The sequence below is a fragment of the Streptomyces triculaminicus genome (assembly GCF_017349075.1).
GTDB lineage: Bacteria > Actinomycetota > Actinomycetes > Streptomycetales > Streptomycetaceae > Streptomyces > Streptomyces triculaminicus.
Map to the genome: position 1 here is coordinate 1 of NZ_JAFMOF010000006.1, position 112,030 is coordinate 112,030.

The 112,030-nt window shown below is 69.0% G+C and carries 108 protein-coding genes and 23 pseudogenes (1 of these 131 cut by a window edge); 67 read left to right on the forward strand and 64 right to left on the reverse strand.

Translation table 11 applies throughout. The annotated features are described in order from the left end of the window. Positions 1-408, forward strand: a pseudogene (locus J1792_RS31225) (hypothetical protein); the annotation flags it as partial. Here J1792_RS31225 and J1792_RS31230 read toward each other — a convergent pair. From J1792_RS31230 to J1792_RS31240, 3 genes and pseudogenes are all read right to left on the reverse strand, one after another. Continuing rightward, the gene (locus J1792_RS31230) at positions 321-890 is read right to left on the reverse strand and encodes a peptide deformylase (RefSeq protein WP_179199145.1); all 570 of its coding nucleotides are present in this window, start codon (positions 888-890) and stop codon (positions 321-323) included. The pseudogene J1792_RS31225 and the gene J1792_RS31230 overlap by 88 nt on opposite strands. Before the next feature lie 163 nt (positions 891-1,053). After that, on the reverse strand, positions 1,054-1,443 hold the full coding sequence (locus tag J1792_RS31235) for a hypothetical protein (protein WP_207248767.1): 390 nt from the start codon (positions 1,441-1,443) through the stop codon (positions 1,054-1,056). Between the two features lie 153 nt (positions 1,444-1,596). Further along, positions 1,597-2,222: pseudogene (locus tag J1792_RS31240) on the reverse strand (type III effector protein); the annotation flags it as partial. Between the two features lie 128 nt (positions 2,223-2,350). On the opposite strand from J1792_RS31240, the gene J1792_RS31245 reads away from it, so the two are divergent. The 5 genes from J1792_RS31245 (at position 2,351) to J1792_RS34735 (ending at position 5,048) form a co-directional block, all read left to right on the forward strand. Beyond that, complete coding sequence (locus J1792_RS31245; RefSeq protein ID WP_207248712.1) at positions 2,351-2,782, forward strand: Hsp20/alpha crystallin family protein; 432 nt, start codon at positions 2,351-2,353, stop codon at positions 2,780-2,782. Between the two features lie 102 nt (positions 2,783-2,884). Continuing rightward, a complete protein-coding gene (locus tag J1792_RS31250) occupies positions 2,885-3,280 on the forward strand; it encodes a DUF2267 domain-containing protein (RefSeq protein ID WP_207248713.1) in 396 nt (131 codons plus the stop codon). Between the two features lie 57 nt (positions 3,281-3,337). Beyond that, on the forward strand, positions 3,338-3,781 hold the full coding sequence (locus J1792_RS31255) for a DUF2267 domain-containing protein (protein ID WP_086569682.1): 444 nt from the start codon (positions 3,338-3,340) through the stop codon (positions 3,779-3,781). A gap of 153 nt (positions 3,782-3,934) precedes the next feature. Beyond that, complete coding sequence (locus J1792_RS31260) at positions 3,935-4,117, forward strand: hypothetical protein (protein WP_086569680.1); 183 nt, start codon at positions 3,935-3,937, stop codon at positions 4,115-4,117. A 544-nt stretch (positions 4,118-4,661) separates the two neighbouring features. Further along, positions 4,662-5,048 carry a transposase family protein gene (locus J1792_RS34735; protein ID WP_307843144.1) on the forward strand — a complete coding sequence of 129 codons (387 nt, stop codon included), beginning with the start codon at positions 4,662-4,664 and terminating at the stop codon, positions 5,046-5,048. Between the two features lie 186 nt (positions 5,049-5,234). Here J1792_RS34735 and J1792_RS31270 read toward each other — a convergent pair whose 3' ends face one another. The 4 genes and pseudogenes from J1792_RS31270 to J1792_RS31285 form a co-directional block, all read right to left on the reverse strand. Continuing rightward, positions 5,235-5,789, reverse strand: coding sequence for a hypothetical protein (locus tag J1792_RS31270; protein ID WP_207248714.1), 555 nt, complete (start codon positions 5,787-5,789; stop codon positions 5,235-5,237). Positions 5,790-6,146: 357 nt separating this feature from the next. After that, positions 6,147-6,741, reverse strand: a pseudogene (locus tag J1792_RS31275) (recombinase family protein). A gap of 48 nt (positions 6,742-6,789) precedes the next feature. Further along, positions 6,790-7,653 (reverse strand): hypothetical protein, encoded by an 864-nt coding sequence (locus J1792_RS31280; protein ID WP_086569676.1) that lies wholly within the window; start codon positions 7,651-7,653, stop codon positions 6,790-6,792. Between the two features lie 205 nt (positions 7,654-7,858). Further along, on the reverse strand, positions 7,859-8,209 hold the full coding sequence (locus tag J1792_RS31285; protein ID WP_086569674.1) for a hypothetical protein: 351 nt from the start codon (positions 8,207-8,209) through the stop codon (positions 7,859-7,861). A gap of 392 nt (positions 8,210-8,601) precedes the next feature. On the opposite strand from J1792_RS31285, the gene J1792_RS31290 reads away from it, so the two are divergent. Further along, positions 8,602-9,476, forward strand: a protein-coding gene (locus tag J1792_RS31290; protein ID WP_242705209.1) for an IS5 family transposase whose coding sequence is annotated in 2 segments (ribosomal slippage) — positions 8,602-8,992 and positions 8,992-9,476 — 876 coding nt in all. Because the reading frame shifts where the segments join, the coding sequence is not laid out codon by codon here. Between the two features lie 51 nt (positions 9,477-9,527). Here J1792_RS31290 and J1792_RS31295 read toward each other — a convergent pair. Continuing rightward, entirely contained in the window at positions 9,528-10,226 is a 699-nt protein-coding gene (locus tag J1792_RS31295) for an alpha/beta fold hydrolase (RefSeq protein WP_086569696.1), read from the reverse strand. A 105-nt stretch (positions 10,227-10,331) separates the two neighbouring features. On the opposite strand from J1792_RS31295, the gene J1792_RS31300 reads away from it, so the two are divergent. Beyond that, entirely contained in the window at positions 10,332-11,102 is a 771-nt protein-coding gene (locus J1792_RS31300; protein WP_086569672.1) for a transposase, read from the forward strand. 67 nt (positions 11,103-11,169) lie between these two features. Further along, the gene (locus tag J1792_RS31305) at positions 11,170-12,147 is read left to right on the forward strand and encodes a transposase family protein (protein WP_372446169.1); all 978 of its coding nucleotides are present in this window, start codon (positions 11,170-11,172) and stop codon (positions 12,145-12,147) included. A 109-nt stretch (positions 12,148-12,256) separates the two neighbouring features. Here J1792_RS31305 and J1792_RS31310 read toward each other — a convergent pair whose 3' ends face one another. From J1792_RS31310 to J1792_RS31320, 3 genes are all read right to left on the reverse strand, one after another. Then, positions 12,257-12,481, reverse strand: coding sequence for a helix-turn-helix domain-containing protein (locus tag J1792_RS31310; RefSeq protein WP_086569670.1), 225 nt, complete (start codon positions 12,479-12,481; stop codon positions 12,257-12,259). Continuing rightward, complete coding sequence (locus J1792_RS36015) at positions 12,481-12,783, reverse strand: DUF2975 domain-containing protein (RefSeq protein ID WP_086569669.1); 303 nt, start codon at positions 12,781-12,783, stop codon at positions 12,481-12,483. Before J1792_RS36015 ends, J1792_RS31310 begins: the two co-directional genes overlap by 1 nt. Before the next feature lie 774 nt (positions 12,784-13,557). Beyond that, entirely contained in the window at positions 13,558-14,055 is a 498-nt protein-coding gene (locus tag J1792_RS31320) for a cupin domain-containing protein (RefSeq protein WP_086569667.1), read from the reverse strand. A gap of 137 nt (positions 14,056-14,192) precedes the next feature. Between J1792_RS31320 and J1792_RS31325 the strand changes: the two genes are divergently transcribed. Next, complete coding sequence (locus J1792_RS31325) at positions 14,193-14,375, forward strand: hypothetical protein (RefSeq protein WP_207248715.1); 183 nt, start codon at positions 14,193-14,195, stop codon at positions 14,373-14,375. A 21-nt stretch (positions 14,376-14,396) separates the two neighbouring features. On the opposite strand, the gene J1792_RS31330 is transcribed toward J1792_RS31325, so the two are convergent. Then, a complete protein-coding gene (locus J1792_RS31330; protein WP_086569665.1) occupies positions 14,397-15,230 on the reverse strand; it encodes an NAD(P)H-binding protein in 834 nt (277 codons plus the stop codon). 276 nt (positions 15,231-15,506) lie between these two features. On the opposite strand from J1792_RS31330, the gene J1792_RS31335 reads away from it, so the two are divergent. The 6 genes from J1792_RS31335 to J1792_RS31355 all read left to right on the forward strand — a co-directional run bounded on the left by J1792_RS31335 (position 15,507) and on the right by J1792_RS31355 (position 19,300). Beyond that, positions 15,507-15,983 carry a hypothetical protein gene (locus J1792_RS31335; RefSeq protein WP_207248716.1) on the forward strand — a complete coding sequence of 159 codons (477 nt, stop codon included), beginning with the start codon at positions 15,507-15,509 and terminating at the stop codon, positions 15,981-15,983. Positions 15,984-16,152: 169 nt separating this feature from the next. Then, complete coding sequence (locus J1792_RS31340; RefSeq protein ID WP_207248717.1) at positions 16,153-16,668, forward strand: GNAT family N-acetyltransferase; 516 nt, start codon at positions 16,153-16,155, stop codon at positions 16,666-16,668. A gap of 114 nt (positions 16,669-16,782) precedes the next feature. Beyond that, positions 16,783-17,241, forward strand: a complete 459-nt coding sequence (locus J1792_RS31345) for a hypothetical protein (protein ID WP_207248718.1) — start codon at positions 16,783-16,785, stop codon at positions 17,239-17,241. Between the two features lie 72 nt (positions 17,242-17,313). After that, on the forward strand, positions 17,314-17,550 hold the full coding sequence (locus tag J1792_RS35540; protein WP_242705531.1) for a hypothetical protein: 237 nt from the start codon (positions 17,314-17,316) through the stop codon (positions 17,548-17,550). Beyond that, positions 17,466-17,765 (forward strand): transposase family protein, encoded by a 300-nt coding sequence (locus J1792_RS35545; protein WP_372446208.1) that lies wholly within the window; start codon positions 17,466-17,468, stop codon positions 17,763-17,765. The genes J1792_RS35540 and J1792_RS35545 overlap by 85 nt, the downstream gene beginning before the upstream one ends. A gap of 809 nt (positions 17,766-18,574) precedes the next feature. Continuing rightward, positions 18,575-19,300 carry an SDR family NAD(P)-dependent oxidoreductase gene (locus tag J1792_RS31355; protein WP_207248719.1) on the forward strand — a complete coding sequence of 242 codons (726 nt, stop codon included), beginning with the start codon at positions 18,575-18,577 and terminating at the stop codon, positions 19,298-19,300. A 59-nt stretch (positions 19,301-19,359) separates the two neighbouring features. On the opposite strand, the gene J1792_RS31360 is transcribed toward J1792_RS31355, so the two are convergent. Both J1792_RS31360 and J1792_RS31365 read right to left on the reverse strand, forming a co-directional pair. Continuing rightward, the gene (locus J1792_RS31360) at positions 19,360-19,758 is read right to left on the reverse strand and encodes a hypothetical protein (RefSeq protein WP_086569691.1); all 399 of its coding nucleotides are present in this window, start codon (positions 19,756-19,758) and stop codon (positions 19,360-19,362) included. 199 nt (positions 19,759-19,957) lie between these two features. Beyond that, positions 19,958-20,838 (reverse strand): IS5 family transposase gene (locus tag J1792_RS31365; protein ID WP_242645916.1). Its coding sequence is split into 2 segments (ribosomal slippage): positions 19,958-20,461 and positions 20,464-20,838, totalling 879 coding nucleotides; the frame shifts between segments, so codons are not numbered across the junction. A gap of 54 nt (positions 20,839-20,892) precedes the next feature. On the opposite strand from J1792_RS31365, the gene J1792_RS31370 reads away from it, so the two are divergent. The 11 genes and pseudogenes from J1792_RS31370 to J1792_RS31410 all read left to right on the forward strand — a co-directional run bounded on the left by J1792_RS31370 (position 20,893) and on the right by J1792_RS31410 (position 31,805). After that, on the forward strand, positions 20,893-21,501 hold the full coding sequence (locus J1792_RS31370; protein ID WP_207248720.1) for a dienelactone hydrolase family protein: 609 nt from the start codon (positions 20,893-20,895) through the stop codon (positions 21,499-21,501). Positions 21,502-21,634: 133 nt separating this feature from the next. After that, positions 21,635-21,766, forward strand: a complete 132-nt coding sequence (locus tag J1792_RS35210) for a hypothetical protein (protein ID WP_278186463.1) — start codon at positions 21,635-21,637, stop codon at positions 21,764-21,766. Between the two features lie 260 nt (positions 21,767-22,026). Next, positions 22,027-22,207: pseudogene (locus J1792_RS34750) on the forward strand (FAD-dependent oxidoreductase); the annotation flags it as partial. 294 nt (positions 22,208-22,501) lie between these two features. Beyond that, positions 22,502-22,729 (forward strand): ferredoxin, encoded by a 228-nt coding sequence (locus J1792_RS31375; RefSeq protein WP_086569655.1) that lies wholly within the window; start codon positions 22,502-22,504, stop codon positions 22,727-22,729. Then, entirely contained in the window at positions 22,719-24,113 is a 1,395-nt protein-coding gene (locus tag J1792_RS31380) for an NAD(P)/FAD-dependent oxidoreductase (RefSeq protein WP_207248721.1), read from the forward strand. The genes J1792_RS31375 and J1792_RS31380 overlap by 11 nt, the downstream gene beginning before the upstream one ends. Before the next feature lie 34 nt (positions 24,114-24,147). After that, a complete protein-coding gene (locus tag J1792_RS31385; protein WP_207248722.1) occupies positions 24,148-25,362 on the forward strand; it encodes a cytochrome P450 in 1,215 nt (404 codons plus the stop codon). Between the two features lie 239 nt (positions 25,363-25,601). Further along, the gene (locus J1792_RS31390) at positions 25,602-26,333 is read left to right on the forward strand and encodes an SDR family oxidoreductase (RefSeq protein WP_086569649.1); all 732 of its coding nucleotides are present in this window, start codon (positions 25,602-25,604) and stop codon (positions 26,331-26,333) included. Positions 26,334-26,363: 30 nt separating this feature from the next. Next, positions 26,364-26,835 (forward strand): annotated as a pseudogene (locus J1792_RS31395) (cupin domain-containing protein). Between the two features lie 327 nt (positions 26,836-27,162). Then, on the forward strand, positions 27,163-28,131 hold the full coding sequence (locus J1792_RS31400) for an alpha/beta hydrolase (RefSeq protein WP_086569648.1): 969 nt from the start codon (positions 27,163-27,165) through the stop codon (positions 28,129-28,131). 674 nt (positions 28,132-28,805) lie between these two features. Beyond that, positions 28,806-29,288, forward strand: coding sequence for a hypothetical protein (locus tag J1792_RS31405; RefSeq protein WP_086569646.1), 483 nt, complete (start codon positions 28,806-28,808; stop codon positions 29,286-29,288). Positions 29,289-29,831: 543 nt separating this feature from the next. Then, complete coding sequence (locus J1792_RS31410; protein WP_207248723.1) at positions 29,832-31,805, forward strand: glycoside hydrolase family 5 protein; 1,974 nt, start codon at positions 29,832-29,834, stop codon at positions 31,803-31,805. Positions 31,806-32,298: 493 nt separating this feature from the next. Here the strand turns inward: J1792_RS31410 and J1792_RS31415 are convergent. Further along, positions 32,299-32,862, reverse strand: a pseudogene (locus tag J1792_RS31415) (sigma-70 family RNA polymerase sigma factor); the annotation flags it as partial. Positions 32,863-32,866: 4 nt separating this feature from the next. On the opposite strand from J1792_RS31415, the pseudogene J1792_RS31420 reads away from it, so the two are divergent. Beyond that, positions 32,867-33,439, forward strand: a pseudogene (locus J1792_RS31420) (ATP-binding protein); the annotation flags it as partial. Positions 33,440-33,543: 104 nt separating this feature from the next. Here J1792_RS31420 and J1792_RS31425 read toward each other — a convergent pair. After that, positions 33,544-34,886, reverse strand: a pseudogene (locus tag J1792_RS31425) (ISL3 family transposase). A 48-nt stretch (positions 34,887-34,934) separates the two neighbouring features. Between J1792_RS31425 and J1792_RS31430 the strand changes: the two are divergent. After that, positions 34,935-35,399, forward strand: coding sequence for a YunG family protein (locus tag J1792_RS31430; protein ID WP_242646962.1), 465 nt, complete (start codon positions 34,935-34,937; stop codon positions 35,397-35,399). 201 nt (positions 35,400-35,600) lie between these two features. Here J1792_RS31430 and J1792_RS31435 read toward each other — a convergent pair whose 3' ends face one another. Then, positions 35,601-35,990 (reverse strand): winged helix-turn-helix transcriptional regulator, encoded by a 390-nt coding sequence (locus tag J1792_RS31435; RefSeq protein ID WP_086569640.1) that lies wholly within the window; start codon positions 35,988-35,990, stop codon positions 35,601-35,603. A 122-nt stretch (positions 35,991-36,112) separates the two neighbouring features. On the opposite strand from J1792_RS31435, the gene J1792_RS31440 reads away from it, so the two are divergent. Continuing rightward, complete coding sequence (locus J1792_RS31440; protein ID WP_086569687.1) at positions 36,113-36,946, forward strand: enoyl-CoA hydratase/isomerase family protein; 834 nt, start codon at positions 36,113-36,115, stop codon at positions 36,944-36,946. Between the two features lie 149 nt (positions 36,947-37,095). On the opposite strand, the pseudogene J1792_RS34760 reads toward J1792_RS31440, so the two are convergent. Further along, positions 37,096-37,267 (reverse strand): annotated as a pseudogene (locus J1792_RS34760) (ATP-binding protein); the annotation flags it as partial. Between the two features lie 66 nt (positions 37,268-37,333). On the opposite strand from J1792_RS34760, the pseudogene J1792_RS34765 reads away from it, so the two are divergent. Next, positions 37,334-38,012: pseudogene (locus J1792_RS34765) on the forward strand (site-specific integrase); the annotation flags it as partial. Positions 38,013-38,285: 273 nt separating this feature from the next. Here the strand turns inward: J1792_RS34765 and J1792_RS31455 are convergent. Both J1792_RS31455 and J1792_RS31460 read right to left on the reverse strand, forming a co-directional pair. Then, complete coding sequence (locus J1792_RS31455; protein WP_207248724.1) at positions 38,286-38,930, reverse strand: NADPH-dependent F420 reductase; 645 nt, start codon at positions 38,928-38,930, stop codon at positions 38,286-38,288. Between the two features lie 48 nt (positions 38,931-38,978). Then, entirely contained in the window at positions 38,979-39,791 is an 813-nt protein-coding gene (locus tag J1792_RS31460; protein ID WP_207248725.1) for an inositol monophosphatase family protein, read from the reverse strand. A 115-nt stretch (positions 39,792-39,906) separates the two neighbouring features. Between J1792_RS31460 and J1792_RS31465 the strand changes: the two genes are divergently transcribed. Then, positions 39,907-40,848: a LysR family transcriptional regulator gene (locus J1792_RS31465; protein WP_086569634.1), complete on the forward strand. Its 942-nt coding sequence runs from the start codon at positions 39,907-39,909 to the stop codon at positions 40,846-40,848. Between the two features lie 60 nt (positions 40,849-40,908). On the opposite strand, the gene J1792_RS31470 is transcribed toward J1792_RS31465, so the two are convergent. The 3 genes from J1792_RS31470 to J1792_RS31480 form a co-directional block, all read right to left on the reverse strand. After that, positions 40,909-41,346, reverse strand: a complete 438-nt coding sequence (locus tag J1792_RS31470; RefSeq protein WP_207248726.1) for a site-specific integrase — start codon at positions 41,344-41,346, stop codon at positions 40,909-40,911. Positions 41,347-41,558: 212 nt separating this feature from the next. Continuing rightward, complete coding sequence (locus J1792_RS31475) at positions 41,559-42,221, reverse strand: response regulator (RefSeq protein ID WP_086569631.1); 663 nt, start codon at positions 42,219-42,221, stop codon at positions 41,559-41,561. Next, a complete protein-coding gene (locus J1792_RS31480; RefSeq protein ID WP_207248727.1) occupies positions 42,218-43,372 on the reverse strand; it encodes a sensor histidine kinase in 1,155 nt (384 codons plus the stop codon). The genes J1792_RS31475 and J1792_RS31480 overlap by 4 nt, the downstream gene beginning before the upstream one ends. 259 nt (positions 43,373-43,631) lie before the next feature. Between J1792_RS31480 and J1792_RS31485 the strand changes: the two genes are divergently transcribed. Continuing rightward, positions 43,632-45,143, forward strand: a complete 1,512-nt coding sequence (locus J1792_RS31485; protein ID WP_207248728.1) for an alpha/beta hydrolase family protein — start codon at positions 43,632-43,634, stop codon at positions 45,141-45,143. A gap of 557 nt (positions 45,144-45,700) precedes the next feature. Then, positions 45,701-46,204: a hypothetical protein gene (locus tag J1792_RS31490; RefSeq protein ID WP_086569624.1), complete on the forward strand. Its 504-nt coding sequence runs from the start codon at positions 45,701-45,703 to the stop codon at positions 46,202-46,204. Positions 46,205-46,522: 318 nt separating this feature from the next. Here the strand turns inward: J1792_RS31490 and J1792_RS35550 are convergent. Beyond that, a pseudogene (locus tag J1792_RS35550) lies at positions 46,523-47,068 on the reverse strand (ribonuclease FAU-1 family protein); the annotation flags it as partial. Then, positions 47,004-47,435, reverse strand: coding sequence for a VOC family protein (locus tag J1792_RS31500; protein WP_207248729.1), 432 nt, complete (start codon positions 47,433-47,435; stop codon positions 47,004-47,006). The pseudogene J1792_RS35550 and the gene J1792_RS31500, both read right to left, overlap by 65 nt. A gap of 655 nt (positions 47,436-48,090) precedes the next feature. Here J1792_RS31500 and J1792_RS31505 point away from each other — a divergent pair. From J1792_RS31505 to J1792_RS31540, 8 genes and pseudogenes are all read left to right on the forward strand, one after another. Then, positions 48,091-48,711, forward strand: a complete 621-nt coding sequence (locus J1792_RS31505; RefSeq protein WP_086569620.1) for an RNA polymerase sigma factor — start codon at positions 48,091-48,093, stop codon at positions 48,709-48,711. After that, positions 48,708-49,100 (forward strand): hypothetical protein, encoded by a 393-nt coding sequence (locus tag J1792_RS31510; RefSeq protein ID WP_086569618.1) that lies wholly within the window; start codon positions 48,708-48,710, stop codon positions 49,098-49,100. The genes J1792_RS31505 and J1792_RS31510 overlap by 4 nt, the downstream gene beginning before the upstream one ends. Positions 49,101-49,214: 114 nt before the next feature. Next, entirely contained in the window at positions 49,215-49,823 is a 609-nt protein-coding gene (locus J1792_RS31515; protein ID WP_207248730.1) for a DUF5954 family protein, read from the forward strand. An 8-nt stretch (positions 49,824-49,831) separates the two neighbouring features. Continuing rightward, positions 49,832-50,116 (forward strand): annotated as a pseudogene (locus J1792_RS31520) (cyclic nucleotide-binding protein); the annotation flags it as partial. A 295-nt stretch (positions 50,117-50,411) separates the two neighbouring features. Next, positions 50,412-50,960, forward strand: a complete 549-nt coding sequence (locus J1792_RS31525) for a nitrobindin family protein (protein WP_086569614.1) — start codon at positions 50,412-50,414, stop codon at positions 50,958-50,960. 86 nt (positions 50,961-51,046) lie between these two features. Next, positions 51,047-51,226: pseudogene (locus tag J1792_RS31530) on the forward strand (transposase); the annotation flags it as partial. 267 nt (positions 51,227-51,493) lie between these two features. After that, on the forward strand, positions 51,494-52,489 hold the full coding sequence (locus J1792_RS31535) for an aldo/keto reductase (RefSeq protein ID WP_086569612.1): 996 nt from the start codon (positions 51,494-51,496) through the stop codon (positions 52,487-52,489). A gap of 97 nt (positions 52,490-52,586) precedes the next feature. Continuing rightward, positions 52,587-53,015 (forward strand): hypothetical protein, encoded by a 429-nt coding sequence (locus J1792_RS31540; protein WP_086569610.1) that lies wholly within the window; start codon positions 52,587-52,589, stop codon positions 53,013-53,015. Positions 53,016-53,103: 88 nt separating this feature from the next. On the opposite strand, the gene J1792_RS31545 is transcribed toward J1792_RS31540, so the two are convergent. From J1792_RS31545 to J1792_RS35565, 6 genes and pseudogenes are all read right to left on the reverse strand, one after another. Continuing rightward, the gene (locus tag J1792_RS31545) at positions 53,104-54,729 is read right to left on the reverse strand and encodes a purple acid phosphatase family protein (RefSeq protein ID WP_086569608.1); all 1,626 of its coding nucleotides are present in this window, start codon (positions 54,727-54,729) and stop codon (positions 53,104-53,106) included. Positions 54,730-54,887: 158 nt separating this feature from the next. Then, a pseudogene (locus tag J1792_RS35555) lies at positions 54,888-55,117 on the reverse strand (helix-turn-helix domain-containing protein); the annotation flags it as partial. Between the two features lie 43 nt (positions 55,118-55,160). Then, positions 55,161-55,427: a YxzC family protein gene (locus tag J1792_RS31555; RefSeq protein ID WP_207248731.1), complete on the reverse strand. Its 267-nt coding sequence runs from the start codon at positions 55,425-55,427 to the stop codon at positions 55,161-55,163. 173 nt (positions 55,428-55,600) lie between these two features. Then, a pseudogene (locus J1792_RS31560) lies at positions 55,601-56,361 on the reverse strand (MerR family transcriptional regulator). Between the two features lie 215 nt (positions 56,362-56,576). After that, positions 56,577-56,846 (reverse strand): helix-turn-helix domain-containing protein, encoded by a 270-nt coding sequence (locus J1792_RS35560; RefSeq protein WP_307843138.1) that lies wholly within the window; start codon positions 56,844-56,846, stop codon positions 56,577-56,579. 21 nt (positions 56,847-56,867) lie between these two features. Beyond that, positions 56,868-57,113, reverse strand: coding sequence for a hypothetical protein (locus tag J1792_RS35565; protein WP_307843139.1), 246 nt, complete (start codon positions 57,111-57,113; stop codon positions 56,868-56,870). Between the two features lie 375 nt (positions 57,114-57,488). Here J1792_RS35565 and J1792_RS31575 point away from each other — a divergent pair. Next, a pseudogene (locus J1792_RS31575) lies at positions 57,489-58,285 on the forward strand (IS5 family transposase); the annotation flags it as partial. A 47-nt stretch (positions 58,286-58,332) separates the two neighbouring features. After that, positions 58,333-58,821, forward strand: coding sequence for a DUF4265 domain-containing protein (locus J1792_RS31580; protein ID WP_242645945.1), 489 nt, complete (start codon positions 58,333-58,335; stop codon positions 58,819-58,821). 182 nt (positions 58,822-59,003) lie between these two features. Here J1792_RS31580 and J1792_RS31585 read toward each other — a convergent pair whose 3' ends face one another. Continuing rightward, on the reverse strand, positions 59,004-59,444 hold the full coding sequence (locus tag J1792_RS31585) for a phage tail protein (protein ID WP_207248732.1): 441 nt from the start codon (positions 59,442-59,444) through the stop codon (positions 59,004-59,006). 272 nt (positions 59,445-59,716) lie between these two features. Between J1792_RS31585 and J1792_RS31590 the strand changes: the two genes are divergently transcribed. The 8 genes and pseudogenes from J1792_RS31590 to J1792_RS31625 all read left to right on the forward strand — a co-directional run bounded on the left by J1792_RS31590 (position 59,717) and on the right by J1792_RS31625 (position 68,329). After that, entirely contained in the window at positions 59,717-60,598 is an 882-nt protein-coding gene (locus J1792_RS31590; RefSeq protein WP_207248733.1) for an IS5 family transposase, read from the forward strand. Between the two features lie 512 nt (positions 60,599-61,110). Then, a complete protein-coding gene (locus tag J1792_RS31595) occupies positions 61,111-61,833 on the forward strand; it encodes a hypothetical protein (protein WP_207248734.1) in 723 nt (240 codons plus the stop codon). 252 nt (positions 61,834-62,085) lie between these two features. Continuing rightward, positions 62,086-62,928 (forward strand): annotated as a pseudogene (locus tag J1792_RS31600) (IS701 family transposase); the annotation flags it as partial. Then, positions 62,888-63,373: a transposase gene (locus tag J1792_RS31605; RefSeq protein ID WP_443742783.1), complete on the forward strand. Its 486-nt coding sequence runs from the start codon at positions 62,888-62,890 to the stop codon at positions 63,371-63,373. The pseudogene J1792_RS31600 and the gene J1792_RS31605, both read left to right, overlap by 41 nt. Before the next feature lie 475 nt (positions 63,374-63,848). Then, complete coding sequence (locus tag J1792_RS31610; protein ID WP_207248736.1) at positions 63,849-64,289, forward strand: hypothetical protein; 441 nt, start codon at positions 63,849-63,851, stop codon at positions 64,287-64,289. Positions 64,290-65,174: 885 nt separating this feature from the next. Further along, on the forward strand, positions 65,175-66,404 hold the full coding sequence (locus J1792_RS31615; protein WP_307843140.1) for a D-alanyl-D-alanine carboxypeptidase family protein: 1,230 nt from the start codon (positions 65,175-65,177) through the stop codon (positions 66,402-66,404). Positions 66,405-66,969: 565 nt separating this feature from the next. Next, a pseudogene (locus tag J1792_RS31620) lies at positions 66,970-67,173 on the forward strand (transposase); the annotation flags it as partial. A gap of 475 nt (positions 67,174-67,648) precedes the next feature. Further along, positions 67,649-68,329, forward strand: coding sequence for a hypothetical protein (locus J1792_RS31625; protein ID WP_207248737.1), 681 nt, complete (start codon positions 67,649-67,651; stop codon positions 68,327-68,329). Positions 68,330-68,701: 372 nt separating this feature from the next. Here J1792_RS31625 and J1792_RS31630 read toward each other — a convergent pair whose 3' ends face one another. Further along, positions 68,702-69,082, reverse strand: a complete 381-nt coding sequence (locus J1792_RS31630) for a hypothetical protein (RefSeq protein WP_207248768.1) — start codon at positions 69,080-69,082, stop codon at positions 68,702-68,704. On the opposite strand from J1792_RS31630, the pseudogene J1792_RS31635 reads away from it, so the two are divergent. Continuing rightward, positions 69,083-69,387 (forward strand): annotated as a pseudogene (locus tag J1792_RS31635) (transposase family protein); the annotation flags it as partial. It abuts the gene before it with no gap. A gap of 346 nt (positions 69,388-69,733) precedes the next feature. Here the strand turns inward: J1792_RS31635 and J1792_RS31640 are convergent. Then, positions 69,734-70,219 (reverse strand): DUF5709 domain-containing protein, encoded by a 486-nt coding sequence (locus J1792_RS31640; protein WP_207248738.1) that lies wholly within the window; start codon positions 70,217-70,219, stop codon positions 69,734-69,736. Between the two features lie 1,587 nt (positions 70,220-71,806). Here J1792_RS31640 and J1792_RS31645 point away from each other — a divergent pair. From J1792_RS31645 to J1792_RS31655, 3 genes are all read left to right on the forward strand, one after another. Continuing rightward, positions 71,807-72,172 carry a hypothetical protein gene (locus tag J1792_RS31645; protein WP_207248739.1) on the forward strand — a complete coding sequence of 122 codons (366 nt, stop codon included), beginning with the start codon at positions 71,807-71,809 and terminating at the stop codon, positions 72,170-72,172. 18 nt (positions 72,173-72,190) lie between these two features. Then, positions 72,191-72,340, forward strand: coding sequence for a hypothetical protein (locus tag J1792_RS31650; RefSeq protein WP_179199172.1), 150 nt, complete (start codon positions 72,191-72,193; stop codon positions 72,338-72,340). 122 nt (positions 72,341-72,462) lie between these two features. Next, on the forward strand, positions 72,463-73,302 hold the full coding sequence (locus J1792_RS31655; RefSeq protein ID WP_207248740.1) for an arylamine N-acetyltransferase family protein: 840 nt from the start codon (positions 72,463-72,465) through the stop codon (positions 73,300-73,302). Between the two features lie 73 nt (positions 73,303-73,375). On the opposite strand, the gene J1792_RS31660 is transcribed toward J1792_RS31655, so the two are convergent. The 8 genes and pseudogenes from J1792_RS31660 to J1792_RS31690 form a co-directional block, all read right to left on the reverse strand. Then, positions 73,376-73,588, reverse strand: coding sequence for a hypothetical protein (locus J1792_RS31660; protein ID WP_207248741.1), 213 nt, complete (start codon positions 73,586-73,588; stop codon positions 73,376-73,378). Between the two features lie 571 nt (positions 73,589-74,159). Beyond that, positions 74,160-74,550 (reverse strand): annotated as a pseudogene (locus J1792_RS34775) (transposase); the annotation flags it as partial. 199 nt (positions 74,551-74,749) lie between these two features. Next, a complete protein-coding gene (locus J1792_RS31665; protein ID WP_086575352.1) occupies positions 74,750-75,514 on the reverse strand; it encodes a hypothetical protein in 765 nt (254 codons plus the stop codon). 363 nt (positions 75,515-75,877) lie between these two features. Then, positions 75,878-76,021 carry a transposase family protein gene (locus J1792_RS35570; RefSeq protein ID WP_207248742.1) on the reverse strand — a complete coding sequence of 48 codons (144 nt, stop codon included), beginning with the start codon at positions 76,019-76,021 and terminating at the stop codon, positions 75,878-75,880. Positions 76,022-76,472: 451 nt separating this feature from the next. Continuing rightward, complete coding sequence (locus J1792_RS31675) at positions 76,473-76,718, reverse strand: hypothetical protein (protein ID WP_086575432.1); 246 nt, start codon at positions 76,716-76,718, stop codon at positions 76,473-76,475. Further along, a complete protein-coding gene (locus J1792_RS31680) occupies positions 76,715-76,861 on the reverse strand; it encodes a hypothetical protein (protein ID WP_207248743.1) in 147 nt (48 codons plus the stop codon). Before J1792_RS31680 ends, J1792_RS31675 begins: the two co-directional genes overlap by 4 nt. A gap of 44 nt (positions 76,862-76,905) precedes the next feature. Continuing rightward, a complete protein-coding gene (locus tag J1792_RS31685; RefSeq protein WP_207248744.1) occupies positions 76,906-77,640 on the reverse strand; it encodes a hypothetical protein in 735 nt (244 codons plus the stop codon). Between the two features lie 490 nt (positions 77,641-78,130). Further along, positions 78,131-80,209: a hypothetical protein gene (locus J1792_RS31690; RefSeq protein WP_207248745.1), complete on the reverse strand. Its 2,079-nt coding sequence runs from the start codon at positions 80,207-80,209 to the stop codon at positions 78,131-78,133. 378 nt (positions 80,210-80,587) lie between these two features. On the opposite strand from J1792_RS31690, the gene J1792_RS31695 reads away from it, so the two are divergent. After that, positions 80,588-81,271 carry a Rossmann-fold NAD(P)-binding domain-containing protein gene (locus J1792_RS31695; RefSeq protein WP_242646963.1) on the forward strand — a complete coding sequence of 228 codons (684 nt, stop codon included), beginning with the start codon at positions 80,588-80,590 and terminating at the stop codon, positions 81,269-81,271. Between the two features lie 477 nt (positions 81,272-81,748). After that, positions 81,749-82,558, forward strand: a complete 810-nt coding sequence (locus tag J1792_RS31700; protein ID WP_207248746.1) for a hypothetical protein — start codon at positions 81,749-81,751, stop codon at positions 82,556-82,558. Positions 82,559-82,669: 111 nt separating this feature from the next. Here the strand turns inward: J1792_RS31700 and J1792_RS31705 are convergent, their stop codons facing one another. The 3 genes from J1792_RS31705 to J1792_RS31715 form a co-directional block, all read right to left on the reverse strand. After that, entirely contained in the window at positions 82,670-83,344 is a 675-nt protein-coding gene (locus tag J1792_RS31705) for an HAD family hydrolase (protein WP_086574959.1), read from the reverse strand. 84 nt (positions 83,345-83,428) lie between these two features. Continuing rightward, entirely contained in the window at positions 83,429-84,106 is a 678-nt protein-coding gene (locus tag J1792_RS31710) for a LysE family translocator (RefSeq protein ID WP_207248747.1), read from the reverse strand. A 506-nt stretch (positions 84,107-84,612) separates the two neighbouring features. Continuing rightward, complete coding sequence (locus tag J1792_RS31715; RefSeq protein ID WP_207248748.1) at positions 84,613-84,780, reverse strand: hypothetical protein; 168 nt, start codon at positions 84,778-84,780, stop codon at positions 84,613-84,615. 761 nt (positions 84,781-85,541) lie between these two features. On the opposite strand from J1792_RS31715, the gene J1792_RS31720 reads away from it, so the two are divergent. After that, positions 85,542-85,946 carry a VOC family protein gene (locus J1792_RS31720; protein WP_086570817.1) on the forward strand — a complete coding sequence of 135 codons (405 nt, stop codon included), beginning with the start codon at positions 85,542-85,544 and terminating at the stop codon, positions 85,944-85,946. A 371-nt stretch (positions 85,947-86,317) separates the two neighbouring features. Here the strand turns inward: J1792_RS31720 and J1792_RS34785 are convergent, their stop codons facing one another. Together J1792_RS34785 and J1792_RS34790 are read right to left on the reverse strand one after the other, a co-directional pair. Beyond that, positions 86,318-86,506 carry a hypothetical protein gene (locus tag J1792_RS34785; RefSeq protein ID WP_242646964.1) on the reverse strand — a complete coding sequence of 63 codons (189 nt, stop codon included), beginning with the start codon at positions 86,504-86,506 and terminating at the stop codon, positions 86,318-86,320. Next, the gene (locus J1792_RS34790) at positions 86,493-86,795 is read right to left on the reverse strand and encodes a hypothetical protein (protein WP_242646965.1); all 303 of its coding nucleotides are present in this window, start codon (positions 86,793-86,795) and stop codon (positions 86,493-86,495) included. Before J1792_RS34790 ends, J1792_RS34785 begins: the two co-directional genes overlap by 14 nt. A 278-nt stretch (positions 86,796-87,073) precedes the next feature. Between J1792_RS34790 and J1792_RS31735 the strand changes: the two genes are divergently transcribed. Continuing rightward, positions 87,074-87,937 (forward strand): LLM class flavin-dependent oxidoreductase, encoded by an 864-nt coding sequence (locus J1792_RS31735; protein ID WP_207248749.1) that lies wholly within the window; start codon positions 87,074-87,076, stop codon positions 87,935-87,937. Between the two features lie 30 nt (positions 87,938-87,967). Here J1792_RS31735 and J1792_RS31740 read toward each other — a convergent pair whose 3' ends face one another. Together J1792_RS31740 and J1792_RS31745 are read right to left on the reverse strand one after the other, a co-directional pair. Beyond that, on the reverse strand, positions 87,968-88,288 hold the full coding sequence (locus tag J1792_RS31740; protein WP_143587690.1) for a hypothetical protein: 321 nt from the start codon (positions 88,286-88,288) through the stop codon (positions 87,968-87,970). Positions 88,289-88,301: 13 nt separating this feature from the next. After that, positions 88,302-89,252 (reverse strand): NAD-dependent epimerase/dehydratase family protein, encoded by a 951-nt coding sequence (locus J1792_RS31745; protein WP_086570812.1) that lies wholly within the window; start codon positions 89,250-89,252, stop codon positions 88,302-88,304. 104 nt (positions 89,253-89,356) lie between these two features. Here J1792_RS31745 and J1792_RS31750 point away from each other — a divergent pair, with 104 nt between their 5' ends. From J1792_RS31750 to J1792_RS36020, 3 genes and pseudogenes are all read left to right on the forward strand, one after another. After that, complete coding sequence (locus J1792_RS31750; protein WP_086570810.1) at positions 89,357-90,070, forward strand: TetR/AcrR family transcriptional regulator; 714 nt, start codon at positions 89,357-89,359, stop codon at positions 90,068-90,070. An 83-nt stretch (positions 90,071-90,153) separates the two neighbouring features. Continuing rightward, positions 90,154-90,321, forward strand: a complete 168-nt coding sequence (locus J1792_RS34795; protein WP_242646966.1) for a hypothetical protein — start codon at positions 90,154-90,156, stop codon at positions 90,319-90,321. Positions 90,322-90,374: 53 nt separating this feature from the next. Beyond that, positions 90,375-90,686: pseudogene (locus J1792_RS36020) on the forward strand (polysaccharide deacetylase family protein); the annotation flags it as partial. 119 nt (positions 90,687-90,805) lie between these two features. Here J1792_RS36020 and J1792_RS31760 read toward each other — a convergent pair. The 5 genes and pseudogenes from J1792_RS31760 to J1792_RS31780 form a co-directional block, all read right to left on the reverse strand. Then, on the reverse strand, positions 90,806-91,756 hold the full coding sequence (locus tag J1792_RS31760; protein WP_086570808.1) for an SDR family NAD(P)-dependent oxidoreductase: 951 nt from the start codon (positions 91,754-91,756) through the stop codon (positions 90,806-90,808). A gap of 236 nt (positions 91,757-91,992) precedes the next feature. Continuing rightward, positions 91,993-93,405 (reverse strand): tetratricopeptide repeat protein, encoded by a 1,413-nt coding sequence (locus tag J1792_RS31765; protein WP_086570807.1) that lies wholly within the window; start codon positions 93,403-93,405, stop codon positions 91,993-91,995. Between the two features lie 124 nt (positions 93,406-93,529). Continuing rightward, positions 93,530-94,060: a GNAT family N-acetyltransferase gene (locus tag J1792_RS31770; RefSeq protein WP_086570805.1), complete on the reverse strand. Its 531-nt coding sequence runs from the start codon at positions 94,058-94,060 to the stop codon at positions 93,530-93,532. A gap of 89 nt (positions 94,061-94,149) precedes the next feature. Next, positions 94,150-94,670, reverse strand: a pseudogene (locus J1792_RS31775) (MFS transporter); the annotation flags it as partial. Positions 94,671-94,686: 16 nt separating this feature from the next. Then, positions 94,687-97,569 carry an NACHT domain-containing protein gene (locus tag J1792_RS31780; RefSeq protein WP_207248750.1) on the reverse strand — a complete coding sequence of 961 codons (2,883 nt, stop codon included), beginning with the start codon at positions 97,567-97,569 and terminating at the stop codon, positions 94,687-94,689. A gap of 440 nt (positions 97,570-98,009) precedes the next feature. On the opposite strand from J1792_RS31780, the gene J1792_RS31785 reads away from it, so the two are divergent. Together J1792_RS31785 and J1792_RS31790 are read left to right on the forward strand one after the other, a co-directional pair. After that, positions 98,010-99,098, forward strand: coding sequence for a DUF6461 domain-containing protein (locus tag J1792_RS31785; RefSeq protein ID WP_207248751.1), 1,089 nt, complete (start codon positions 98,010-98,012; stop codon positions 99,096-99,098). A gap of 4 nt (positions 99,099-99,102) precedes the next feature. Beyond that, entirely contained in the window at positions 99,103-99,402 is a 300-nt protein-coding gene (locus J1792_RS31790; RefSeq protein ID WP_086570799.1) for a hypothetical protein, read from the forward strand. Between the two features lie 145 nt (positions 99,403-99,547). Here the strand turns inward: J1792_RS31790 and J1792_RS31795 are convergent, their stop codons facing one another. The 8 genes from J1792_RS31795 to J1792_RS31825 form a co-directional block, all read right to left on the reverse strand. After that, on the reverse strand, positions 99,548-101,449 hold the full coding sequence (locus J1792_RS31795; RefSeq protein WP_086570798.1) for a TniQ family protein: 1,902 nt from the start codon (positions 101,447-101,449) through the stop codon (positions 99,548-99,550). A 7-nt stretch (positions 101,450-101,456) separates the two neighbouring features. Beyond that, positions 101,457-102,713: an ATP-binding protein gene (locus tag J1792_RS31800; protein ID WP_086570796.1), complete on the reverse strand. Its 1,257-nt coding sequence runs from the start codon at positions 102,711-102,713 to the stop codon at positions 101,457-101,459. Beyond that, the gene (locus J1792_RS35575; protein ID WP_307843141.1) at positions 102,710-103,471 is read right to left on the reverse strand and encodes a hypothetical protein; all 762 of its coding nucleotides are present in this window, start codon (positions 103,469-103,471) and stop codon (positions 102,710-102,712) included. Before J1792_RS35575 ends, J1792_RS31800 begins: the two co-directional genes overlap by 4 nt. Beyond that, positions 103,372-104,970 carry a hypothetical protein gene (locus tag J1792_RS31805; protein WP_307843142.1) on the reverse strand — a complete coding sequence of 533 codons (1,599 nt, stop codon included), beginning with the start codon at positions 104,968-104,970 and terminating at the stop codon, positions 103,372-103,374. The genes J1792_RS35575 and J1792_RS31805 overlap by 100 nt, the downstream gene beginning before the upstream one ends. Then, positions 104,967-105,860, reverse strand: a complete 894-nt coding sequence (locus J1792_RS31810; RefSeq protein ID WP_242646968.1) for a TnsA-like heteromeric transposase endonuclease subunit — start codon at positions 105,858-105,860, stop codon at positions 104,967-104,969. Before J1792_RS31810 ends, J1792_RS31805 begins: the two co-directional genes overlap by 4 nt. A gap of 154 nt (positions 105,861-106,014) precedes the next feature. Next, the gene (locus J1792_RS31815; RefSeq protein WP_143587685.1) at positions 106,015-107,835 is read right to left on the reverse strand and encodes an NB-ARC domain-containing protein; all 1,821 of its coding nucleotides are present in this window, start codon (positions 107,833-107,835) and stop codon (positions 106,015-106,017) included. 1,056 nt (positions 107,836-108,891) lie between these two features. Then, on the reverse strand, positions 108,892-109,215 hold the full coding sequence (locus J1792_RS31820) for an AzlD domain-containing protein (RefSeq protein ID WP_086570788.1): 324 nt from the start codon (positions 109,213-109,215) through the stop codon (positions 108,892-108,894). After that, on the reverse strand, positions 109,212-109,889 hold the full coding sequence (locus J1792_RS31825) for an AzlC family ABC transporter permease (RefSeq protein ID WP_086570821.1): 678 nt from the start codon (positions 109,887-109,889) through the stop codon (positions 109,212-109,214). Before J1792_RS31825 ends, J1792_RS31820 begins: the two co-directional genes overlap by 4 nt. A gap of 65 nt (positions 109,890-109,954) precedes the next feature. On the opposite strand from J1792_RS31825, the gene J1792_RS31830 reads away from it, so the two are divergent. Further along, positions 109,955-110,527 carry a helix-turn-helix domain-containing protein gene (locus tag J1792_RS31830; protein WP_086570787.1) on the forward strand — a complete coding sequence of 191 codons (573 nt, stop codon included), beginning with the start codon at positions 109,955-109,957 and terminating at the stop codon, positions 110,525-110,527. A gap of 22 nt (positions 110,528-110,549) precedes the next feature. Here J1792_RS31830 and J1792_RS34805 read toward each other — a convergent pair. Continuing rightward, a pseudogene (locus J1792_RS34805) lies at positions 110,550-110,858 on the reverse strand (SDR family oxidoreductase); the annotation flags it as partial. A 639-nt stretch (positions 110,859-111,497) separates the two neighbouring features. Between J1792_RS34805 and J1792_RS31840 the strand changes: the two are divergent. Next, positions 111,498-111,791 carry a hypothetical protein gene (locus tag J1792_RS31840; RefSeq protein ID WP_143587684.1) on the forward strand — a complete coding sequence of 98 codons (294 nt, stop codon included), beginning with the start codon at positions 111,498-111,500 and terminating at the stop codon, positions 111,789-111,791. A gap of 29 nt (positions 111,792-111,820) precedes the next feature. Here J1792_RS31840 and J1792_RS31845 read toward each other — a convergent pair whose 3' ends face one another. Then, positions 111,821-112,030, reverse strand: the 3' portion of a protein-coding gene (locus J1792_RS31845) for a TetR/AcrR family transcriptional regulator (RefSeq protein ID WP_207248753.1). Its footprint extends 516 nt past the window's final position; 210 of the gene's 726 nt are visible here — the last part of the coding sequence; its start codon lies off the right edge, out of view; it ends in the stop codon at positions 111,821-111,823.

Here is a 112,030-nt window from a genome sequence, read left to right on the forward strand (position 1 = left end):
ACGTACACCGGCCGGATCACCTCGCTCGACGTCGTCGGACGCGCCGACGACGGCACGAGCCTCCTGACGGCGGGGAACATCGGAAGGATCACGGGCCTGACCGAAGTCCGGGTGGGCGACCTGCTGGGAGAGCCCGACGGGCGGGGCGGCGGTCCGCGCCGCCCGCGCTTCCCCGCCCCCACACTGCGGACCGTCGTCCGGCCACGCGACGCGGCGCCCGGGGCGACGGCACGCCTGCGCGCGGCCCTGCACCTGAGCTGCGCGGAGATCGGTGCCCTGGCGGGAGCCGCCAGGACAGGAGGCCAGGACCGTGACCACGTCTACTGCTCGTACGCCCACGCCCGGCCGGTCTGCCGGTACTCCTCGACCGGGATCGGCTCGACACCGGGCCGCATGCGGGCGGTGTAGAGCAGGCCGTCGAGGTGGTCGATCTCGTGGGCGATGAGCCGGGCGAGGCCGCGCTCGTACACCGTGGTGACCTCGGTGCCGTCCAGGGCAGTGGCCGTCACTGTGATCATCAGGGGGCGGGGGACCATGCCGCGGACATCGAAGAAGGACAGGCAGCCCTCGTACTGCTCGTCCATCTCCTCCGAGCGGGAGGTGATGCGTGGGTTGAGCAGGACGATCGCCGCGGCGGTGGGGTCGGCCGGCTGGACGACGGCCGCCGCGCGGCCGATCCCTAGCTGCGGGGCTGCAATCCCCATGCCCTTGGCGAAGGCATGGACGCGCGCGAGCCGCTCCATCGAGGCGAACAGCGCCTCGACGGTCTGCTCGGCGGTGTCCTTCTCATCCGGCAGGTCGAAGGGGCGGGCGGCCTCGGCGAGGACGGGGGCGCCGCACTGCACGACACCGAGGTCACGCATCTGCTCACTGGGCCGCACCGTCGTCACCTGAACTCCTCGTGAGTCGCATCGCGTTCGCTCTTCGCGCGGAAGCGCCATTCGACACGGTACCGAGCGTGGAGGGCCGGTGTGGAGGTCGTCCAGAAGAACAACCTTGTCCCGTTCTCGTCCCACCGGACCGGGGCCGTCCGCAGCGGGGACGCCTCGGCGGTCATCGACGTCTCCGTCCCCCAAACGACCGGGTCGAGCACGGCGGGTAGACAAGCTGGGCCTCCAGGTGCTCGGTGGGCAACCGTACGGCCCTCTGGAACCACCGGCCCCACTTCTCGTCCCCCACCGAGTACGCGTACTCGATCCACACCGACTCTCCGGGATAGAGCGGGAAGCGGCCCTGGCCGTTCTCGAACAGCAGCCACACCTCCTTGAAGGCGTCACGGTCGTGCTTGGCCTCCCACCGCATCGCCTCACCCCGGCACGTCGCGCTCAGCGCCAGCTCGTTCCAGGTCAGCGGGTGCTGCCGGTAGTGCGCGTTGGACCGCTCCGGCTCGCCCGGATAGCGGTCGACGGAAATGCGGATCAGGTAGCGGGTCACCGGCTCCATGCCGGTGTTCCGCAAGCGCCGGCGCATCGTCAGCCGGTACAGACGCCCGTCGTGGTCGAGGCGGGCGGCATCGTGCTCGACGACGAGCGCCGACCCGGTCGCGTACGGCTGCTCGGCCGCCGCGCGCGGGGCTGACGGTGCCGTTTGCGGGTCAGGGGGTGTGAGGGTGTCGAGCCGGGCGGCGAGGTCGGGGTGGGCGGCGGACAGGTGGGGGCGGGCGGCGGACAGGGGGCGATGAGGGCGGCGGGGTCGTCGTGGGCGAGGGCCGCGTGGAGCTCGCTGAGCGGGCGGCGGGCGGCGGGTGGGAGGTCGGTGAGTGCGGTGATCTGGCCGGCGAGGCGGCGTAGGTCGGCGGCGTTGTGGCGGGCCCAGGTGGCGGTGGTGCGGTCGGCGGCCCGGGCCTGACGGGTGGCCTGGACGCGCTGTTCGCCGGTGGTCCCGGCGAGGCCGGGGCGGCCGCGCAGGTAGCGGCGCTCGGCGGCCTGTCGGCTGGCGACACCGAGGGGGTGGGCGAGGTCGGCCCAGCTGGCGCCTGCGTCGCGGGCCGTTTCGATCAGGCCGGTCTCCCACCCGGCGAGCTGCTCGCGGACCTGCCGCAGCAGCGACAAGGAGGCCAGGGCCTGCTCCGGTGCCGGCCCGGCGCCGGGGGTGTCGGGGGCCTCGTGCCGGGCGGTGCGCAGTGCGTGGTCTATGGCGTTAAGGGCCGCGGCGGCGGCGAGGAACGACGCCGGGCTGCGGACGTCGGTGCTGGGCGAGGACGGCTGGTCGGCCGGGGTCACGGGCACCTCCCTCGGGTTGTCATCATGTGGACGACATCATGTTTGTCATCCATTGGATGACATGTTACAACGGTTTCAGTAAGGCGCATTGGCAGCAACTGCCCGAACCTGCTGGAGGTGTTCTCACGATGTTGATGCGCACTGACCCCTTCCGTGAGCTGGACCGGCTGGCGCAGCAGCTGATGGGCCCGGGTACCTGGTCGAGGCCGTCGGCGATGCCGATGGACGCCTACCGCGAGGGTGACCAGTACGTGGTGGCCTTCGACCTTCCCGGTGTCACCGCAGACGCGATCGACATCGACGTCGAGCGGAACATGCTGACGGTCAAGGCCGAGCGCCGGCCGGTGGCGAAGGCCGACGACGTGCAGATGGAGCTGTCCGAGCGGCCGCTGGGCGTCTTCTCCCGTCAGATCGTGCTCGCCGACACCCTCGACACCGAGCACATCAAGGCCGACTACGACGCGGGCGTGCTCACGCTGCGCATCCCGATCGCCGAGCGTGCCAAGCCCCGCAAGATCTCCATCGGCGTCGGGACCGGCCACAAGGAGATCTCCGGCTGACACCGGCCGGACAGGTGCGGAGGACGGGCACCTGATCTCCCCCCTGACCCGCCCTCCGCACCCCGTGGGCAGTCCGAAGGACAAGAAGGGGTGGCGGCCGAGATGACTTTGCGACGCGAAGCGTTCCTCGAGCATGTGAAGGAACGCGGCGAGTACGGAACTGTGGAGGAAGCCGAGCGCGCGGCCCGTGTGGTGCTCGCCCTGCTCGGCGCGCACCTGGTCGGCGAGGTCCGTGCCCAGCTCGCAGCATGCCTGCCGGAGGGCTTCGCCCTGATCCTGCTCAATCCGTTGCAGAGCGCCGAGCCGCTGCCCCCGGAGCGGTTCGTGCGGGCGACCGCGGCCTGGATCGAGGGCGCCACCGAGCAGACCGCGACCTGGGACGTCAGCGCCGTGCTGTCCACCGTCGCCGACACGGCCGGCGACGACCTGCTGGGGCAGATCCTGCTTCAGCTCCCCGCCGGATACGACCTCCTCTTCGGCCGCCCCCAGCCCACCTGACCCCTACCTCGGTGCCGCATACCGGCACCCCTGGCTCCACGAAAGGCATGCACCGCAGTGATCACCGACGTGCGCGTACCGCTCGAGCGCCAGCAGCCGTACGGGACGGCGTATGAGCAGATGCTGGAGAAGGTCCGCTACGAAGGCGCCTACCCCACCCGCGAGAGAGCCGACGAAGCCATCCGCCTGGTCCTGTCGGGACTGGGACGCCAGCTGACCGGCGACGAACGCGTCGACCTGGCCGCCTGCCTGCCCCTGGAGGCCGCACGCGTCCTGACCGCACAGATCCCCGACACCCAGCCGCTGACCGGCTGGGCCTTCGTCAAGGACCTCGCCGCCCGCACCGGCGCCTCCCTGGCCACCACCCGCTGGGACACCGGATCCGTCTTCTCCGCCGTCGCCGCCCACGCCGGCCCCGACCTCCTCACCCGCATCCTCCACCAGCTCCCCACCGGCTACGCCCTGCTGTTCGGCCGCGCCGAACTCACCCCCGCCGCGTAAACAGGCACCCGGCGCCCGGGCCCGCAACAGGGCCCGCCCCGATCCCTCCGGCCGGGCTCGTCTGGCGAAGTCCCCGATCCGCGCGATCGGGTCACTGTCCCGGCCGCGCCAGCCAATCCTCGGCGCTCCCCGGACGATCCGGGCAGACCACTGGTGCGCGAACTCGGGGAACAATCGTCGTCGGCGAACCTGGAGATCATCAAGGCGTGCCGGAAGCAGGGCGGCCTGCTGGGCGTCTCCACCATGTTCGAGCCGGTCTCCGCAGCCGGCCCCACCGACGTCCTGCAGTACGGCACCGCCGGTCACATCTCCCTGGGCTGGGTCCCGCTGGTGTGAGTAACGACCTCGTGCGTGGTTAGCGTGGCCAGCGTGGTGGCTGGTCGTTGATCAGAGCATGGTGGGGGTTGGTGCTCGTGAGGCGATCGTCGCGGACCGGCGGATCACGGGGCTCTCGCATGAGGTGATCGCCGCTCTGGTTACGGAAGTTGGCCCGGTCTGGCAGGCCCGTCACGAGGCGAGACTGTCCGACCGGCCGCACCGGCGGGCCATCGGTGCCGGAGCCCGGTACAAGCTGGTCTTCGTCGACCGTCTGCTGGCCACCCTCGCGCACGTGCGGCACGGTGTCACCCACGACGTGCTGGCCTGCTAGTTCGGCGTCGAGGCGCTCCACCATCAACCGGGCCATCGGCGAGGTACGGCCGCTGCTCGCCGAGCGGGGCTGCACCGTCGAGGGCGGCGTCCGTCTGCGTACTCTGGCCGACGTGATCGCCCACATCAGGGCCGCCGGCCAGACAGCGATCATCGACGCCACCGAAATCCGGGTCCGCCGTCCGGCCGCCTGCTGTTCTGCGGCGAGACCAGACCCGGAGGCTGCGCGGACATCACCCAGGCCCGCCAGGCCGGCATCGTCGACCTCCTCGCCGACACCATCCACCTGCGGATTCTCGCCGATGCCGGCTACCAGGGGCTGGTCGGCCAGACCTGCGGACAAGTCGTCACCCCGCCCCGCAAACGACGCGGCAAGCACCTCGAACACGTGCAATGGCTGATGGCCCATCACGAAGCCGCCCGCTTCGCCCACTCCTCCGCCCGCATCCCCGTCGAGCACGGCATCGCCCACCTCAAGAACTGGCGCTCACTCGCCCGCCACCACGGACGCCACGAACACCTCCCCCAAACCCTCCAAGCCGTCGCCGCACTCCTCACCACACAGCAAACCGCCGACCGGACACCGACCCCAGACCTCCGACCCGGACGACCACGATGAGCAAGACGCCGCTTCACAGCTCCACGACGTCCCCACCCCAACCACGCACGAGGTCGTAAGAACCCCTAACGAAATGAGCTACGGGACGGTCGGATTACTGCGGGAGTGACGATCCTGGGTGCGGCATGGCATGGCCAAGGTCATGGGACGTCGATGAGGAAATGGCCCTGCTCTCGTCCGTCCACTTCAACGAGGCATGTGCTCACTGACAGCCTGGTTCAGGCGCGACCATGCTCCGACGCCCAGGGCTGTTCCGATGCCCAGGAACGCTCCGACCCCGGCCGGCGCCACCCACTGCGTGATAGCAGGCGCGGCGTTACTGCCGTTCTGGGTGAGGGCGAGTACAGCGGTCAGTAGGCCGTAGGGGATCAGCAGCGTTCCCGCCAAGGCCGGCGTGAACAACAGCCATCGGGGCAGTCTCCGTCCCCGGGGCCGGACGAGGGCGAATGCCAGCATCACTCCCGTCAGGGCCAGCACAGCCGTGAAGTCGATGCCGTGTCGTTCCAGCCACACCAGTGCGTCGGGGGCACCGTTCTTCTCGAACTCGTCCACCAGGTCGAACCCGTCCGCAAGCCCTGCTCTGCCGCCGAACGCCCAGTATGTCTTCAGAGCGATATAGGGCGCGGCAGTCGCAGTGCACAGGGCCACGACCTTCCCAGCTGCTGGCGTTACCACGCGCATCATTTCCACTCCTGCCTCGGAATCCTCACCCGGCCGACGGCTGTCGTCGGTTGGGTCCACGGTGCTCTCTTGCGGGCGTCCAGGCATCACGCCTGGGTAGCGACTCCACGGTGGGCCCTCCGCCGAGCGGGGGAAGCGGAATCATCTGTTGGTATGCGTCGCGTTCACGCGTCGCCAGCAGATCAGTGCGCAGCCCAGGGTGAGGGAGGCTTCGTGGATGTCGTCGCGGATCTCCCAGCGGACGGCCTCAGCCACAGCGCGAGGGGAGTGCCTCCGGCGGGCCCTCTCTCCGAGGGGGCGGGGGACCGTCGTCGGCCGTCGGCCCGGTGATGTGCTGGGTGATGGTGGGGTCGCGGTGACTCCCTCGACGACCGGGCCACAGAGGGTGCCACGAACCCCGGGGGCCTCCAAGGACGCCTACGGCGCCGCACGCGGTCGCGCAAGCGCGATCCTTTCCGGCCCCCGAGAACCATGGCAGCGCTGCGCGCGCCCGACCGACGAGGGAGCGCGGGTGAGCAGGTCGCGTGTGTGGCGGATCTGTTCTTCGGTCATGGCCGGCGGGCGGCCGAGGCGGGCGCCGCGGGCGCGGGCGGCGTCGAGGCCTTCGTTGGTGCCCTGGACGATAAGTTCGCGGATGAATTCGGCGAGGGCGGCGAAGACGTGGAAGACCAGGCGACCGCCCGGCATGGTGGTGCCGAGCGCCTCGTGGAGCGAGGTGAAGCCGGTGCCACGTTTCCTGAGCCCGGACACGACCGCGATGGGGTCCTGGATGGAGCGGCCGAGCCGGTCGAGGGAGGGGACGACGAGGGTGTCGCCCGGTGCGGAGGTAGTCGAGGGCCTTCCGTAGTTCCCCGCGTTCGGCGTTCTTGCCGGAGTTCTTGTCGGCGAAGATGCGTTCGCATCCGGCATCGGTGAGGGCACGGATCTGCCGGTCGAGTAGCTGCCCCTTCGCTTCGTGGGGTCCGGTACCGGTATGAGTCCGTGATCGGGTGATCTGAGTTCCCTCGGCCAGGGCTTCTCACCGTCACTTGCTGTCACCGGCGAGGCTGAAGGCGGGCCCCTATGACTCGGCAGGGGCGAGATGCCACACGCCGTGGGCCAGGTCGAGCATCGCCCTATAGTCGGCCCGCTCCGGCAGCTGCTGACCAAGGTGCCACCGCTGCGACTGGGCCGACAACTCGACCGTCACCGTGGTCTCGGACGCGGTCCCGACGACTCCGATCCAGTGGGGGCTCTCAGCAATCAGCTGCTCCGACAGCGCACCGTCCGGTTCCGGGACTCTCACTGATGAGGCTCCACCGTCACCGGTCAGAGCGGATCCGGCCAGCAGGGCCAGCAACCGGCCGAGGACTGACGAGGGAATGGCCGGATCCGTTGATTCCACCGCCAGGTAGCAGTCGTCGTGCCCGGAGAACCAGAAACGCGAGCCATCTAGGCGAGGGAGGACTGGCTCGTCCACAGCGGCCGTGCCGATGACCAGAGCGAGCTCATCGAGCTGCTCAGGCGTCGCGCCCGTCGGCACGTCGACCAGCGACAGCTCGTAGGGCGACCAGTTGCTGCTCAGGAACCGGGACAGGCTGTCCCGATGCATCACCAGGAACTCCTCGCCGAGGTCGATGGAGTCAGAGGCCCATGTCCCGACCGGGTGGACAGTGCAGTCGACCCCTTGCTCCGCCGCGATCAGGGACGGCCGCCACTGCTGGTATTCCTCATCCAGGAAGCTGTTCGTCGCCAGGTTCACGACGACGACCGTGTCGCTCGCCGTGCGGGTGAGCACATCGATCAGCTCTCCGGCCTGGGCGGCCGCCGCGCTGATCATCCACGAACCGTCGGCCTCGCGGACACTGAAACTCAACGGGAACGGCAGACGCTCCAGCCCGACAGAGTTGACGTTGAATGCCCCATGGCGCTCCACCTTGATCACTGCCGCATCCCCCGTATGAACTCGCCCGCACTGTGACCTGTGCAGACCATCATCCCCAAAAGCCGCCTCCGGCCCCACGGGTAGATGGCAACACCAGCCGACGGCGGCATCTGTGGTCACAAGCAGCTGTAAACGAGCCATCCCATGGACGAGGGCGTGGGCACCGGTAGCGACGCGTCCAAGGCGCCGCTCCCCCTGTTTCCGGTTATGCGCGGGTGAGCGGCACCTCGGTGATGGTCAGTCCGTCAGTGTCGAGTACGTACTCGTCCTCGCCTCGGCCGGTGTTGTGGGCGAACAGCGAGGCGGGTGGGGCAACGGTGCGGTACAACCGGCCCGTGGTCGGCCGTCGGGCACCGGTGCCTGTGGCGTACCCCTCGGCGACGATCCGGAGGATAGACCACGACCAGTCGGCCCGGCGCTCGGGCACGCTTCCCCGCCAGAGCTCAACCGGGCGCTCCGGGCGCTGGGCGGGTCGGCCGTTGGCGGTGAAGCCGGCCGATGCAAAGAGCCAGCGCCACGCCGGGCGGTCGAGGGCGGCGTCTGGATACTCGGCCATGCTCCACACACACCTGGCCTACGTGTGCGGCTAGGGTGCGGGCGTCGATGGTCTCGCCGGACCAGGCGTCGAACAGCAGGGCCGGCCCGTCAAGCCGCCCGGCCCGGAGGAGCAGCTCAGCGAAGCGCTCGACGCCGAGCAGTTCGCAGCGCTCGGCAGCCTCGGCGATGGCGGCGAACGCCTCCGCCCCGAGGTCGCGCAGCCTTCCCCGGCAGATCGGGGCCACGTCGGGCTGATCGGCTGGCGGTCCGGTCGCCTTCGTCATGAGCGGTCCGTTCGGTCTCGTCGATTCGTAGGCGGCGAGGGTTCCGCAATGGGGCTCCGGGGCCAGTATGGCGCCGGAGCTAGGGCGTGTATCGGAAGTGGATCTTGAGGTGGGATGATCTTGTTCTGTGGCACGTGGAGATCTGACGGATACGCAGTGGGCCCGCCTGGAGCCGCTGTTACCCAGGGGCAGCAAGCCGGGGCGGCCTCCGATATGGGCCAGACGGCAGCTGATCGACGGCATACGGTTCCGTACCCGCACCGGCGTCCCGTGGCGGGACGTGGCGGAGCGGTACGGGCCCTGGGCCCGGGTGTACGACCTCTTCCGCCGCTGGCAGCGGGACGGCACCTGGCAGCGGATCTTCGCCGAACTGCAGGCCGAGGCTGACGCCAAGGAGCTCATCACCTGGGATCTCAACATCGACTCCACTGTGTGCCGGGCCCACCAGCACGCCGCCGGGGCGAGGAAAAGGGGGACCTGCAGGCCGAGCCGCCCGGCGGTATCACCGTCGAGCCGGACGACCACGGCCTCGGACGCTCGCGCGGCGGCCTGACCACCAAGCTGCACCTGGCGGTCGAGCAGGGCCAGAAGCCCATGTCCATCATGATCACCGCCGGACAGCGCGGCGACTCCCCGCAGTTCGAGCCCGTCCTGAAGAAGGTCCGCGTCGCCCGTCTGGGTTCCGGACGTCCGCGCACCCGGCCCGACCGGGTCCGCGCCGACAAGGCGTACGACTCCCGCAAGAACCGTGCCTACCTGCGCCGACGCGGCATCCGCTGCACCATCCCGGACAAGGCCGACCAGGCCCGTAACCGCAAGAAGCTCGGTCCCCGCGGCGGCCAGCCACCCAAGTTCGACGCGGAGGACTACAAGGCTCGGCACGCGGTCGAGTGCGGCATCAATCGCCTCAAAAGGCACCGTGCCGTGGCCACGAGATACGACAAGCTCGCGGTCCGCTACGAGGCGACCGTCCTCATCGCGGCCATCAACGAGTGGCTGTGACCAGCGCACGTGATGCACGCCGGCAGGGGGTCCGCAAGTATGGAACTGCGGTCACTCCCCAGCCACGGCGAGGAGGATCTGCGCCAGTTCGCTTGGCTGAGAGAACATCGGCCAGTGGCCGGTGTCCATCTCGAACAGCCGCCAGTGCTCGCTGGTCAGCAGCTTGGCCACGTCGTCGCTCGGCTCGGGGTCACCGAGCGTGCACTTGATGTACGTCGCCGGGAGATCGCCGAGCGGCCGTTCCAGCGCGGCGGGTTCGGTCAGCGTGGCGCCCGGGTGCGGCGTCGAGCCGCCCACGATCCGTGCGATCTGCTCATCGGTGAGACCGTGGCCCTTGTAGTGGGCCGCGGCCGCGACCGGCCAGAATCCTCGGTTCTCGGCGATCGATGCCCTCACCATCGCCCCACCGTCCGGCCAGGCGGAGACGAACGGTTCGCCATCGGCCGGAACGCTCGCGTCGACGAAGACCACGCGGGCCAGCCGGTCACCGATCCGCCCGGCGGCCTGACCGACTGGGATGCCCGAGTAGCTGTGACCTACCAGGACGACGTCGCGCAGACCCTGGCGCTCGACCTCGTCAACGATGTCCTGGACGTGGGTCTGCTGCCCGGCCGGCACGCCTTGCTTCTCGGCGAGACCGGACAGCGTCAGAGGGTGGACACCGTGGCCAGCCGCACCCAGATACGGCACCACCTCGGCCCACGCCCACGATCCAAGCCGCGCACCTGCAACCAGCACGAAGTTCGCCATGGCCGCACCGTAGCGGAGCGACACGACAACCACTCCGGAAATACTTTCGATACAGGCCCTAAACGGTGTCCCGTAAGGCCTGGCCAGGCATGTGATGATCTTGGTGTGGGTGCTGTGGTGGTGGCGTCGGAGCCGGGGTGGGTAGGGCTGTTCGCGGGTCTGGGTGAGCGGCAGTTCCGCAGGCTGGTGGGTCTCGTGCGTCGCCGTGGCGGCGGTGTCCCGACGGGTGGCCGGCCGTGGGGGCTGCCGCTGGAGGACCGGGTGCTGCTGGTGGCCGCGTATTGGCGGACGAACCTCACGATGCGGCAGCTGGGCCCGCTGTTCGGGGTCTCGAAGTCGACCGCCGACCGGGTCATCGACCACATCGCTCCGCTCCTTGCCCTGGCCCCGGTCCGTCGCCGGCACCCGGCGGATACGGTGCTGATCGTGGACGGAACCCTGGTCCCAACCCGCGACCGGAGCGTGGCAGCGTCCTCAAAGAACTACCGCTATTCGACAAACCTGCAGGTCATCATCGATGCGAACAGTCGTCTGGTGGTCGCGGTGGGCCGCCCGTTGCCCGGCAATCGGCATGACGCCCGGGCCTACGGGGAGTCCGGCGTGGACCAGGCGGTGAAGAACGCGCCACTCCTGGGTGACGGTGGCTACCGCGGTACGGCCGCGCTCATTCCGCACTGGCCCCGCCCGAACCGGCCTCTGACTCCTGAGCAGGAAGCGGAGAACACCGTCCATCGCCGGGCCCGGGCCCGCGTCGAACACGCCTTCTCGAGGATGAAGACCTACAAGATCCTCCGCGACTGCCGCCTGCGCGGCGACGGCGTCCACCAGGCCGCACTCGGCATCGCCCGGATACACAACCTCGCTCTGGCAGGCTGAGCCAGGCGGCACACCAACCGAGCCAGCCTGCCCTCAAAGCCCCTTACGGGACACCGTTTACGATCTCGTGCACGGTTGGCCGTGGCGCGTCGGCTTCTTGATCGTTGTGTTCAGCGTGGTGGGGATCAGGGCGGCGATCGTTCGGAACCAGCGGGTCACGGGCCTGTCGTCGACGGTGCTGGCTGAACTCGTTGCCGAGCTCGGGCCGTTGTGGCACGAGCGACACCAGGCCCGGCTTGTTTCCCGGGACCGGAAGCGGGCTGTGGGTGCCGGGGCCCGGCACAAGCTGGTCTTCGTCGACCGGCTACTGGCCACACTCGTGCATCTCCGGCACGGCGCCACGCACGACGTGCTGGCCTGTTGGTTCGGCGTGGACCGCTCCACCATCACCAGGGCGATCGGCGAAGTCCGGCCACTGCTGGCCGAGCGAGGCTGCACTATCGCTCCCGGGATGCGGCTGCGAACGCTGGCCGATGTCGTGAGCCACCTGGGCGAGAGCGGTCGCACGGCCATCTTGGACGCGACCGAGATCCGGGTCCGCCGCCCCGCCCAGGGAACGGACGGCCGGGACCGCTTCATCTCGGGCAAGAGCAAGCAGAACGCCGTGAAGACCATGGTCCTCACCGATGCCGCCGGCAGGCTCTTGTTCTGCGGCGAGACCCGGCCCGGCAGCTGCCCGGACATCACCCAGGCCCGCGAATCCGGGCTCATCGACCTCCTCGATACCGGACCCTGGGTTGAGATCCTGGCCGACGCCGGCTACCAGGGACTCGGCGCCCAGACCGGCGGCCAGGTCGTCACCCCGCCACACCGCAAGTTCCGAAAGAACCCGCCGCCTTGGTACGAGGAGATGCACGCACAGGCCAAGCACGCGCACTCTTCCCGACGGATCCGCGTCGAGCACGGCATCGCCCACCTCAAAAACTGGAAGGCCCTCGCCCGCCACCACGGCCGCCGTGAACAACTGCCCGAGACCGTCCAAGCCGTCGCCGCCCTGGTATCTCACCAGCAAAACGCAACCAGGCCCCTCACACACGCGGCCTGAAGACGGGTACGTCCGCGGTCGACGACGCGCCACGGCCAACCGTGCACGAGATCGTTAGTGCCGCATCAGAGAACCTTTGCCCCGCCGCTTCGTGACGCGCCGCTTGTCCTCATTGTGTACCGAATGTGAGGACGTCTGCGGGTTGGCAGTGGAGCTCGCGGCAGATCGCGCTCAAGGTGCTGAAGCGGATCGCCTTGGCGCGGTCGTTCTTCAGGATCGACAGGTTCGCAACCGTCACTCCGACGCGGTCGGCGAGCTCGGCCAGGGTCATGCCGCGGTCGGCCAGAAGCCGGTCAAGGTGGCAGTGGATCTCGTGCGGGTCCTCCGGCGGCATCAGACCAAGCCCTCTGCATCCTCGCGCAGACGCGCCCCCTGGCGGAACGCTGCGGCCGCAGCCGCGGTCAGCAAGGCCCCGAACACCGCCACGGTGTCGAGGGAGTAGGGGGTGCGGACGGCCTGCCCCACCGGCGTGCCGTCGACCAGGAGATGCGTCGTCAGAACGTCCAGAGCCGGGGGAAGCGTGCCGATCAGAAAGACCAGCCCGGCGATGACGAGCAGGCGGCGCGCGTTGGCCGGGACGAAGAAGTCCCCCGTGCGAAAGGTGCGGGCGAGGCGGAGGAGGACATCGAAGATCACGAGCAGCAGGACCGCGCCGACCAGGCCGGGCGGCCAGGACTCTTGTCCTGGCGGCGGCCCACGGCCGTCAGCACGGCCCACGCGAGCAGCGCGGCGACCGCGGTCGCCGCGCCGCCCAGGACAAAATCGCAGGCACCAGTTGCACCGGCACGGACACCAGCCCGAACCCAATCGCACCCGACCACAACGCACACCCACTCGGCATGCCGCCAGCCTGCGCCAGAACACCACACCCCGCAGCCCGGCACAGTCCTTCCAGGGGCTCGGGCGTCGCTTCTGGATACTCGCCCGCAGAGGTCTCCCGCGTGGAGGCGCCTTGATCAGCGGCTGGCGCGGTGTTCGTAGACCGTAAAGGGCAGATCCTTCACGGCCGCCTGGGCGTGCTCGACATCCAAGCTCCGGTCGATGGCCTCCAAAGCTCCGACAACCGGAACCCGCACCCACAGGGGCAGGCCGTCGTAGGCACAGACCCCAGTATGCGAGTGTGCGGCGGGCGTCGCGTTCTTCCTCGGTCACCCCGTCAGGAGCGAGAGGGAAGACGCCGCCTGGTAGGTCGCGATGCTCCAGGACCGTGTCGGCGATTCCCTCCGCTTCGGCGAGCATGGACGAACCAAGGGGGCGCGGCAGTCTCCAGGGCACTGTCGTTGAACCACACAGCGGCGGCCGCCTCCATGCGAACCCCGGGTGTACACGCACAGAACCCGGCCGCGGGTCACGCAGGGCCGACATGAGGGAGCCTGGCGCGCGGGTGGACCAAGGTGAGCAGCATCCGGGTTATCCGCGTGCGGCGTCCCAGACCGTGCTGGTCCCGAAGTAGGAGTCGTACAGTTCCTGAACTTCGAGGAGGCTCTCCGGCGGTACCTTGCCGTAGCGGATGCGCTCGAGATGGCGGAAGTACTCGAAGCGCTCCACCCCGGGCGTGATGATGACGAGCATGTCCGCAATCTCGCCGGGCGCGGCGGCAAAGGCATGCTGTGTGCCGGGCGGTACGACGACCACGTCTCCGCGCTCCGCGGTGACTACTTGATCGCCCGACAGCAGCTGGGCGGTGCCATCGAGGACATAAAACATCTCGGCGGACTTGCCGTGGTGATGCGGACGGGCGCCATTCGCGCCCTTGCCGAGGGTGACACGCATGGTGGAGAGTGCGCCACCCGTGGCGGGGCTGTCCACGAGCAGCTGGTTGGTCACCGGGCCGCCCACGCCTGTCAATTCGGCGTCAGCAGCGCGTACGACGACGGTTTCGTCGAAGTCGGGGATGAAGAGGGACATTGTTTGCTCCTGAAATGTTGATCATGTCGAAACGTACGTCATGTGCCAGGTTGAAGGCCCCAGAGGCTTCTGCCGGACAGTGATCGCCAGCCGAGCGGTCAGGACAGCACACCCCGGTTTCCCTAGCCGACAACGCCATGAGTCCGAGGCCCGAAACGATCAAGACGGAGATCGGTGAGCTGCTGGCCCGCAAGCTGAAGATGACTCTCTCGGCCGAGAAGACCCGCATCGCCCACATCGACGACGGCTTCGTCTTCCTGGGCTTCCACATTCAGCGAAGGCCCTGGCCCGGACGGCCGCCCCGTCGTCGGGCACGATGAACATGCTCGGAATCAGGCGGCTCAGCGGAAGGCGGCGGCATTCTCCGAGGCCCATTGCTGAAACGTCCTGGCCGGGGCACCGGTGATCTGGGAAGCAGTGTCGCGCACCGTGAGCAGCTCGTCGTTGACGTCGCCTCCTGTCACGTCGAGCACTGCGTCCGCGGCTTCGTCGCCCAGGAAGACGGCCATCTGACGATGGGCTTCCTGCCGGCTGATCTCGGCGAACGGCACTTCTCGCCCCAGTACTGCCGCGATGGTCCTGACCTGCTGCCGGGCCGTGATCCGCTCCGGACCGGTCAGCGCATATGTCTGCTGTTGGTGTCCGGACTCGGTCAGTGCCACCCGAGCCACCGATGCGATGTCTGCGGGATGGATCGTGGGGAGGCCAATGTTCGCATACGGTACACGGACCGTTTCGCGCTCGCGGATCGTTCCCGCCCACCACAGGGCATTCGAGGCGAACTGCGTCGGCCGCAGGATCGTCCACGCCATGCCGCTGTCCTTGAGCAGCTGCTCGACAGCCAGGTTCTCACCGGCGGGGCCCAAGTGCGGATGGGTCTGGACGGTAATGGACGACACCAGCACTACGTGCTCCACGTCTGCCTGCCGAGCCGCCTCGATGATCTCGGCGTCCGGACCCATGCGTGACACAAGAAACAGCGATCGCACATCCTCCAACGCGGGCTTCAGCGAGGCTGTCCGAGCGAAGTCACCCGCAACGGCTTCGACCCCTTCCGGGAACGCGGCCCGCGCAATGTCACGGGTGAGCCCCCTCAGCGGCCCGGCACCGAACGCCTGGAGCTCTCGCAGGAGGGCGCTTCCTATATTTCCCGTTGCTCCGGTTACAAGGATCATGAGGACTTCTCCTGTCATCAGGCGGTGATCAACATGCCATGACGTTAGGGCCTCAACCAAACTTCAGGTCAAGAAGGCTCAGCAGGCGCCATGAGCTGGGCACGTCAGCCAAGACGGCCTCGGCCCGGAAGAAAGAGCCACCTGGCGGCGGGCCAGAAACGACCCTGGGAGACTTCTCCCCCGCTCGGGGGCGGACGTTGTCCACAGGTGATCCATTCCAGGCTCTGCGGTGAGGCCGCCTCCACCAGCGAGGCAGCCCGTACGTGAGGAGCCGTCATGCCCGACACCACCATCACGCCGCTCGCTGCGATGACCCCGGACGCGGCGATCAGCGCGTTCAACTACCTCCGGGCCGTCCAGGCCGACGACACCGTGGCCGCTGCCGAGTTCGCCGGTGCCGAGCCGCGGATGCCCATGCTGCTCGTGGACGTCGCCGAACAGATCGTCGTCCCGAGCACCGCGCTGCCCGGCCCGGACGTGGCCGTGCCGTGTGACGACGCCTTCGCCCCGGAAGCGCTCGGGCGGGTGCTCATCACCACCCTGCGCAGCTGGGCGCAGGCCGGGCCGGACCCGGCGCAGGGCATCGCCCACGCGGTCATCGACTTCGCCGCGCAGATCCTCACCGAGGACCACGAGGACATCGCCGACATCCTCCGCCAGCTGGAGGCCGACGGCGTGGGCAAGGCCCTCGATGCGCACTCCGCACCGGCCGGCGTGCACCCGATGCGCCGCACTGAGCCTCCGTCAACTTGAAGTCGCAGGTCAAAGGGCTGGTGTGACCGGTTCTCGGGGTGCTCATGCTGGTCGTGGGCGGCAGTCCGCGGAGAAGATCGTTCGTCAGGAGCCGCTCTCGTTAGGGGAGGCACCCGACAACGGGGTAAAGTAGTTCGTCCTGAGGTACCTGTGCCATTACGGTGGCGCGATGGTGCGCGTGCGGGAGATGGATGCGGCCGACATCGAGGCCGTTTCGACGATCCGAGTCCGAGGATGGCAGGCGGCGTACGCCGGCATCGTTCCCCAGCCGTATTTGGATTCCATGACGGTGGAAGGTGATGCCGGTCAACGGCGGCAGCGGTTTTCTCAACCCGGACGAAAGTCACGAGACCTTGTGGCGCTCGGTGACCGTGGCCCGGTGGGGTGGATCTGCTTCGGGCCGTGTCGAAGTGCGATGCCCGGTCCGGGACGGGTCGGTGAGGTCTACGCCCTGTACATCTCGCCGGATCTGATCGGCCGGGGCATCGGCCGGATCCTCCTGGGCGAGGCTCATGCCCAGATGAAGGGCCAGGGCTTCGAGGCGTCAGCTTTGTGGGTTCTGTGTGACAACCAACGAGCCCAGCGCTTCTACGAACGGGCCGGCTATCAGGCTGACGGTGCGGCCCAGGACGACGTCTACGACGGGATCACGCTCACAGAGCTCCGCTACCAGCGCGTGCTTTGAGTCGAGCAACGCTGGGCGCATCTTTGTCAGTTCGACCGCCGCCATCTCTCACTCCAGGTCCAGCTTGTCGGTTCGCACTCACCGTTAACCGGGCGATCTTCTAGGATCCGGTGCATGCTGGATCCCGAGCTGCTGGAACGGATCACCGCGCGGCGCGCGGAGCTGGACGAACTCGAGGAACAGCTGGCCAAGCAGCTGGCAGAGGTGCGGGCCGAGCGGGACGAACTCGCCGTCGCCGAACGAGTCCTTGAACGGGTGAGCGAGCAGCTCGCCGACGAGCGCGCCTCGGCCGCGCCGACGGCGGCCGGGCAGGTGGGCGGACAGGCGGTGATACTGATCCCGCAACGCGCACCGGGCGTGGAGGAGGTCACGCTCCCGCCGGAGTACCAGCGCATCCTGGCCGCCGTGCGGCAGGCCGCCGGACCGGTCATGGCCCGGCAGGTCGGCGAAGTGCTGGGGGTCGACATCAGCGTGCGGGGCAAGCTGGAACCGCTGCGCGGGAAGCTGATCAGGCTGGCCGACCACGGCTGGCCGCGGAAACTGCCCGACGGCCGGTTCACCACCCGCCTGTGACCAGGCACGGCGACACCCGGAACGGTGCGTCGGGGGCGTGACCGGGGTGCCCCCGGCGGCCGTTGGAACTGTGTGACGAGTACCAACGAACGCGCCGGGGACACCTGCCCGCTTGTCTACCTGCACTTCCTCGCCCTGACCGACGAGAGAGGCCAGCTGATCGGGATATCCGCGCCCGTCCCGGCCGCACTCACGACAACACCGCCGCCCGCCACGACCACGTCCTGGCCCACCTGCGCGCCGCCGGTCTCGGGGCGCTGGCGGACCTCGGCTTCCGCGGCCTGGACGACGACGCACGCGACCCCGTGATCGTCACCGGGTTCGCAGCCAGCCGTGCTCACAAGCTCACACCCGGCCAGAAGACCGCCAACCATGTCCTCGCCGTCGGACGGGCACCGGTCGAGCACGGCTTCGCCCACCTCAAGAACTGGCGGACCCTCACCAAACTCCGCACCGACCCCGCCCGCGCCACCCTGCTCCTGCGCGCCCTGCTCGTCCTGACGAACCTCGAAGTCAACCGCTGACCGACGGTCTACCCCGCAGACTTCCGCCCACGACCAGCGTGAGCACCCCGAGAACCGGTCACACCAGCCCTTTGACCTGCGACTTCAAGTTGGCGAAGGCTCAGTGCGCCGCATCGCCGGTGCGCACCTCGATGCGGGTGGCGCGGTGCACCGGGTGCGCGCGAGAGCGCCGGGCATCGTCGAATGGTGCGCACGAGATCCCCGACCTCCGCGCCGGCCGCTTCCGCGCGGGCCTTCGCATCAAGCGCGTCCCGTGCGCGCCAGGCGTCTACGAGCTCACCTGGTCCGGGGGCGTGCGTGCGACCTAGTCATACGGGACGGAGCGGATGCGGGGCGCGCAGCATATCGTCTGGCGACGCATCGGTGGGCACAACATCTTCGCCAGCCCGTGACGCGCCCACGAACGGCGTGGGGACGTCCGAGTCACTCCGTCTTCGGAAGGCTGATCGTCACGGCCCTGTCGAGGCGAAGTACCCGCGCCGCGGACAAGTCCCCGAGAAGCTATCTCACAACTCTTTGTGCAGGTCACAGGCATGATCCATGAGGTGATCCTGTTTGCCGTTCGGTTCAGCGTCAATGGACGGGCATCCGATCGGCCGGGGAGGGCTCTTCGGACGGCTGCCGTGAGGGTGACCAGGGCTGCCTTCGGGTGGCGGTGCGGCCGGGCCAGGCAGCGGGACATCAGCATTCTGTTGGGAAGACCAGGCATAGGAGTGCGCGGTGGTGGTGCTGGGGTGAGAGTGGGTACAGGGGGCGCCGCACGAAGGGAAGGGACTGGCGGCATACAGATCAAGGACTCTGTCGTCCTCGTGACAGGCGCCAACCGCGGTATCGGCCGGGCTCTGCTGGCCGAGTGCCTGGCCAGGGACGCGGCCCGTGCTTACGCGGCAGCCCGGCGGTCGGAGGCGCTGGAGCCGGTGACCGCGGCGGACCCGGAGCGCGTGGTCCCGCTGGTGCTCGATGTCACCAGCCCACAGGCGATCAGTGCGGCCGTACAGGCCGCGCCGGATGTGACGGTCCTGGTCAACAACGCGGGGGTCGTCAACCTCGGCCACCTGATCGACATGGAGCTCGATGCCGTCGAGAACGTCATACGCACCAACGTCCTGGGCCCCCTGCGGATGGTCCGCGCTTTCGCCCCGGTGACCGAGCACAACGGCGGTGGCGCCATCGTCAATGTCATCAGCATAGGAGCTTTCGGCGGCACCCCGGGCGTGGGCGGCTATCCGGCTTCCAAGGCTGCACTCAACCTCATGACCCAGGCCTTCCGCGAGGACCTCGTGCCGCGTGGTATCACCGTGCACGGCGTGTTCCCGGGACCGGTGGAGACCGACATGCTCGCCCAGGCCCTCAGCTCGGCCCCGGACCTCGGCACCTACCCGCCGACGACACCGCAAGAGGTGGCTCGCGCCATTCTGGACGGACTGGAACGCGGAGATCCGGAGATCTTCCCCGACCCCATCTCCCGCGAAATCGGAGAGATATGGGCACGCGATCCCAAAGACGTCGAACGCCGGCTCACCCAGATGCGCTGACCCAGCAAAGCAACTGGGCCACCGCCCCAACCTGCGAAACGAGGATGTGACACAGCTTCTCAGCGACCCGAACGGTCCCGTCCGCGCGCAGACCGGCGGGCCGCACGCCGCACATCCCGCTCCGCCTGGCGCGCTTCCTCGACCGCCCGGTCAGCCAGGCACCCCGGGCACACCAGATCCAGCACCCGGCGCCGCAAAGCCCGGCGCAGCCGGGGCCCGGGCGGCAGGAGCCCGCCGCGGGCATAACGGCACACCGCACGCCCACTCGTCCCGAGGACCGCCGCGAGCACCGGGACGTTGTTGTCGTACCGGACCAGGAGGAACGCCATCTGCGCCTGGCGGCCGACAGGGAACCACGCGGCCGCCTCGGCCCGCCGCTCAGGAGTGAGATGCGCGTGGTGACGCTCGCAGTGCGGCGCCTTGTTCTTCCGGACTCTGTCCAGCGGGTTGTTGTTCATGGCCCCGGAGCCTGCCCGGGCCGGCCTGTGGATAGCGGCCATCACCCCAACCAGCACCGCCGGCGGCTACTGGGCACAGCCGCATCCCGGCGTGGGCCGCTTCCGACCCCGGCCACTGAGCTGCTCAGCCGGTCACACGTGGGGGCCCGTGACGGGTGATTCTTCCTCGCATACGCGGGCGCGGTTCTAGGGTCCGTCTTCAAATTGATCTTGCCCAGAGCAGGAGTGATGCGAGTGTGACTGCTGCTTCGTAGGAGGTGGCGGTCTTCTCGTAGCGGGTGGCGATGCCGCGGAAGCCTTTGAGTTGGTTGAAGCAGCGTTCGACGGTGTTGCGGCGGCGGTAGATCTCGCTGTTGAAGCTTGTCGGCCGGCCGCCTCGTCGGCCTCGGTTTCGGCGGTGCCGCTTCTGGTCGTTCTTCTCCGGGATCGTGTGTCCGATGCCGCGTTTACGCAGGTAGGCGCGGAAGCCGCGTGAACTGTAGGCCTTGTCTGCGATCACGTGATCTGGGCGGCAGCGGGGCCGGCCTGGTCCGGTACGGGGCACTCGGATGCGTTCGAGCAGGGGGCGTGCGCAGATGCCGTCGTGTCGTTGGCCCGGAGTGAGCAGGATGGCCAGGGGGCGGCCGCGGCCGTCGCAGGCGAGGTGGATTTTGCTGGTCAGGCCTCCCCGGGATCGGCCGAGGGCGTGATCGTCCGGTTCGTCCGTCCGGTGCCTCCCCCTTTTCGGCCGGTGGCGGCGGCGTGCTGGTGGGCGCGGACGATGGTGGAGTCGATCTGGACCAGCCAGTCGATGTCACCAGCGGCGTCGGCACGGGCCTGGATCCGTTGCAGGGCCCGGGTGAACACGCCGTCGATGGCATAGCGGCGGAAGCGAGTGTAGACCGTCTTCCACGGGCCGTAGCGTTCTGGCAGGTCACGCCAGGAGACCCCGGTCCGGATCTTGTAGACCATCCCGTTGATGACCCTGCGGTCCTCGGTCCGAGGCCGGCCTCTGCTGGCACTCGGTATCAGCGGAGCCAGTAACTCCCACTCGGAGTCGGTCAGTTCATGACGTCGAATCACGACACCATGATCCACCATCGAACGACCATTTGAAGACGGACCCTAGTTCGCGAGTTCGGTTACATTCCCTTCATGACAAGCCGATCGCTGGGTGACCGCAGTCACGACACTGCTGTGGTCGTTGCCCACGAGATCTACGGTGTCAACGACCACATCATCGGCGTTGCCAGGATGCTTCGCCCCTACCGGTGCGATGTCTTCACGCCCAGTTTTCTGCCGTCGGGCTTCGTGTATCCCCGGGAGGACGAGCGCCAGGCGTACCGGGAATTCATGCGGACCCCTGGCGTGATGAGTATGAGCCAAGCGCTCGTACAGTTCACCGGGGGCCTGCGTGAGCGATATCGCAGAGTGCTCTGCATCGGCTTCAGCGTCGGAGCCACCAGCGCATGGCTCGCTTCCGGGGCAGGCGCAGTGGACAAGACTGTGTGCTTCTACGGATCTCGGATCCGTGACCACCTGGATGTCCAGCCGGCCGCGCCGTGCCTCGTGGTCTTCGCCGCGCAGGAGCCCAGCTTCTCGGCACCGGCAGTTGCCGAGAAGCTGGCAGGCCGAAGAGATGTGGTGACAGAGATCTATCCGTGTCGCCATGGCTTCTGCGATCCCGGGAGTCCCCATTACTCCGCCGAGCACGCCCATCAGGCGTGGGAATCGGCTACCCGGTTCCTGGGGCTGTCCCGGTGACAATGAGAGTTCTCTAGCCGATGAAGCCCGGCCGGTACAACGTCGATCGGTCCGCAGCGACTCAAAGACCGGTTATGGGTCAGCCCTTACGAGCTCGTGCATGATTGTCGTGTCACAGGGCTACCGTCCGGGGGTGATCTCTGAACTCATCGAGGAGATCGGACTGCTGTGGCACGAGCGTCACCATGACCGGCTCGCATCCCGTGCCCGCCAGCGGGCCGTCGGAGCCGGTGCCAGGACAAGCTGGTCTTCGTCGACCGACTGACGCCATCGAGTTACCTGGGCACCAGCGGGCGGACAGGTACTCGCGGCGGCCGTGGTGACAGTTGAGAGACCTCCAGTTCTTCAGGTGAGCGATGCCGTGCTCGACGCGGATGCGCCGTGAGGAGTGCGCGTGCTTGTCCCTGGCGTGCATCTCCTCGTACCAGGCGGGCGGGTTCTTGCGGAACTTTCGGTGCGGTGGGGTGACGGCCTGGCCGCCGGTCTGGGACCCGAGGCCCTGGTAGCCGGCATCGGCCAGGATCTGCCGCGCTCGCCCGCTACGACGCCGAGCGCCGACCGCGGGAACCCAGGCCGTCGCGCGAGTCGCCCGGCAGGTTGGGCGGATGGGCCAGCAGCCGTTGCCCTGCGGAACACGGCGATGCGGCTGACACCCTCCCGCGCCACGACGCGCATGTTCCTTCGGCACCACGCCTGGGTCCCACCACAGCCGACTGATCCGATTCGCGCCCCGCCCACTCGCCACCAGACGCCTTCCCGGACGAAGCCGAGCTGCAGGTCTTGTCGGCGGTCTCGGCGGGGGCAAGGCGTCCGGGTGTGTACTGATCTTGCTCCGTAAGACCTGTGGGAGCGGGTGGCGCCGACTGCGCTGCGCTCATGTTGCGAGGCCCTCCCGCCGAGCTGATCCTGAAGAAGGGCATGCCACCCTTCGAGTGAACCGAGCGCAGAGAGGCTGCGGAGCCTGCGGTCATCGTGGCCCGAGCAAGGAGCGGGGTTCCAGATGAGGCTTGTCGTCGATCTCAACCGGTGTCAGGGATTCGCGCAGTGCGCCTTCCTCGCCCCGGACGTCTTCGTACTGCACGGCGGGGAGGCGCTGCTCTTTACCTCCCGCTTCGACGAGGGACTGCGTGACCAAGTGGAGCAGGCTGCGGCTGCTTGCCCGGTCCAGGCCGTTCTCGTCGACTTCTCCGACGAACCGGCCAAGGGGGCAGAGGGCCATGTCGGCTGACGCCGATGTCCAGGCTCTCCGCCGAAAGGGCCGGATCGTCGTCGTCGGTGCGTCGCTGGCCGGCCTGCGCGCTGCGGAGACGCTTCGTGACCTGGGCTTTACGGGGTCGCTCACGCTGGTCGGGGACGAGCCGTACGAGCCGTACGACCGGCCCCCGCTGTCCAAGCAGGTGCTGCTGGGGATGGAGCCCGCCGAGGACACCGCGCTGCCGCGCAAACGCGACATCGACGCCGAATGGCGTCTCGGTGTGGCCGCCGCGAGCCTGGACCGGGCCGCCAAGCACGTACGCCTGGCGAACGGCGACGCCCTTCCCTACGACCGCCTGCTGATCACGACCGGGACCAAGGCCCGGCCCTGGTTCCATCCGGAAGAGGCGGCACTGGACGGGGTTTTCGTGCTGCGTACCCGCGACGACTCCGCTCGGCTGTCCCGGAAACTCGCTGCCGGCCCGCGCCGGGTGCTGGTGATCGGCGCCGGTTTCACGGGCTCCGAGATCGCCTCCGTCTGCCGGGAGCGAGACGTGGAGGTGACCGTCGCCGAACGCGCCCCAGCGCCGTTGGTGGGCGCCCTCGGCGAGGTGGTCGCCACGGTGGCGGCGCGGCTGCAGCGCGATCATGGAGTGGATCTGCGCTGCGGTGTCAGCGTCACCGCGCTGGAGGGCGACCAGGCCGGGCGGCTCCGGCGTGCCCACCTGTCCGACGGATCGGCGATCGACGTCGACGTGGCGGTGGTATCCCTCGGCGCCATCCGGAACACCGAGTGGCTCTCCGGTTCCGGGCTGGCGGCCGGCCCCAGGGGCATCGCCTGCGACGCCGGGTGCCGGGTGTTCGACGTCAACGGCATCGTCACCGATGACATCTACGCCGCCGGTGACGTCGCCCGCAGCCCCCATCCGCTGTTCGGCTACCAGTTCCTGTCACTGGAGCACTGGGGCAACGCGGTGGAACAGGCCCAGATCGCGGCACACAACATGGTCAGCGCGGGCCCGGACCGTCGCCCGCACCTGTGGGTGCCGATGTTCTGGTCCGTCCAGTTCGGCGTCAACATCAAGTCGGTTGGTGTGCCCACGATGGGCGACCAGTTGGTCATAGCCCAGGGCGCGCTCGCCGAGGAGCGGTTCGTCGCGGTGTACGGGTATCGCGGCCGGGTCATCGCCGCGGCCTCCTTCGACTCGGGAAAGTGGCTCGGGTTCTATCAACAGCAGATAGAGACCGGAGCGTCGTTCCCGCCGGACTACGCAATGGTGGACCGCCGCACCGACGCGCCGCAGCCCGTTGATCCAGCCTTCCCGGACCCCCGCCTTCCCACCCACGAGCCGACTGTCACCCTGACAGGCCACTCACCGACCGAGCGGTGCGTCCAGTTCATCGCACCACGTGCCTGACCCTCGCCCCGGACCGCCACCACAGGGAGACACCATGGCCCTCGGCACCATGTCCGCGCAGATCACCGACTTCTCGAATCGCGCCGATCCGTACCCGCTCTACGCCGCACTGCGCAAGTCGCCGGTCACGCGTCAGGACGACGGTTCCTACCTGGTCAGCACGTACTACGAGGTGCGGAGCCTGGCCAACGACCCGCGGCTCAGCAACGACCTGCGCAACCGCGCCCCTGGCGCCGGCGGCCCCGCCGTGGCCGAGGAGGACACGAATCTGCCGCCCAGCTTCCTCTTCCACGACCCGCCGGAACACGACCGGCTGCGCAACACGACGATGCGGCCGTTCGGCCCCCCGCACAGCCCCAGGTTCCTCCACGACATGCGGGATGACATCGCCAGAATCATCACCGACCTGCTGGACGCGCTCGATGGCAAGGACGAGGTCGACGTCGTCGAAGACTTCGCCTACCCCCTTCCCGTCACGGCCATCTGCAGGATTCTCGGCGTGCCACGCGAGGACGAACCCCGCTTCCATGGCTGGGCGGACATCGTGGCGTCCGTCCTCGACCCCAGCCAAGGGAAAGAGAAGGTACAGGATGCACGCCGCGAGCTCGGCGCCTACCTGTCCGACCTGATCGAGGCCAAGCGGCGCCACCCCGGTAGCGGGATCCTCGGCCCCCTCGCCCAGGAAACCGGCCCCAACGGCAGCATGTCGACGGCGGAGCTGGCGTCCACCTCGATGCTGCTCCTGATCGCAGGCCACGAGACCACCGTCAACCTGATCAGCAACGCGACGCTCACGCTGCTGCGCCACCCCGACATCCTCAAGCGGTTCCAGACCGAACCGGGCCTGGTCGTCCCGCTCGTCGAGGAGGTGCTGCGTTATGAACCGCCGGTCCAGTTCATCCCCTTCACCGTCGCCCTGTCCGACATCGACATCGCCGGCACCACCATCCCCAAGGGTGCGCAGGTCTGGCTTCTGCTGGCCTCGGCCAACCGCGACCCGAAGCGCTTCGAGGATCCCGACCGGTTCGACCCCGACCGTGAGGACAACCAGCACCTCGGGTTCTACACCGGCATCCACTACTGCTTCGGCGCCCCGCTGGCCCGGATGGAGGCGCAGCTGGCCTTGCCCCATCTCTTCCGGCGAATCAAGAATCCACGGCTGATGGCGGACCCGCCGCCCTACCGCGCCAACCCTGTCTTGCGTGGCCCCCGCCATCTTCCCGTGGCGATCGATGGCCTTGCCGCCTGAACCGGCAAGGGCGCGAGGGTCCCGCCGCTGTGCAGAGCCATGGGGCCGACGTCATGTGCCGACCGGTGACGGCGTCCATGTCTTCGGTGCCGGTGCCGATCTCGCACTGCACGGCAGGTCCGCCTATCAAGCGCGCGGGGTCACCGGCATGCCCAGGAGCGCACCGGCCAGCATGCGCCATGCACTGCTTTGCCTCAATCTGAACGCATGACCTATCGATATACAGCGAAAGGTGACGCATGAAATTCGCCGTCATCGGCGGTACCGGTCTGATCGGGTCGCAGGTCGTGAAGAAGCTGAAGGCCGCCGGGCACGAGGCCGTGCCGCACTCGCTGTCTACAGGTATCGACGTGATCACCGGTCGGGGAGTGGAGGAGGCGGTGGCCGGAGCCGACGGCGTCGTCAACCTGACGAATTCCCCGACCTTCGACGATGCTTCTCCCGCCTTCTTCCAGACCTCGATGGACAACCTCCTGGCCGCCGGCCACAAGGGCGGGGTGGGGCACTTCGTCATCCTCTCGATCGTCGGCGCGGACCAGGTGCCCAACCTCGCCTATTACCGCGCCAAGGTCTTGCAGGAAGACATCCTCAAGGCCGGTCCGATCCCCTACTCGATCGTCCGCGCCACCCAGTTCATGGAGTTCATCGCCGCCGTCATGTCCTGGTCCACCGAGGGCGACACCGTCCGCCTGCCCACCACCCCACTCCAGCCGATCGCCGCCCAGGACCTCTCCGACACCGTCGCCGAAGTCGCCGCCGGTACCCCTCTGAACGCGACCCTCAACATCGGCGGGCCCGACGTCCATCCCCTCGACGAACTCGGCCGGATCACCCTGAACACCCGACCCGACGGCCGCACGGTCGTCACCGACGACACCGCCGGCATGTTCGCCGCCGTTGACGGCGATGTGCTCACCACCAAAGGCGACGCACGCATCGCCCCCACCCACTACACCGACTGGCTCACCTGACCCGGCCGGCCCACCACAGGAGACCTCGCCATGCCGAACAATGAACAGGCGGCAGGTAGAGCCGGGAGCCGGCCGCGCTCGGAAGCATGGAAGACGGCGCTCACCGTACTGCAGTCGGTGAAACCACCGTTCGTTCCGGAGGGGGCGGAGGCGATGACGGTTCTGGTCGAGTTCCCTCCCGGCGATCCCGGTACCCCTCCGCACCGGCACTCGGGACCTGCCTTCGGCTACATGCTGGAGGGGGGAGATGTTCTTCGAGCTGGAAGGTGAGCCGGAACGCGTGATCAAGGCCGGGGAGACGTTCTGGGAGCCGGGCGGCGATGTCATTCACTACCAGGACGGAAACAACCGGACGGACTCCCGGAGCCGCTTCCTCGTGACCATGATGTGCCCGCCGGGCCAGCCCATGCTCACCCTGGTCGACGGCGAAGAGCTGGCCCGGCGCCGGCACCTACGAGCTCCCCGTCCGGGCACTTGGCCCGCCGCTGACAGCCGAAATTGACCGCGATAAGTTGCGGTTGCGGGGCGTCGCCCCAGTGCCCCGGAGTGAGCATGCGGCTTTCTGTTCCCGTGGGTGAAACGGCACCACGTGCGCGTCCTTCACCGTGCGTGGCGCCCGTCTGCGGCCAAAGACCGCAGCACCCGGCGCGGGACGGATCAGGTGGTTCCCTGGAATGCATCTGCGGAGCATGGGCGACTACCATGGGTATATACACCCATCAGGGGCTGAACAAGGGCGGAGGCTCTGCCCACCGCTCCGCAGCCCGAGCGCAGCGCGGCGCTCTTCAGCGCCCTGCGCTCGTCACGATGCGCTCCAGGGAGCATTCCCATGACTGGTCGAACCGCCTCAATTGTCCTCGAGCGCGAGGCACAGGAGCTCGCTGACGCAACCTCGCAACATCCGTTCCTGTACGAGCTGGATCCGACCGCAGCGCGCAAGGTGCTCGACGACCTCCAGGCCGCGCCGGTCGACAAGCTATCGGTCGACGAGGAGTGGGTTTCGGTTCCGGCAGCGGTGGGCGATGTACGGGTACGCATCGTCAAGCCGCAGGGCGCCACCGGAACGCTGCCCGTCGTGTTGTACATGCACGGCGGTGGCTGGGTGCTGGGCAATGCCGGTACCCACGACCGCCTGGTGCGCGAGTTGGCGGTCGGCGCCCGTGCGGCAGTGGCCTTCGTGGAGTACACGCCGTCGCCGGAGGCGCACTATCCGGTGGCCATCGAGCAGGGCTATGCCACCGCTCAGTGGATCGCCCGCGAGGGGGCCTTGAAGGGGCTGGATGCACAGCGCATGGCAGTGGCCGGGGAATCGGTCGGCGGGAACATGACCGCCGCACTCGCCCTCATGGCCAAGCAGCGCGGTGACGTCAAGTTCGTACAGCAGTCGATGTACTACCCGGTCACGGATGCGGCGATGAACACCGGTTCCTACGACCAATTCGCCACCGGCTACTACCTGAGCCGCAAGCTGATGGAATGGTTCTGGGACGCTTACACGACCGACCCCAACCAACGCGCGGAGATCACCGCATCTCCCAACCGTGCCACCATCGAGCAACTCTCCGGTCTGCCGCCCGCCCTGCTGATCGTCGACGAAGCCGACGTGCTGCGCGATGAGGGCGAGGCGTACGCCGCGAAGCTCCGGGCAGCCGGCGTTCCGGTGACCACGGTGCGCTACGACGGCACGGTCCACGACTTCATGATGCTCAACTCGCTGAGTCACTCCGAAGCCGCCCGCGGAGCCATCGACCAGGCAACGGCGTTCCTGCGCAACGCCCTTGGAACCGCGCAGAACTGATCGTTGCCAGAATGCGGTGCGTAGCAGCCTCAAGCAGATGCCCGTGCCCGGTTCGGGCTGAGCTACGCCACCCACATGTGCGCCAGCCGTTCTGCGGCTGTGCCACCTGCCGTCCGCGCGTATGTACGGCTGCACCGCGCGCTGCGCCTGGAGGTCAAGCAGGACTGCCTCCAGAGCCTCCCTACCGGGCGGAGCACTGCGAGCGATGGCACACCCTGCTCACGACATGCTGGAGCAGATTCTCGGCCTCACCAACAGCGCTTTCACCGCGCACTCACCGCTGGCCGCAGTCTGAGCCGACCTCGTCGAGCACCTGGCCGGACACTAAAGCGTGTTGCCAGCAGGCACGCGGGTGTACAGCGGCTGCGGCTTGTCAGGCGGCCTTGTCAAAACCGACTCGCCTCCGCCTGCGCGGAGAGCACTCCTTCACGACCTGCAGCGCTATATTGACTTTGCCATTTCTTGACACAAGAGTGGACAGGCACACATCCCATTGAGGACCCGCCATCCTGATTTCTGCTGGTCGGCGGGGCTGACGTGTCGTCTCGGTGGGGTGCTCGTGCTGGTCAGGGTGGAGATCGGCAGCACGTGATCGTCCGTCAGAGGCGTGTTCTGCGCTTCCCGGGAGCGGTCTCAGCTTGCTGCGTAGCTTCTGCGCGGGAGGGATCTGCATCGTGGACGTGCTGACGTGGACGGTCGAGCGGCGGGTGCGGCTGGCGGAACGCGCCGAGCTGCTGCGCAAGGAACTGGCGGAGATTGAAGCGGAGGTGGCCCGGATGGAGGCCGCCGAGGTGGCGTTCGGGCAGTGGGACGAGGCGGCCGACGGTGGACGACGGCCGTCGGGCATCGTGTCGCCGGAGCCGGAACGGGTGGTGGCCGGGCCGGGCGCGGGCGGAATGCGGCCGGTGCCGGACAAGGCCGAGAGCATGGGAGTGGAGGTCCCGCCCCCGGAGTACCGGCGGATCATGGAACGCGGTACCGCCTTCTTCGAAGAGCGCATGAAGGCAATCGATCCGCAGGTTCGCAGTGGCTCCATCGACAGCAATGGCTTCTCCCCGTCGTCAACGGGTTTCCCTTCGACACCCAGCCCGTCGCTGGTGCGGTCCTTGCCGGGATCGACATCAACACAGCGCTTTCGTTGCGGAACCACGCGTTGAGGGCCAGGCCATCCTGCTGCCGGGATTCATCGTGATCGACTCACCGCTGAACAGCCTGGGCACCCACGGGCAACAACCTGCAGGCCGGCGAGCTGAGCGGTTTTGCCAGGAGCGGCGGTACTGGGGCAACAGATGGATGCAGTCAACGTCAGTCACCGCGTCACGGGCCGCCTCGATCGCCTACCCGATCAGCCAGAACCAGACCGGCTGGGTCCGGTGGGTCCAGCCGGCCAAGAAGATCGACGGCCACTGGACCATCACGAACGGCCTCGACACCTCCTGGTCCGGTGCCGGCACCGCGACGGTGCCCGCCCAGGACCGTACCGACGGCGAGAACAGGTCAGCAGGGCCCAGGTGTATACCACTGACAGCACCGACCCCAGCTGTAAGGCGCTCGCCCCGAGCACCCCCTGACCGTACCGCCCGGAGACCCGCGCCGCGCGGGCCTCCTCAACCGACCTCCAGGCGGTGCCGCACCGCATCACCCGTACGGCACCCGCCTGCTCCCGCAATGCTTCCCAGAAGAAAGGATCCACGCCTGCCATGGCTTCCATACCCACAACACCCCTGGGGCGTCTGTTCGCCAGGCCGGTCACCGCGGCCGCGGTGGGACTGGCACTGGTCGCGATCGGCGCATGCCCCGCCGTCGCCAGGCCGGTCTCCCTGGCCGCCGAGCCACTGGCGAAATCCTCCCCAGCGACTGGGAGTGCCCTTGCCGCCTCATGGGCGGGCCCTTTGAGCACGCGTGGCCGCTATGTGGTCGACGCCAACGGCAACCGGTTCCGTCTCCGCTCCGGGAGCTGGCACGGTGCGTCCGGCACGTGGAACGGTTCCGGGGACATCAACGACCCCGCCAACCACCACGCCGGCGAAAAGGCGGACCAGATGCCGCTCGGCCTGGACCGCGCCCCCATCTCCAGCATCCTGAACGGCTTCCACGACCTGGGCCTCAACAGCATCCGGCTGCCGTTCTCCAATGCGATGATCAAGGACTCCCGGCCCGTCACCGACGCTTCAGTGGCGGCCAACCCCCACCTCCGCGGCAAGACACCCCTCCAGGTCTACGACGCAGTCGTCCAAGAACTCACCAGCCACGGGTTCGCTGTCGTCCTCAACAACCACACCAGCTCCTCCAGGTGGTGCTGCGGCCACGACGAAAACGCCATGTGGAACAGCAACCAGTCCACGGCAACCTGGGAAGCCGACTGGATCGCCATGGCCAAACGCTACAAGGACAACCCCCGCGTGGTCGGTGCCGACCTCTACAACGAAGTCCGCCCCCACAAAATCGACTTCCCCAACTGGGGCGGCAACGGCGGCGGCCAGGACTGGTTCTCCGCCGCGCAGCGGACCGCCGACCGCATACTCACCGAGGCCAACCCCGACCTCCTCGTCATCATCGAGGGAATCAACTGGACCGGCATCCCCGGCCTCGGCGGCTACCGTCCGCACCTGCAGCCGGCACGCACCGTCTCTCACACCCTCGCCGTCTCCGACAAACTCGTCTACTCCGCCCACTTCTACGGTTACACCGGCTCGCGGCACACCGGCGCTTCCAGTGGTCTGGGAGCCACCTCCGACCCCCGCTACCAGGACCTCTCCCCCGACGAGCTCAAGGCCACGCTCAACCGGGAAGCATTCTTCGTCTCCCAGGAAACCGGCCAGCACTTCACTCACCCGCTGTGGATCAGCGAATTCGGAGTCGGCGGACGCAACGAAACCAACCAGAAGAGCAAGGACTGGTTCCGTAACTTCGTCCAGTACCTCATCGACACCGACGCCGACTACGCCTACTGGCCCATCACCGGCTGGACCGAGAGCAACAACGGATGGGCGCTCCTCGAATGGGACAAGAACGGCGCCCGCCGCAGCGTCCTCGACAGCAACGGCACCCACGACTGGCGCGCCGAGCACTGGAAGCGCCTGGCCGCCTCCCCCGGCCACACCGGCCCCGTGGCCAGAACCGACACCTACTCCATGCTCGACATCGACCACACTGACCACATCGCTTCACTGCGCATGCGCTCGGCAGGCGACTGGGACAACGGTTACCGCAAGGCCGCCTGCCCGGACGGGCAGCGCCTCATCGGCCTCAGCCGGGCCGGCACGGGCGGCTACGGCCGCGGACTGTGCACCAACGCCGGCGGCAGCAACCTCTGGCAGCCGGGCGCCCCGCACACAGTCATCACCAGCGAACCCAGCCCGCTCCCCGGCGACGACTGGGCACCCGGACAAACCAAAATCCAGTGTCCCAACAACCACATGATGATCGGCTACAGCACCGACAGGTCCTGGGCACACGCAGCTCTGTGCGCAAAGACCGACTCAGCCCGGGGCACGACGAGCCGCACTCTATGGTTCGACGCCGGAGACAACCGCCCCACCGGCAACCCCGGCGGCGAATTCGCCAACGGCAACCACAAAGCCCAGTGCCGCGCAAACGAATACCTGGCCGGCCTCGCCTACACCGGACTGGTCAAGAGGCCCAATGCCGTTCTCTGCCGCAGCCTCGGCTAGAGCTTTAACCACGAGGGTTACGGAGGAGGGGTGAAGACCAGCTCGGTCCTGGTGATGAACCCCTCGATGAAGCCTGTCCGGTACTGCACACGTTGAGGCGGGACCTGACCGGTGCGGTGAGCTGGTCGGTGCCCGTGTTGGGCGAGGTTGGCCAGGTAGCGTTTCAGATGGGGCCAGACAGCCTCGACCGGCTGATCTCCGGCGCGTAGGGCGGCAGGTGGTAGTCGGTCAGCCTCGGCCGGGCCGCGATCAGCCGGCCCATCCGGGTGCTGCGGCGGGTGTTGAGGTCTATACCCCTAGGGCTCGTCAGGCCGCTGGCTATGAGCCGGGGGGCAAGGTTTGCGCTGCATCGGAAGATCTCCCGGGCGACTCTCACAGCCCCAGACCAGCACGATCAGCCCGCCCCGCCGAGCTGCCGGTGAGCAACGGTCGGCCGGAGGGCGGGGCCACCAGCCCCGCCACTCGTACGGACTCAAGGCCGAGATCTGCCGAGGGCGGCGGCGCGAAATGCCTGGACGACCTCTCGGTGCTCGCGGCCGGGGCCCGCCGGCCGGTCCGTGGCTTGGACCTTGCGGCGGGCGCGGCTGGTGATCATCTTGGTGGCGTCGGCGGATTTGCCCAGGATCTGGCCGATTTCGCGGAACGGGACCGCGAACACGTCGTGCAGGACGAACGCCAGGCGCTCGCTCGGCGTGAGCGAGTCGGGCACGACGAGCAGGGCGAGGCCGACCGAATCGGCCAGCGCCACCTGCTCGTCGGGCGCGGGGCCGTCGGCGGGCCTCACCACGAGGCCCGCATACTCTTGCCCGTAGGCGGTTTCGGGGTGGGCCCGGCGGGATCTCAGGAGGTCCAGGCTGATGCGGCCGACCACGGTGGTCAGCCAGCCCGACAGGTTGCCGATGGTCGCCGCGTCCTGGCGGACGAGGCGCATCCAGGCTTCCTGGACCACGTCCTCGGCATCGGCGTGCGAGCCCAGCACGCGGTACGCGACGGCGCGCAGCCGGTCGCGCTGGGCTTCGAACGCCTCGGTCACGAGGCCGGGCGGGTGGGCGTCCACACACAAGCAGGCCAATCTGCCCACCGGCAAGACCTTCGACTCCTGGCAGGAGGAGGAGTCCTCCCACCCGCTGCCGACCCAGCACGCGCTGATGACGCTGGAGTGGGTCGGCCGGGCGGAGAACCTCGCGATCGCCGGCCCGTCGGGCACCGGCAAGAGCCACTTCGCCGTGGCCCTGGCCCACAAGGCCATCGACCAGGGCATGCAAGTCGCCTGGTTCAGCCTCGAATCGCTCACGGCCCACGTCGGCCGCGCGACCGTCGACAACTCCGTCGCCAAGGCGATCGCGAAGATCACCCGGGCCCACCTGATCATCCTGGACGACATCGGCATGCTGCCGTCCGGCCAGGCCGCCGCCGAAGCGTTCTACCGGGTGATCGACGCCGCCTATGAACGCCGGTCCGTGATCGTCACCTCGAACCTGCACCCGTCCGGCTTCGACACGATCATGCCCAAGACGCTCGCGACGGCGGCCGTCGACCGGCTGCTGCATCACGCGCACATCGTCCTGACCGAAGGCACCAGTCTCCGGCTCACCCAGGCAACCACGGGCAAGGGCGTCAAGCCACTGCACTGACCCTGTCGAGGGACGAAAAGTCACACCGCGCAGGGAGATCACGTGTCCGCCAGCAAGGAAGTCACAAGGCTCTGATCAACTTTCCGGGAAGGCGCCACGGACAGTCACCCTCGTGAGGTGTTGAGGAGGATGCGGAGCCGGAGAAGATCGAGTTTCGCCCGGCCGAACATCTGGCGTTTGAGCATTTTGATTCGGTTTACGTGTCCTTCGACAGGGCCGCTGTTCCATTCGAGGGTGAGGCCGGCGGTGACCGCGTCGAGGTCCTTGCGGAGGTTTCTCGCGAAGCCGCGCAAGGGCGCCAGCTCGGTGGCCTCGGTGGCGGCGATCCACTCTTGAAGGCGGTGGCCTTCGCGGTTGGTCATCATGGCGGCGAAATCGCGGATGCGATCGCTGGCGGTGGCCAACTCGGGGCAGTGGGCGAGGAGATGCTTGAGCCGGAGGGCTTCCTCGGAGGGCGGGGCGGCACGATGAGCTCTTCGGCTGTGGCCGCGCGAGCGTAACGACGAACGGTCTTGGGGTCCATGCCCAGGATCTGGGAGATCCGCGTGGTGCCGACTCCTTTGCCGTGGAGTTCGTGGACCGCCGCGTGCCGCTGGTGGGTATTGGTGACGTACTTGCCCTCCCGCGGCCGCTCGGTTTCGAGCGGGGGCGCGGTGTCCGTGGTGCCGGCTGTGGACAGGCAGGAACGGTGGGCGATGACGCACCGCTCGACGGCGTCGGTGAGGTTCTGCCACACGTGGAACCGGTCGGCGACCTGGATGGCGTCGGGAGCGGAGGTGCGGACGGCTTCGGCGTAGGAGCTGGCGCGGTCGCGGCAGACGATCTCGGTGCCGGGATGCTGGTCGAGCCAGGCGGCGAGGGTGCGGGCCGTACGGTCGGGCAGGACGTCAATGGGACGTCCGGTCTCGATGTCGATCAGGATCGTCGCGTAGACGTGTCCGCGCTTGAGAGCGAAGTCGTCAACTCCCAGTACTCGCGGGCTCCGTTCGGGGGCCGTGCCCGGCAGGGCCCGGACGAGGTTGAGCAAGGTGTTGGGGCTGACCGTGCACTTCAGGGCCCTGGCCAGGCGGGCGCCGGCCCGCCCGGCGAGAGCGAGTCCGATCGTCTCCAGGGTCTCGCGCAGCAGGACGCTGCGGCGGCCGTAGCGAAAGGTCAGCCCCGGGACCTGTTCAGCGAAGGTTCTCCTCAGGCATGAGGCCGCGTCACACCGGAATCTGCGGACTGTGAGGTGAAGGACGACCGACTGTCCGCCGACGGCCTGGTCGGCTATCCGCCGCCGGTATCGGTCGTGGACGCGGACGGACCGGACACCGCAACCTGGGCAGATGCCGCCGTCACTGCGGACCTGAGCCTCGATCCGTACGATGCCACCGGCGTCGGTGACGTCCTCGACGGCGACTCCGCCGAGACGGGGGAACAGCTTCCGGAGTACCTGGAAACCCAACACACTGGTCAAAGATCAACATGGCTCCCGGTCACGCCTGTTCGGCGGTTCATGAAGGATCGGACGCCGTCGTGCCTCGTCGTCGGGAATGTCAGCGGTGGCTGCGATCCTGGCGACGTGATCCCTTGGAACCTGCTCGACCTCGACAAGGCCCTGCGAACCAGCTGGGCCGCCGACACCTGCTCGCCCGACAACCAGGCCGACTGGCAGCCAGGCAACCCGGCCTGGGGGCATTGCGACATCACGTCCTTGATCGTCAACGACGTCTTCGGCGGCGACCTCATGGTCGGCGAAGTGCACCTGGACGGGGTCCAGCACGGCTTCCACTGGTGGAACCGGCTGCCCAGCGGAGCGGAACTGGACCTCACACGTGAGCAGTTCCAGCACGGACAGACGGTCACGGCTGCCCGTGTCGTCAAGCGCCCGCGTGGCCCGCTGCCCCGCCGCTGGGAGGAATACCTCCTTCTACGCGAGCGCGTGACCAAACTCCTCGGTTCGATTCCGGAGCCCGCCTGACGCGTGGCGACTGTCCGTGGCGCCTTCCCGGAAAGTTGATCAGAGCCAGTCACAAGTCCGCCCAAAAGGACGCGGCCACGTCCGTGGACAAGCGTCGGCCACAGCGTGAGATGCCGGCATCGGGACCGCAGGTTTGCCGGTACGCCGAAGCGGTGCCGGGGCGAGTCAGCTCAGGATGACGGGGTTCTCGGGCACGCCTTCTCAGCTCTGAACGCGTTGGTCGTAGTCCATTTGGTGCGCCCGGATCTCGTCCGCGTTGTTGACCGTCCAGTCGTACAACCGGCCGAACGGCTCCCGCAGGGATTCGCCGAGCGGGGTGAGGGAGTACTCGACCCCGACCGGCGAGGTTGGCAGCACGCGGCGCACGATCATCCCGTTGCGTTCCAGGCGGCGCAGGGTCTGGGTCAGGACCCGCTGGGTCACGCCCTCAAGGCGGCGCTTGATCTCGTTGAACCGGGTGGGCTTGTCGAGGACTGCCATCACCATCATCGACCACTTGTCAGCGATCTGGTCGAGGATCGGGCGGCTGGGGCAGTCGGACCGGTAGACGGTGTCGATGCCGGCGTCGGCGCCGGTTTCAGAAATGGCCATGTCGGTATCCTCCGCGATCCTTGCGATGCTCAAAGTGCGTTATTGACCCCGGTCGCCCACCACCACACCCTAAGTATGCATCAGGAACTTAGGTGCACACCTGGTACCGATCGGAGATCTCCATGACCCACGACGCCTACGCGACCCTGCGGGTGAGCCTCGAGGACGGCATCGCCCGCGTCACCCTCGACAACCCACCGGTCAACGTCCTGAACGTCGCCCTGATGGCCGACCTCCGGCACCTGCTGACCGCGCTGAGGGACGACGACTCGGTTCGGGTGATCGTGTTCGACAGCGCTAACCCGGAGTTCTTCATCGCCCACGTCGACATGACGCTCGTCGACACACCCGACGCCTTCGACAAACTCACGGCCGACCTTCCGGACGGCGTCAACGTCTTCCAGGCCCTGGGGGAGCTGCTCCGGCACCAGCCCCAGGTGACCATCGTCAAGCTTGCCGGGATCGCGCGCGGAGGAGGGGCGGAGTTCGTCACGGCCGCGGACATGGCGTTCGCGGCGATCGGCCGCGCCGGCATCGGCCAGATCGAGGCTCTCATGGGCATCGTCCCCGGTGGAGGGGGCACGCAGTACCTCGCCGGCCGGGTCGGCCGTAATCGCGCCCTGGAGGCGGTGCTGGGCGCCGACCTCTACGACGCCGAAACCGCGGAGCGCTACGGCTGGGTCAACCGGGCCGTTCCTGCCGGCGAGCTCGACGGCATCGTCGACCGCCTCGCCCGCAACATCGCCGCCCTGCCCGAAGGTGTGATCGCGGCGGCTAAGCGCGCCATCGTTCCCGAGGACCTGGCCGAAGGGCTCCTGCGGGAGCACGACGCCTGGGCGGACCAGTTCGTTCGCCCCGCGGCCGAGCGGTTGATCCGCGGCGGACTGGCCCACGGTGCCCAGACCCGTGACGGCGAGCGCGATCTGGAAGGTCTGCTCCGGGGGATGACCGCATAGGTGCCGGACGAGGGTCCCAGGTACTTATCCGGTGTCCTGTCGATCGCGACAGCGTGTGGCTCGCCCACCTCATCGGATGCCAACGTGGTCGACCGTCACGTCGCCTCGCAGACCGCCGATGAGGTGGTGCGTAACCACCTGAGAGGTGGTCAGCCGGCCTTCGCGGGCGCTTCGGCGCGGGCACGGGTGATGGCGAGGCGGTAGGAGTCGGTGCCGGTCTCGATGATGGCGCCGTTGAAGGCAAGGCGGTCGACGAACGGCCGCGCAGAGACGAGGGCCGGTGAAGGTCCCGGTCCAGCCTCCGAAGGACTCGTTGGGAGCTGAGGAACATCCGTGTCAGATCGTGCGCTAAGGATCTGTCGGCCATGGTAGGCAGCTGAACGGGGCGGGGTGGACAAGACCGCCGAACGGCTCGGCGAAACCCGGCCGCTGGCGTCGGTCGCGGACGACGAGACCGGCGAAGCCCTCGAACTGCTCTGGGGCAGCGCGGCGGTCAACACCTGCAACTCCCGCCGGGCGTGAATTGCTGTCCTGGCTCGGCTGGTGCCAGGACAGCGGCTACGAGGGGCCGACGGTCCCGGCCTGGGCAAAACGACTGACAGTACCGGACTCCGAAACCCCGGCCCGCTCGAAGATGGCGATCGACCGGCTGATCGCGCGACGCGAGGTGCACCGGCGGGAGAAGACGCTGGGGCGGATGCTCTACGAAACCGCCGGGCGGGCGGAGGAGGTCCTCGGCGTGAACGTCGAGGAGCTGGACTTCGCCGGGCGCCGCTGCCCGGTCAAGGCGAAGGGCGCCCGGAGCACGGCCCGCCGCCGGGGCCGGGCGCGCAAGGACGACATGCTGAAGACCGTGCACTGGGACGCCGGCACCGCCCGGCTGCTGCCCCGACTCCTCAAGGGCCGCACTCGCGGGCCAGTGTTCGTCACCCACCGCCGTCCGCGGCCGGGCAAAGTCGTCAGCCCTCGCGACGTGTGCCCGGACACCGCGCTGGCCCGGCTGTCGTACAGGCAGGCCCGCGCCCTGCTCGATGAGTACACCGCCCTGCGCGGACCGGGCACGGGTTGCCGGGGGGGGCCGGCAAGCCGACGGTGTCGCCGCAGCGATGGATGCGCCGATCCACGCGTGCGGCACCGGAGGCGCCCATGCGGCGCCCGTTGATCGAACAGTGCCACCAGGCACCCATGACTGCACGCATCCACCTCGGTACGTTCGATGGTGGCTGCCGCGAGTGAGAGTGCGCCGGGCCGCTGTCCGGCCTCGGCGAACCGGGGGAAGCCGCGGGCAGCTTCCTCATGCGGGGCCGGCTCCCGCTCCGTGGTGCCGACCCTGACGGGGTCAGCGGGCGAGGGATACGGCGAAGGGCTGGAAGCCGTGTCGGCGCAGGATGTGGGGCACCACCAGGATCATGGCCTCGGTGGCGCGGGCTGTGGTGATGTCGCCCAGGTCCTCGATCCATGCGGGCTGCCAGCCCAGGTCCCCGAGCAGGCCGGTGACCGTCTTCTTCGCGTGTTCGTCGTCACCCGACACGTAGACGGTCGGCGGGGTGGCCAGGGTTTCGGGAGCGGTCATGACCATGAACAACATGGTGTTGAGGGTCTTGACCACACGGGTGTCCGGAAGGAGGGCCTGAAGTTGCTCGGCGAGGCTGCTGCCGGGGTAACACAGGGCGCCGGGCAGGCCGTCGCCGGCGTCGAGGGTCGCGTTGGAGACGTCGACCAGTATCTTTCCGGCGAGTTCGGCGCGCAGATCGGTGAGCCGGTCCAGGGTGCTGTCGCCGGGCGTCGCGTTGATCACGATGTCCGCGGTGCGGGCGGTGGTGCGCTGGTCGGCGAAGGAGACGCCGGGGCCGATGCCTTCGGCAGGCGCTGCGGTCTCTTCCGGGTTCCGGACACCGAGGGTGACGTGGTGTCCGGCTGCGGAGAGCTTGCCGGCGAGGTTGGCGCCGACGCGGCCGGCGCCCAGGATGCCGATGCGGGTCATGAGGTGATGCTCCTTGCGGTGCGAGGCGGGCAGAGCGGAGATGTCCGGTCAGGCGATCGGCGACAGGACCCTGAGGGCGGCGGTGTGGATGCCGGGGGCGGCGGCCAGGAAGTCGCGGCTGCCCGTGTTCCAGGGCTTGCCCACCAGGTCGGTGACGGTGCCTCCGGCCTCGGAGACCAGCAGCGCACCGGCGACCAGACCGGAGCGGACGTCGGAGAACTGCCAGAAGGCGTCCGTGCGTCCGGCCGCGACGTGGATGAGCTGCATCGTGGCGGGAACGGACACGCGCACGACCAAGCCGTTGATGAGCATGGCGGTGACCGAGTCACCGATCCGCCGGAAGGTGCGCTCGTCCTCGCCGGGCCTGGCCTGGCCGGTGCCGACGAGCGCGGCGCCCAGATCAGTCTTGGCGGACACCTTCAGAGGCCGCTCGTTGAGGCGGGCACCGCCGCCGGCGACAGCGGTGTAGGTATCGCCGGTCAGTGGCAGGTGGACGACGGTGAGCACCGGCTGGTTGTCGCGGACCAGGGTGGCGGTCACGGCCCAGTCCTCCATGCCGTGAACGTGGTTGATGTTGCCCTCGGCGGGGTCGACGACCCACCACTCCCCCGACGGGAGCGCACCGCCGGCCAGCTCGTCCTCGGCCCACCGCGATCCCCGCCGGGCCCGCAGCAGCGGCTCCCGCAGCACGTCCAGCACCGCGTCGTCGTTGGCGTGGATCTCAGCGACGACCTCCTCCAGACCGACGCCCCGGGCGTGCGGGGTGTGACGGTCGCGCAGGGTGAGGCCTGCGCTCTTCACCGCGGCGGTCACCTCGGACAGCAGCGTCGTGCCGGCGGCGAAAGACATAACTGTGCTCATGATGGGCTCCCTGGATTCGATGTATGCGGGCGGCTTGTCTCGCACCCGCACTTCGAAGGTAGGCCCCCCAGTCATTAACAACAAGTGCATGCTACTCAGTTGTAGAGTTACTGCCATGCAACTGGATCTGAACCTGCTCATAGCCCTGGACGCACTACTGGAAGAGGGCAGCGTCGCCGGCGCCGCAGCACGCCTCCACGTCACCGCACCGGCGATGAGCCGCTCTCTGGGCCGCATCCGCAAGGCCACCGGTGACCAGATCCTGGTCCGCACCGGCCGCAGCATGGTTCCCACCCCCCGCGCACTGGCCATGCGCGCCCAGGTCCACGCCCTCGTACAGCAGGCCCACCACCTTCTCTCCGCACAGCAAGAACTCGACCTGGCAGCCCTGGACCGGGTATTCACCGTGCGCTGGCACGACGCCCTGACCGCCGCCTGCGGCACCGCCCTGATCACCGCCGTCCACCGCCAGGCCCCCGGCGTCCGGCTGCGCCTGACCGCCGAACCCGGAACGGACGACGCCGAGCTGCGCCGGGGCGAGGTCGACCTCGAATCGAGCTCCAGCCCTCCGACACTCCCCGACATCCGCCACCGCCTCGTCGGCCGCGACCGGCTGGTCATCGCCGTCCGACCAGGCCACCCCCTCACCGAAGGCCCGCTGAGCATCGAGCGCTACGCAGCCGCCGAACACCTCACCGTTTCGCGACGCGGAAGCCTGCACGACCCGATCGACGACGCCCTGACCACCCACGGCCTCGAACGACGCGTCATCGCCGCCGGACCCACCACCGCCTTCGCACTGCAACTCGCCCTCGACACCGACCTGGTCGCCACCCTCCCCCACGCGGCCACCCGCGCAGCCCGGGAACAACTCGGCCTCGCCACACTGCCCCCACCACTCCCACTGCCCGAAGTCCCCCTCTACCTGCTATGGCACCAGCGCTACGACGACGACCACGCCCACACCTGGCTACGAGACCTCGCCACCAAAACCATCCAAACACTGTTCACACCACCGACCACCTCCCAACAAGCCCACACCCGGACCAGGCAGTAACGCGCACCCCCGGGAACAAACCCAGAAAGACTGACTCCCGTCCTCGTGAACATCACCTATTCATGCGAAGGCCAGGACCACCCGGTCAAACTTCGCCGGTAGCCGCCGCGCCCATGCACCCTGGACCACCAGGAAGTCGACCGGCTTGGCCTTCCCCGGCGCGGCGGACTGCTGGCGCTTCGCCCACGCACCATTGGCGTTCTCCCGCCGCAGCACGTGCAGGTGCGAGCTGGATACCCGGCAGCCAAGCGCAGTGGAGTCCGGCATGAAGTGCATGTCCTCGCGCCGCAGGCCCGCCGCGGTGCCGCGGCGCAGTCCGGCGCGGGCGAGCAGCAGAACAATGAAGCGGTCGCGGGCGTTGTGGCAGGCCATGAACAGGGCCACCGCTTCGGCGTCCGTGTCCCGGTCCCGGCGCTTGCACGGCACCTGCACTCGGTGGCGGGCCTTGAGCCGGTAGCTCATCCCCTCGCCGCGGGCTTCCTCGGGAGGACTGGCCACGGCAGGAGTACAGACCCACGCCCCAGGCCGAGGTGATCGGCAGGAGCACGCCGCCGACGGAATCGCTCTCGACCCAGACCTCGACGCGGCGGGACTGCGAGGCCCACCAGCTACCACCGCAACAGCCCCACCGGCGGCGCCGTCCCGGTCGGCAACGTGGTCGGCCCGGTCCGCGCCGTGGTCTGGCCGCTGTTCTGAGCCACCGGCCGGCGTCAGGCCGGCGGGACCAGGCGGTTGTCGTGGGCAAAGACCACGGCCTGGATCCGGTCGCGGAGTTCGAGCTTGAGCAGGATCCGCCCCAGATGGGACTTCACGGTCGCCTCCGCCAGGTACAGGGCGGCCGCGATCTCGGCGTTGGACAGGCCGCGGCCGACCTCGACGAGCACCTCGCGCTCACGGGCGCTCAGCCGGTCCAGCCGCTCGTCGCGGACGGCGACGCCGCCATCGGGCAGGTGCGGGCGGACGTCCTCCAGCAGGCGCCGGGTGATCCGCGGGGAGAGCACCGCGTCGCCCGCCGCGACGTTGCGGATCGCGGTGAGCAGCTCCTCGGGCCGGGTGTTCTTCAGCAGGAAGCCCGAGGCTCCGGCGGCGAGACCGGCGAGGGCGTACGCGTCCAGGTCGAAAGTGGTCAGGATCAGCACTCTGCTCTGCGGGGAGACCTCGACGACCTGTCGGGTCGCCTCGATCCCGTCCGTCCCGGGCATCCGGACGTCCATGAGGACGACATCGGGCCGCAGCTCCCGGGCGAGGCGGACGGCCTGGCCGCCGTCCGCGGCCTCGCCGACCGGTGTCATGTCGGGCTGGGCCTCCAGGACCGTGCCGAAGGCCATCCGGAGCAGCGCCTCGTCGTCGGCGATCAGGATGCGGATCGTCATGCGGAGGCTGCCCCGCCGCTGTTGAGGAGGAGTCGGGTACGGACGCCCCAGCCGCCGCCCGGAAGCGGTCCGGCCCGCAGCGTCCCCCCGTAGGCGGCCGCGCGCTCGCGCATGCCGGGGATGCCGTGGCCGGACGGTTCGGTGGCGGGAAGCGCCGGCCGGGGGCCGCTGTCGGCGACGTCCACACCCACGCTCCCGGCCGAGCACTCGACCAGGACCGTCGCGCGGGTGCCGGCAGGTGTGTGCTTGAGGGTGTTGGTCAAGGCTTCCTGCACCAGACGGTAGACGGTGAGTTGTGCGGTGGCCGGTACGTGGGCGTGGCCGCCGCGGACCTCCAGGCGGGTCGGCAGCCCGGCGGCGGCCATCTGGTCGGCGAGGGCCTCCAGCTGGGCGATGCCGGGCGGCGGGTGGCGCTCCGCGTCCGGCTCGTCGGCCCGCAGGACGCCCAGCGACCGCCGCATGTCGGTCAGCGCCTGCCGGCCCGTCTCGGAGACCTGCAGCATCGCGGCGGTGGCCCGGTCCGGGGACCTGTGCTGCGCGTAGACGGCGGCATCGGTGAGCGCGATCATGACGGACAGGTTGTGGGTGACGATGTCGTGCATCTCGCGGGTGATCCGGGCCCGCTCCTCGGCGACGGCCAGCCGTGCCTGCTGCTCCTGGTGCAGCGCCAGCCGCTCGGCCCGCTCCTGCACGGCGGCGAGGTAGGCCCGGCTGGTCCGCACGTTCACCCCGAGGACGGCGGCGGCGACGACCGTCGCGGAGAGCGCGACGAAGGGCGTCAGGAACGCGCCGTCCGGTGCCCAGCGCAGGCAGGCCAGCACGGCTCCGCCCTCCACGACGGCACCGGCGAGGAGCGTGCCGCGCCGGCCTGTGTGCGCGGCCGCCGTGTAGAGGGCCACCAGCAGGGCGACGTCCGCGGGCAGTTGGACGTCCATCAGCCACTGGACGAAGGCCGCGGCCGCCACGGCGCCGAACACCGCGAGCGGGGCCCGGCGCCGCCACAGCAGGGGGAGCGCCAGGGCGGCGGTGAGCGCCGCGGCCACCGGCAGCTCCCGCGCCGGGTAGGCGGTCACGACGTTCAGGAGGAGAAGGACCGGCAGCGCCGCGTCCCACACCAGGGGCGGTACCCGGTCCCGGTGGCGCACCGTCACACCTCCCCGTCGATCGGTCGTCGTGGCGGCCCGACCGGGACCGTCAGCGCGTACAGCCGGAGCCTAGGCCGCGGGGGCGACGGCGCGCATGAGCCCATGGTCCGACCGCACCCTGCCGGGGTACGACCGTAGGAGGAGGCCCACCACCTCCCGCGGTCGCAGAGCGGCCGCCGGACGGGCGTGACCGGTTGCCACTCCGGTCGCACCGCGGCCCGCCCGGGTTGCGACCGGAGTGGCAACCGGCGGCGACCGGGGACCGATGCGGCGGCGCGGACCCGGCGTCGAGCATGGCCGGGTGACCGAAACCATCACGGGGCTGTCGATGTCCCTTCCGGAAGTCCTCGTCTTGCTGGGGGCCCTCGCGCTGGTGGCGGCGCGCTGGCTCCCCCCGGCCGCCCGCCGGCCCGTCACGATCGGGGCGGGGGCGGTGCTCGTGGCGTCCGCGACCGTGCTGGGCGTGGTGGGGATCCGCTGGCAGCTGCTGCCGGTCCTGGCCGGCGCCGCCCCAGCGTCGGCGTTCGCCCTCCAGCCCCTGCTGCGACGCCGTACCGGCCGACCGACGTGGCGGGCCCGCTGGTGGCTGGCCCTGCCGGGATCGCTGGCCTGCGCCGGCCTGATCGCCACCGGCCCGGTGGCCGCCTGGGCCTTCCCCGTGCCCGTCTTCCCCGAGCCGTCGGGCGAGTTCGCGGTCGGCACCCGGGTGGTGCAGTGGACCGACCCGCTCCGCCCCGAGAGCTTCACCGCCGATCCGGACGACCGGCGCACGGTCGTGGCCCAGCTCTGGTATCCCGCGCAGAAGAGCCCCGCCGGCACCCAGCGGGCCCAGTACCTCGGACGCACGGAGCAGGAGGCGCGCACCGTCGCCGACGCCCTCGCCGGCGGGGTCGGCCTGCCCGGCTTCCTGGTCGACGGCGTCCCGCGGGCCCGCAGCCGTGCGGTCGTCGACGCCCCGGTGGCCGGTGGGAGAGAACGGTTCCCGGTCGTCCTGTTCTCCCCTGGGTCGGGCGGGGTGCGGACCCAGAACACCGCCTGGGCGGAGGAGCTGGCCAGCCACGGCTACCTGGTCGCCGCCCTCGACCACCCGTACGACTCCGCCGTCGTCGTCCTCGCCGACGGCCACACGATCCGCGCCACGACCGCCTCCAGCGGGGACCGGGACCGGGACGAGGAGCTGGCGGCGGGCTGGACCGCCGTCCGGGCCGCCGACCTCGGCTTCGTCCTCACCCAGCTGGAACGGCTGGACCGGGGCGAGACCGCCGACCCGCTGACCGGACGCCTGGACACCGGCCGCGCCGCGGTGGCCGGCCACTCCCTGGGCGGTGCCGCCGCCCTGCAGGCGGCCCGGCAGGACCGCCGGTTCGACGCCGTCATCGACCTGGACGGCTACCCCCACGGCCCCACCGCGCCCGCCCTCGAGCAGCCGGCGCTCGCGCTCACCCAGGAGATCACCGCCGGCACCGACCCACGCTACCTGCCCCGCCTCACCGCCGCCCTCGAGCACAGCACCGCGACGAGCTACCGGCTTGCCGTCCCCGGCGCCGGGCACCTCACCTTCATGGACGGCCCGCTCTACCTTCCGCCGGTGCCCTCGATCGTCGGCACCCTGGGCCGCACCGAGAGCCCGCGCGTCGTCGCCGGAGCCACCCTCGCCTTCCTGGACACCGTCCTGCGAGGCCGCCCCGGCGACCCGGCCGACACCCTCCGGGCCTACGGGAAGGTCTACACGGTCTCACCATCAGGGGCTCGGGGAACTGCGACGCCGACCCCGTGATTGGCCAAGAGTGCGCGGGCAGGGATTCCGCTAGCCGGGGGACGCCACGTCGGCCGGCGACCGCGCGGCGCTGCGGCGCCTCGAAGGACAGCGCCCCAGCCTCCCACACCACCAGCTCCCCATCCGCGACGAGGCCCTGAGGCAGCTGGTGGGCCGCAGCCACCAGGTCGGGGAAGCGGGACTGGATGAGCGCGCCGCGCCGTGATTGCAGCACGGCGTCCCCGGGCCGGGGTGAAGACGAAACACCGGTATCCGTCGAACTTCGGCTCGAACGCGAGACCGCCAGACAGCGCGCCCGGCCCGGGAAGCTTGCCACGTGGAGGGGCGAGCACCGGCTCGACCGGAGGCATCAGCACCACCAGGTCGTCCCGGCCGTTCCCGGCGAGCGGAAGCCGACTCGTCCCACACCCAGAAGAACGACGTCCGCCTACGGCCGGTGCTCGGCCGTACGGGCACCGCTCCCCCGGTCAGGCGACGGAGGCCCGCCGCCCAGCCCGGAGCGCGTGTGGGCCGGGCTGGCTACCGCCCGCACAACTCCATCGGACATACTGCCCGCCGTGGAGCAACGCATAGGTCACAACAGCCCGCCCGTGCACGCCGCCGGAACCGATCCGGCATTCGTCCCGGGCCTGACACCGCCACGTCCCGCCGAGCCGGAGGAGCATCCGCCGGTGCCGAGGGATGCTGCACCGGACGTCCGCGCCGAACCGGAACCGCAGGCGGAAGCGGAGGAGGCTGCCGCCGAGGTGGAACCGCAGCCGGTGACCGACGGCCCGGTCTTCGAGGTGTCCGACCAGCGCGGATCGATCACCGTCGACAGCACCGGCGTCATCTTCCGGCTCGATGACGAGACGGCCGAGTTCGGCTGGCCGGAAATCGGCGCGGTGGAGATGAGCACTCCCCCGTTCGGCCGCCGGCTCACCGTCACCGTGCACACCACCGGCCGCCGCAGCTACCACGCCGATATCACGGCAACCAACCGGAACCTGCCCAAGCAGTGGGCAGCGGAGCTGGACACAGTGCTGGACTCCTACTTCGAAGACACCCAGACCACGACCTGAGTACGGGCGCCGCTTCAGCGGGCCGGGCGACGGAGCCCCGCCGCCCGGCCCGGCTCTCTCTTCCTCACGGCTATCGCGTGGGGAAGAGGTGTCATCGCCTGCGGACGGCTTGCCCACAGGGCCTGACCTGCGTGAACGGGCATCCGGTTTGGGAAGCTCCCACCTCCGGTCAAACCTTCGATTCCCCGCTTGAGGTAACCGTCCTGCCAACGGTTCAGCCACCCGTCGGTGCAACCTCCCCCTGCTCGCGAGGACCTGGTCGCGGGCGGCGTCCACGGCCTGGTGCTCGGTGTCGGTGACGATGCCGAGCCGCCGTACGTGCGCGTACTCGTCTTCGTCCTTCCACTGCCAGGTGGTCAGGTCGGGGTCGACGACCAGGTCCACGGTGAGGTCGAAGGTGTCGAACCCGTCGCCGGTCCGGGCGGTGGGGCGCTCCAAGTTCACGTACCAGTTCCGCAGCCCGTCACTCGCGTAGAAGGCGTTGACGCTGAACCAAGCCGCCGGCGGCTTCCACAGCAGCAGCTCGGTCTCCTGCCACACCGCATCCGCAAGCTCCCACGTGCCGGTCGCCATCGCGTCGAACGCCTCCGTGCGCACCGACCGGTCGCCGTCGGCGTGTGCCTTGACGTGCAGGGCCGGCCAGCGGGTCTCAGCTCCCGGCGGGCAGGCGGCCACCAGGGCCTCGCTGGTGTCGGCATCGCCCGACTGCACAACCTCGCTCTCACGGGATAGCTTCTGCCGCGTACGAGTCCTGAGAGGTCCCCGGGTGACGGCTCCCCCTCGCAGTCTCAGAGGAGATTCAGGCGAGGCAGAACTCGTTGCCCTCGATGTCCTGCATCGTGATGCACGACTCGTTGACGCCATCGGCGCGCTGCGTCAGCACGTGTTTCGCGCCGAGCGCCATCAGCCGTGCGCATTCGGCCTCGAGTGTGGCCAGGCGCTCGTCACCCACGAGGCCGGTGCCGACCCGCACATCGAGATGCACGCGGTTCTTGACGACCTTGCCTTCGGGAACTCGCTGGAAGAGCACGCGCGGGCCCACACCCGAGGGATCAGTGCACGCGAAGTAGATCTCATCCTCAGGCGGCAGCGAGTGGTGGTACTCCTCCCACGTGGTATAGCCCTCCGGGACTGTCGGTACGACGTACCCCAGCACCTCGCACCAGAAGGCGGCGAGGCGCGCAGGTTCCGCGCAGTCGAAGGTCACTTGGAACTGCTTGATCGTTGACATCGGCGCACGATAACAGGGGCCCTGCTCATCTCCCCAGGCGGGTGGATCCACACGTTGCCAGGAGGACGGCCCCTGCCATCCGCTGCTGTGTCGTGCGGTCACAGGGGTGAACCGAGGTCGGCGCCTCTCCCAAAGGGTGGGACCAGGATCCGACCTCAGCCGACCACTCTCGTGCCAAAGATCAGTTACGGGACAGCCCTTTAGGCATGAACCGCGAGGCAGTAGAACCAGCGCGCGGTGAAGGCAGCCCACTGCAGGACGTTTACCCCTCTCGCCCGACCGACATTCGCACACCGGGGCCCCGTCCATGTCCGCCAGTCGCCCCCGGTTGTGCCGCTGAGAGGCCGGTTCGACGACGTGGCGCGGTGCGCGCCGTCGTTTCCCGGCCTTTGCGCCCCGTGTGCCGTGGCCGTGGGAGTGGGGTTCACAAGAGACTTCGGCTGTAGGCGAATCCTTTTCGGATCTCCCTGCCTCTTGTCTGTGTACCGGCCGAACGGACCGGCAGAACCGAAAAGGAACCACCCATGATGGTCACCAGCCTCGTAGTGATCGGAGCCCTTCTCGTGGGCGCGTGCAGCCGGCACCTGATGCGGCGTTACAAGAGCCGAAGCTGACCAGCACCCTGCCTGTAGGGCGCCTTCCGTAGGAGTCTCAGATGAACCAACGCTTCACTTGGCCGGACGAGCGGCTGATCAAGGCCGCTCAGGACGGCGACGTCACTTCGCTCACCACCGTTGTCATGGAATCGCAGCCTCATGTGCGCAGGTTCGCCATATCGCTGTGTTCCTCACCGCAGGACGCGGAGGACGCGGCGCAGGAGGCACTGATCATCCTCTATCGGAAGATCGGCACTTTGCGGGCCACTGGCGCGCTTGCCTCATGGATGTTCCGGATCGTGCGCAACGAATGCCTCCGGCAGGTACGGCTGCTCGTCTCGCAGAGCGACGAGGCGACAGCCGAACCGGCGGCTGCGGAACCGTCCGCCGAGGACGCGGTGCTGCACAGGCTGGAGGCGGAGCGCATCGCGGCTGCGGTCAGCGCCCTCCCCCGTGACCAGCGGCAGGTCCTGATCATGCGGGACGTACAGGGCCTGCCCGGCAAGACCGTCGCCCATGCGCTCGGTCTGAGCAGCGCCGCGATGAAGTCGCGGCTGCACAGAGCACGCGCAGCACTGCGTCACTCTCTGGCAGTGACAGACCAACCACTCGGTCAAGCCGCCGATCAGGCGCGCGATCAAGCCACCGGCCAACCAGTCGGAGGAGTCTCACGACCATGAACACCATGAACGTCGCCAACACAGTGAAACCCATGCAGGGCGCGAAGGCCCAGGCCGCCGCACAGTCCGCCGCGCCCGAGATGAACTTCGCCAGCAAGTCCGTCCCGCGCCATCTGGCGCGCGGCGCCATCGGCTTCGGCCTGATCACCGGCTCAATCGCCCTGGTACCCGTCGCCGGCCCGGCCACCCTGCTGGCGGCCCCGTTGGCCCTGATCGCCTTCCGCGGCTGCCCTACCTGCTGGATGGTCGGCCTGGCGCAGACCATCTCTCTCGGCCGTCTGGAGCGCCAGTGTGCGGACGGCATTTGCACCCTCACCAAGGCACACCCGGCGGCGAAGGCCACGAACGAGCCGACAGCCCATATCAACGTCCCGGCTGCTTCCCGGTAACCACGACCGCTGATCCTTCGGAATGACTCGTCCAGGAATCAGCAAACCCCCGTGAGCACAGCCTGGGGTCGACAGGATGAGCGTATGGGTCATGGGGAAATGAGTCCGGGCTGGATGCGGCCGATCTTAGTCAGGTATCCGGAGGATCCCGTGGAGGCGGTCGTGGAGGCCGACGCACTCGCCGCCGCGCTGGATGTGAACACGGTACTGGTGCGGGGGCCGCTGTTCGGGGTAGCCGCACAGGACGTCGGCGAAGCACCCCGGTGGCGCGTTGTGGTCGCGGTGCAGGAGGGCTGTCCGCAGCAGGCACGGAACAGCCTCAACTCGCTGTTGTGGTTCCGGGCGAAGGACGAGGCGCAGAACCCGGCGGAGCGGCGTGCCCTGCTGGCAGCGGTAGCCCGGCTGGAGAGCGAACGCGTTGATGAGCTCACCGTGCTCGGGACCCGCAACCGGGTGGTGCGTGCCGAGGAGTACGCCGGGCTGGGGCGGGACGGCATCGAGCAGCCCCGGCCGACCGACCCCGAGCCCGCCGTCCCCAACTGGGACCGTGGGAAGCGGGAGGCGCGGATCGATCATGGTCTGCTCCTGGAGCCCGAAGCGCCCATCACGCCCGTCCAGGCCGCGGAACGGCTGGCGCTGCGCGACTGGACTACGCCGGGGCCCGGTTCCCCAAGGACGTGCGCAGGGACTCCCAACAGGCGCTTACGACCCATCCGGACGTGATGCCGCTGCAGGGCTTCGTCCTCACCGGCGCCGACGCCCAGGCTGCGGCCGACGCGAGCCAGTGGGACTCGCTCGGCCGTGGTTCGTTGCTCCTGGAGACCACCCTTCCCGGAGTCTTCGCCGCCGGCGACGTCAGGAGCGGCTCGGTCAAACGGGTGGCCTCGGCGGCCGGTGAAGGTGCCATGGCGATCCGCCTCGTACACGAGCACCGGGAAAAGACGGGCAACCTCGTCCGCACCGCCGGACCCGAGGGGCCTCGGCCGGTGGCGGGCCGGCCCGTGTCCCGGCGCTGACCCTTCCGGGATGAACCGGGCGACGATCTCCCCGTACCGCCGGCACCTGCCGGCGGGGGTCGGCGTGTCACGCGGCGTCGACGTTGCCTCGGGGCATCCTGTGGGCTCTTGCGATCGCGGGGGCAGCCGATGAGAAGGGCCCAGTCATGCGGGTGCCGCCCCAGGGCGTTACGGCCGTGGCTCTCCTGGCGGATCCGGATGCCCTGAACAGGCAAGATCAGCAGACCTGACGACGCACTATGAGTTAGGCCGGTGCCGACCGGCATCGGCCTCGACCCACCCAGGAGGGCACACCATGTTCGACCCCGCCCGGAAGTACCCGTTCCCCGATGCCCTGGGACTGGACGAAGCGCCTGCACCACATGCACTGCTCGCCCCGGTGAGCGGGCTGCTGGGGACCTGGGCCGGCCGAGGCCGCGGCGGGTATCCGACGATCGGCGAGGAGTTCACGTACGCGCAGGAGGTCACCTTCAGCCATGACGGGCGGCCCTTCCTCCACTACGAGGCGCGCGCCTGGCTGATCGACGCAAACGGCACCCCGCTGCGGCCATCGGCCCGGGAGAGCGGATGGTGGCGCATCCAACCCGACGGGCGTGTCGAGGCCCTGATCACCCAGCCCACCGGCATCGCGGAGATCTCGGTCGGCAACGCGGCCGAAGGCGTGATCGAACTCGCCACCGACCAGGTGGCCCTCACCCCCACCGCCAAGAAGGTCATTGCCACCCGCCGTCGCTACACCCTGATCGACGAGGACACCCTCGACTTCATCCACGACCTCGCGGCGGTCGACCAACCGCTCCAACACCACCTCACCGCCCAACTCCGCCGCAGGCGCACCGAGTAGCCCCAAAACCGCCCGGGGACAGGCGACGCCGCTGCGCTGCCGGCGCGCCCGCGACTCCGACGGCACCTACGGCGTCCCCCGCGAACAGGGCCCGCATCGAACAGCGAACACCGCAATGGCAACGAGGTTACGCGGTGCGCGCCGGCTGCGAGGCCACCGTCTCCGAGACGGTACACGCCCACGGCCTCCGTCAATGCCGCTACCACGGAGCAGCAAAGACCCACGTTCAGCACGTCCTCACCGCCGCCGGCCTTCCCTCCGCCTGACCAGCAGAGATCACCAACAGCATCCCGGAAGTGAGCCAGAGCCAACGATTTACCGTCCCGGCTCTCGTGGTGGCGGCGATCGATGCGAAGATGCGGGAGGTCGAACTGCCCGAGGAGCCACCGGCCGTGACGGCCTTCGTCCCTTCGGACGTGGACTACGCGAGCGAGGTCCGCTGGCTCGTCGGGGGGCCGCGCCTACTCCGCCCTGGTGAAACACGGGCAGGGCAGCGGGCAGTGAGCCATGGGACACGTGAGGAGAAGCAAGTCATGAAGAACCGCAGACTCGGTGGCAGCGGTGCGACCGTTTCGGCCATCGGTCTCGGGTGCATGGGCATGTCCGTCGCCTACGGCCCCGCCGATCCGGCGGAGACACAGCGCACCCTCGACCGCGCCGTGGAGCTGGGCGTCACCTTCCTCGACACGGCGGACGCCTACGGGCAAGGGGCCAACGAGGAGCTTCTGGGGGGCTGGCTGCGCGGGCGGGCGCGCGAGAGCTTCTTCCTCGCCACGAAGTTCGGGCTGCGGCACGACCCGGTCAGCGGACGGGTGGACCGGGTCGACAACTCGCCGGAGCACGTGAGGAGGGCCTGTGACGCCTCGCTCCAGAGGCTGGGCGTCGACCACGTCGACCTGTACTACGTCCACCGCCGCTCGCCCGAGGTCCCGGTCGAGGAGGTCGTGGGGGCCATGGCGGAGCTCGTCTCCGCCGGCAAGGTGCGCTTCCTCGGCCTGTCGGAAGTGAGCCCCGGGACCCTGCGCGACGCCCACGCCGTGCACCCGGTCAGCGCCGTGCAGATGGAGTACTCGCTCGCCACCCGGGACGTGGTCGAGGGGGAGATGCTCGCGACCTGCCGGGAGCTCGGCACGGCCGTGGTGGCGTACTCCCCGCTGGGCCGCGGCATGCTCGCCGGCGCCGTCTCCTCGCGCGACGAGCTGTCCGAAGGGGACAACCGGCTGCGCTGGCCCCGGTTCTCCGCCGAGAACATCGACCGTAACCTCGCGCTCGTACGGGCCCTCGAAGCCGTCGCGGCAGAGATCGGCTGCACCCCCGCGCAGGCCGCCCTTGGCTGGCTGCTCGCCCAGGGCGACGACATCATCCCGATCCCCGGCACGAAGCGCTTCGCCCGCCTGGAGGAGAACGCCGCGGCCGTGGACCTGGTCATGACGCCGGAGCAGCTGGCGCGGATCGGCGACGCCGTCCCCGCAGAGGCGGTGGCCGGCGGGCGCTACCCGGAGCAGGCGCTGAGGCGGCTGGGGCACTGAACCGGCTGGGGCGCCGGGTCGGCCGGGGCACCGGTTTCCTCCGCCAGGACCTCGACGCCGTCATCGCCGGGCTGACCCTTCGCTCGTCCTCGCCCGGATGTGGATCAACGGAGCGCACCAGTGGGTACTCGCCGAGGAAGCCGGCCCGCCGGACCCGCGGACGACGGAGTGGACCACCACGGCCGCTCTCGAAGCCGCGCCGAACGATCGGCAGGAGCTGGACTCCCACGTTCAGGCCGTGATGGCCGAGCTGGAGGCGTACAGCGCCCACCAGGCGCAGACGCCTGGTGGGGCGTCGTGGCTGCACGTACAACACGTCCCGGTCCGTCGCCTCGCCGGTCAACCGGTCCGCAAGCTGCTCGCGCTGAGTGCGTGGGAGCCGTTCGCGCGGAACCCCGGCTGCATCATCCCCACCCCGCGCGAAGCTCTGCTCGGGACACGTGGGTACGGCCTCGTCGGTCCCGGCTGGCGCAAAGTCGAGGTTGAGGTTGAGAAGACCCGAACTCCTCCGTCTCCCACCCCATGACCACTCCCCTGCTTCGCTCCGAAGTGCCCGGTCGGGCCCCTGTGGGAGATCTCCCGGCCGCTGGTCCGGCCTGCCAGGGCCGGTCAGTTCAGTGGCGCGCGTCCGAGCGCGGGCGCTGCAGGGTGAAGGTGTCGACGGGTGTCAGGTCGCCGTGGGGCCCGTCGAACGTGTAGTAGGTGACGCGCATCCGTGTCAGGCCCTCGCGGCGGTCGCCGGGATCGACGTCGAACGCGGCGAAGCCGCGGTTGTACTTGCGGTCCTGGACGGCGGCCCAGGGCGCCTCCTCGGGGATCCACACCGGCTCGCGGTGGCCGGAGGAGGTCTTGTCGTCCTTCAGGCCGACCAGGACCCGGGCCCGGGGTGTGTCGAAGAGATCGTCCTGGCTTGTGGCGATGTTGCCGCCCGCGCCGATGACCATGTGGACGGTCCCCTTGCCCGTGTCGATCAGGTCGGTGCGGGTGGAGACCGGGAGAGGGGTGCGGGCCTCGTTGGGCAGGGTGCCGCGTACCGGGTGCGACCGCTCGTAGTGGTGCTCGTGCCCGCTGACCACCAGGTCGACCCCGTACGCGTCGAACAGCGGACCCCAGGCCCGGCGCACCCCCAGATCGCTGCCGGCGCTGCGGTGGCTGGAGATCATCGGCTGGTGCATGCACACCACGACCCAGTCGATGCCCCGGTCCGCCCGCGCGGCCTTCAGCTCGCGCTCCAGCCAGCGACCCTGGGCACCGCCGGAGTATCCGCTGATGTAGGTGTCCCCGCCGTCCTGGAGCGCCACGTCGTCGTTGGCGAGGCTGATGAAGCGGACCGCGCCGACCGTGAACGCGTACCACATGCCCCGGGTCTCCTCGTCGGAGGAGGCGGACGAGGAAGGCAGCGCGAAGTAGGTCTGGTAGCCGGCGGCGCCGATGGGCCCGTTGCCCTTCTCGTTCTCGTGGTTCCCCGCGCAGGGCATCCACGGGCGCAGCCGGGTGGAGCGGCTGTTGTTGATGAACCAGTCCGCCCAGGTCGCCGCCCGGCTCGTGCCCCACGCGCCGGCGATCGCGGCGTAGCACAGGTCGCCGTTGACGAAGTTGAACAGTGGGGCGACCCGCTCGACGGCGGAGACGATGTCCGCCGAGGCGGGCGAGCCGACCTGGCTGCTGGTGTGCAGCGGGAAGCGGTTGACGGGGGAAGGGACACCGTCCGGAAGGTGGATGACCCGGCGCAGGTTGGGCGTCGCCTGGTCACCGAAGCTGGTGAAGGTGAAGGCGGCGCGGCCGCGCGGCGCCGTGGTGAACGAGCCGGTCTCCGGGGTCGCACCGTCGTGCCCGGCCGCGTACAGGTACGTGGCCGAGGGGCGCAGGCCGGTGATCCGGGCGTGGTGGACGTACACCTCCTCCTTCGACAGCCCGTCCCGGTAGGTGCGCGTCTCGGCCTCGACGAGGCGTCCGCCGTGCCCGCCCTCGGGAGAACCGAGCCGCACCTGCGGCCTGCGGACCGACTGCGGGGTGATCCAGGAGACGGTCATCTCCGAGGACGGGTCCGAGCCGAACTGCAGATGGACGCCCAGCACTCCGGGCGCGCCCAGCCGGTGCGGCCGGCTCTGCAGCAGCGGCCCCGGCGCCGGGGCCGTCGGCGAAGGGGAAGCGGCGGCTTCCCCGGTGGCACCGGTGACGAACGGGACGGTGGCCGCGGCCGACGAGCCCTTGAGTACGGACCTACGCGTGATCGCCATGAAACGCCCTGTTCCCTGGGGGAGTTGATGATCCTTGGCACTGTAAACGATCAATACTTGATCTGCCCACGACGATTTTGTGCTCCGGGTGCCCACCCGGGGCTACAGTCCGCCTCGCGCCGCGCCCATCACCGGGAACGTCACCCTCACGCGCCGGACCGAAGTCCCTCGTGGCTGATGTCGTCGTCCCCTCTGTGACCAGGAAGTCGGCAAGCTTGGACAGGCTCCAGGCCGAAAAGGGCAGGCCGTGATCGACCGGCTCGGACTTGGCGATCTTCTTGACCTCACGCCGCTCAGGCAGGCAGAGCGCCTCGAAGCCGTCGGCGTTATGGTCGTGGATCACATCACGTACCCGGTCAGGGCCGGTGAACGTCACCTCGGCGATGCGCACAGCCTGGCAGTGACCGGAACGGCAGACGGCTTCGGCTGCGTCACATCGTCCGGCGCTTCCTCAGCTCGGCAAGCCATTCGCCTACCTGCTCGTCGTCGTGCAGGTAGCCGCCGCTCTCGCCCACAGGAAGATCGATTCCGTGGAGGAGATTCAGCGCCCACCAGGAAACGTCGTCCCAATCGAGCCCGTCCTCGGTCACCCATCGCCCGGCCCAACGGTCGACCTCGTCCCGGGTCAACCGACCTTCGACAATTGCAACGAAGCGGTCTTCGATCTCATGAAGAGTGGGCTGGCGGCTGGCATCCATGCCCTCACCGTACAGACAGGGCAAACGTTGGCTGATGCGGCACCAGGACCACCGCGCCCGGGCCGGCACGCCTGGTTCTTCTCGACAGCTGCGGGCCCTCTGTCGGCGGAGCTGGCACATAGCCCGACCCGGCAGGGGCCGCCGCACCCCCGTGGCGGCGGCCCGGTCCCGGCTCAGCGCAGCCGAGTTGAGGCGTACGCCTCGATGGCGGCCCGCTGGTATGCGGCCAGGCCCGGCGCGATCGCCTCGTACGCCGCGTGCCAGTGCTCGTTCTCCACGCAGGTACGCCGATCGCGCGGTACTCCTCAGCCGTGGCTGCCCGGATCCGGGCCAGCGTCCGGTACTGGGCGTCGATCTCGGCCTGCACCGCATCGGCGTCAGTGGGTAGGCCGGCGGCCAGCAGCTCGGCCAGCCGGATCATCTGCGCCGTGCGGTCGCGCTCGTCGGCCTCGCTCTCGGCCTCGCTCCACGTCGAGGTGTGCCGTTCGATGGCCCCGACCAGCTCCGGGAAGCCGCGCAGGACCTTCATGCACTGGGCGGGCCGGACGCCCTCGAACAGGTTTTCCGGCCGGCTGATGCTGATCACGTCTGTGCCATCCTTCCTGGACTGCTCCAGTTCGGTGATCGTGCGGGCTACGATGCCGGCGAGAGCATCGAGCCGGTCGCGTTCGGCGAGCAGCCGAAGGTGGTGGCCCCGCAGAGCCTCCAGCTCGTCGACCTGCGCGGCCAGGATCCGGCCGATTTCAGGCAGCCCCAGGCCCAGCGCCCGCAGCACGAGGATCTGCTGCAGCCGCAGCAGTTGGCGCTCCTCGTAGTAGCGGTGGCCGTTGGCCCCGATCCAGGCCGGCGGCAGCAGGCCGATCTCGTCGTAGTGCCGCAGTGCCCGGGCCGTCACACCCGACATCCGGGCGACCTCCGCGATCGGCCAGACCATCGCAGCCTCCCCCACCCGTACTTCACCGAACCGGAATCTTCCGGCTCTCCTCAGGACGATAGAGGCTTCCGCAGCGGCAGCTTCAAGCCCAGCCCAAGCTCCCAGGTCACGCACCGATCAGCGGCCCCCCGGACGGTGATCACTATGGGTCTCTTCGCGAAACCCGGCGCTGCCGAAACTCGTGGGCCCGCTCCGCCCGGCCGGGCGGACGACGGTCACCGCTGCTCGGGCTCCCCCCGGGGTGGAGGGACGTCGTCCCGCGCGTCGAGTGCGTCGCGCAGCATGGCGCGAGAGGTGATGCCCAGCTTCGGATAGACCTGGTACAGGTGCGCCCCGACGGTGCGGTGGGAGAGGAAGAGGCGCTCGGCTATCTGCTTGTTCGTCAGTCCGGATGCGGCCAGGCGGGCGACCTCCCACTCCTGGGCACTCAGTTCGGCCGCGGGCGATGAGCCGGGTCTTCGCCTGCTCCAGCCCGCCGCTCGCAACTCCTTCTCCGCCCGCTCGGCCTACGGCCGGGCGCCCAGGTCCTCGAAGGTCGCCAGCGCGGCGCACAGCGGTGCCCTGGACTCCGCCGTCGCCCGGGCCCTGCGCATGCGCTCGCCGTACGCGAGCTGGACGCGGGCCCGGTCGAAGCGCCACCGGTCGCTCCCGGGAGTGGCCAGCGCCAGGGCGAAGAGCCGCCGCGCCTCCTCGTCGTCCTCGGCGAGGAGGGCGGCCGACGCCTCCACCAGCATCGCGTGCCGGGAGGACACGGCGGCTCAGCGTGCTCGGAGATGCTCGGCAGGGCGCTCAGGAGCACGGAGGCGGCACGTACGCGGATGCCGGCGGGCGGGTCGGCGAGAGCGTCGTGGAGGGCGTCGACGGCGTCCCTAGCGGCGGCGGCGAGGGCGGCGACGGCCTCGGCGAGGAGGGCGCGGCGGGCGGCCCGTACGTCGGCTTCGAAGGCGGGGTCCTCGCGCCATCGGCGGATGGTGCGTCCGCTAGCGCCGACCTGCTCGCCGGTCCTGTCGGTGGTCATGCCGCGGGCGAGGCACAGCACCGCACGGCTGCGCTGGTCTAAGAACTCCTAACGGAATGATCTTCGAGGTGGTTGGATCGCTCCGGGAGTGACGATCCGGGGGTGTGGGGTGGCTCGGTCGAAGCCGTGGCATGTTGAGGACGAGCTGTGGGCGGTGATCGAACCGCTGTTGCCGAAGGTTGAGCGCCGCTCTCGCTATCCCGGGCGCAAGCGGCATCCGGACCGGCTGGTGTTCCAGGGCATTCTGTTCGTGCTGCATACCGGGATCGCATGGGAACACCTGCCGCAGGAGCTCGGTTTCGGCTCGGGCATGACGTGCTGGCGCCGCCTGGCTGAGTGGACCGAGGCCGGCGTCTGGCACCGGCTCCACGAGGTTCTCCTGGCCGAACTCCGCAGGGCGAACCTGCTGGACTTCTCCCGGGCGGCGGTCGACGGCTCCCACATCCGGGCGTTAAAAGGGGCCCCAAGACGGGACGAAGCCCTGTTGACCGGGGTAGGACGGGCAGCAAGCATCATCTGATCACCGACGCCACCGGCATCCCGCTCGCCGTCATGCTGACCGGCGGGAACCGCAACGACGTCACCCAGCTCATCCCGCTCTTGGAAGCGGTGCCGCCCGTGCGGGGCAAGCGCGGCCGTCCGCGGCGGCGCCCCGATGTCGTTCTCGCTGACCGCGGGTACGACCACGACAAGTACCGACGCCTGGTCTGGGGGCTCGGAGTGAAGCCGCTGGTCGCCCGGCGGGGCACCGAGCACGGCTCCGGACTGGGCACTCAACGCTGGGTCGTCGAGCGCGCGTTCGCCCACCTGCACTGGTTCCGCCGCCTGCGGATCCGCTGGGAGATCCGCGACGACATCCACGAAGCTTTCCTGACCCTCGGATGTGCACTGATCTGCTGGCGACGTCTGAACACGCCCCGCTGCATCGAGGCCGCGACAGCTGTTGCAGGATCTTGGAGTCGGGACCCAGCTCCGGGAGGCACCCCATCACCATCATCACGCACGAGGACCCGATCGGCCGGGGCCCCACCAACTACGTGATCCACGCCGATCTGTCGGACCGGCAGGACGGCTGGCGCGAGCAGCTGTGGACCCGCCAGCTCACCGAGGACACATTCGAGGTGGCCTGTCTGCCGTTCTTCACCTATGGAATCTGCTACCGCGATGTGGTGACCATCGACAGCAACCACCTGGTGAACAGGGTTGTGCGCAAGTCCGGCCACCGGACCCTTCGCGTCGCACTCGTCGCGGAACACGCAGACCGAGACCAGGTGCACGAGCTTCTGCACGGCAAGGCTGTCGACGCCGGCCTGCCACATGAGTGGCTTCAGGGCACCTACCTGGCCGTGGACCTCCCGCCTGGCTCGGATGAGGCGCCCTTCGTCGAGGCATTGGAACCCCTTGCCCAGGCCGGCGCCCTCCACTGGGAGATCGACTCCTGACCCGAAAGATCATTCCGTTAGGAGTTCTAAGGCGTGTCCGACGGATCGGTACCACCGGACACGCCCCAGGCCTGTCTGATAGGTCCGTGGGCTACTGGTGCCTGGGCTGCATCAACCCTTATGTCATCCCGCCGCGATCGGCTGGCCTCGGTGGGGCGCTCGGGCCGGGAATGCAGCGGTCACTAGCCGATGGTGATGTCGTCGTAGGCGAGCGTAATCGTCTCGATCCCTGCGCTGGCATCGCCTGCTGATAGGGCCGGTCCCTTCCACGACGAGGCCCAGGCGTTGACCAGGTTGACATGCAGCACCGGTTTCTTATTCGCATCAAGGAGCGAGATCACGACGTTCTGCCGCGCCTCATCGAGATCTTGGTTTGTTGCCGTCAGCACAACCCAGTCGACCCACACCTTGCTTGCGTCCATGGGCCGGGACAAGGTGATGTCCGGCAGCTGCTTGGCACCGGGGATCTTCCGGGTTACCAGTGAGCCCTCTGGTGTGACTGTCTTCACCCCAGTGGCATCCTGCTCGAAGGTCAGGCCGCTGAGCCCTTGGTAGGTCGCCACCCGGAACTTCCCCAGATCGACGGCAAACATGTCCGCCCCGAGCGCGTCGCCAACCTGCATGTGAGCTCCCTTTCCGGTTCGCGCCCTACGCCGCAGCCCGTCACCCGGGGACCGGCCACGGGGGCGCCTCTCGTCTCCAGCCGCGGAAGCTTTCCCCCTCTGTCAGCGTGCTATGCCAGCCCGCAGGTGTACTGCGAATGAGTCGCACGTCCTCTGACCACGGAGACGCAAGCGGTACAGCGACGAACGCACTGCCACGAAGCCTGAGGAGCGCTTTCACGGGACGCGGACCTATCGGACACGCCCTAGGCATTCGCATCGTTCCGGCCGGTGTGGGGCGGGGCGATCTGTTGGATCAGGAGTGGGCACGGTTGGAGCCGCACTTGCCGAAGAACGTGGGACGGGGCGGGCGTTGGAAGAGTCATCGCAGGGTGATCAACGGCATTCTCTTCCGGCAGCGGACCGGTGTCCCGTGGCGTGATCTGCCAGCACGGTTCGGGAAGTGGAAGACCGTGCACGACAGGCATCGCAGGTGGTCGGCGGACGGCACGTGGGAGAGGATCCTGCGGGCCGTTCAGGCCGACGCTGATGCGGAAGGCCGGATCGACTGGAGCATGGTCAGTGTGGACTCGACCTCCTGCCGTGCCCATCAGCACGCCGCGGGCGCCCGCACCGCCGCGCCTCTTGTCCCTGGACGACGCGGCCGGCCTGTTCAGCATCGTTCGGATGAGGCCCTGGGCCGCTCCCGTGGCGGGCTGACCTGCAAGATCCATCTGTCCGGTGAGGGCGGCCGACGTCCGCTCGCGTTCGTCATCACACCAGGCCAGTGGGGCGATGCCCCGCAACTGATCCCCGTCCTCGAACGCATCCGCGTCCCACGGCCCGGCGGCGGTCATCCGCGCACGCGCCCCGGTCACCTGGGCGGCGACAAAGCTTACTCGTCCCGCCAGAACCGCCGGTACCTACGGCGTCGGCAGATCAAGCACACCATCCCCGAACGCAAGGACCAGCGGGCCAACCGCCAGCGCCGCGGTAGCGCGGGCGGCCGACCCGCCGGCTTCGACAAGACGATCTACAAACGCCGCAACGAAGTCGAGCGGACGATCAACGCCCTCAAGGGCTTCCGCGCCGTAGCCACCCGATTCGACAAAAGGGCGTACATCTTTCACGGCACCGTGACCGTCGCGGCTATTCGCCTCTGGCTTCGCCCGTAAGCCGCCGGACAGCCCCTAGCACTGAGGGAATTCCACGTCAGTGGCGACTTCAGGGTCGCGCGCGACGGCATGTCGGAGGCCATGAACCCCTCGGGGGGATTCCTCTGAGCTGCCTCTGACGCCATGGCACCGCTCCCCGTGCGTTCCGCGGGTCGTCTATGGCTTGTCCCACGGGTTGAGAGTCGGGCTCGCCGGCGAATCGTTTCGTTCACCGTGGGGCGGGGTGACCTTACGGACGTGGAGTGGGTGCGGCTGGAGCCGCACCCACCAAGAGAGCATATGTCTTTCGCGGCACAGTCACCTCGGGGCGATCCGGTGCCGACTCCGCCCATGACCTGCCGGGCAAGCCCTTGGACCGGCCGAGCAATGCGCGCTGGGCCGATCAGGCGAATAACCGCCGACGGCCCGGATTCCCGCCGCCGCAATAACCGGACCGCCCCCGCCTGAATGCGAACCTGAAGTTGTCCAGTAGGTGTCTTGCCTGGTAGGGCTCAACGATCGGGGAGCGCGCAATGGGCGGTGCGAAAGAGCCTTTGGACCCCACGGAATCCCCATCCCCGACCATCGGAGAGATTCAGGCCGCGCTGGGGAAACGCCTGGACGACGTGGCCAAGATCCTGGCCGGTGCTCTCGTGGCGGTGGCCGGCATCATGACCACCTTGGGACTCAACAGCAAGTTCGTGTTCGTCGCTCTCAACAACAGGTCGTGGCCCATCTACGTGGCCTCGCTCTGCGCCATCCTCTCCATCGTCTGCAGCATCGCCGCCCTGCTCATCCGCCCCACAGGACGCGGAGTCCTGTGGGAGACGGGCGTGCTCGTCCTCGGCGTCGTCTTCTACATGGCATCTCTGAGCATTGCCGTGGTGGGGGCCGCCCAGGCCGCGGGCGGAAACGGCCGCCCGACCTTCACCAACGTCAGACTCGATGGCCCTCGCTCCAACATGCGGCTGCACGTCGGCGTTCACGCCGACGGCGTCCAGAAGTGGTCGCACATCGAGGTGACCGTAAACCCTCGGAACGGTTCCTCCGGGAAGTGGGGTAGCGACCTCTACTGGAGTGTGCTCAGACCTGACGATCAGGGGAAGATCGCGCAGGAGATCGACATCCCGCTCTCTCCTCCGGCCGGAACGTCGGTGGTCGCGGTTGGGGCCGTTAACCCGGACGAGGCCGAGCCGGGGGAATGCGAAGCCAAATCACAGCACGGGCCGGCTTGCACGGAACTCCACATCCCCTGAAGCCAGCCACATCGACGGGGTCCGCGGCTGGACTCGAAGAGCCACAGCGAGAACAGCCCGGAGCCTGCCGATACTGCAGCGGTTCGTGGCCGTCCAGGGCCGAAGTCCCGAGCCCGCTCCTCAAGAGATCGCCCTGATCCACGCCGATCCGGACGGCATACGCATGGGGCGGTCGTCAGACCCCTCGGACAGTCCCTAGTACTGCAACGGTCTTTGCCGTGACGGTTGGGCAGTTCGGTCGGTGGTCAGCTCATGGGTGGGGAGCTTGCTGATGCCCGGTCGTGGGCTGGTGAACTGAACTTCTTGCATGAGCGGTTCGTGCACCGTTTTTCCAGGTCGGAGCCGCGGGAGTCGGCTCTTGCCTATATGCGGGGGCTGATGGCTCCGCTGGAGCGGAAGAACGGTTGGACGCTCGCGGAGGAGGCCGGGCACGCGGGTCCGGACCGGATTCACCGACTGTTGAACCGGATCGGCTGGGACGCCGATCAGCTCCTGGATGACGTGCGGGACTACGTCGTCGAGCATCTCGGCGATCCGGACGCGGTGCTGATCGTGGATGACACCGGGTTCCTGAAGAAGGGCGCCCGCTCGGCCGGCGTCCAGCGTCAGTACTCCGGAACCGCCGGGCGGACGGAGAATTCCCGGATCGGGGTGTTCCTCGCCTATGCCGGCGGCCGGGGCCGCACGTTGATCGACCGACGTCTGTATCTGCCCACGACATGGACGGATGACCGGGAACGGTGCAGGGCGGCCGGCATCGACGACACGGTCGCCTTCGAGACGAAGGTGGTGATGGCCAAGGCCATGGTCCGTCGGGCCATCGCGGACCGGATTCCGTTCCGGTGGGTGACCGCGGACGCCGCCCAAAGGCTGGCGGACCTGGAGAGTGCGGATGTCTTCCATGTCATGGCGACCACCCGCCATGACACAGTCGTCTCCCGCTGGGCAACGCGATGGCATCTTCGAGCAGCTCAACGCCCTGCTGCGGCGCCGGGTCCGGGAGAACGAGGGCCGCAGCCCGGAGCCGACCGGCTTCGTGATCGACGCGCAGAGCGTGAAGACCTCGACCAACGTCCCCGCTCGCGAACAAGGCGCCGACGTCGGCAAGAGGGTCGTCGGCCGCAAGCGGAGCATCATCATCGGCACCACCGGGCTCATGCTCACGGTGCTGGTCACCGCCGCCAGCCTCCAGGACTCCGTCGCCGGCGAGCGCCTCCTCAACCGGCTCGCCGCCGAGCACCCCGGCATCCGCAAGGGCTGGGCCGACCGCGGCTATCGCGAGTACCTCGTGGACCATGCCGCCCGCCTCGGCATCGACCTCGAAGTCGTCCGCCGCACCCCCGGCACCCGCGGCTTCACCGTCCTCCCGCGCAGGTGGGTGGTCGAACGCGCCCTGGGCTGGCTCATGCACCATCGCCGCCTGGCCCGCCACTACGAGGCCCTGCCCACCCGCTCCACCGCCATGATCTACATCGCGATGATCGCCCTAATGCCCCGCCGCATAACCCATGAATGCACACCAGCCTGGCGAGGCACGTGAACCACATCAAGTATGCGGAACGGGGCGAAACAACGGGTGAAAACGCCCTCTAACGGGAAAGCCATCGGGCACCTGCCCCAGGCGGTGGCCTCCTGCTCGCCCAGGAACTGCGGAGGATGCGACGCTTGTAGGTTCTCGCGGCCTGTGTCATCTGCCGAGCCTCTGACCCGGGTGTTCCTCGGGCGTCTCACGCCATGTCATCTGCTGGAGTCTCAGCTCCGTTCCATTTCCTCGCTGCTTCGGGTGGTTCCGTCGAAGCGGCGAGCCGCCTCTGACGCGTAGATAAAGACAGGGCGGACGGTGGCTCTAGGACGATCTTCGCACCAGGCTTGTCCATCCTTCGGGCGCCCGTACTGGCGAGGATGGAACGCGGGAGCCGGGTCGAACATCTACATGATCAACGGGCCCGGGACGGGCACGCGCGACGTGACGGTGAGACCGGCGGAGCCGGGCGTGAACAGCAAGGTGGGCGTGGATGAAGGCGGAAACGGTGGCGGGCGACGCAACGGGCGACACGCTTGCCCTGGCCGGGCGGGTGGGGGCCGACACCGATGCCGAAGCCCTGGCCGGGCCGGAGGGGGCCGACGCCGACGAACCGGTCACCGGGCGGAAGCCGACCGGGGCGGAGCCGAGCTCCGGCACCGCTTCCGAGAGCGAGCCGGCCGCCGGGGAAGGGAACGCCGAGGCGTCGTCCGCGGCTGCGGACGAGGACTCCGCGGTACGGAAGACCCCGGACGACAGGGAACCACTGGACGCTGACACCGCTTCAGGGGCGCGCACCCCCGAGCGGGAGACCCCGGCCAAGGCCGAAGCCGTGGACGCGGACACCGCCGCCGGCACCGTCGCAGAAGAGGGCACCCCTGCGGACGGACACACCCGCCCGGCGCAGGCCGACTCCCCGGCCGGGAAACCGTAGGCAAGACGGGCCCGTAACCGCGGAGGCCCCGCGGGCGCCCGCCCCGGGAACGACGGGTCCTTCACCGCGCGGGCCGACGCCCGCGACGAGGAGATCCCGGCCGGCGTGGGCTCTGGTTCAGGGGCGGACGGCCGTGTGGAGGACGAGGGCCGCGTCGCTCAGGCCGACGTCCCCGACCCTCAGGGCGCCGACGCAGGAGCGCGGGGCGCCGATGGCGACACGTCCGCCACGGCCGACGGCGGCGCGAAGCGCGCGGACGCCCCGGACGACACCGCACCGGCGCGGCGCCCTTCGCGGGCGAAGGGGGACGATCAGCCGGAGGAGGACGACACCCCGGCACACCCCGAAGCCCACGGAACGGCCACCCCGGCGGGCGCGCGAGCCCCGGGCGACGGCGAGGCGGGCGCCCCGCGTACCGACGGCGGCCGGGCCGGTAGATCCGGGCCCGAGGGCGAGCCCCGGAAGGACGGGGCCGACAAGAGGGCGGATGCCCGGCAGGCCGCCAGGGAATCGCGGGACAGGGCCGAGGCCGGCTCCCTCCCCCGACCCGGAGGAGGGGGCCGGGCGGCCCGAGGACGGGACCGGCGACCGGCAGGCGACGGAAGGGGACGAGGCGCCCGCGCTGCGGAAGCGGAACGACGCGGGCGCCGACCTCGCCGCCGAGAAGCCGACTGGTACCCGCGCGGCGGCGCAGCCGCACGACCCCGAGCGCACCAGCAAGTTCGGCGTTCTTAAGGCCCCCGACGCCGCGAAGCCCGCATCGCCGCCGGAGCCCGCGCCCGAACCGCCGGTCCTCGAACCCGCCCGCGAGACCCCCGCCCGCCCCTCGAACTGCTCGCCGAGCTCACCAACACCGCTCTCCTCCAGACCCCGCGCCGCACCCTCGTGCGCCGCGTCAAGGTGTGGACCCCGATCGTGCTGCTGCTCGGCGGCGCCGTCGCGGGAGGTCAGATGCTGCGCCCGCTCCCCACCCCGCAACTCGTCGCCACGCAGGACTCGGTCACGCTGGACGGCACGACCGCCATCCCCTGGCCGGCCAAGGGCCAGGCGGCCGTCCGCATCCCGGGCTCCGGCGACATCGGCACGTTCGGCGAGCAGAAGCCGGTGCCGACGGCCAGCGTGGGAAAGGTGATGACGGCGTACGTCATCCTCAAGAACCATTCGCTGCGCAAGGACGACCCCGGCCCCCTCATCGAGGTCGACGCCAAGGCGGTCGCCGAGGGCAACTCCGATCACGAGTCGCGGGTCGAAGGGCTCACCGCCGGGAAGAAGTTCAGCGAGCGGGACATGCTCAAGATGATGATGCTCCCGTCCGCCAACAACATCGCCCGTCTGCTCGCTCGTTGGGACAGCGGGAACGATGGGGCGGCCTTCGTCGCGAAGATGAACGCCGCCGCGAAAGAACTCGGGATGCGCGACACCACGTACACGGACCCCAGCGGTCTGAACTCCGGCACCGTCAGCACCGCCGTCGACCAGCTCAAGCTCGCCGAGGCGGTGATGCAGGAGGAGACGTTCCGCGTGATCGTGGCGATGGACCACGCCAAGATCGAGGGGTTGCCCGAGCCGATCGACAACAGCAACGACCTGCTCTCGATCAAAGGTCTGCGCAACATCGGCATCAAGACGGGGTCCAGCACCCCGGCCGGCGGCACCCTGATGTGGGCCGCGGACCAGCCGGTCGGCGGCGACACCCCGCTGATCCTCGGCACGATGATGGACCAGCACGTGGACGGCCCGGACGAAGACGGCGGCGAAAGCCTGAAGCTGGTGCTGAAGAACAGCCGCAAGGTCATCGAGGCGGTCCGTAAGGCCCTCACCGCCGCTCCCGTGATCCACAAGGGGCAGACGGTCGGCTACGTCTCCGACGGGCTCGGCGGCCGGACCCCGCTCGTCGCGACGAAGGACCTCGCCGTGATCGGTGTACCGGGCCAGCGGCTGCGGTTCACGCTCGGCACGGCCGGCGGCAAGTCCGTACCGCACGAGGCCAAGGCGGGCACCGAGGTGGCCGTGCTGACGGTGGGCGACGGCGCCGGCTCGAAGACCGTCCCGGTGGCGGTCGGCACCCGGCTCGCCGAACCGTCGTTCGGCACCCGGGTGACCCGTCTCTCCTGACCGCGGTCCCCCGAGGTCCACAGTTGCGGAGCGCCATGCTCCGCGACTGTGGATGGCAACGACATAAGGCCGCGGCAGGATGCCCAGGTCACGGGCGAGGTCCTGAGGATCACCGGCCGGGTGGAGAAGAGCGAGTTCCACGAGGCCTTCAAGGCGGTGGGGCTGTTCCGGCGGATGCGGTGGCTCGTCACCGTCGGGGCGCTCGGCATCGCGCTGCTGGGAGTGCGCGTCACCGCCGACGGCGGCTCGGTGAACTTCCCTTTCGTGGTCCTGGCCGGCGTGTACGCGGTGGTGTTCGGCGTGCTGGCGCCCCGGCTGATGGTCTCCCGTGCGCTCAGGAACGACCTGGCCCAGGGAGACAAGGAGTGGGTCGTCGACGGCACGGGCATCGCGGTCACCTGTGATGGCGCGGAGCAGGTGCGCATGCGCTGGGACCGGCTGAACCAATATCACGAGACGCCGAACATCTACGCCGTTGTGGGCAGGACCGGCTTCAAGACCTGCTTCTTCGTCCTGCCTGGCTTTAGACCGTGTCCTACATGGCTGTTGATCGTTGATGCGGTAAGGGCTGGTCGACCTGGCCCGCACGGTGCTGGACGCGGCACACGTGCGGGCGAAAAGGGGGGGCGAACTTGCAGGTCCGTCGCCCGTGGACCGGGGCAAGCCGGGTTCCAAGATGCACATCTTGTCCGATGCTGCCGGGCTGCCCCTCCGCGTCGGACTCTCCGCCGCCAACACCCACGACAGCCTCGCCCTGAAGCCGATGCTGTCCCACTTCCATATGGGGCACGAATCCCATGCCGGCGACTCGCTTCCCCAGCGGCCCCGTCGGGGAAGCAGCGCACACGGGGCCCGCCTCGTTTCCCTGTGCACCGGACTCAAGCGCCATGAGGCGCTGAACAACCTTCAGGACACCGAGCCCCAGACCCCGTCGCCCTCGTGCTCACGGGCGCAGATCTGGTTATCCGCGATCAGGATGCGCTGGGCGTGGTAGCCGTACGGACAAAGCACCGCGCAACACAAGGGGTGCAACGCGGGCTACCCCGGGCCCATTGAGGTCCCCGTGGCCGATGGCGGTTCTCTGGGGGCAGAAGCTGTTGCTGTGGCTCAAGGCTCAGGTTTGTGCAGCTCAGCGGCCTGATGCTGAACCTTGGCCTTTGCAAGAGGTGTGGTGCTATCGCTGGCTCGGCTCACGTCAGCCACTCTCTGGTCACGACGATGCGTGTCTGCCGTAGTCAGCCCTGGTGGACAGCAGTGCCTTAACCGGTCTGATCGGCGCGTTAGGCGGTGCCCTTATCGGCGCGGGTGCGGTGGTCTATGGCCCTCTGTTCCTGAAGCGCAGAGAGCATCATCAGGCCGCGGCTGACGGCAAGCGACAGCAAGCCGATGAAGCGATGAAGGCGCTGATCGATGCACGTGCGAAGTTTCGCCTGTGGCTCGACTATTTGGTCTCCACTGTTGCTCAGGCGGCCGCTGGTGTGCCCACAGACGGAGACGCTTTCGAAGCGAGGTTGGAGAAGCTTGCGAATGACGCCAGCAGGGCTGGTTACCACCTCGAGTACTTCCGCAGCCGTGTGCCCCGTCTGGTTCCCGATGGCGCCTACTTCAATGTGACGAGGTCACTGCATGGGGCTTCAATCGTCATTCGGACAGCGCTGGCCACTGACTCGTTTTCAGGCGGTAGCGTCCCGGCCGAGGTGATGGATGAGCTCCTGGAGGCAGAGCAGAGGCGCATATGGTTTCCGTCTGGTCTCGGCTCAGCTGGGCGAAGGCCGCAGCGAGTAGCCGTCGGCTTTCTGAGGAGCTGCCGTCGTGGACGGCAGCTCGCGAAGCGGCTCAACGCGGTTCTGACAGAGCGTGCCAAGTGCAACGTGATGCTTGGCGGTCGCCGGATATCCGTCTCGCCGTCGGTCGACCGATACTGACGAGGCGACAGTTTTGAGGTGGGGCTGCGTCAATCTGCTGGTCACCCGCGCGGACCAGGCCGGAGGCAGTGATATCGCCGTTGCTTCGCAGGAGGGTGTCGAGGGTTTTGAGGGCGCGTTCGCGGCGGCGGGCCGAGTCGGCCCGCCGCCCGTCAATCATCGGGTTGGTCATGCGGTCCTGTCGGATCGGAGGTCGGGCAGGACCTGGGAATGCGGGGCATGCCGAGGAGATGATGCGGCTGCGGCGGACGACAGCGACCGCTTTCTGGATCTGGGACCGGTCCTCGTCGGTGAGCTCGTCGAGGTCCGTCCGGACCCGCTGGACCAGGCGCCGGGCACGGGTGCTTCCTCGTCCGAGGGCATGGCCTCGGCTTACGCCCACGTGTCGGCGTCGGCAAAAGCGGCCAGGCGTTCGCGGTTGCGGAGGAGGTCGGCGAGATAGGCCTCCAGGCCGGGAGGTAGGAGACGTCGGTGCGGTAGTGGCCGCAGCCGAGGCAGCAAAATCGGACGGGGGCAGTCGCCTCCGCCGGCTGCGGCGATGGACGGTTCAGTGCACAGGCCGTAAGGGACTTGCAATTCGCCGATCGCGCGGCGGGCATATTCGGTGTCGAGCAGCGTCTGGGCGCGGCACCAGCTGCGGTTGCCGTGCCGGTCGAACTGCATGATGGTGACCCGGTCGACGGCCTCGCGCCGTCGTTGCGACCACAGCCTCGTACCCGGGTCGGCGCCTTTCAGGCCCGGCCAGACAGCCATGCCCCGGGACTGTGCGAGGCCCTGGTGGGGCTGAGTGAAGGGGACTTCGTCATGTTGACGGCACCCTGATCCCCATGGACCGGATCGCGGCCGACGAGCCGTACTACGGCCAGAAGCACAAGCGGCATGGCATAAACGTGCAGGTCATCGCCGCACCTGACGGAACCCTGCTGTGGTTGTCCCGCGCGTTGCCGGGGCGTCCCCACGAGCTGACCGCTGCCCGCGCCCACGGCATCCTCCAGGCCTGCCTCACCCGGCAGATCCTCGCTGTCCCTGATCGCCCCGGGGAAGAAGCCGCGGTGCGACCGGGATGTCTCTTCGTTCACGGCCGTGTACCGGGCGACGGCGGCCCGGTCGGCGGCCGTCTCGTGCGCCAGCAGCCGGGCGACCGTGCCTAGTAGGTCAGGTCGGTCTCCGGGCGGATGACCGCGCAGGCGAGCACGTACGGCAGGTCGCCGGAGCCGATCGAGGTGACATAGTTCCATGTGCGGCACGTACTGACCCTTGCCCGGCAAGCCGGGGTGAATCGGCGAGAGGGAGGCCGGGAAGGCGCTGGAGGAGTTCCGGGCCGGTGGCAACACCCTGCGCATGGATCCGCAGGCCGGAGGGCACCTGCGAGAGGACTTCTGGCGCCCCATGGGAGTACCGTCCTCACGCCTCGAAGTCCTCGCCGAACCCGGCCGCGGGCTCATCGGGCACGATGTGTATCGCCGCCTCCTCCGCGGAGGCCGCCCCACCGTCGATACCCACGTCCCGGGCGAAGACGTCGTTGCGCCGAGGAGGCAGGGCATCGATGGTGGCGATAAGCCGCCCGGCGCGCTCGTCGCCGACCTCGTCGTCCATCGGCTCTCCCTCCCCGCCAGGCTGATCACCGATGCCGTCCCCTTCCGGCACTGTGATGTCGGGGACCTCCTCGGCGAGCCGCTGGTCAAGGCTCTCGTGCTCACGCTGCTCACGGGCCGTCGTGCCATGGTGCCCCACGCCGAGCGGCTTCTCCGGGGGCGAGTAGCCCTCGTCGAGCACCCGGTCGAGAAGATCGCCGTCGAGGGCGTTCTCCAGGTCCAGGTCACCTGGGTTGTCCCGGCGGTCCGACCGAGCAGGCTGATAGACCTCGTCACCCATCACGTCGTTGGACATACTGAGCCAGCCTCCTCCCGCACGGTTCCGCGGCGACGGCTTACCTTCACTCTCCTCCGTACGGCAGCCTCGCGCTCCCCAGAGGGCGACGGCAGTTGGATGCCGCCGTCAACCATCTGGGGTCGGCCGTCTCCCTCCCTGGTCAGGTCATGGGGGACCGGACGGTTGGCGCAGTGGCGAGTCCTTAGCGCCGTGAGTGTTTGCTGTTGGCGGACCGGACCGGACGACCGGTTCGCGAGCGGGACAGTGAGGTCGTGCAAACGGAATGCCGGGAATTCCGTCACGACATTGGCGTCAACCCCTATTCCGGTGAACCTCTTTCAACCTGTCCCGCAGGGGTGAAATTGCCTGGTCAGAGGGGGTATTGGTGACGTGTCGGAGTCCCTCGTCGTTGAGGTGTCGATCTCGCTCGAAACCGGCGCCAAGCGGCTCTGTTGGTGAGGTTGACCCTTTGGAGTGGACAGTGGCCACCGAGCTCGGATCACCGGGGAGACACTGCGCACGTGGGTGCGCAAGAACCACGCCGGCCAGGGTGGACGTAGCGAAGGTCCGACGAGCCCACATCGCATTCGAACTGGTGAGCGAGTGCATCAAGTTCGAGCACTCGGGAACCATCACCAACGTCGCGGCGGGTGAGCAGGTCAGGTGACTGACGCACCGGAACGCGTCTGACATGACCCTGCCCGGCAACGAGGTCTGGGTCAGTTCCAGGGTGACGGGAACGTTGTGGGCTTCGAGCACGTCGAAGATCACGACACCCCGGTCCGGCTGCCCCGTCGTCCTCCACGGCATCGATCTCTTCGGGTATCCGGCTCCACGCACTCGGCAGCGCGCTGCCCTCCACGCTTCGGCGGCGAGCGGATGGAGACGGCCTCTACCCGACCGACGTGTCGCTCCAAGCGGAAGTGGTCCAGGGGGCGAACCCGAACGACGGCGGGCCGTGATGCCACCGACGGCCGGTCGGGAGCTCCCGGCCATCGCCCTCGCGGCTACGGGAGATCCTCCGGTGTACGGCCGAGCACCAGTTGGTCGAACAGGGCACCCCCACCGTTGCTGAGCAGGCTCATACTGGTGACCTGCGGCAGCCTTCCGCCCGTGAGGACCCACAGGTCTACACGGCCGCCGGCACGACGGCGCTCAGGCTCACGGCCCAAACGGCCGCTGCAACCACCGTGGCTCTCCCGACACGTCGGCCCCTCTCCATTCGTGAGCCATGTCCCCGCCCCCGATACTGCATGACTGCGTCTCTCTCCGCTGTCCAGCGCCGATGCCAGCGAGACGCGCGCCCGTTCACCCCAGGCCCAGGCGTGGCGATTCTCCACAGTCGAACCTGCAGGCGAGAAGACAGTCCATCACATTGTGAGTGTCCTCTTCCTCAGCAGCCCCGGGGCCTCGACGTCGGTCAACAGCACAAGACTGGCAGCCGCGGCCACAGCTCTTCCTGGCGATCGGCCGCATGGACCACCACAGGGTGGAGGTGGCCGAAAAGGCTCTCCTCAAACCATTCACACAGGCCATTGAATGCCGTGACCAACACCAATCACCCATCAGCGCATCAGTGCACTCTTCACGCTTGGGAGACACCTCATGAGACGACTCCGCACCGCAGGTCTGGCTCTTCTCGGCGCGACGCTCATCGCCTCCGTCACGGCGAGCCCGGCCCAGGCATCGCCGGGCGAGACTCGCACGGTGTGCGCCGACTCGATGACCCCGGACGGCTGGGTCGACGTGAACTGGGGCACCAGCGCCTCGTGCCGCGTGATGGGCGGCTCGAACATCAAGATGATCAAGCAACTGGACGGCCTCCCCGTCGGCACCCAGGTCAACGCCTGCGCCAGCGCGCTCCCGCCGAAGGGCTGGACCAAGGTCCAGACCTACTACAGTGGCGGCTGCGTGGTCTTCGTCAACTCCTCCTTCACGCCGAACGCTTGGCTGCTGCAGAAGACCTCCTGACCGGAGGGCGGCGAGGGTGTGGCACTCAGCCAAGCGGCCGTCACCGACGAGCTCACCCGGTCCGGGAGCGGGCGTGCGCCCTGGTCGTACGGGACGGAGCGGAAACGGGGAGCGCAGCACTTCGTCTGGCCGCGCATCGGCGGGCACGACATCTTCACCAGCCCGTGACGCGCCCACGAACGGCGGCTGCCGGCCCCCCTCCGGCCGTCGCTCCGGGGAGATTTCTGACGCTGCTGGGCGGCGGTACCGGCGACTATGCTGATCATCCGCTCGGACAGCGAGGAGGCAGCATGATCGACGTCGACGGATATCTGACCGTGTTAGGGGTGACCCGGCCGGCGGCCCCGACCGCAGAGGCGCTGCGGGCACTGCACCGGGCGCAGGTGGAACGGGTCGCCTACGAGAACCTCGACATCCATCTGGGGAGCGCGACCAGCATCGACGCCGCGGAATCCGTGGCCCGGATCATGCGCGGGCGCGGCGGCTACTGCTTCCACCTCAACGGGGCCTTCAGTGCGCTGCTGACGGCCCTGGGCTATGACGTCACCCTGCACCGGGCCGGCGTGCAGTCAACCCCCGAGGACCCAGCGGGCGCGACCGGCAACCATCTCGCGCTCACCGTACGGCTCGACGGCGAGCGGTGGCTGGTCGACACCGGGCTCGCCGACGCGATGCACGAGCCGCTGCCGCTGCGCGAAGGCAGCTACACTCAGGGGCCGTTCACCTGCGCGCTGACCTCGTCGGTGGCGGAGCCCGGCGGCTGGCGGCTCACCCATGACCCCCGCGGCGCGTTCATGGCGATGGACTTCGCCCCGGACCCCGTGGAGCTGTCCTCCTTCGCCACGGACCACACCTGGCTGTCCACCTCCCCCGAGTCCCCCTTCGTCCGGGTCTTCACCGCCTTCCTCCGCGACGCCAAGGGCGTGGACATGCTGCGGGGCTGTGTGCTGCAACGGATCGACGCCGGGGGCACGGACGAGCGGACCATCGACTCGGCCGACGACTGGTACGACGTACTGACCGGCGTGTTCCGGCTGGACCTGACCGACATCGACGCCCCCGCGCGGGCGGAGCTGTGGCACCGCGTCCACACCGGGCACCAGGAGTGGGAGGCCGCGGGGCGGCGGTGAGGGGTGCCCCCTGCCGGAAATCTCCCCGCCCCTCACCAGCGGACCGACGGTCCGATGGCCGGAAGGACACTCCCTAGGGCCTCAGCAGGCCGTCGAACCGCTCCCAGCCGGACCATGGGCCGCCGATCCTGGTCTGCCGGCGGTGGTACGGGGAACCGCCGCTGTTGACGCCGAAGAGCTCGATGCCGACCGTCGCCGTTCGTCTCGACGGCGACAGGGCCACGGCCGCGGCCGACGGCACAAGAGCGCCGACGAGCCGGCCGATGGGTCTGTGCCGCGTTCTCATCGACTTCCCTCTCCTGCCCGCCGAGGCGAGCCATGTCGGTGTGAGTCGGTGCGAAACGCTGCGCACGCTACAACCGCCCCGCCGCACCGCACAGCTTTCCGGCGCGCCGTCCCGGGTCGCTTTCCGGTCGACCGAGGCGGGCCTTTTCGAGCACTGGGGCTGGGATCAGGCAGCTTGCGTCACGCGGCTGGGCGGGCGGGTCCGGCGGCGCGGATGAGGGGATCGATCAGACCGGGGAAGCGATGCTCCAGGTCTGCGTGCCGGAGCGAGATCAGCCGGTGCTTTCCCGCTTGCCGGGTCGTGGTCACGCCCGAATCGCGCAGGACCCGGAAGTGGTGGGACAGGCCCGCTTTGGTGATGCCGTAGTCGAAGCCCCCGCAGGGGTGCTCTCCTGCCCGACCGCAATGACCATCACGATCGACAGACGTACCGGGTCGGCGAGCGCGTGCAGCACGGAGACCAGGTCGAGCTCGTCGGCTCCGGGGTGGTGAAGGCGGCTCATGCGGACATGCCACGGTCACTCAGGCAGTTGGCCAACTATCGAAATGAGTTGCCGTGGCCACCGTCCTGGACCGCAACTCGCGAGGTGCACAGTGGCGGAGGCCTTGACGGTCTGAGAGTCCAAAACCCACGCGGACGGCTCGGCGTTTCGGCCTCCGGACTCGCGGACCAGGCACCGCAGCAGGCCGGCGAGCTGCTCAAAGACACCGTTTTCCCGCCAGGAGTCGAAGTAGCCGTAGGTGGTCCGCCAGTGGGAAGTCGTACGGCAGGTAACGCCAGGGAATGCCGGTGGGGTCCACGTAGAGCACGGCATTCATCAGGGTGCCGCAGGTCATGCTCGGGCGGACGGCCGATGTCCAGGCCGCGACCACGACGCTCTTCCCGCCAGGCGGTCAGCACCGGCCCCGATCAGCTCTCATCACGCATGACGGATCGCTGGGATAGCCACGGTGCGGAGTCATGTTTCCGATGTACTGCGCGGCGGCCGGCTTGGCCAGCAGGCAAACGACCGCCACTCGGGACACCTTGGGATCAGACAGGAGATGCCAGGAAACAGCCCTCTACCGCCGCACCACAGGCTGAACGGCTCACCAGCCCTCCAGCACCTGGGCACTGCGGCTGAGAAACCACCCCGCATCATCCCTAGACAAGTACAAACGCTCAGTCAGAACACAACTGCAGAAGATCCCTGCTTTCCTGGATCATCCTCTTGTACTTGCGGTCATGTTCGTCGTGTTCCAGCGCGAACCGCAGGAGTGCACGGGACCAGTCGTCGAAGAGTGAGAAGACGCGGTCCACCATCCTTCGTGATTCCTCGCGCTGGGTATCGTCGAGAGCCGGCAGGCTCGTCTTCTCCACCTCTGGCGACTTGATGGAGTGTGAGGCTTCTGCCAAGTAGTGTTTCGTGCCGAAGAATTCACATTCGCTACCATCTTGCAGGGTAATTCCTCGACAATGGGTGAATATCGTGACGGAGACGGCCTCGATGGCCTCGACCATGGCGAAAACCGCGTACGTGGGTGCGCCGACGGCGAGCGCGGCAAGCTCCATGCATAGCCGCCGGGAGTGCTGGAAATCTTTGCCCCACAGGATGCGCGCAGAATCCGACAGGGGCATAATGTGGTCGGCTTGCAGCTTTTCCAGGTCAGTCAGCATCCACTGCCAGTGGAAGTCTTCCTCGTAGGTGTGAGCGTTCAGGAGCTCCTGAAGCGGGTCGAGCTCGGCCTCACCCTCTGACTTGCGGAAGACGTATTTGTTCAGATCCGAGTAGCCCATGATGAACGGGATCACAGTGGGGCCCCAGGACAGACGTTTATCTCCCGAGAGAGATTCATCATCCAATAACTGGGCGAAAAATTCGTGATTCTCGTATATCTTCCGGCGTTCTTCGATGTAGTCGATGACGTGCTGCACGGAAAGCTCCATTCGGGAAATCATGACGCCCTTACGGCAAACACGAAGATAACACTCGATAGTTGAAGTGTCACCGTTCAGCGTCTCGTCGGATCTCGGATGCAGGGATGGGTCAGGTCATGAGGGATGCGTATATCTCCCACACGAGGATCTCGGCGTGCGCGGCAGGACCCGCTGTCCGCCGGTTGAGGTGAAGCGACCGCGCCGCCCGCTACCAACGACGATGCCGATACCTTCCGGTCCCGAGTGGGCACCAACCTCCCGTCCACGATGAGGACCTGATGCCGCCCAGGCTTGCGTCTGCCCGGGACCAGGGCCGGCAGGGGGCCGTGCCGGCTGACGACCCGGCCGACGGCCATCCGGGGAGACCCCGAACTACGACGCCAGCTGCCGCATCGTGAGGTTCGTGCGGCAGTACGCGGCCACCAGCAGCACCCGGTCCTCCAGCGACAGCGCCCACCGGCGACCCGGTCGGTCGGAAGCCAGGGCCCGACCGCCCTCACGGATGACAGCCCGCACCAGACGCTGGAACTGACACGGGGGAAGCCCGGTGAACACCTTGATGAGCTCATGGCGCCGAGCAGTGATGACCTGCACGATCAGCCCAACGCAACACCCCGCTACGGGTTACGAGGCAGGCTTTAAAAGTCCAATGACAATGTTGCTTCGGCCGCCCGAGACTCCCGTCTCCGCCTCGCGTCGAAGTCGGTGCCTCAGCCGAGGCACTGGCTCGTCCATACCCAGCCGTGCCCAACTGGCGACACCGGTCTTCTCGATGCCGTCCCCCATGAGGGCACAGGCGAGAAAACCGCAACCGTCTACCTACTGTAGGGGCGAGGCGGGCGCGGAATCGGGCCTGCCGGCCCGGAGACCGGGCTCCGGGCCGGCAACGCGCCTGGGTCACACCGGGGTCACGCCGGAAAGACGTGCTGCCCCCAGGTGATGGTCACCTTCGCCGCGCCGGTGTTGCTCACGTCGGCGGAGAGCAGCGTGGCCCTTCCGGCGTCGAAATAACTGTCGCCGCCCTGGCCACCCGCGCCTCCACCGCCGCCCGGCCTCCTGCGCCCTGGAGGTGCAGGGACAGGACGGTCACGTGGTCGGAGACGGTGAAGATGCCGTTGTCGGAGAAGTCCTGGCTGCCCGATGGGTTGAGGATCCTCAGGTGGGCGGCGGCGGTGACGTCGACGCGCCCGCCCACGGTGACCTTGCCGGTCATGCCCGCTTCCCCCGCAGCGGCGTGCCCCGGGGGGCGAGGAACTGGGCCTTCGTGGTGATGTCGTCGGTGGCCTCCAGGGCACCTGTGACGTTCATGTCCTTGCCGACGGTGAGGTCACCCGTCACGGAGGCGTCGCCGCTCACCGTCAGTCCGGTGAGCGTAGGGTCGGCGACCGTGACCGTCGTCGTCAGGTAGTGCGTCGTCTCTCCGGTGACGTACTGCAGACAGAACGTCGTGTCCCGGGTGACCGTGCCGCTCCACTCGTGGCCGGTGACGGTGTCCTTCTGATCCTTCGCGGGCGTGGCACCGCCGGAGTACAGGACCGTGTACACCAGGGTGGAGGGCCGTCCCAGGTGAGGCAGACCGGGTCGCCCGACGCCACCTCCAGCTTGTCCGCGCGGAAGTCGCTCACCGCGCGTACGGGAATGACCGGTGGCGGGAACTTCGTGATGGTCAGGGGACGGAATCCGGGGCTGTCGGGCCAGTTTCCGGTATCGAGCGTGGCTGTCTCGCGGACCTCGACGCGGGCGACGCCCGGTTGCTTGCTGACGGTGAGGTTCTTCAGCGTGATGGTGATGCCGGAGGCGTCGACGGGCGCACCGCCCTCGGGGGCCTTGGCGACGAAGTGGGCGTAGTCGCCGTCCGGTACGACGATGTCGGCGCCCTTCTGGATTTCCTTGACGGACCAGCCGTCGGCGCTGGCCTCGCCGTCGCCGGAGGTGGTGTCGACGAGGCTCTGGGCGAGGTCGCCGTGCGGCAGGGAGAAGATGATCTCCCGGCAGTACACGGTGTCGCCGCGACCGTTGGAGACGACGAGGTGCACGGTCGTCGACGGGGCGTCGGCGGTTCCCGCGTACAGCGGGAAGGGCTCGCTGATGATGTCGTAGTCCAGCAGGGTGGTGCCGATGTCCGGCGCGTTCACGAGGGTGGTTCCTTTCGGGGTCACGGGGAGGCGGTGGTGGGCTGCGGTGCTCACGCGTCGGTGAACCCGCTGCTCAGGCGCAGGAAGCCGGTGCGGACGACGGGACCGTCCTCGTCGAGCCGGGCGTCCTGGTCGATCTGGACGATCGGCTGGTGGGTCCACTCGGAGGAGGTGTCGAGTTCGGCCCAGTCCCACGTGCCCTGCGGGGAGGTGGGGTGGGGCAGGGCGAGGGCGTCGACGAAGCGGGGCGCGCCGGCTCCGGTGTCCTTGGCCGGCACCTTGCGGTGGGTGGTCAGGACGGGGCTGAGCCGCAGGGCCACCCTCATGGCCGCCATGGCGGTACGGGTGAAGCGGGTCGGCAGCTGAAGGTCGGTCACCGGGAGGACGTCCGTGGTGGCGTGCACGGCGGCCTGCGGGTCGAGCAGCAGGGTGAGGTGCGTCCGCGCCGTGTTGTCGGCCGGGAGGGCGGGCCACTTGTCGTCCGCGCCGATCAGGGCGACGTAGTCGGTGCGGGCGGTCTCGCCCGGCGTCGTGACGGCGTGGAACGTGCGTTCTCGGTGAAGTAGCCGATGAGGCCGTCGCCCTGCTGCCCGGCGTTGCCGAGGCGGATGGGCCACCGGTAGTCGAGGTGGGCGATCTGCGGGGGCGTGGGCCGTCCGGCGGGGCGGGTGCGCCACTCGGTGGACGTCTTCCAGTCCAGGGCGTACTGCCAGCCGGCGTCGGAGACGGGCAGGCCGTCGAGCTCGAAGCCGAGGCGGGCGCGGACGAGGGCGAGCGGGCGGCCGAGGAGGGCGCCGAGGACCTCGTCGCCGTACGGGTTGCCGGGGTCGATGCCGGCGAGCGCGCGGTCGACGGTGGCCATCAGGTCGGTGAAGGCGTCACGGCCCTCGGCTGCCAGTTCCCGGGCGAAGGCGTGGAGCTGCGGCCGCATGGTGCGGAGCTCGTCGATCGTGCGGGTCGCCGAGTCGGGGAGGGGGCCCCATCCGACGACTTCCGACACGGATCCGGTGGGGTCCTCCCGCAGTTCGAGGCGCAGTTCGCCGAGGGGTTCGCCGGTCGGCGCGTAGCACAGCAGCGAGCGGTCGACGTAGTTGGGGACGATCCACGCGCCCACGGGTGTGGTGTGCGCGGTGAGGTCGACGAGCCGGGTGTCGTCGTGCTCGTCGACGAAGTCGAAGCGCAGGCGGGCGGGCTGGAGCAGGCGGGGCGGCAGTGTCTCCTTGCGGAGCTCGTAGTGCGCGGGCAGGGTGTGCCCGTCGACGAGGGCGGTGACGGCCTCCTGCAGGCGGCGGAGGTCCGCGAGCTCGCCGGCGACCCTGGCGGCGAGGCCGTCGGGGTTCGCCGGGTCGATCTCGGCGCGGAACTGCTCGCGGGCGTACTGGCGCGGGATGAGCGGCAGGCCGTGCATCCACCACAGCGCGTACAGGCGCTGCTGAAGGGCGGTGACGTCGCGTTGCTTCTCGTCGTAGGCGCTCTGTGCGCCGTTGAGCCGGGCCAGCCACTCCTCGTGTTCGGGGTCGGCGCCGGTCCAGGTGACGGACTTGGGATCACCGGAAGCGTTGCCCTTGTCGGTGGTGTCGGCGAGGCGCCACAGGGTGCCGCCGGGCAGACGCCGGTACCAGCTCTTGTGCAGGGCCTGGCCGGTCCTGACGGGCCCGTCGGGGCCGTCGGGGCCGTCGAGGGTGTCCAGGAGGCCGCTGCCCGCGGCATGCAGGAGTGTGGGGTCGGTGGCGGCGAGGGCGTCGTGGCCGGAGGCGGCCAGCAGCTGGGCGTGCGCCTCGTCCGCGCTGCTGCCGACGGCGATCTTGTCGCGCACGTCGTTCTTCCCGGGCCGGTCCGACTCCGGGAGCGTGCCGGACGTCCATCGCACGCCGATGGCGCGGCCACAGTAGGTGGTGCTGCCGGGGGTCCAGCCGGGCGGCAGGTCGTCGACGGTCCAGCCGAGGCCGGCCAGGACGGTGTCGACGGTCGCGCCCGCCGCGCCGAGGCGGCGGCGCAGTTCTTCCTGTGCGGGGTCGGAGTACCAGCCGACGATCTGGTAGTCGAGGTCGGCCTGTCCCTGGACGCCGGTGAGCGGGTCGTGCAGGGAGAAGACGTTCGGGTGGTACGGCTGGTAGGCGTGGAAGGTCATGATGCCCGGGCCGACCGCGGTGAGGAACAGTTCCTTGCGGGCCTCGGAGGTGCCGGCCGGCTCGCTCCACGCGGCTCCGCCGGGGCCGATGCCGTGGGCCCGGCCGATCTTCGTGGTGGTGATCGTGGAGCGGTAGGGCGTCGCCGCCGGGTCCTGCACGTCCGGCCTGACGGGGTGGATGAAGCGCGAGGTGCCGTTCTTCGGGTCGAGGCAGTCGCTCTCGACCACCCAGCCGGTGGTCAGCTCCGGGCTGCCCTGCACGTGCCGGACGACGAGCCAGCGGTTGGGCACGAGCGGGAACTCCGTGCGCCCGCCGGGCTCGCGTGCGGTGCCCCGGCGCAGGGCATCGGGCAGCTCCCAGCGCACGTACACGCCGTCGTGCTGCTTGTAGCCGTCGTCGCTCTCGCCGGTCTCGGTGGCCCTCCACTTCTCCTCCATGGTGAAGGGACCCGGCTCCGGCGTGTGGTTGTGGCGCAGGAAGTTGAAGTTCGGCTGCCAGCGGCGGAAGCCCTGTCCGCCTTGTCACCCGCGCGCTCAACGCAGGACCAGCTCATCCCAGATCGGGGCCGGGCCTTACGGGTTGTCGGTGGCGGCGCACCTGCGGGCCGCTGGGGCCCGGGTGCGGGTCTTCGGGGAGGTCATGGGCAGCTGGCGGCATGCGATGGCCACCGGCATGTTCCTGAAGTCCGCTTCCGCCGCCACCGACCTGTCGGCCCCGGTGCCCGGCGGGCGGGCGGCCGGCCGACTTCCGCAGGGATCAGGGCGATGCGGAACTGACGGAGCTGACCCCGATCCCCTGCGAGGTGTTCGCCGCGTATGGGATGTGTCGTCGGGGGCGGCCAGTCGGCGCTGGAGAGTGCGGCCCTGCTGCACGAGGCCGGTGCCCAGCCGCGGGTTCTCGTGCGGGCTGCACGCGTGCGGTGGGGAGCGGCCCCGGTGCTCGAGCGGTCGCTTGCCGAGCGCCTGGCCCGGCCGGCGTCCCCGCTGGGCACGGGATGGCCGCTGGCGGGTCTGTGCAGGGCCCCGGGCGCGGTGCGGCGGCTGCCCGCCCCGGCACGGTTGTGGGTCTTCCGCCGGGCGCTGGGACCGTCGGGCGGGTGGTGGCTGCGCGAACGCGACGAGGGCATCGTCCCCGTCCACACCCGCCGGTACATCGAAAACGCTCAACTCCACGGCGAGGAGGTCCAGTTGCGTCTCGGCGGGCAGGGGGACGGGCCGGCGAAGATGACGGCCGACCATGTGCTGGCCGCCACCGGCTACCGCATCGACCTGGACGCCCTGCCCTTCCTCGACCCGCGCCTTCGACAGGCGGTGGCCCGCATCCCCGGCTCCCATGCCCCACGTCTGTCCGGGGCGTTCGAACCCTCGGTCGACGGGCTGTACTTCACCGGCTCCCTGGCGGCCCCCACCTTCGGACCGCTGCTGCGCTTCGTGGCCGGCACCTCCTTCGCCGCCCGGCACATCACCGTCCGCCTGGCCCGCCCCGTAGCGCACCGCTGACCACAGCCCGCTCCGGCGCGGGATCGGATGCCGACATCGGTTGCGCCATGCTGGGGCCGGGAGGCGGGAAAGCAGTACGGGAGTTCCCATTGGCGCGCGAGGGGGCAGGCGCCAGTGGCCCTTCACTCGTGTGCGGGGCGGTCCGGGCGCCCGCAACCGGCATGCGGGTGCGCGGGGAGCAGGGCCCCGCGCCCAACACCCCCGAGTACAGGGTGGCCGGCGATGCCGCACGATGACAGCGGCAGCGCGGTCGCGCACCGGGGTCCTGCGTGACCGCCCGTCGGTCACACACCCGCGTGTCCCCTAAACGATCCCCCGGTCGGGGCACGCGGGCCCCGATCCATCCAGCCCGGAGTCCCAGGGCGTGCCCGGCGGGGCGCTCCGGACAGCCCCGGGCTCTGCCGGTCGACCGGCGTGTTGGTAGCGTCACGCTCTTCGCCGGTGCCGGCCGTGCGGAGTCCCTTGGCAGGCCCTGACATGTCCGAACCCCTCGCACTCGCCCCGTACACGATGTGGCGCGACGCGCTCGTTGAGGTGGACGAGATCTTCGCATCGCCGCCTGGGCTCGACCGTCCGGTCGGCGGGTGCACGTACTGCGTCGCGGAGTCGGAGCTGCGCGTTCTCGGTGGTGACCCTGCCGACGTGCCGGACGACCTCCTCAGGCACTTCATGCGTGAGGTCGCCGGCCACTGGGACGAGGACCAGTACTCCACCCTGTGGCGCCGCTTCATTCCTCGTGCGCTGCGCCGCTGGGGCCCGGACGGGAGCGGCGCCGGCCCCTCGGGGGAGATGGGACGCCTCGGCTGTCACGGTGCCCGGCTCGCGGACTGGCCCGTGGCCGAGCGCGCCGCGGTCGAGCGGGCCTTCCAGGCACTGCTGCGCATCGCTGTGACCGACGGCCGGCCGTACTGGGAGATCACCGATCTGGTCGAGGGGATCGCTCATGCGACAGGTGGCCTGGAACGATGGCTGCACCACATCGCCGGGCTCACCGGTCCGGAAGCGGACGCCGGCGTGGTCCGCGTCGCCTCGGGCTGGGCCGACGATCTCCTCTTGGACGAACTGGAGTTCACCTGGTGGCACGACGGCGACCCGCAGCTCATAGCCACCTGGCTGCCCGCCCTGCGTGCCCGAATGGCGGCTTTCGCCGTGCGGAACCCGCGCTGCAAGAACGCATCCGACGCGCTGATCGCGATCGACGCGCTCGAGGCCGGCACCCCGGGCCCCTGGCTCTCCCCCTACGACATCCGCGCACTCAGCGGCCCTGCGCTCATCCACCAGGGCTGAGGCAACGGGGTGGGGGAAGATCGTGACCGTTACCCTCGGCAAACAGTTCGGCGGTGGGTGAAACGAGATACCGGCCAGACGGTGTCCGACGGGTCACGTGAGTGGGGTGGGTCAGCAGACAGTGCCATGCCCCAGTTGCCTGGCCCAGTCCTGCAACTCGGGTTCGGCCAGGCTGGTGCCCAGCCAGTCGTGGTCGAGGTCGACTCCTGGCAGGGAAGGAACGACCGCGACGTAGAGCCCGGCGGCACGTGCCGAGGCGATGCCCGTGGCCGAGTCCTCGAAGGCGACGGAACGCTTAGGGAACACGCCGAGTGTCTCGCATGCCGTGAGGTACAGCTCTGGTGCGGGCTTGGGGGAACGTACCTCGTCAGCGGCGAACGAGTGGGTGAAGCAGTCGGCGAGACCGGCCGACCACAGTGCCGTGTCCAGCAGTTCCCGAGGGCTGTTGCTGGCTACGGCGATGGGTACGGCCGCCCGGCAGGCACGCACCAGTTCCGCAGCCCCGGGGAGGGCCGCAGCGCCCTGGAACAGCTCCTTGCGGACCCTTCCCAGGAGTTCGACGGCGAGTTCGGCACCGGCGCCGGGGCGCCCCAGGTATTGGGCCATGGCGTCTCCAGCCGCCTCCACCGTCCGGCCGATGACGAGGGCTTTCTGTTCGGGACCGAAGGGATGGCCGTGCTCCGCGAAGACGGCGGCTTCCGCAACCGTCCAGCACGCTTCGGTGTTGACCAGCAAGCCGTCGCAGTCGAAGATCACGGCCTCGGTGTTGGTGGGGAGCGAGTACATGCGGGTGTCCTTTCGCTTCGGGTGACGCGCGGGTCGCTCGTGCGACGGTTTTCGGCGGGCCTTGCGGTTGCGTCGGTATCCGCCTCACTGCCCGAGCGCGAGCCGGATGCCGAAGGCGGCGATGACCGTGCCGGTGATGCGGTCGAGGTAGAGGCGGGCTGAAGGCCGTTGCAGGCGGTCTCGGAGCACGTGCGCGAGGGCGATCAGCACGCAGGACCAGACGACGGCCAGGAGGATGTGCACACCGGCCAGGAGCACGCCTGAAGCGATGTGCGAGGCCCCGGTGGGGATGAACTGCGGGAGCACCGCGACGTAGAAGGCGCCCATCTTCGGGTTGAGGAGATTGGTCACGATCCCTTGCCGCCAGCCGCCGAGCAGGGTGTCGCCGGCGCCTCTTCCGGCCTCGGTCTCGGCTCGGGCCCCGGTCGTGCCCCCGGTCCCCGCTGCCTCCGGGCTCTCACTCGATGCGTGGCGCCAGGTGGCCCACAGCAGCCTGCCGCCCATCCACACCAGGTATGCGGCTCCGGCCCAACGAAGGATCACGTAGGCGATGTGAGAAGCCGTCAGGAGCGCAGTCACACCGAGCGAGGTGAGCGTGCCCCACACCAGCGTGCCGCTCTGGATGCCGAAGACCACGCCCCAGGCGCGACGCCGGTGCCCGAGCGCGGCGGTGCGCAGGATGAGTGCGGTATCGAGTCCGGGAGTAAGCGTGAGAAGTCCCACGATCAGGGTGAATGTCCCTATCGAGTCCAGAGTGATCATGAACGGCCACCTTAGGTCGGCGACCGGATGGCGTCCATATTCCTGCCCGACATCGGGCAGGAATCGCGCCGTTCGCACTTGGTCTTGCGCATCACGCCTCATAGGTGGCATTGCCCGGGGACACCTCATCAAGCGATGAGGTCAGCCCGTTGACCTCAGCCCTCTGGGACGAGGGCGGTCCATGACATCCCGCCGGATCGTCAACGGATCCGCAGCCGGATCGCGGCGACTATGACCGTGCCGCGAGAGACGAATGCTCCCGTGTCTCACCTGGTGGCCCACAGCCCAGAACCCTTTTGAGCGCGCCGGTCGTCCGCACGACTTCGTCCCTGCAGTCGTATCGCGCCTCGTCGAAACCAGAGGGGCGATCGCCTGCCGCACCGCTGACGTTCGCGCGCGGCTCGCCCAGTGAGGGAGCGGCACAGCGGGCGCATGACGCCGAACACCGCGCGGTGGGTACCGCCCGGGCTGCCGTCGACGTCACCTGAGGAGCCGCCGCGCCGCGCTCAGGACGCCGTCAGGAGGTAGGCGGGCGCCCGCCAGTAGTCGTACAGCCGGCGCGGTTCGCCGGGAGTGAAGCCGGCCCGCTCCAGGTCCTCCGCCCACCGGGCGATGGGCTGCTCGTGGTGCCGCTGGTGCTCCTCGCTGCCCAGCAGCCCCAGGAGCACCGGCATCAGGAACCCCTGCGCGACCAGTTGCCGGTCGGGGCCGTACTCCCGGATACCGCGGTCGTAACGGGGACCAGGTGGCGGAACCGGTCGGGCGCGACAGGCCCACGTTGCCGCCGCCGCGCACGAAGGCGCTCAACGCCTCCGGCTCGGCGTACACGTCCTCGTACTCGTACTCTCCGGTACGCAGACAGCGCGCGGCCTCGGCGTAGGCGACCTGCGCCTTCGGACCGGCAACGGACGGCGAGGCGTACGAGGCGACCCACCTGCATGGGTACCCGTGCCCGCACAGGACTGGACCGCTTCAGCGTGCCGTCACAGGCCGCCGGGTACACCGCCGCCGATCGTTTTGGCGATCAACGGATCGGCGCGGATCGCCGCGACATCGTTCTGGAGGACTTGGGGCACCAGAGGCCCGACTTCATGGACGGTGCGGCCACTCAGCGCATCGGCTCGCTCGGAGGTCGGCGCAGCTCTTCTCGATCATCCACCTCGGCGTCCTCGCCTGCTACTGCGGTGACCGGCTGGTTCACCAGAAGGGCCGGCCCGTACCAGGCGCTTCCGTCGTGGGGAACGGACGCCAGGCAACTGCGCGAGCGGCGCCGAACATCGCCCCTGCCCCGGAGCCTGTCCGATGGGTCGGCAACTCGGCGCCCGCGCACGGGAAAGACAGCTCGACGGCCCCCACTCCCGGCGATCCGGGCCCCGTTCAGGCGAGGTTGACCGGCCACTGACTGCAGCTCCGGCGCAGAGATACGATCACTCTCATGGACGCCCTGTACCCCCGGCTGCTCGTCGAGGACTTTGACACCGCGGCTCACTTCTGGACCGAAGCGCTCCGCGATCTGCTGGGCATTGAGCCCGTCAAGGTGATACCCGCTGCCGGCTACGCCAACTGGGACCTGGACGACGAAGCCGTCCTCGTGCTCTATGCGCGCAAAGCCATCGCACAGGTCATCGGCACCGAAAACTTGCCGCCGGCCGTCCCCGCGCAGGACGTGGCGATGCTCGTCCTGCGCGTCGACAACGTGGAGGAGGCAGCAAGCTGCCTGAGCAGGCACGGCGCGTCGGTCCTCGCCAAGCCCCAGGACCGCCCCGAGTGGGGCGCCAACCTCCGCACTGCGCATGTGAGGACACCGGACGGCACGCTGGTGGAGCTCCAGTCCTACTAAGGACTGTCCGGCGAGTCACCCTCGCAGCCATAGCCGAATCGCGGCGAGGGTGACCTGCCGTGGAAGACGTACGCCCATGTGCCAGCCCCCTGTGGGCAGCGCGTCCCGGGTGGCGCGGACTTCGGCGACTTCCCGCACGGGGCGGTGACGCCGCGGGGCGGCCAAGGCCACGTCGCCGCCTTCGGCCCCGGCCGGGGCGCTCCGGCAGGACCGGACCCCACTGGGCAGCACAGCCCCACGGCCAGCGTTCACCGGGACGCTTGCAGAAGGCCCCGGCGTTCACGCCAGGGATGAACGCGTCTCCAGGGCTGCTCTGACGTGCATTTCAAGCCGCTGACAGAATGATCGGCGATATGGCGGCGAGCGCCTCTTCAGCGGATCGGGCGTAGAACGGCTGTGTAGTTCTCCCCGCTGTACAGGGATTCGTAGCGGATCTTGAGCGTGAGGCGCCGGTTGATCAAGTCTTCAAGTTCGGCGTGGTTCTGGGGGTCGTAGCTTGGGACGCTCAACAAGTACTGCTCGCTGTCGGTAGCGATGACCTCGTGCTCATTGAAGGTCACGCATCGCCAGGCGCTCGCGGAGGCGGTCGACACTCGGTGCGTTCCAGGAGCCGACCACTTCGCCATCGACGGTGAGCGTGCCGTCGACGATGATCGCCGGCCCAAGTCCGGAGTTGATCAGCCGGATACCTGCTCTGCCTCCGGCCGGCCAGCCCTGGTGCAGTTGGAGTATCGGACGCACCGAGTGGCGGTTGTGCTGTCGCATCGCGCGTGTCTGGTAGACCGAGACGACCAGTGATGCGACAGCGATCACGACCGCGCATATCGCTGTGACAGTCTCTGCTTTCATCCCATCCCCCTCGTGAAACCTCCTCGCTCGGGACGATATCCGAACCGATCAACGTGCCTCAGCCCGGCCCTCGCCGGTTGGCCAGCCGCTGCTACCGAGGAAGGAGCGGCGGTTTCGGTATCCGGGCCGCAGGCCCTCGCCGGACCGGGAGGTCCTGTGCGGGATCCTGTACGTGCTGCACACCGGAAGCTGCGGCGGCGGCCAGCCCGCGAGCGGCCGGGAATCCCGATGGAGCGCGCGTATTGCCCCTTCACGGCCAGGCTGCGCATCCTGCTGGGATGCGCTTCTCCATCAACATCCCCAACTTCGGTGACTTCGCCGACCCCCGCAACGTCGCGACCGTCGCGACGGCCGCCGAACAGGCCGGCTGGGACGGGTTGTTCGTCTGGGATCACGTCCTGCATCGACAACACCGGGGACGTCCGTTCGGAGACCCCTGGATGCTGCTGACCGCGGCCGCGCTGGCGACCTCCCGGATCCGACTGGGTACCCTGCTGACGCCGGTCCCCCGTTACCATCCACAGCAACTCGCCCGCCAAGTGGCCACCCTGGACCACCTCAGCGGGGGCCGGGTGATCTTCGCCGCCGGCTTGGGCGGCCCGATCGAGGACGAATACCGCAGCTTCGGCGACGCCGCCGAGCCGCGCCTCCTGGCCGAGCGGCTGGACGAGGGCCTGGAGCTGTTGAGGCGCTTCTGGTCCGGCGAGCCGGTGAACCACCACGGCCGGCACTATGAGGTCCGGGACGTGACGCTGCAGCCCGCCACCGTACAGCGGCCCTGTCCGCCGGCGTGGATCGGCGGGTACTGGCCGCGTCGCCCGCCCATGCGGCGGGCAGCGCGGTGGGACGGCGCGGTGCCGCTCTTCGAGACGGCCCCGCATGGTCACGTACCGGATGCGGCAGAGGTGCGGGATCTGGTCGGCTATGTACGCAAGCACCGTACGGCCGGGGCCGAGCGTCCCTTCGAGATCGTGCTCGGCGGCGCGACACCGCCGGACGCAGCCAAGGCGAGGGACGTGATCGGTCCGCTGTACGACGCCGGCGCCACCTGGTGGGACGAGCGACAGGTACAGACCGGTCCCGACCTGGTCCGCCTGCCGCCAGTACTTCGCCGCATCGAGGTGGGGCCTCCGATGGCCTGATAGGCCGTTCGAAGGTGAGATCGTGGGGATTCACGCGACCCCTGACAGCCAGACGGTGCGCGCGTGCTCGCCGAGATACAGCTCCAGCGAGCGCCTGGTCGATTCCGGAGGCGCGGGCATGACGGTCATCCTGCCCGAGCGACCCGGGAGCGGACAGAGCAGGTAAGAACTGCCCCGATCCGCTTCTCCCGATCGGCTCGGAACGACTTCGCCGACCTTGCCCGGATCGGGGATCGGCACCGAGTCCTCGAAGACCGCCACAACGCCACGGCACAGCCGTTCCAGTGGAGGTTCAGCAGCTCCGACCTGGACAATCTGCCGGCCAGGCTCGACCGGCACACCGCCGAACACCCGGTGACTGCGGTCAGTGCTGGTTCCGAGCGAGGAAAGCGCGGTACCAGGCGAGCGTGTCGTCCAGGGTCGTGTCGAGGCCGATCGGCTTGATGCCGAAGGTCTCCTGGATCGCGGTGGAGTCCATCACCTGCGGTTCGGTGTGCTGGTAGAACAGCTCGGCGTAGGAGCCTATGAACACCTCGTCGAACGGCCCGAAGGGACGCGGCTCGCTCATGATGGTGGTCTTCAGGGGCTGCCCGAGTTTCCGCTCGATCTGCTGGAAGACCTCGCGGGTGGTCCGGGCGCGGTCGGTGGGCAGGTGCCAGACGCGGCCGTCGCCGTCGGGATGTTCCCCCAGGGTGGCCAGGCCCGCGGCAACGTCGCGGATGTCGGTGTAGCTGTGCGGCAGGTCGATATCACCCAGGCCCAGTACCTCGGTTCCGGTCAGGGCGCCGGGGAAGACGGCGCCGCCCAGGGTGGAGTTGAGCACGCCGGGGCCGACAAAGTCCGCCGAGCGGCCGAGAACGACACGGGCGCGGCCATCGCGGTGTGCGGCCAGGTACCGATCGTCGAGGGCGGCTCGCATCCTGCCTTTGGCACTGGTCGCGTTCCACGGGGTGTCCTCGGTCATGACCTGCCCGTGGGTCTCGCCGTAGGGGTAGAGAGTGTCGAGTACGACCAGGCGGGCGCCTTCGGCCTCGACCGCGCCGAGCACGGCGTCCTGGATGCGCGGCATCACGTCGATCTGCAGGTGGTAGGCGACGTTGACGCAGTGGTACACGACGGCGGCGCCCTTGATGGCGGCCCGGGCGCCCTCGACGGTGCCGACGTCGCCCCGGACACGTGCGACTCCGTTGGGGGTCGCACCGGTCCCGGAGCGGTCGACGAGACGGACGGCGTGTCCCCGGCGGGCCAGCTCAGCGGCGACGGTGGAGCCGGCCGGCCCGGCGCCCAGGGCGACGTGGAGATCAGGGGCCTTCATGAGGAGTGCCTTTCCGACGCTTCGGGCGTTACGATGGATCACAACTGTTAGACACCGTAACTCTTTCGGACGTAGACCGTAAGAGGCAGCACAGGAGGAACGTCATGGCCGCCGCGGCATCCAGCCCCCGGGCCCGGTACCGGGAGCAGACCCGCGCCGAGATCAAGAAGATCGCTCTGGCGCAGCTGGCCGATGGCGGAGCCCCCGCCGTGGCCCTCACCCGCATCGCCAAGGAGGCCGGGCTGACCGGCCCGGCCCTGTACCGGTACTTCGCCAGCCGTGACGACCTCCTCCACAGCCTGGTCCGGGACGCCTACGACGACATCGCCGCGGCTGTCGGGCACGTGGCCGCCGACCTGCCCGACAGCCCCGCCACAGCCCTGCACCGCCTGGCCGGCGCCTACCTCGACTGGGCCACCGCCCAACCCCACCGCTACCTGCTGATCCAGGGAAACCCGATCCCCGGCTACGCGGCCCCGCCCGACACGGTGCGCCGCGCCCGCGCCTGCATGGGACCCTTCGTGAAGGTCTTCGCCACCGGCCGGCCCACCGCCGCGGTCCAGCCGGTCGTCGACGAAATGACCGCCTGGGTACGCCAGGACGAAACGGTCGCCGACTGGCTGCGCGAATACGCGGGCCTCACCTCCGACGCCCCGAACGCGGGCTGCGCCCTCGCCGGCCCGGTGCTGGCCTGGTCCCACCTGCACGGCACCGTGAGCCTGGAAGTCTCCGGCCAATACTCCGGCATGGGCCACCACGCCCGAACCCTCCTGACGGCCCACATGGACATGCTGGCCACCGCCTTCCGCCTCCCCTGACTCGCCGCGACTCTCCTGTCCCGGGTGTCGGTGCCGGATGGGCCGCCACGGGCCGGGCGACGGGTCGTCACAGCTCCCCGCCCGTGTTCGACGACCCCCACGGCCACCGCCGCAGAATCGTGACCGTCATGGGAATGCTGGTGTGCTTCTTGTGTCTGTGCGTTCTCGCGGTGGACGGCAGCGTGCTGTACGCCGATCCCAAGGCGCCGGCGATGCGCCCGGCCGAGGCCGTCGGCACGTCCCCCTTGTGATGAGGGCGGTCTCGCCCCTGGGGCACTGGTGGGTGCTGGCCGGTGTCCTCACGATGTTCCTGGCGGCCTGGTGCCTGGCGACCTCGATCCTGCGCGGCGTCGGAGAACCCGGCACCACCCAAGTCCGGGAGCCGGACGGCCTCGTGCCGCATTCCGTCTCAGGCGGCGGACCCGTCGTCGACACCCGAAGCAGCACCCCGATCGGTCTGGACGTGCGCCCGGGCACGGTGGCGTTCACCTTCGACGACGGGCCGGACCCCACCTTGACCCCACAGGTCCTCCAGCTGCTCGCCGCCGAGCAGGTACCGGCGACGTTCCTCGTCATCGGCCGGCACGTGGCCGAACACCCCGAGCTGGTCCGGGCACAGACTGCCGCAGGGCACGAAGTCGGCCTGCGCACCTTCGCCCACGCCGACCCGGTCACCGCCCGAAGCAGCCGACGCGGCCGGCCACCGGATTGCCGCCCCCCGGCGCGGCTGCGCGCCTACCGGAAACCGAGGTGCGGATCGGTGTCGGCCAGCTCACCGCTGGCGGCCCACAGGCGAGCGGCGACTGCCGGGTCGGTCATATGGGAGGGGACGGTCTCACACCGTGGTGTGCCACGCAGGCCGAAGACCCTCGGCCCCCACAGCTGCCCTCCTCGTACTTCCGGGTCGAGGACGGCACGGACGGCGGGCCATGCTCCGGCGTCCTTGCCCTGCACCAGAAGCCCGGTGGGCAGGCCGCGCAGCCGCTCGCCGGGGGTTGTCACGTGTACCGGCGGGCGGGACGGGGTGAGGGAGTCCAGTGCGCCGCCGGGGTGGGCCACCACACTGAGCACCGTGCTGCCGACGCCGCGCAGGCGGCGATCGAGTTCGAAGCCGAAGCACATCTGCGCCAGCTTCGATCGGCCGTAGGTGCGCTTGGGCCGGTAGTCCCGGGCCGATTGCAGATCACCCAGGTCCAGTCGCTCGGACCGCGCCGCGAAGCTTCCCACCGTCACGATGCGGCCCGCCGGCGCCGCGGACAGCAAGGGGGCCGGCCACTGGGTGAGCGCGAAGTGGCCGAGATGGTTGGTGCCGAACATCAGCTCGTGGCCGTCCTCGGTCTCTCGACGCGGCGGGTCGTCGAGCGCGACCCCCGCGTTGTAGACCACCGCGTCGAGGTGATCGAGATCCAGACTGTCCACGGCGGTCTTCAGGGACGACAGGTCGGCGAGGTCCAGTTGAAGGTGCCGTACGTTCGCGCCCGCGACGTGGGAGCGGATCGAAGCCATGGCGGCGTCGGCCTTCGCGGCGTCCCGGCTGCCGAGTACGACGACGGCGCCGGTGGCGGCGAGCTGCTCCGCCGCGAAGTAGCCGATCCCGGCGTTACCCCCGGTGATCAGGAAGATCCTCCCCTCGGCGGGCGGCAGCCGGTGAACGTTCCACGTCCGGCGCCGGGATACGGAAGACACGATGACAGGCTCCTCGCGCTCGGGTGCGGCGTGCTCACGAACAGCACTCCCCCAAGGTCGCAGCCTCCACCGACATACCGCCGACAGATCACCGACCCCTACGGAACTCCGCTCGCCGTCACGCCCACCGGCGGGAACGGCACGCCGTCACCCGGCTCCTGCCGCTGCCGCTGCCGGCCACGGTCCCGTCGATCCGTGGTCACCGGCCGGTCGGACCGGACGTCCCACCGTGCGATTCACCGGGGAGTGGGCGGCGCCGCCCTCTGCTCGGCGGCGCGGCGGCGGCCGGCGGCCGCCCGGTCCGGGTCGCCGAGCTGATCCGCGAGCCGAGCCTGGGCGCCCCAGTTGTACGGGCACAGCGGGCGCAGGTTGATCCGCTCGCTCAGCAGCGTGCGCGCCAGGTCCCGGCGCCCCGCGTGGAGCGCCGCCTCCACCAAGGTCTTCTGTACGGCGTCCCGTTGGGCATGGCTGCCGCCGAACGCATGCAGACGGCGGCGGAGCGGGAGCAGCAGGTCGACCGCCTCGTCGTACCGTCGCCGCCCGTACGCGACGAGCGCCCGGCACACCGGCAGCCCGACCTCGGAGGTCATCGAGGCGTTGGACACCCGCGGATCCGGGGTGTGGACCCAGGCCTCGCGGTCGCGGATGAGAGCGTCGGCGTCGGAGATGCGGTCCGCTCCGACGTAGGCCATGACGGCGTGGACGTCGTTGAAAGCGTAGTAGGGGCCGTCCTTCCGGTTCGCCCAGGCGTCGGCCAGGGTGAACCAGCGGTCGCCGGTGTCGGCGCCGGCCAGGTACAGCCGCCACAGCAGCGAGGCCGCGTCCAGCAGTTCCATCGCGACGCCGGCCGAGCCCTCGTGGTGCAGGCCGGCGTCGTAGACGTCGAGCACCCGGTCGGTGCGTCCCGCCTCCAGGGCGTAGAGGGCGTAGTGCCACCAGTTGTGGACGTTGAGGTAGTTGCCGTCCGCCCAGTCGCCCGCGCGGTCGTCCAGGTAGCGGATGCCGTCGGCGAACCGCCCCTGCATCTCGTAGGCGTGCACGACCGCGTGAATGCCCCATACGTCGCGGGGATCGCGTTCCACCGCCTCCAGGGCCACCTGCTCCGACTGGCGGTAGTGGCCCGCTTCCTCCAGGCCGAACCCGTACATGCCGAGCAGGAAGCCGTAGTGCGGATCGTCCATGTCCCAGGCGGACAGCGCCCCGCCGACGCGGTCGCGCAGCAGCACGGCGTTGCCGGTGAAGAAATCGATCTGGTGCCCCACCGCCAGGGCGAGCGCGTCGCGCGGATACGACACGCTGATCTCGCCGAGCAGACGACCGGCGCCGTGGATGTCGCCGTGCAGCCAGGCGGAGGCGGCCTCGATGTGCATCCGCTCCCGGGGCGTGACCACCGGCATGTGCACGCTCCGGCGGAATTCCCCGAACCGCCTCCGGGCCCCGGCCGCGTCCTTCTCCTCCGTGCCCAGCAGGCCCAGATACGCCGTGAAGACGTTTCCCATGACGGAGCGGGGGGAGGCGGCGACGGCCGCCTCCGCTTCCGCGTTCACCTCTTCGCGGAAGTACAGCAGACACTCCAGCGCGTTCTCGTAGTGCCGCACCGCCTCGGCGCCGGTGCCCGTCATCGCCTGTGCGTGTCGGTCCTTTTCCACCCCGGTTCCTCTCGTCCCGCCGCCGTGCCGGCGCGGTGACGCTCATCGGTACGCTCCGCCGCCTGCGGCAATGGATCCCTGCCCGGTGGTGCGTGTCCGGATGCGCGAGGTGGGGCCGGTCGGCTCAGACGTACTCCGTCAGGTCGATGGCGTGGACCTGTAGCGCAAAGCCGTACTCGGGGTGGGTCGTCTCGCGCTCGGGTTCCATGCCGAGCTTGCGGATCACGTTCGCGGAGGCATCGTTGCCCATCCGGTCGATGGCGATGACGCGGTCGAGCCCGCGGTCCTGGAGTGCGAACTCCAGCGTGGCCTGGGCGGCTTCGGAGGCGTAGCCCTGGCCCCAGAACGACTGGCCGAGCCGCCAGCGGATCTCCACGGCGGGCAGCACCTCGGGCAGGTACGTGGGAACGGTCAGCCCCACGAGGCCGGCCAGCTCTCCCGAGGCGAGGAGCTCGACGGCGAAGATGCCGAAGCCCTCGTCGTCCCACTCCTCCTCCCACCGCTCGATGGCCTCGGCCGTCTGGTCCAGGTCGAGGGTCGAGCCGTCGCCGATCCACTGCATGACCCGCGGGTCCGCGTTGATGTCCGCCAGGGGGGCGAGGTCGTCGTCGTGCCAGCGGCGCAGGAGGAGGCGGGGGGTGTGGATCTCGGTCATGGCTCCCATCCTGCGCCACGCCGGGCCACAACAGAAATCGGTGCCCCGGCGGCGCGTGTTCCCTCCCTCGGCTCCCGCACGGGGCGGGCCTACGACTTGTCGTGGTGCCGGTGCCCCGGGTGTCGCAGGTGCGTCCAGATGGCCCGCGCACGGCGGCCCGCTTCCCTCCGGCTGCGGGCGACCAGGCGCCGGGCCTGCTCCGAGGTCTCCCCCATCGGGCCCGAGCCGCGCAGGGGCTTGCCCGCCGTCTCGTGGAGGAAGAAGGCGGAGACGACCCCGATCACGCCGGCGGCCATCAGGTAGTACGCGGGGATCATCTCGTCGTGCGTCGCCTCGAGCAGCGCCGAGACGGCCGGCGGGGTCGTGCCGCCGAAGAGTGAGAAGGCCTGCCACGGGGAACGGCAGGCGGCCATCCCCAGTCCGTCATGCCGTCGGTGCCCAGGGCCGCGGTGAGCACCGTGACCGGACCCGAACCGAGCACGTAGCCAACGAAGGTGCCGAAGTCGAGCCAACTGCCGAGGAAACCGCGGCGCTTGTCGGGCGCGTATTCGGCGATGTACGTGGTGGCCCCGGCGTACTCGCCGCCGGTGGAGAAGCCCTGGACCAGCCGGCCCGACTCAATGCGTTCACGGCTGTCGCCCCTCCGGCGGCCGCCACGGCGGCTCCTGACCGGCCCGGACGTCCTGGCCGGCGTCCGGTCCCGTGCCGTGCGGGCCGCCCGGCCGCCCGAACGTGACGTCGCCGTGCACGTGCCCCGCCTGGATCACTCCCTCCGTACGCGCCTGTCCCGAGACCTCGTTGTGGATATGGACGGTGCCCTGGCCGGCGTGCGGCACGCGGAAGTCCGGGGGCTCCTGCCAGCGGGACCCGGCGAAGTTCCGCAGGGCTGCGGCGACGTCCACCGGGACGGTGGCCCTCGTTGACAGGGGGAGGACGAAGAACCACCCGTCGCCGCCGCGGAAGTACCGCGCGGGCGCGGGCGCGCCGGGCCGGGGCAGCACGTGCAGGGCGTAGACCTTGGTGTCCCGCTTGCGGTGGATGAGTTTGCGTACGGCGACGGATTGCACGTCCGCCCAGGCCAGCCGGCCGCGGTGGCGCCCCATCCTGAACTCGATGTGCGCCGGGGTCAGGCGCAGCGCCTGCGCCTGGGGCGGCAGGAGCCAGTGGACCAGCATGATCAGCACCCCGAAGCCGCACATGGCCAGGGACGCTCCGGCGGCCACCAGCCAGTTGCCCTGCACGCCCGAACGGATGAAGACCATGACCGCGAGGAAGAGAATCACCGGCCAGTGGGCGAGGGAGAGCCGGCGACTCCTGCCCTCGGCACTGAATCCGTGCGTGTCGTGGTGGACGGTCCAGCCCTTGAGCGACCCCAGGGGGGACCTCTCGAATTCGGCCAGCGCGTCACGGAACCGGGGAAGGGGCGCGGAAGCCGCGGCGGACTCGGGAGGCCGGAGGTACGGAGAGGGCCGGGCATCCCTTGGATACGGCAGGGCCGCAGGGGCGTCGCCCCGCTCGGTGTCGGCCAGGTGCTCCTGGAGCCGCAGATGACGGAACCGGTAGACGCCGCCGCTGCGCTGCAACAACCCGCCGTGATGCGCGTCGCGCAGGAACTCCATCAGCGACCAGGGCACCCGCCCCGCGATCGCCAGACACCCCTTGGCCAGCAGCCAACGGCTCCACAGACTCATCAGCAGGAGCATCGCGGCAGCCCCGAACCAGGCGGTGACGCCCCGCGCCAGGGCCGCGCCGACGGTTTCGTAGACGTACCAGCCGAACGCCCCCTGCCCGACGCCGATCAGCACGGCCACGGTGCCCACGGAGAGCCAGGCGGCCGTGCGCTCGCTGCCCAGCACCTCGTCGGGCGTGCTCGCGTCCTCGGTGTCCGAGGGGGCGGCGATCGTCACCATGACCAGCGGGGCCAGCACGGTGCTGCAGACGACCATCACCACGTACGGGCGGGCGTCGTGCGCCCCCACGACCATGGCGGTGAACAGCCCGGCGGGCAGAGCGACCACCGCCGACGCCTTCAGACCCCGCCCGAGGGATGCGGCCCGGCCCGCCGAGCGCAGGGCGGCGCCGATGCGGAACGGATTGGCGCGTCGGCGGGGTCGCCCCAGCCGGAACCCGAACCACATGTCCACGGCGATCCAGACGGCCATGGCGTGGACCAGGCCGTTGGTCAGCGCCAGCTCCAGCCCCCAGCCGGCCATGGGATCCCCTGCCTGCGAGGAGACGAACCAGTCGCGGGCGACCGCGGCGACCTGGGACAGGGCGAGGCACACCAGGGCCAGCGCGGGCAGCAGCATGACGCGCACCAGGGCGGTGCGGTGCAGGTCCCACCAGGCGAACTCCGTGGTGCGGCGGCCGGTGAGGTGGCGGGCGAGATGGGCGAGCCAGTGCCGCGAGCGCCCCGGGTTCCACTGGCTCGGCGCGTGCAACCGGTCCGGGGAGTGGGGCTGCCGGGTGAACACCGCCGGAATGATCAGGTCGAGCAGATACCTCTCGACCGCCTCCCGCGAGGGGAACGGTCGGCGCACCAGGTCCAGCGGGTCGGCGGGCGGTGCCTGGAAGCCCCGGCGGGCCAGCCAGATCATCAGCGGACTGGTCAGGGCCTGCGCCACGGGCCCCTCGGGCTCCCGGTCCACGGCGTCGAGCATCAGCTTCCAGCTACGGCGTACCTGTGGCGCCGCCGACCGCAGCAGATAGGCGGTCGCGTCCTCCAGGCCGACCGGCTGGGCCTCGATCACCGCGGCCCGTGCGATGGCGGCCCCCGCCTCCTCTCCCGCGCGGTACTCCCGCGTGCGGGACGTGAGGACGACCGCGTCCTTCTCACCCAGGGCCCGGTCGATCTCACGGACCACCAGGGAACGCCGGTGCGCGGGAAGCTCGTCGAGCCCGTCGAGCACGGGGAGGACCAGCCCGTCCTGGACCAGCCGCGCCGCGGGGTGGTCGCCGTCGACGCGCGGCAGGCCCGGATGGTCCTCGGCTATCCGCCGCGCCAGCCAGCCGCGAAAGTGCTCCCGCGACGGATCCCAGGACTCCAGCGTCAGCACGACGGGCACGGGCGGCCGCACCTCGCCGCCTCCTCCGTCGCGCGGAGCGTGCCGCGCCGTCAGACAGCGTTCCGCCAGCTCCAGGGTCAGCAGCACCGCCAGCGTCGACTTGCCCGCGCCCGGACCGCCCAGCACCACCAGTCGACGGTGCCCCAGCCCGAGGAAGACGTCCGCCATCCTCGCCATCTGCCCGCCGGGCCCGCCGCCGCCCCGTAACTCGGGCCAGTCCGCCCGCCAGCGCACCGCCAGAGGCTCGGCCGAGGCCAGGTCCCAGGCGTTCAGCTCCGCCGACCACTGCGTGCGGATGCTGCGCGCCAAGGCCCACGCGGCGCGTTCCACGGGATCGGCCGCGGGCGGCAGATGCACCGTGACGTCTCCGTGGACGTACCCGATCTGCAGCACGTACTCCGCCGTGCCCCGCATGACGTTGTGGGAGCGTAACTCGTCTGCCATGACGGCATTGTGGGCCACAAGTGCGGCCGTATCGCCCCTCTTACGAATCTTACGAAAGAGACGGAGGGGACTTGCGTCAGTGATGCCGTCACATGTCGTGGGCCCGTACAAGGACCGCCCGAACCGTCCGGAACCGGCCGCGTCGGTGGCGCGTTCCTGCTCATGAGTGGCCGGAGCGGGTGGGTGAGGGGACGCGGAGCGACGAGCGAGCTGGTGGCCGGGGGGGAGGACGGCGGGCTTGGGCGCGCGGATCGCGTTTCAGCCGGGTCTCGCTCTTCACGTTCCAGACGGTACGAAACGGGACGCGATGGCAGGCCGTCAGGTGCCATTGCTGCTCCCACCTTCCGGCATGGTGCATCGCCGGCAGCTCACCGGATGGCCGAGTGGCGGGTGGAGCCTGTGGCCAGGGCGATGTCAGTGGCAGCATCCATAGTGGGCCCATGACCTTACCGGGAACTGATGACGATGACCGCTGCGCTGAAGCCGTCCGCTGGCTGGCTTCGAGCGAGGCGATGTGCGTGACAGCCGTGACCGGCGCGGACCCTGCCGACGTGATCCGGGCCTTCGGCGGCGATCTCGCCCAGGCGCGCCCCGTCACCCTCTCAGGCGCCGATGTCGGAGCGTTCGACGCGGACCATCCGTGCGTCTTCGTATCCCGGGCCGGAGACGCGGTCGTCGTCCTCGAGGACAACAACTATCAGGGGACACGCGAAGAGGTGCTGCGCCCGCTGTCCCGGCTCGGCCGCACGTCAAGCGTGTTCTGGAACATCAACGCACACTGCCGGCTCAGCCTCGCCGAGAACGGTCTCGTCCAGTCCAGCTTCGACATGTTCTCCCCCGACGACCGAGCAGGCGCACAGCCCACCGCGTGGGATCCCTACCTCGACGGACTGGACTTCACAGCCGGCCCGCCCTCGCGATGGGCCGCCGGAATCACAGCCGTAGCCAGGGCAACCGGCGCCGTGCTGGACACCGACTGGCGTACGGGAACCCACCAGCTCGTCCCCATCCAGCCTGTGAAGCAGGCTGTGCTCAGCCAAGGCTGGGAAAACTCACCCCTCCTCAGCGAGCACCCTTTCTCCCAGTACCTGGCCGACCTCGGCCCCCACTACCTGACCGAAATGCGCCGCTACGCCCTTGAACTCGCTCTGCGGCACACCGGCCTCGACGGCAACGCCCTGGCCCGTGAGGCGTTGGCCGCTCGAAACACCCCACAGGCCACTCAGGGCGATCTGCTGTCGCGTCTCGCCGCGGCAGAGGAAAAGGACAGAAGTGCGGCACATGCCCTCATCGAAGGTAAGCCGGATGACGACGAGGACAACCCACCTCAGCCCTGGGAACGCCCGTGGCACGGCCATTTCATCCGAGCCGCGATGTGGCAGGCCCTCCACGAACGACTGACCACACCCACCATCTACACAGAAGACGAGTCGGACATCCATCTCGATTACGCCATGATCGGCACTGGCCCGGTCATCACCCGCTACCAGCTGCTGACCGCCCTGATGCGCGCGGCCACGCGGCAGTGAGGCCATGCCCAAACAGGTGACTCCGGCCGAATCAGCAGCATGTGATCTCCAGGACCACGCCGCCCTCTGGAACATGGGAGAGGTCCGTGCGAGCGACGTCGTCGATGCCGCCTGTGATGCGCTCGTTACCGGACTCGACAGCCCCGGCCTGGAGGCGATCGACACGGACCCTCTGCCCGAGATGGGCATCATGGCCGCCCATCCCCTCCAGGCGGCGGCCTGTTTCGGTGTCCTGGACGAGCTCGAATCCATCGACTTCGACGCCTTCCATGCTCGCGGAGCATGGCTCTGGGCGCTCCTGTGAGCCCCGACCGACGTGTCCGTCGTGCGGGACGTCCGAGGCAGGGGAGAAAGTCCGACTGTCCGGTACTGAGAATTTCAGCGAGAGTTGGCACTTTTTAGCGGGAACTGGCACCGCTTCAGTGCCCCGGGGCGAGGCCCTGCGTGCATCAGGTCCAGGGGCTGGCGTCGTTGGACGGGGTCTCGCCGCGGTCGATGATGGGGATCAGGTAGGCAGCGTACTCGTGGAGCGCTGTGATCAGCATGTTGTCGGTGGGCCTTGTAGTGCGGTGTCGCATGCGGGCCCAGACCGCGTCGACGCTCATCCGCCATTTCTTCTGGGTCTGCGGGTCTTGTTGATCGCAGATGGGGGTCGGTGCGAAGAAGTGCTCGCTCTGGGTCACGAGAGCCCAGAGGATGACGGATCCGATGTTTCTCTTTCGGTCGCTGAGGTCTTTGGGGAAGCCCCCTCCTGGGGCGTATCCCCCGCCTGGAACGGCGATTCGGGCCTTGATCTCTTGCCATGGCTGGGGGCCGATGCACCAGTTCGCCAGGACCTTCCGTCGCCCTTCGTAGTCGATGAGGTCTTCTCTGGCGTCGAGTTCGGCTGCAAGATCGCGAATAGCGGCCTCGAATTCGAGAGGGTTCGGGCGGTTTCGGGCCCATCGGTGAACTCGTTTGGGGCTGTCGGCGATCCTGGCTGCGATAGCGGGGTCGCCGAGATAGAGGCCCATTCGGTCTGCCGCTTTCTGGATCGATCCTCCGGAAGCTGTCTGGCTGAGCCTCAAGGCGACGGTGCGTCTCAGGTGGACGGTTGCGATCCCTTCCATGTGGGCGAAGTATCGTTGATACCAATCCTCTTCAAGGAATTGCGGGATGTGCTCGGGGCGGAAACGTGTTGCCCGGACCGGTTCTTTCAGGTTCCTTGCGAGGTTGCCCCCGGCATAGGTCTGGATTACTGATGAGACCGCGTGGAGGAATCCTTCTGAGCACTCGGGCCGGTTGTCGAGAAAGGCCCGGACCCACCCGACCTTGGATGGGCGGCAGTCAGCAGTCGTCAGAATTCTCAGCTGGCTCGCGAAGGCGTCCGGGTGGGCTGACCTGAGCAGGCGGTCCGCGGCCAGGAGAAGGGCTGCATGTGGTCGTGCCGCCAGCTGGGGTGTGTCGCTGAGCGTGCGGACGAACTTTGATTGGGAGATGTTCCCTGCACTGTCGACGACCCCTGCCTCCAGGGAGGCAATGAGTTCTGGATCGTTCAGCAGGTGTCGGGAATTCGGCCAGGATGTCCGCAGAAGGTGGCAAGCCGACCTGAGGTCGTTGAAGTAGTGGGCCGGGCTTGTCTCGTGGCCGATGGCCCTGACCGTCTCAGGACCGTGCGGGTCGAGGATTTCCAACAGGCATTTCTGGAACTTCCGGTATTTGGGCGGAAGCCTGTGGGCGGGAGTGGAGTTTTCATCCAGGCGGTGCCCGCATGGTCCATCGATGAAGGCCCGGCATTGCGAGGGATGCAGATTGCCTTCCCGCCAGCGTGGAAGTCGTTTGCCTCCGTGGCGTGTCGCGGTGTGGAGGACCAGCGATTTGCAGGCGGGACAGACGTGTTCCAGGAAGCGTCCGTGTTCCAAGCAGGCGAAGACGGGCGGCAGGCGCCAGGAGATCTTCCATGCTCCCCCGAAAGCCCGCTCCACTGGGGTGTCCTGGCGAGCCAGGCACTGGGGGCAGTAACGGGTGGAGTGCAGGAACAGCCAGCGGTGCTGCTGGTTCGCGCCGTTGCGGCCGGTCGTGGAGGGTTGCGCGGGCGGGAAGCGGCTGCCGTGGTTGTCCAGCAGCATGGCGGTGACCTCGGAGTCCGTGGCCTTGATCATCGTGGCGAAGTGCTGCCTCCTCTCGGCGGGCAGGCCGATGAGATGCGGCATCGGCAGGGCCGCCTGGTCCGGACGGTCGGCCAGCCCGGTGCGGACGGCCAGTTCGACTGGCGAGGTGTCCAGCCGGAAGGCCAGCCGGAGGAGGAACCCGGGCAGGGACTCGTCCTGCAGCGGCGGAAGACTTCGCGCGAGGGGCCGCAACGGGGGCAAGGCCGGCTCACCTCCGGCCCGCGATCAGGGGGACGCCCTTGTCGTCGAAGACGGTGTTGCGGGGCCTGCGGCCCTGGACCGCCTTCTTCGACGGGAGAGCCGGCGGGACCTCGCCCTCTTCCCCGGCGGCCCGGTCGCGCTTGGGGTGCTGGGTGCGGATGATCACTCTGTCCAGCAGTTCTTCGGTGATCTCCTCGATGCCCGTGTCCATGGCCAGCGAGGCGCCGTCCTCGATCAGCCGCTCGATCAGGCCGACGACGCCGCCGGTGCGGCGGTAGATGTACTCGGGCATGTCGCCGCCTGTCAGCATGCCCTCGCGGGCATTGAACAGCCTGAGCTCGTCCTCCAGGCCAGCGAGGTGGTCGACGAAGGCGGCGATGTCATCGGCCGTGTCATAGCTGAAAGGCCGCAGGTCGACAAGGTCGAACCGCCTGGCGGTCTGGGTGGAAGCCTCGTCCTTGAAGTCCTCACGCCCCGGCTCGGGAAACTCCCACTGGCCGGTCTCGGGGTCCTGCCAGCCCCCGCTGAGCAGGCCGGAGTCGGGGATGCCGACACCGATCAGGACCAGAGTGACGCGCATGCTCATCAAGGCCCTGATCAGGTCGAGGGTGTCCTGGTCGTCCTTGCGGTGCATGCGCAGACGGGTGATGTCGTCGAGGATCAGCACGCGGGTGCGATGGTCACGCAGTGATGCACGGACCTGTCTGACGAGTTGGGTCAAGGTCAGGTTGGGGTCGCTGGTGCCGAAGAAGTCCAAAATGGCCTGGCAGGTCGACTTCGGTGTCGCGGTGACAGGTGTCTGGACGTAGGCGACAGTGGCCCGAAGGTCACGAGCGTCGGGCAGTTCGGGGACGTCCACGAACTCCTCGAGCCCCAGCCAGAGGTCCTCGAACGCGGCCGCTGCTTCGGCAGCGGTTTCCGTCTTGCCCTGGTTGCCGCCTCCGTTGATCATGAGGCCGGGCCGCGTGGTCGGCTTCCGCTTCATCGAGTTGCTCAGCAGCCGGTTCCTCATCAGCTCAGAGACGACCTGGCTCATCGGGGTGTCCAGCAGCGGCAGGTTGGCGTGGGTGGCCCGCCGGTGAAGGTCGTGGATGGCCTTGTCATGCTTGGACTGGCTGTCATAGGCGGCGCGGGAAATACGGGGTGCGGGGACGAACTCGTGCCGTGTCTCCCTCCAGGTCGTCCAGCCCTCGGCCGTCTCCCGGTCCGGGACTTCACCCGGCAGGATGAACCTCTGGGCAGCGGATCCGGCCTCGTTGCTCACTGTCCTTCTCCTTGTCCTGTCTCGTCGTCCCGTACCAAATCCGCGTCCGTGTCGCCCGGTTCGTCCGTGGCCAGCAAAGCGTTCGCCCTGCGGCGGGATCCCTCTCCCAGCCGGCGGGGAGCCCGTGGGGGCTGAACGACGGCGGCCTCGCGACGGCTGCGGCGTTCGGCGTCCACCGCCTCGTCCACTGGGACCGGCCTGATGGGCCTGCTGCCGATGGCGGCGCCGGCTGTGCCCGGGGCGGGCCGATCGGCCGCTGCCGCCTTCACCTGGGCGACCTCACGGGCCCGTTCACGGCGCTGGGCCTTGGTCAGCTGTCCCGGCCACTGCTCGGCCTTGACGTGGGCAGCGATCAACTCCAGTAGCAGGGGTAGCAGGTCACTGTCCGTGCGGGGCTTGAGGCCGGCCTGTTTCGCCGCGGCCAGCAGTTCGCGTACTCGTGCGTCGGTGAACGCGGGGATCTCCCCCGCTGGCGGCATGCCCGTCCACCTCAGCTCGTGCCAGTCGTGCGTGCGCGGGTCCTGGAAGAACGCGAACCGTGCGTCGCGAGGGTCGCGGTGCACTGTCCAGCGATCCTTGTGCCGCCCGCCGCGACCGGATCCCTCCTCGTCCCGGTAGGGGTCCAGGGCCCGGCCGTCATACCAAAGTCCGCGGATCTTCACCCCCTTCTTGCCCTGGATGATGACCTGGTGCCGGGGCAGCAGCTGGTAGTAGAGGCTCGGCGAGGGAATCTCCAGAGCCCAGCCGCCCTGGGCCATCGAGGCGGCGAACAGCGTGTTCGGGCTGTGATCGCCGACCGGGTCCCAGCAGGGGGCGTACTCGCCCATGCGCCGGTTCTGCCAGATGCGGACGATCCAGGTCGCCAGCAGATGCTCCATCTCCGCGACCGTGACGACCGCGTCGCCCTCGACGTCGGCGCCGCGGTCGGACGCGCGTCAACACCGGTGTAGCCGGGCAGGTACTCGAACAGCATCGAGCGTGCGGACCCGAAGGCCCGTTCGACCGCCTGCTTGTCGGTCGGCCGCAGAACCCGCGCCGGCAGCACCCTCACTCCCAGAACGTGCTGGGCCTGAACAAGGTGATGGTTGCGGTAGACACTGCCGTGATCCGTCGTGACCGTTTCCGGCGCGAAGAACGGCAGCGCGGCCACCTCGTGACCGGCGAACTCCGCGACCAGGGCTGCGGGGACGCCCGGATAGGGCCATTCCATCTCCTCGCCCCAATCGTCCCGCATCGGCAGCGGCATCGTGACGTCCCGCAGCAGCATCGCGACGTCGGTCGACGTGTCCGACACCAGCGTCAGGCGGAACCCGACCATCGAGTGCGTGTAAACATCCATGGCCAGCGTGAGATAGACGGTGACCGGGTCATCGAAGACCGTCTCCCGAAGCATCACCGGCAACACCGTGGTGTCCAGGGCAACGACCTGACCAGGCCGTTCGACGATCACGTGCTCGCCCGTAGTCTCCAGCAGCGCGGATCGGGCGTAACGCTGACGAGCCCGCCCCATGCCGAACCATTCCTGCCAGACCACCCGCAGGGTGCCGTAGCTGGGGATCTTCTCGACGGCCTTCTCACCGTAGGTCTCCAGCACGTACTGATGGATGAGCCCGACCCGGGCCCTCATGTTGATCTTCGACCGGTGCAGGGTTTCCTGCCGGACGGCGAGGATCGCCTTGCGGACCTCTTCCGTGATGCTCGGGTGTCCGCGCGAAGCGGGAGTCCAGCGGTCGTCGGCGCATCCCATCATGGCGTCGGCCCGCCGTTTGGACTCCCACCGGGTCAGCGTCCGGTAGCTCACCTTCGACAGGCCGAGCACCTTCGCGTGTTCAGGATCAAGCGCCCGCAGCTCGGCGACCTTCGCCCGGCGCCGCTGGGTCACGGTGGTGCAGTCCGGGTCGTACTCAGGCCGCGGCTCACCGGGACCGGGGTGCAGCGGATCACCGCCGCGGAATCCCGTCTCGACTTCCAGTAGGTGACCCCGCCTGATCCGCAGCAACGTCCGTTGGTGATCAGTGAGGTCGCCCTCGGTCCTCGGCTGCAGATGACGTCCCGACACGGTCGCCACCGTCGAACGCCGGCAGCGGGGATGATGGGCCAGCATGCGGAAAGACACGGTCTGCCGCGTGCCCGTGCCCGAGGACAACAGCACCCGTCCGTACTGCGGTTCGACGAGATCCACCCGCCATTCCTCGTCGTCCAGGATCAGGCTCTCGCCGGCGGCCAGTTCCAGCAGCCCAGCCGCCTGCCCGCTCATCGAACGGCCTCCCTCGCGACGCGGACGACGCTGCCGTCGCCGAACGGAGCCGCCAGGTCGACGCTCAACTGCCGATGCCAGAGCAGATGCAAGATCACCGGTCGGGCCAGGGCCGGAAACTCGCAGGTGTCCGCCAAGGCACGGAATGTGAGCGGCTGCGACAGTGCCTGAGCGGCCCGGGCCGTCTGCAGCAGCCTCGGCTTCAGGCCCAGCCGGTCCTGCATCGGACGGCGCCGTGAGTAGAGCAGATCGACGTTCCTCCAGGTCAGCGTTCTCCAGCCCGTGACCACGGCGTAGCCCCACCCCAACGCGAGTGCGACCTCGGACGAGGCCGCGAACTTCATCAGGTCGTCATCATCCATCCGGCCTGCGGGCCGGACATCCACAAGCCACCGGCCTCGCCCGGAAATCAGAAGGAAATCGGGAATGTGCTCACGCCAGCCTCCCTCTCCTTCAAACTCCAGCAGAAAAGGCTGCGACAGCATTTCTTCCGCCTCACCCGCGAAATCCGCCATCACGACGAACTGGTCCTCGCGATGAGACTCGAAAGCATGCTGCCGCCCGGTCGACAACACCAACTCCAGACCCGGGCGGTGGAACTGCCCTCGGCGCCAGGTGAAGCCCCGCCAGGGAACGCAGCCGGTCAACGGCACCGTGTTCAAACCCGCGACCGGGCCGGCCCGCATCACCTTGCCGACCTTCCACGTCGCCCTCCACCGGGCTGACCAGCCACGACCAAGGCTCAGCATCGCCCGGCCGACCGCGAGATCCTCGTCTCCGCAGAGGAGGGCCAGATCCTGCCAGCCGCACGCGTCCGACCAAATCGGGCCAGACACTTGTCCCTCAAGAGCCCGTGCGTCGACGGCCTCTTCCGCACTGGTCTGCTTCATAGGGCCAGCAGGCAGGGTTCGCAGAAGGTGCGGAGAGATTCGATCAAAGAGGTACCAACAAGCGTGAAACTTGCGTAAGGTGCCCCCTCACTGACGCCCAGGGTCAACGAACGCCGACAGCCTTCAACAGCACCGCACTAAGTCACAGCAGCCTTCACATTGAATAGAAGCATTTAGCTGAGCAGTAAAACGTGACGCCTCTCGAATTAGTCTCACCGCACCTGAAGGCCTCATTATAGAATCCGCCACCATTCCAAATCGTGAATGACCCACACCCATCACCTAGGCGTTCGCTCACAAAATCCCCCTTTCGTCGAACCGTAACCCCGAGCTGACGGCTTATATCCTTGATAAAATCCGCGACATCATCTTCCCTCCATGCCTTCACGCCACCTTCTTCATCCCAGGCTGCAACTCCTGCATGCTTCCAGAGCGCAGCCGTACTGGTCCGCAGAACTTGACTTAGCTCACTTTTTTCCTCATGGGGCCATTTCGCGATAATGGACTTCGCGGCGGCAGATCCGAGCAACTTGCGAGTGGATGCACCACAGGCGGAAGATTCACGGGCGGCGCGCTGGATGAGCGGATGAACCAAAACTTCCCGAGGGGTGGCGTCCGGGTCGTAATTAATCAGGTGGAAACGGTGCAACAGCCACAGAGCTTCAATGATTTGATCACTGGTCAAAGCCTCAGCGGTCGAATAAGCTTCCTGTCGTTCATCCTGCCCAAGCATGCACATGGCGACGCCTTGTCGAGTAGGCACACTATCAACAATCAGCGCAGGAATGCCATTTGAATCCAAGAGAGACAAAAAATTCAACAACGAGCGGGCCACCTTAACCGGTCGAGCCTCGTCGGCTTGATCGATCGAGATATTCCAAATTGCAGCTACGATTAACTGGTGATCGTCGGGCAGACCGTCCGATTCCGGAACCGCTTCTTCTAGCAGTCGTTCATTCAGCAATTGCCGATACTGAGCGCAGGGCATTTTCCGGTCGAGCATGAAAGCAGCCGCTTGCGCCAGCGCAATTGGAAGATGCCCCAGATCATCGGCAAGCGCAGTCGCCTGGTCGACATCTGCAGCAAGCGGGCCTAGTTTTCCCCGAAGGAAAGCCAAAGATTCCGAATCCGAGAATTGATCAACTTGAATAACCTGCCGCCCCTGACGTTGCAGAGCCGCATCCCGACGGCGAGTCGTGGCTATGACTTGACCATATTCAGAATCCGGCGGCCACAGTGACCTCACATCCGAAGGGTCCTGAATGTCGTCTAGGACCACTAGCCATCGCGTCTCGGTCTGATCAGCCCAGACCAGGAAAGCTTCAGCCGCCTCTGCAACGTCCCCCTGATCAGAAAGGCCCAGTTGGCCAGCAGCCTGTCCATACGCGTGCAGGATGGCACGCCTCGATGAAGCTGCTGCCCATACCAGCACCTGCACGCCCTCTTCCCAGGCAGATCGGGCATAGGAAGCCGCAAGCTGTGTCTTCCCGACACCTCCTGTCCCTGTGAATATCCAACAACGGGCGTTGGCAACTTTCGAGTCTACAAGTTCAGAGAAAGTTCTGTCCTGGTAACAATCCGCAACACCTGGAATAACTCCAACTCGACGACGGTCCGCTGCCGCGGAAAACCGCGGACCTGCCTTACGTGGACGGCCACCGCGACCAGCGCCGATCCTCCTTTCCCTTAAGGCGCGTTGCCTCATTTCTTCCCACCAGCTTTCGGGCGGGCCAATATAGCTCGGGGTGACTTTCTTAGCGCGGCCCGACAGATAGGCAATCACAAACCTTGCAACCGCAGGGCTTGACGGCACATTCTTCCCGCTGATCCAGTCACTCCACGATGACTCGATGACCTTCAAGGGAGGCTTCTGCGCGGCAGCCTGCGACTTGATCACGGCGCCGCTAGGAGATCCCGCAGCCTCGTGCAGCGAGCGCAACGTCGCCGCATAGGTTGCAGTTGTGTCCTGTGGCACGGGTGTCTCTCCGATCGATGGGTACGGACCGTAAACCGTCCGTAGAGTTTTCTCAATCTCGGTTTCCGCAGGTGACCAGTGTTTTCCTGCGGTCGCTTCAAGGCAAGGCGGAGTGCAAAAACCAACCGTAGTGGGTTCATCGGTTGCAAGCGGTCTTGGCAACCAGCCTGGGCCGACGGTGAACTCAGGAGTATCAGATGGACAATCCTCCGATTCGTGTCCGCAGGCCGCGCTTGGACCGGCTCTTTTGGCTGGAGACACGTGATGATGCGATTACTTGTCTCTTCGCAAGCTTCTTCGGCCTCCTCTCCGCCGGGTTCAGTATCGGAGTACTCTACTTCGGTTTCTATCGCGGGGAGGGGGCACAAACGGGAGCCTGCGTCTTCTTCGCCGGCCTCTGCTCGACAATCACCACCCGCCTAGTGCTCCGTGTCATTAATCGTATTCGATCCCGTTTTAACTCCCTGCGAACATGACAGGATATGGCAAGTTCACAGGCGGCGTCGATAGGGCGTCGTCTGTGAGCTGGTCGTCGGGGCGATCGACCACTGACGGCATAAAGTGGTCAGTCGCGCAGGACTGGCAGCCCGGTGATCTTCCTCGTGCAGACGAGCGAAGTCCTTCCAGCCGCCGTAGGTGTCCGATCGGAGCGGGCCGAGCACCACGCACGCGAGCCGAGCAGTGGGCTGGCAGGGGTGCCAGCAATGCTGAAAGTGTGTGCAAGTGCCATCCTCCAGCGACATTCGGTGCCAACTACCACTGAAGGAGTTCGTAAGAGGCACTGGCCAGCATGTACTACCGGTGTCATCCGCGACTGAAATCCTCAGGTACGTTGAGTGACAGGGGCGCCAACCCGGCGTGGACAGGGCTGTCGACTGCGGGCCCCCGTCGTACGACGGGGTCTGATTCGGGCAGTCCGCTCGCCGTCAAGAGGCCTTCTTCGGTCAGACGTGCGAGCGCACCTACGCCTGGCTCATGTCATTGGACGGCGCGTGCTTGTCGGCGCCGCACCATTCCGTTCCCGCCGTCGACCTGCTCACCGACGGCGGGGACGCCCTACGGGATCCCGAGCAGGCGTAGCACCGCGGTCACCGCCGCAGCCGCCAGGACCACCCCGAGGAAGGGGACCTTGCGCCAGGCGAGCAGCCCGGCAGCCAGTACTCCGGCCGGCCGGGCGACGCCGGCGGGGCCGTGGCCCTCGGTGAGTGCGGTGGTGGCCACGAGCGAGGCGAGCAGGACGACTGTGGAGACCTCTATGAGCCGCTCGGCACGTGGAGGGAAGGTAATCCTGCTGCGCAGGAAGGGGCCGGCGAGCCGGAAGGCGAAGGTGCCTCCGGCGAGCACCAGTGTCGCGGTGATCAGGACGACGGGGTCGTTCATCGGTGGGCCTTCTCCCGTACGGCGGTGACCGACAGCCCGGTCAGCGCGAGCAGGACTGGCAGTCCGGTGGGCAGGAAGGGGGTGGCGGCCAGCGCGACGGCGGCGCCGGCGAGGCCCGCCCGGCGCCTGTCCCGGTCGCGGAAGGCCGGGACGATCAGGGCCAGCAGGATGGCAGGGAACATCGCATCGAGGCCGAGGGCGTCCGTGTCGTCCATGACCGAGCCGATCAGGCCGCCGGTGAAGGCCCCGAGCGGCCAGCACACCAGGATGCCCAGGCCGCAGGCCCAGTAGGCGGCGCGCTTGCGGGGCATGCCCTCCTGGGCGAGGGCGAAGACGACGGTCTCGTCGTTCATCAGGTGGGTGCCCAGCAGGCGGTGCCAGCCGCGGCCGAGGACGTCGGGCGCCGCCAGACCGAATGGCAGGTGGCGGGCGTTGACCAGCAGACCGGCGAGCACGGCGGCGACCGGGCTGCCGCCGGCGGCGACGATGCCGACGAAGAGGAACTCCGACGAGGCGGCGAGCACGGTCAGGCCCAGCACAACCGGGAACCACAGGGGGAAGCCCGAGGCGACGGCGATCGCCCCGTACGACAGGCCGACGACCCCGACGGCGACGCAGACAAGGGAGATGTCCCGTAGCAGTGCGCGGTCCAGCGTTCTCCATATCGAATGCACGTTGAGTAGAATGAACAGCATCCGAGGCGTTCGTCAAGCCGAACATATGACTATTGGAGCGAACGGTGGCGCAGCAAGAGCAGGTTTCCGCGAAGGTCCCGCTGGAGTCGATCGCGACCGCGCTGCGCCGCGAGCGCGCCCGGGCAGGACTCTCGCTCAGCGAGGTCGCACGGCGGGCAGGCGTCTCGAAGTCGACGCTCTCGCACCTGGAGGCGGGCAACGGCAATCCCAGCCTGGAGACCCTTTGGGCCCTGTGCGTGACCCTGGATGTGCCGTTCTCCCGGCTGCTCGACCCGCCCCGCCCGCATACCCAGGTGATCAGAGCCGGCGAGGGCGCGGCCGTCGCCGCGGCCGGATCCGACTACCGGGCCACCCTGCTGGCGGCCAGCCCGCCCGGAGCCCGGCGCGACGTCTACCGCATCGACGCCGGGCCGGGCACCGTACGGGCGTCGGACCCACACATGCCCGGAGTCGTGGAGCACGTCCTGCTTGCCAGCGGCCGGGCCCTCGTCGGGGTCACCGGCGAGGCCGTGGAGCTCCGGCCCGGCGACTACGTGGCGTACCCGGCGGACCTCCCGCACGTCTTCGAGGCCCTCGCCCCGGACACCCGGGCGGTGCTCGTCCTGGAGCATCCCTGAGCCGCCGGTCCCGGGGACGGGCTCAGTGGCCCATGCCCAGCCCGCCGTCGACCGGGACGACGGCCCCGGTGATGTACGACGCCTCCGGGGAGGCCAGGAAGCGCACCGTGCCGGCGACCTCCTCGGCCCGCGCCGGGCGGCCCGGCGGCACCTGACCCAGCGTGCGGTCGCGGACGGCGGGCACGAGCCTCTTGGTCATGTCGGTCTCCACGAACCCCGGGGCGACCACGCTGAACGTGATGCCGCGCGAGCCTGGTTCGCGCGCCGGCGAACGGGCGAGGCCGACCAAGGCCGCCTTGGACGCGGCATAGTTGGCTTGTCCGGCCGCACCGTCGGCCAGCTCGAAGTGGCTGCCGGCGGGCAGGGTCATCTTCTGGTAATCCACCCGCGACTTTATCCTCGTCATGTCGTCGGGAGCCGTGCTGCCGCTGGTGTCGCTGTTCGTCAGGGCGTACCCCGCCATGGCGCTGACGGTCACGGCGAGTGCGCCCAGGGCCGTGAACAGGACGGTGCGCATGGCGCGTTTCCGTGGCGGCTTCGGGGCGTGCGAGGGCGGCTTCGGGACGTATGAGGGCGGTGGGGCGGGCGGGGACGGCGGCACGACCACGGTGAGCGGGGCCGTGAGCGCCGGGCCGGAAGCCGGTGGCCGCTGCGCGATGCCCGCCGCGACCCCGGCCGGCAACCAGCCCTCGCCACGCCGCAGCTGGGTGTCGTCGCCCGCGGCGCGGCACAGGTCGATGACCGTGGACAGCGCCGGGCGCTGTCCCGGGTCCTTGGCCAGGCACTGGGCTACGAGGTCTTGCAGCTCTGTCGGCACTGCGGACAGGTTCGGTTCCTGGTGGACGATGCGGTAGAGCACATGGGTCCCGGTAGGAACGGAACGGGGAATCGGTGTTGCTGTGAAACTTTTTGACAGCTGATCGGCTCTCGGTCGTTTCCCCAGATCACGCACTCGCTCTGGTGGACCGTGGTGATCACCACGGTGCCGCCGATCGAGATCCGCTTGGTTCGGGTGACCGTGCAGCAGTTCGCGGAACCGGCCGGGGTGGGCGAAGGGGCCGGTGATCTGGAGAACGGCACCGTGGTTGCGTGCGGCCCGTCGCCATTCCCGGGGCACGGGCAGCAGCCCGGTGAACCACGGCAGGCCGCCGGGCCGGGTCACCGTCAGCTGCTGCCCGTCCGGTTCGAGTACGGCGGCCCAGCCGGGGTGGGGCCGGTCCGGCCCGCTCAGCCGTCGGCGGCGAGCACCGGCAGACCGGGCTGACCGGGTGGTTGCGGATAGAAGACGGCAGGTCAACCGGATGCGGGCCGCAGATTGTTGATGAGCAGGCCGAGGGCGAACTCGAAGCGGTCGTGTCCGGTGCCGGAGATCAGCTCGGCGGCATGGCGTCGAGTCTGTGGGAATTTCTCGGCAGGCAGTGCGGTGAAGCGGTCCAACAACTCCTCCTGGCTGAGCACCCATTCCTGATCCTGGTGCCGGCGCCGTTGCTGGACCAGCGACTG

Excerpts from the sequence above, each read along its gene's own strand:
- J1792_RS31750 (WP_086570810.1), top strand. The coding sequence starts at position 89,357 with ATGGCCGCCGCGGCATCCAGCCCCCGGGCCCGGTACCGGGAGCAGACC.
- J1792_RS31640 (WP_207248738.1), bottom strand. The coding sequence starts at position 70,219 with ATGTCCAACGACGTGATGGGTGACGAGGTCTATCAGCCTGCTCGGTCG.
- J1792_RS31455 (WP_207248724.1), bottom strand. The coding sequence starts at position 38,930 with ATGACCCGCATCGGCATCCTGGGCGCCGGCCGCGTCGGCGCCAACCTC.
- J1792_RS31335 (WP_207248716.1), top strand. The coding sequence starts at position 15,507 with ATGCCCGACACCACCATCACGCCGCTCGCTGCGATGACCCCGGACGCG.
- J1792_RS31645 (WP_207248739.1), top strand. The coding sequence starts at position 71,807 with ATGAGACGACTCCGCACCGCAGGTCTGGCTCTTCTCGGCGCGACGCTC.
- J1792_RS31410 (WP_207248723.1), top strand. The coding sequence starts at position 29,832 with ATGGCTTCCATACCCACAACACCCCTGGGGCGTCTGTTCGCCAGGCCG.
- J1792_RS31595 (WP_207248734.1), top strand. The coding sequence starts at position 61,111 with ATGGGCGGTGCGAAAGAGCCTTTGGACCCCACGGAATCCCCATCCCCG.
- J1792_RS31435 (WP_086569640.1), bottom strand. The coding sequence starts at position 35,990 with ATGGCCATTTCTGAAACCGGCGCCGACGCCGGCATCGACACCGTCTAC.
- J1792_RS31805 (WP_307843142.1), bottom strand. The coding sequence starts at position 104,970 with ATGAGCGGGCAGGCGGCTGGGCTGCTGGAACTGGCCGCCGGCGAGAGC.
- J1792_RS31665 (WP_086575352.1), bottom strand. The coding sequence starts at position 75,514 with ATGGAGCTTTCCGTGCAGCACGTCATCGACTACATCGAAGAACGCCGG.
- J1792_RS31485 (WP_207248728.1), top strand. The coding sequence starts at position 43,632 with ATGCGGCGGCGCGGACCCGGCGTCGAGCATGGCCGGGTGACCGAAACC.
- J1792_RS31715 (WP_207248748.1), bottom strand. The coding sequence starts at position 84,780 with ATGCCGGTGCTCCTGGGGCTGCTGGGCAGCGAGGAGCACCAGCGGCAC.
- J1792_RS31430 (WP_242646962.1), top strand. The coding sequence starts at position 34,935 with ATGAAGGATCGGACGCCGTCGTGCCTCGTCGTCGGGAATGTCAGCGGT.
- J1792_RS31285 (WP_086569674.1), bottom strand. The coding sequence starts at position 8,209 with ATGGCCGAGTATCCAGACGCCGCCCTCGACCGCCCGGCGTGGCGCTGG.
- J1792_RS31515 (WP_207248730.1), top strand. The coding sequence starts at position 49,215 with ATGCGGCCGATCTTAGTCAGGTATCCGGAGGATCCCGTGGAGGCGGTC.
- J1792_RS31555 (WP_207248731.1), bottom strand. The coding sequence starts at position 55,427 with ATGGATGCCAGCCGCCAGCCCACTCTTCATGAGATCGAAGACCGCTTC.
- J1792_RS31700 (WP_207248746.1), top strand. The coding sequence starts at position 81,749 with ATGTCCGAACCCCTCGCACTCGCCCCGTACACGATGTGGCGCGACGCG.
- J1792_RS31340 (WP_207248717.1), top strand. The coding sequence starts at position 16,153 with ATGGTGCGCGTGCGGGAGATGGATGCGGCCGACATCGAGGCCGTTTCG.
- J1792_RS31295 (WP_086569696.1), bottom strand. The coding sequence starts at position 10,226 with ATGGCGAACTTCGTGCTGGTTGCAGGTGCGCGGCTTGGATCGTGGGCG.
- J1792_RS31390 (WP_086569649.1), top strand. The coding sequence starts at position 25,602 with ATGAAATTCGCCGTCATCGGCGGTACCGGTCTGATCGGGTCGCAGGTC.
- J1792_RS31370 (WP_207248720.1), top strand. The coding sequence starts at position 20,893 with ATGACAAGCCGATCGCTGGGTGACCGCAGTCACGACACTGCTGTGGTC.
- J1792_RS31790 (WP_086570799.1), top strand. The coding sequence starts at position 99,103 with ATGCCCAAACAGGTGACTCCGGCCGAATCAGCAGCATGTGATCTCCAG.
- J1792_RS31545 (WP_086569608.1), bottom strand. The coding sequence starts at position 54,729 with ATGGCGATCACGCGTAGGTCCGTACTCAAGGGCTCGTCGGCCGCGGCC.
- J1792_RS31325 (WP_207248715.1), top strand. The coding sequence starts at position 14,193 with ATGAGTCCGAGGCCCGAAACGATCAAGACGGAGATCGGTGAGCTGCTG.
- J1792_RS34790 (WP_242646965.1), bottom strand. The coding sequence starts at position 86,795 with ATGAAAGCAGAGACTGTCACAGCGATATGCGCGGTCGTGATCGCTGTC.
- J1792_RS31440 (WP_086569687.1), top strand. The coding sequence starts at position 36,113 with ATGACCCACGACGCCTACGCGACCCTGCGGGTGAGCCTCGAGGACGGC.
- J1792_RS31245 (WP_207248712.1), top strand. The coding sequence starts at position 2,351 with ATGTTGATGCGCACTGACCCCTTCCGTGAGCTGGACCGGCTGGCGCAG.
- J1792_RS31475 (WP_086569631.1), bottom strand. The coding sequence starts at position 42,221 with ATGACGATCCGCATCCTGATCGCCGACGACGAGGCGCTGCTCCGGATG.
- J1792_RS31510 (WP_086569618.1), top strand. The coding sequence starts at position 48,708 with ATGAACACCATGAACGTCGCCAACACAGTGAAACCCATGCAGGGCGCG.
- J1792_RS35575 (WP_307843141.1), bottom strand. The coding sequence starts at position 103,471 with ATGGCCCAGGGCGGCTGGGCTCTGGAGATTCCCTCGCCGAGCCTCTAC.
- J1792_RS31465 (WP_086569634.1), top strand. The coding sequence starts at position 39,907 with ATGCAACTGGATCTGAACCTGCTCATAGCCCTGGACGCACTACTGGAA.
- J1792_RS31235 (WP_207248767.1), bottom strand. The coding sequence starts at position 1,443 with ATGGAGCCGGTGACCCGCTACCTGATCCGCATTTCCGTCGACCGCTAT.
- J1792_RS31695 (WP_242646963.1), top strand. The coding sequence starts at position 80,588 with ATGGGATGTGTCGTCGGGGGCGGCCAGTCGGCGCTGGAGAGTGCGGCC.
- J1792_RS31400 (WP_086569648.1), top strand. The coding sequence starts at position 27,163 with ATGACTGGTCGAACCGCCTCAATTGTCCTCGAGCGCGAGGCACAGGAG.
- J1792_RS31745 (WP_086570812.1), bottom strand. The coding sequence starts at position 89,252 with ATGAAGGCCCCTGATCTCCACGTCGCCCTGGGCGCCGGGCCGGCCGGC.
- J1792_RS31250 (WP_207248713.1), top strand. The coding sequence starts at position 2,885 with ATGACTTTGCGACGCGAAGCGTTCCTCGAGCATGTGAAGGAACGCGGC.
- J1792_RS31360 (WP_086569691.1), bottom strand. The coding sequence starts at position 19,758 with ATGAACAACAACCCGCTGGACAGAGTCCGGAAGAACAAGGCGCCGCAC.
- J1792_RS31540 (WP_086569610.1), top strand. The coding sequence starts at position 52,587 with ATGTGGATCAACGGAGCGCACCAGTGGGTACTCGCCGAGGAAGCCGGC.
- J1792_RS31655 (WP_207248740.1), top strand. The coding sequence starts at position 72,463 with ATGATCGACGTCGACGGATATCTGACCGTGTTAGGGGTGACCCGGCCG.
- J1792_RS31705 (WP_086574959.1), bottom strand. The coding sequence starts at position 83,344 with ATGTACTCGCTCCCCACCAACACCGAGGCCGTGATCTTCGACTGCGAC.
- J1792_RS31380 (WP_207248721.1), top strand. The coding sequence starts at position 22,719 with ATGTCGGCTGACGCCGATGTCCAGGCTCTCCGCCGAAAGGGCCGGATC.
- J1792_RS31810 (WP_242646968.1), bottom strand. The coding sequence starts at position 105,860 with ATGAAGCAGACCAGTGCGGAAGAGGCCGTCGACGCACGGGCTCTTGAG.
- J1792_RS31710 (WP_207248747.1), bottom strand. The coding sequence starts at position 84,106 with ATGATCACTCTGGACTCGATAGGGACATTCACCCTGATCGTGGGACTT.
- J1792_RS31375 (WP_086569655.1), top strand. The coding sequence starts at position 22,502 with ATGAGGCTTGTCGTCGATCTCAACCGGTGTCAGGGATTCGCGCAGTGC.
- J1792_RS31660 (WP_207248741.1), bottom strand. The coding sequence starts at position 73,588 with ATGAGAACGCGGCACAGACCCATCGGCCGGCTCGTCGGCGCTCTTGTG.
- J1792_RS31720 (WP_086570817.1), top strand. The coding sequence starts at position 85,542 with ATGGACGCCCTGTACCCCCGGCTGCTCGTCGAGGACTTTGACACCGCG.
- J1792_RS31585 (WP_207248732.1), bottom strand. The coding sequence starts at position 59,444 with ATGCAGGTTGGCGACGCGCTCGGGGCGGACATGTTTGCCGTCGATCTG.
- J1792_RS31505 (WP_086569620.1), top strand. The coding sequence starts at position 48,091 with ATGAACCAACGCTTCACTTGGCCGGACGAGCGGCTGATCAAGGCCGCT.
- J1792_RS31780 (WP_207248750.1), bottom strand. The coding sequence starts at position 97,569 with ATGGCAGACGAGTTACGCTCCCACAACGTCATGCGGGGCACGGCGGAG.
- J1792_RS31630 (WP_207248768.1), bottom strand. The coding sequence starts at position 69,082 with ATGGCTGTCTGGCCGGGCCTGAAAGGCGCCGACCCGGGTACGAGGCTG.
- J1792_RS31820 (WP_086570788.1), bottom strand. The coding sequence starts at position 109,215 with ATGAACGACCCCGTCGTCCTGATCACCGCGACACTGGTGCTCGCCGGA.
- J1792_RS31330 (WP_086569665.1), bottom strand. The coding sequence starts at position 15,230 with ATGATCCTTGTAACCGGAGCAACGGGAAATATAGGAAGCGCCCTCCTG.
- J1792_RS31735 (WP_207248749.1), top strand. The coding sequence starts at position 87,074 with ATGCGCTTCTCCATCAACATCCCCAACTTCGGTGACTTCGCCGACCCC.
- J1792_RS31385 (WP_207248722.1), top strand. The coding sequence starts at position 24,148 with ATGGCCCTCGGCACCATGTCCGCGCAGATCACCGACTTCTCGAATCGC.
- J1792_RS31525 (WP_086569614.1), top strand. The coding sequence starts at position 50,412 with ATGTTCGACCCCGCCCGGAAGTACCCGTTCCCCGATGCCCTGGGACTG.
- J1792_RS31770 (WP_086570805.1), bottom strand. The coding sequence starts at position 94,060 with ATGACCGAGATCCACACCCCCCGCCTCCTCCTGCGCCGCTGGCACGAC.
- J1792_RS31500 (WP_207248729.1), bottom strand. The coding sequence starts at position 47,435 with ATGTCAACGATCAAGCAGTTCCAAGTGACCTTCGACTGCGCGGAACCT.
- J1792_RS31690 (WP_207248745.1), bottom strand. The coding sequence starts at position 80,209 with ATGGAGGAGAAGTGGAGGGCCACCGAGACCGGCGAGAGCGACGACGGC.
- J1792_RS31320 (WP_086569667.1), bottom strand. The coding sequence starts at position 14,055 with ATGTCCCTCTTCATCCCCGACTTCGACGAAACCGTCGTCGTACGCGCT.
- J1792_RS31460 (WP_207248725.1), bottom strand. The coding sequence starts at position 39,791 with ATGAGCACAGTTATGTCTTTCGCCGCCGGCACGACGCTGCTGTCCGAG.
- J1792_RS31675 (WP_086575432.1), bottom strand. The coding sequence starts at position 76,718 with ATGACCGGCAAGGTCACCGTGGGCGGGCGCGTCGACGTCACCGCCGCC.
- J1792_RS31610 (WP_207248736.1), top strand. The coding sequence starts at position 63,849 with ATGAAGGCGGAAACGGTGGCGGGCGACGCAACGGGCGACACGCTTGCC.
- J1792_RS31345 (WP_207248718.1), top strand. The coding sequence starts at position 16,783 with ATGCTGGATCCCGAGCTGCTGGAACGGATCACCGCGCGGCGCGCGGAG.
- J1792_RS31785 (WP_207248751.1), top strand. The coding sequence starts at position 98,010 with ATGACCTTACCGGGAACTGATGACGATGACCGCTGCGCTGAAGCCGTC.
- J1792_RS31535 (WP_086569612.1), top strand. The coding sequence starts at position 51,494 with ATGAAGAACCGCAGACTCGGTGGCAGCGGTGCGACCGTTTCGGCCATC.
- J1792_RS31310 (WP_086569670.1), bottom strand. The coding sequence starts at position 12,481 with ATGCCGCCGGAGGACCCGCACGAGATCCACTGCCACCTTGACCGGCTT.